Source organism: Streptomyces sp. NPDC005752, assembly GCF_040630715.1.
GTDB lineage: Bacteria > Actinomycetota > Actinomycetes > Streptomycetales > Streptomycetaceae > Streptomyces.
Window position 1 is genome coordinate 114664 of the sequence record NZ_JBEXYB010000005.1, and the last position, 111421, is coordinate 226084.

Below are 111421 nucleotides of genomic sequence, written 5' to 3' on the forward strand. Positions count from 1 at the left end.
AAGCCCGGGTCCTCGAGCAGCTTGAACTTGTCGATGGTGATCACCCAGGCGGCGAGCAGCCCGGCCGCTCCCGTGATCACCAGCAGCAGCGCGAAGGCGCGACTTCCGCCGAAGGTCCTCGCGCCGTCGTCCTCGTCCTGCCGGGAGGAGGGGTGGTCTACCGCTGCCATCGTCATATCGCCGTTCCATCACTGAGTAGTCAGCCGGGCAGGGTCATTGTGCCGCACCTCCGCCACGGCCATCCGTTCGATGGACATAAAGGTGTTCCGGACCGGAGCGCGGAGGACGGAGGTCCTGGGGCCTCCTCCGAGTGACGGGAACAGCGGCCGAGGTGCCGGGACTTCGTGTGCGGTACGGCGGTCCGACCGCCGGTGACCGGCTCGACCTGCGGATCAGTGTCCGAGAGGTGTTCGGTGCCCCCGCGCCGAAGGGGCCGCGAGGGGCCTGGACGTGAGGATCCCGCGGCGGCGCGGTTCGGCACCCCGGGGCGGTGCGGCCACCACCGACGACCGGCGGCGTTCGAGGATCGGGATCTCCGTCAGGATGAATCGGCTTCCGTCGAGTTGACGGTGCGGGCGACACCGGGCACGTCGCGTGCCGCCGCCCGGGAGAGGGGCCGGCGCCGGAACGCGCTGTGCCCGCCCGGAGTACCGGGCGGGCACAGGTGTGGACGACTGCCTCGGTTCAGGCCAGCCTGGACTGGATCACGGTCACCAGGTCCCCGACCGCGACGGGTTCCTGATCACCCGACTCCATGTCCTTGAGCTGGACGTTGCCCTCGGTGAGGTCCCGCTCACCGGCCACGACGGTGTAACGGGCGCCCGAGCGGTTCGCGCTCTTCATCGCACCCTTGAGCCCACGGCCGCCGAACGCGAAGTCCGTGGCGACGCCGGCCTTGCGCAGTTCGGTGACCAGGCCGAACAGCACCCGCCGCGCCTCCTCGCCGAGCGGCACCGCGTAGACGCTGGTGGTGGCCGGGATGTCGAGCTCGATTCCCTCGGCCTCCAGCGCCAGCACCGTGCGGTCCACACCGAGCGCCCAGCCGACGGACGGCAGCGCGGGGCCGCCGATCATCTCGGACAGCCCGTCGTACCGGCCGCCACCGCCCACCGCGGACTGGGACCCCAGGCCGTCGTGGACGAACTCGAAGGTGGTGCGCGTGTAGTAGTCGAGCCCTCGGACCAGCTTCTCGTCGTCCTCGTACACCACACCGGCCGCCGTCAGCAGATCGCGGACCTCCTCGTGGTACGCCTTGCAGGCGTCGCAGAGGAAGTCGCGCAGCATCGGGGCGCCGGTCAGCTGCTTCTGGACGTCGGGCCGCTTGTCGTCGAGAACCCGCAGCGGGTTGATCTCGATGCGGCGGCGGGTCTCCTCGTCGAGGTCGAGGTCACGCAGGAACGTCTGGAGCGCCTCCCGGTAGACGGGGCGGCACTCCTTGTCGCCCAGCGAGTTCAGCAGGATGCGGAACTGGCTCAGGCCGAGTGAGCGGTACGCCTGGTCGGCGAGGATGATCAGCTCGGCGTCGAGCGCGGGGTCCTCGGTGCCGATGGCCTCGGCGCCCACCTGCGAGAAGTGGCGGTAGCGGCCCTTCTGCGGGCGCTCGTAGCGGTAGTACGAGCCGGAGTACCAGAGCTTGACGGGGAGGTTGCCCGCCTTGTGCAGATTGGCCTCCAGCGCCGCGCGCAGCACGGAAGCGGTGCCCTCGGGGCGCAGCGCGAGCTTGTCGCCGCCCTTGGTCTCGAAGGCGTACATCTCCTTGGACACGATGTCGGTGGACTCACCGACGCCACGGGCGAAGAGGGCGACGTCCTCGAAGCCCGGGGTCTCGATGTATCCGTAGCCGGAGTTCTTCAGGGGCTCGGCGAGCGCCGCGCGCACCGCGAGGTACGTCGCGGAGTCCGGCGGGATCAGGTCGTACGTGCCCTTGGGGGCCTGGAAGGTGCTCACAGCTTTTTCTCTCGTCACATTCCTCGGCGGGGCGCGTCCAGTCCGTGCAGATACGGGTTGGAGGCGCGCTCGCGGCCGATGGTCGTCTGGGGGCCGTGGCCGGACAGCACCACGGTCGAGTCGTCGAGCGGCAGGCACACGCGGGCCAGCGACTCGAGCAGCTCGGCGTGGTCGCCACCGGGCAGGTCGGTGCGTCCGACGGAGCCGGCGAAGAGCAGGTCGCCCGAGAAGAGGACCTGCGGTACGTCCGCGGCCTCGGGCATCCGGAACGTCACCGACCCCTTCGTATGGCCGGGTGCGTGCGCGACGCCGAACTCCATGCCGGCCAGCTTCAGCGCGGCGCCGTCGGTCAGCTCCCTGACGTCGTCCGGCTCGCCGACGGTGAGCTCGCCCATCAGCGGCATCCCGATGGAACGGCCGAGCGCCTTCTCCGGATCGCTCATCATGAAGCGGTCGTCGGGGTGGATCCAGGCGGGGACGTCATGGGCGCCGCACACGGGGACGACCGAGGCGACGTGGTCGATGTGACCATGGGTGAGGACGACGGCGACGGGCTTGAGCCGATGCTTCTTGAGCGCTTCCTCGACGCCCTGGGCGGCCTGGTGGCCCGGGTCGATGATCACGCACTCCTCACCGGCGGCGGGGGCGACCAGGTAGCAATTGGTCCCCCAGGCCCCGGCGGGGAACCCGGCAATGAGCACGATCGTCCTTAGTGTTCGTCCGACGAGGAGGGCCGCGGAGGGAAATGCGGCAGATCAGAGACTACCGGCGCTCCTCATTCCACAGCCAACCCATATACCGTACGGGCATTCCAGGCCCGATCACACGACGTACAAGGAGACCATCCGGTGGTCAGCAGCGATCAGCGGCGGCGGCAGCTCGCCCGGGAGAAGTTCGAGCGGCAGCAGCAGCGCCGGGAGGAAGCGCGCCGGAGGACCAGGCGCCTCGCGGTGATCATCGCCTCGTCGGTGGCCGTGGTGGCGGTCATCGGTGCCGGCGCGTATGTCTCGCTCGGCGACGACGACTCGAAGACCGACGCGGCCGCGGACGCCAGCCCGTCGCCGTCGCCCTCGGCGAGCGAGAGCAGTGTTCCCGAGCCCGCGATGAAGATCGACAAGAAGTCGAAGTACACGATGTCGCTCAGTACGAGCCAGGGCGACATCGGCATCGCGATGGACGCGGCGAAGACCCCGCACACCACGAACTCGTTCAAGGCCCTCGCGGACAAGGGTTACTTCGACAGCACGAAGTGCCACCGTCTGACCACACAGGGCATCTTCGTCCTGCAGTGCGGCGACCCGAAGGGCGACGGCTCGGGCGGCCCCGGTTACACGATCCCGGACGAGAATCTGACGGCGCTGGGCAAGCCGGGCGACGACGGGTCGGTGACGTATCCGGCGGGCACCGTCGCGATGGCGAACACCGGTCAGCCGGGCTCGGGCGGCAGCCAGTTCTTCCTGGTCTACAAGGACACCAAACTGCCGCCCAGCTACACGCCGTTCGGCACCATGGACGATGCGGGGCTGAAGGCGGTCAAGAAGATCGCCGAGGCGGGCGTCGCCGGGGGAGCCGGAGACGGTGCGCCGAAGAAGACCGTCACGGTCGAGAAGGCGACGGTCGACAAGGCCTGACCCCCCGGCCCACGGGCCCGCGCCCGGCCGCCCGGCCGGACCGGAGAATTTCAGCCGCGCTGAGTGCGGACAGCCGGGCGGCCGGTCGCCTAGATTGGCGTTGTGCAGGGCGGGCGCAGCCCGCCCCAGGAAACTGTGGACGATGCACGGGGGGCGAACCCCCTCGATGCATCAGGTGGAGGAGGCGCTGTGAGCAGCGACCCGTGGGGCCGTGTCGACGAGACGGGCACCGTGTACGTGCGTACGGCCGAGGGCGAGCAGGTCGTCGGATCGTGGCAGGCCGGTTCCCCCGAGGAGGCCCTGGCCTATTTCGAGCGCAAGTACGACGGTCTGGTGGTCGAGATCGGCCTTCTCGAGCGGCGGGTGAAGACCACCGACCTCTCGGCGAAGGACGCCACGGCGGCGATCGAGCACCTGCGTCAGCAGGTGGACGAGCACCACGCCGTCGGTGACCTGGCCGCGCTCGGCAAGCGGCTGGACGCGCTCGTCGCGACGGTCGACTCGCGCCGCGAGGAGCGCAAGGTCCAGAAGGCGAAGCAGACCGACGAGGCCCGACAGGCCAAGGAGGCGCTCGTCGTCGAGGCCGAGGAGCTGGCGCAGAGCGAGCAGTGGCGGTCGGCGGGTGAGCGTCTGAGGGCGCTCGTCGACACGTGGAAGGGGCTGCCCCGTCTGGACCGCAAGTCCGACGACGAGCTGTGGCACCGCTTCTCGCATGCCCGTTCCGCCTTCTCCAAGCGCCGCAAGGCCCACTTCGCCGCGCTGGACGCCCAGCGCGAGGACGCCCGCAAGGTCAAGGAGCGGCTGGTCGCCGAGGCCGAGTCGCTCTCCGGCTCGACCGACTGGGGTGCGACGGCCGCGCGTTACCGCGACCTGATGACGGAGTGGAAGGCGGCGGGACGTGCCCAGCGCGAGGCGGAGGACGACCTGTGGAACCGCTTCCGCGGCGCCCAGGACGTGTTCTTCGCGGCCCGCAGCGGTGTCTTCGCCGAGCGGGACGCGGAGCAGGGCGAGAACCTCAAGCTCAAGGAGGAGCTCGCCGCCGAGGCCGAGAAGCTGGTCCCGGTGACGGACCTGAAGGCGGCCAGGGCCGCGTTCCGCTCCGTCAACGAGCGCTGGGAGGCCATCGGCCACGTCCCGCGTGACGCCCGTCCGAAGGTGGAGGGCCGGGTCCAGGCGGTGGAGCGGGCCCTCCAGGAGGCCGAGGAGTCCGAGTGGCGCCGGACGAACCCGGAGGCGCGGGCCCGCGCCGAGGGTCTGACCGGCCAGCTCCAGGGTGCGGTCGACAAGCTGCGCAAGCAGATCGACACGGCGCGCGCCTCGGGTAACAACGCGAGGGCCGACAAGCTCTCCCGCGAGCTCGAAGGCCGTCAGGCGCTGCTGGACCAGGCGCTGAAGGGCCTGGAGGAGTTCGGCGGCTGACGGTTCCCGACGGCCGCGTCGGAGGGGCTTTCGTACGCGTCGCGTACGGGGGCCCCTCCCGTGTGTGGACGGCCGGCGTCCGCCCCGCGTCCTGTGCCGTGCTCCGGGTCCGACACGTGCGCACGGCAGCGAAGGGGCGTCATGACTGCCGGGATCGCGCGGTGAACCCGGGCCTGCCGGAGCGGGAGGATCTTCGGACCGGCAGGAAGCCGTGCGCCTGCCGGTTCCCCGGAACCCGGATCGCCGGGACCACTACGTCCTCGAGGCAGGCCCACCCATGAGACCGACCCGTGCCGTTCTGACCGTCGCAGCCGCCGCCCTGCTCCCCGCCCTCGTCCTCGCCGGACCGGCGTTCGCCGCCGGACCTGCGTCCTCGCCGCCGCCCGCCGCGACGGCGAGGACGGTCTTCGACAGCCCCACCACACCGGTGGGCGACCTGTCCGACGACGACCTCCGTGTCGCGATCCTGCGCATCCTCGCTGACGAGGACAGCGGCACGAGGGTCGTCCGGGAGGCGAACGAAGTCCTCGACAACGGGACCACGGAGGCCATGCGGCAGTGGCTGGAGACCGGCTACCCGCTCGCGCAGGCCGAGGACGACCGTGTCGCGCTCTTCCGCATCCTCGCCCGCCCGGACATCAGCGACGCGCTCCGCGCCGCGGTCGGCGAGGCGATCGACGGCACGCCGGAGGAGATGCGGTACTTCCTGGAGTACGGGCAGTACGAGATCGGCGGCTGACGGCCGCCCACACCCCGGAGCGCCGCCAGGAGGGTCCGGAGGGACCGTCCTGGCGGCATCGTCAGGGACGCCGCGCCGAGGTGACCCGGTAGACGTCGTAGACGCCCTCGACGCCGCGCACGGCCTTCAGGACGTGTCCCAGGTGCTTCGGGTCACCCATCTCGAAGGTGAACCGCGAGGTGGCCACCCGGTCCCGGGAGGTCTGCACGGCCGCGGACAGGATGTTCACGTGCTGGTCCGACAGGACGCGCGTGACGTCGGAGAGCAGCCGCGACCGGTCCAGCGCCTCGACCTGGATGGCGACGAGGAAGACGGACGACTGGGTGGGCGCCCACTCGACGTCGAGGATCCGTTCCGGCTGCTGCGAGAGCGAGTCGACGTTGACGCAGTCCGCACGGTGTACGGAGACGCCGCTGCCCCGGGTGACGAACCCGATGATCGGGTCACCGGGTACGGGCGTACAGCACCGGGCCAGCTTGACCCAGACGTCCTCGACTCCCTTGACGACCACGCCCGGGTCCGCGTTGGCACGGCGCTTGCTGCGGCCGTGGGAGGGCGGGGTGCTCTCGGCAAGGTCCTCGTTGGCCTCGTCGTGGCCGCCGAGGGCCTGGACCAGCTTCTGGACGACGCCCGCCGCGGCGACGTGACCCTCGCCGATCGCCGCGTACAGCGACGAGATGTCGGGGTAGCGCATCTCGTGGGCGAGGGTGACCAGGGAGTCGCCGGTGAGGATCCGCTGGATCGGCAGGTTCTGCTTGCGCATGGCCCGCGCGATGGCGTCCTTGCCCTGCTCGATCGCCTCGTCGCGCCGCTCCTTGGAGAACCAGGCACGGATCTTGTTGCGTGCCCGGGGCGACTTGACGAACTGCAGCCAGTCACGGGAGGGCCCGGCACCGGCCGCCTTGGAGGTGAAGACCTCCACCAGGTCACCGTTGTCGAGGGTCGACTCGAGCGGCACGAGCCGTCCGTTGACCCGTGCTCCTATGGTCCGGTGGCCGACCTCCGTGTGGACGGCGTAGGCGAAGTCGACCGGCGTCGCACCGGCGGGCAGCGCTATCACGTCGCCCTTCGGTGTGAAGACGAAGACCTCGTTGCGCGACAGGTCGAAGCGCAGGGACTCCAGGAACTCGCTGGGGTCCTCGGTCTCCTTCTGCCAGTCCAGGAGCTGGCGCAGCCAGGCCATGTCGTTGACCGTGTCCTGGCCGCGGCCGCCGCCCGTGTTCCTGGGAACGTCCGTACGCACCTTGGAGGCGCCCGCGACGGCCTCCTGCTTGTACTTCCAGTGCGCGGCGATGCCGTACTCGGCGCGGCGGTGCATGTCGAACGTGCGGATCTGGAGCTCGACAGGCTTGCCGCTGGGGCCGATCACCGTGGTGTGCAGTGACTGGTACATGTTGAACTTGGGCATCGCGATGTAGTCCTTGAACCGCCCGGGCACCGGATTCCACCGGGCGTGGACGGTGCCGAGCGCCGCGTAGCAGTCGCGGACCGTGTCGACGAGGACGCGGATGCCCACCAGGTCGTAGATCTCTGCGAAGTCGCGGCCCCGCACGATCATCTTCTGGTAGACGCTGTAGTAGTGCTTCGGCCGTCCGGTGACCGTGGCCTTGATCCTCGCGGCGCGCAGATCGGCCTGGACCTCGTCGGTCACTATGGCGAGGTACTCGTCGCGCTTGGGCGCGCGCTCGGCGACGAGACGGACGATCTCGTCGTACATCTTGGGGTAGAGGATCGCGAAGGCGAGGTCCTCCAGCTCCCACTTGATGGTGTTCATGCCCAGGCGGTGGGCCAGCGGCGCGTAGATCTCGAGGGTCTCGCGGGCCTTCTTCTCCTGCTTCTCCCGCTTGAGGTAGCGCATGGTGCGCATGTTGTGCAGCCGGTCGGCGAGCTTGATGACGAGGACCCGGGGGTCCTTGGCCATGGCAACGACCATCTTGCGCACGGTCTCCGCCTGGGCGGCCTCGCCGAACTTGACCTTGTCCAGCTTGGTGACGCCGTCGACGAGCAGGGCGACCTGGTCGCCGAAGTCCTTGCGCAGGGTGTCGAGGCCGTACTCGGTGTCCTCGACCGTGTCGTGCAGCAGTCCCGCCATCAGCGTCGCCGGGTCCATGCCGAGCTCGGCGAGGATCGTGGTGACGGCGAGCGGGTGGGTGATGTAGGGGTCTCCGCTCTTGCGCTTCTGGCCCCGGTGCCAGCGCTCGGCGACCTGGTAGGCCTTCTCGATCTGACGCAGCGTGGCGGACTCGATCTTGGGATCGTTGCCGCGGACCGTGCGCAGGAGCGGTTCGAGGACCGGGTTGTAGGGGCTGGAGCGCTGGACGCCCAGCCGGGCGAGGCGGGCCCGCACGCGGTTGGAGGAGCCGCCGGAGCGCGCGGTCGCGGCCGGTGGAGCGCCGGCGGGCCGGGTTGGGGGCTTCGCCGCGGGAGCCGGGGCCGCCGGGGGCTTCGGCGCCGCGGACCCGGACGCGGGCTTCTCGGGGGCCTCCGGCTTCGTCCCGGAGGACGGGGCGGCCTTCGTGCCGGGAGGGGGCGTCGGCTTCGCCTCCGTGGGCGGGGCCGGCTTCGCCGGGGCGGTGGGCTTCTGGGGGGCCGGAGCCTGGTCGGGGCCCTGCGTGGGCTCGCCTGCGGGCCGGGACTCGCCCGCCCCGTCGGGCTGCGCCTCTCCGGGCGTGGCGGAGGCCGCCGCGGGCCTCTCGGGCTGCGGGGCGGCGACTGGCTGGGCCTCGTCTGGCAAGAGCGCTCCTCGTGCGGATCCGGGTTACCGGAAAGCCCATGGTATCGACCCCCGGGCAGGTCCTCGCCCGGGGAGTGCGGAACCCCTCACAACGCGGGACGGGTACCCGGATGTTCCCGGGTACCCGTCCTGTACGTCCCTACGCGCGCTACGGCCGCGCTGTGCAGGTCAGAGAGTGATCAGAGCCTCCAGCGGGGCGTTCCCAAGCCCTGCCTCCAGTCGGGCGCGGCCGGAGAGGAAGCCGAGCTCCATGAGGACCGACACCCCCGCGACCTGCGCACCCGCCCGCCGGATGAGCTCCAGCGACGCCTCGGCGGTGCCGCCGGTGGCCAGGACGTCGTCGATGACCATGACGCGGTCGCCGTCCGACAGGTCCTCGGCGTGGATCTCGATCTCCGCCGTTCCGTACTCCAGCTCGTACGCCTGCCCCAGCGTGGCGCCGGGCAGCTTTCCCGCCTTGCGCACGGGTACGAAACCGAGCCCGGCCCGGACCGCGACCGGCGCGGCCAGGATGAAGCCGCGCGCCTCGAGGCCGACGATCTTCGTGGCCCCGTGCCGTACGCACAGCTCCGCGAGAAAGTCGGTGAGCGCGGTGAAGGCGACCGGGTCCGCGAGCAGCGGGGTGATGTCCTTGAACAGCACCCCGGGCTTCGGGTAGTCCGGCACGTCACGGATCCGGCTGAGCAGGAGCTCCCGGGTGGAGTCGGTGATGCTCGCGCTGGTCATCGGCGGTTCCTCGGAGTCCGACCGTGGCCTCCGGTCTGCCGGCGCTGTCCGACGACGGCCCCGGCGTGCTCGGTGTCCTCGTCGTACGCGCCGTCCTGGCCGTCCTGCTCGTCCTCGGCGGACTCACCCTTGGCCGCCGCGGCGGCACGCTTGGCGAGGATCCGCTTCTTCAGTGCCTTTATCTGCGGCTCGCGCTCCTTGAGGTCTGCGACCAGCGGGGTGGCGATGAAGATCGAGGAGTACGCGCCGGCGGCGAGGCCGACGAAGAGCGACAGCGAGATGTCGTTCAGCATGCCGGCGCCGAGGACACCGCCACCGATGAACAGCAGACCGGCGACCGGGAGCAGGGCGACGACGGTGGTGTTGATGGAACGCACCAGCGTGCCGTTGATGGACCGGTTGGCGATCTCGCTGTAGGTCCAGCGGGTCTGCTTGGTGATCCCGGCCGTGCCCTCCTTGAGGCTGTCGAAGACGACGACCGTGTCGTAGAGGGAGTAACCGAGGATGGTCAGCAGACCGATCACCGTGCCGGGCGTGACCTCGAAACCGACGAGGGCGTAGACACCGACGGTGATGGTGATGTCGTGGATCAGCGCGACGAGCGCCGCGATGGCCATCCGCCACTCGAAGGCGATGGCCAGGTAGACCACCACGAGGACCATGAAGATGCCGAGGCCGGCCCACGCCTTGTTGGCGATCTGCTCACCCCAGCTGGGGCCGACGAGGTCCGCGTTGATCTTCGCCTCGGGGATGCCGAGGTCCTCGGAGAGCTGGGCCTTGATCTGGTCGGCCTTCTGGGTGTCGACCTCGGTGATCTGGATCCGGAGCCCGCCGTTGCCGAGCTCCTGGACGATCGCCTCGTGACCGGAGGCCGCGACCGCGTCCTCGTGGGCCTGGGAGACGGACACCTTGGCCTTGGTGTCCGTCGTGAAGACGGCACCGCCCTTGAACTCGATGCCCATGTTCAGGCTGCTGACCGCCAGGCCGACGATGGCCGTGATGGTGATCAGGATCGAGACGCCGTACCAGATCTTGCGGTTGCCGATGAAGTCGTAACCGACCTCGCCACGGTAGAGCCGGGCGCCGAGATTGCCGAGTCGCGACATCTCACGCCTCCTTCGGGTGGTCGGTACGGGCGGTGACGCGGCGGGAGCGGCGCAGCGGCGGCTTGGCGCCGAGACGCTTCGGGTCCAGGCCGGACCACGGGTGACCGCTGCCGAAGAACTTCGTGCGGGCCATCAGCGTCATGACGGGCTTGGTGAAGAGGAACACCACGACGACGTCGAGCAGGGTCGTGAGGCCCAGCGTGAAGGCGAAGCCCTGGACCTTGCCGACGGTGACGAGGAAGAGCACGGCCGCGGCGAGGAACGAGACGAAGTCGGAGACGAGGATGGTGCGGCGGGCCCTGGGCCACGCACGCTCGACGGCCGGACGGAGCGTGCGGCCCTCGCGGATCTCGTCCCGGATGCGTTCGAAGTAGACGATGAACGAGTCCGCCGTGATACCGATCGCGACGATGGCTCCACAGACGGCCGGGAGGTTCAGCGCGAAGCCGATGGCCGGGCCGAGCAGGGCCATGATCGTGTAGGTGAGGACACCGGAGGCCAGGAGGCTGAGAAGCGCGATGAGCGCCAGGCCGCGGTAGTAGGCCACCAGGTAGATGACGACCAGGGCGAGGCCGATGGCGCCGGCGATGAGCCCGGCCTCCAGCTGCTCGCCGCCGAGTGCCGCGGTGACGGTGGTGACGGTGTCCTCGCTGAAGGACAGCGGCAGCGCACCGTAGGAGAGGACGTTGGCGAGGTCCTCGGCCGACTGCTGGGTGAAGCTGCCCGAGATCTCGGCGCTGCCGCTGAGGGTCTCGTTCACCTGGGGTGCGGAGACGACCTCACCGTCGAGGGAGATCGCGAACTGGTTCTGCGGGGACTGCTGCGACGACAGCTTCTTCGTGATCGTCTGGAACTTCTTGGAGCCCTTGTCGGTGAACTCCATGGAGACGAGCCAGATGCCGCGCTGCTGGTCGAACTGGGCCTTCGCGTCGTCGACGTCCGTACCGGAGACCTCGGCCGGGCCGAGGAGGTACTTGGCGTCACCCTCGGAGCTGCACGCGACCGTGGGCTGCTCCGGCTTGACGCCGTCGCCGGCCTTGGCGCGGGCGGCGGGGTCGGTGCAGTCCAGCGCGGTGAACTTCTTCTCGAGCGCGGCGGTGGCGGGGTCGGGCGTCCCCGTCGCCGCGGGGGCGTCCGACGAGTCCGCGGCACCCGGGGTGCTGGCGGAGGGGGTCGGCGTCTCGTCCTGCTTCAGGCCGTCGGTGACGGCGCGGCCCTGCGTGGTGGCGTCGGCCGAGGGCGTCGACTTCGGGTCGGAGGCGGTTTCCGGGTCGGTCGCCTTCGCACTGGGCGTGGCGCTCGCCTTTCCGGAACCGCTCGCGGACGGACTCGCCGAACCCTTGGGGGTCGGTTCGCCGCCGGTGACCGTGAGCACGGGCCGGAAGTAGAGCTGGGCGGTCGTGCCGACCTGCTCCCGGGCCTGCTTCGAGTTCGTCCCCTTGGGGATGTTGACGATGATGTTCGATGCGCCCTGGGTCTGAACCTCGGCCTCGGAGACGCCCAGACCATTGACACGGCGTTCGATGATGCTGACCGCGGTGTTCATGTTGGTCTCGTTGATCGCGTCAGGCTTGCCGGGCTGGCTCTTCGCCTTGAGCGTGATCGACGTACCGCCGGCGAGGTCGATCCCGAGCCGGGGCGTGGTGTGCCCGGACAGGAACATCCCACCGGTCAGGGCGACCATGGCGATGAGGATCAGAGCCAGGGCACGGCCCGGCCTGCCCTGTCCACCGGTTGAGCCCCGGCCTTTCTTCGGTGCTGCCACCTTTTCGTTTCTCCCTGTCCAACCGCCCCGCGCCGGGTACGCGCCCGAGCGGCCACGAAGTGTTGTGGGGACCCGCCCCCGCAGAAGACCGCACGGCCCGTGAGACGCCGGACACCCGTGGGTGTCCGGCGTCTCTGGGTCGTGGAACTACTTCGCGTCGCCCTCGCCGTCGGCCTTGGCGTCCTTGGCCTCGGCGCCCTTGGCCTCGGTGTCCTTCGCCACGGACTCGTCCTCGGGCTTCTTGCCCAGGTCGATCTTCGCGACGTCGTCGTCCGCGGACTCGCCGGCGGTCAGCGAGGAGGCGTCGTCGGGCACGACCGTGCCCTCGGTCTCCAGCTCGTCGTCGCCGTGAACGATGCGGTTGTACTCCGCGTCGTCGAGCACGGCGCCGATGGAGTTCTTCGCGTAGACGGCGTGGACGCCGGGCGCGACCTCGAGGAGAACCGTGTCTTCCTGGATCTCCTTGACGGTGGCGTACATGCCTCCGATCGTCCGGACGCCGGTGCCGGGCTGCATGTCGTTGCGCATCTGCGCAGCCGCCTGCTGCTTCTTCTTGGCGGACCGGGTCATCAGGAACATGGCCCCGATGAGCACGATGAAGGGGAGGAGGGTCACGAGACTCACGGGACGGAACTTCCTTCGCACGACCACGCTGGTGTTCGCGCGGCCTGGTCTACGGGGGTGGGTACACCGACCCGTTACGGGCGGCATCGGCGGAGTCTAAGCGAGTCCGCATCATTGGAACAACGTCCAGCATGGCACCGTGGTTCCCCTGCTGGCCAACCTGTCCGGTGTCACGCCCCGAACAGGCCTTGTTGTCCCTTTGCGCCGTGCTGCGGAGGCACGAGTCCGAGATGCGCCCACGCCGCGGGGGTGGCGACCCTGCCCCGCGGGGTCCTCGCGAGCAGTCCCTCCCTCACGAGGAAGGGCTCGGCGACCTCCTCGACCGTCTCGCGCTCCTCCCCCACGGCCACCGCGAGGGTGGAGAGCCCGACGGGACCTCCGCCGAAGAGCTTCAGCAAGGCGCCGAGCACCGCGCGGTCCAGCCTGTCGAGACCGCGGGCGTCGACCTCGTACACCCGCAGGGCGGCGGCGGCGATGTCCCGGTCGATCCGCCCTTCCGCCTTGACCTGGGCGTAGTCCCGGACGCGGCGCAGCAGGCGGTTGGCGATACGGGGCGTGCCGCGGGAGCGGCCGGCGATCTCGGCGGCACCCGCCGTGTCTATGGCGACGTCGAGCAGGCCGGCGGAGCGGTGGATGACCCGCTCCAGCTCGGTGGGGGCGTAGAACTCCATGTGGCCGGTGAAGCCGAAGCGGTCGCGCAGCGGGGGCGGCAGCAGCCCTGCGCGGGTGGTGGCGCCTACGAGGGTGAACGGCGGAAGTTCCAGCGGGATGGCGGTGGCGCCGGGGCCCTTGCCCACGATGACGTCGACCCGGAAGTCCTCCATCGCCATGTAGAGCATCTCCTCGGCGGGACGCGACATGCGGTGGATCTCGTCGAGGAAGAGGACCTCACCCTCCTGGAGGGAGGAGAGGATCGCGGCGAGGTCTCCGGCGTGCTGGATCGCGGGGCCGGAGGTGATCCGGATCGGGGCCTCCATCTCAGCCGCGATGATCATGGAGAGGGTGGTCTTGCCCAGGCCGGGGGCGCCGGAGAGCAGGACGTGGTCGGCGGTGGCACCGCGGGCGCGGGCGGCCTTGAGGACCAGGTCGAGCTGTTCGCGCACCTTCTCCTGGCCGACGAACTCGTGGAGGTCCTTCGGGCGCAGCGCGGCCTCGACCGCGGTGTCCTCGCCGTCCGCCCCGGCGTCGACCAGGCGGTCGTCCAGTCGCTCGTCGTCAAGGTCGCCGGTGTCGGGCCCGGTCTCGTCCCAGTTCATCTCGTCAGTCCCGCCTCGGGTGTTTCGGTGCCGGTCCGTGCGGTGTTCCGGCCGGCGTGCGGGGCGCGTGGCCCCCGGGGTCAGCGTGCGCGGTTGAGGGTCTGCAGGGCGGCACGCAGCAGCTGGGGCACGGGGGCGTGGCCGCCCTCGGCGATCGCGGCCTCGGCCTGCGGTGCCACGGCGGTCACCGCCTCGTCGGCCTCGCGGGTGGCGTAGCCGAGGCCGATCAATGCGGCCTGCAGCTGGTCGCGCCAGGAGCTGCTGACGGGGGCGCCGATGCCCTGCTGCCCGATGTGCGCGCCGACCGGTTCGCCGAGCCGGTCCTTGAGCTCGAGGAGGAGCTTCTGTGCGCCCTTCTTGCCGATCCCGGACACGGCGGTGAGCGCCTTCTCGTCCCCTGTGGCCACGGCGATGCGCAGGGCGTCGGGGCTGTGGGTGGCGAGCATCGCCTGGGCGAGCCGGGGGCCCACGCCGCTGGCGGTCTGGAGCAGCTCGAAGACCTGCCGCTCGTCGTCGTCGGCGAAGCCGTAGAGGGTGAGCGAGTCCTCACGGACGACCAGGGAGGTGGCCAGCCTGGCCTCCTTGCCGATCCGCAGGCCGGCGAGCGTGCCGGGGGTGCACTGGACGGCCATGCCGATGCCGCCGACCTCGATCACGGCCGTGGCCGGGGCGAGGGCGGCCACCGGGCCGGTGACGAAGGCGATCATGCGGTGCGGCCTTTCAGCGTGCGGTGGGCGGCGACGGCCTGCTGCAGTCGGTTCTGCGCGGGCGCGCGCCAGATGTGGCAGATGGCGAGGGCCAGGGCGTCGGCGGCGTCGGCGGGCTTCGGCGGCGCGTCGAGGCGCAGCAGCCGGGTCACCATGGCGCCGACCTGGGCCTTGTCGGCGCGTCCCGATCCGGTGACGGCGGCCTTGACCTCGCTGGGGGTGTGCAGGGCGACGGGAATTCCGCGGCGGGACGCGCAGAGCATGGCAACCGCGCTGGCCTGCGCGGTGCCCATCACCGTGCGGACGTTGTGCTGACTGAACACCCGCTCCACGGCGACGAATTCGGGCCTGTGCTCGTCGAGCCACCGCTCGATGCCCTGCTCGATGGCGACGAGCCGGTGACCGAGATCCACGTCGGGCGGGGTCCGCACGACGCCGACGCCGACCATGGTGAGCGGCCGGCCGGCGACTCCCTCGACGACTCCGACGCCGCACCGGGTCAGCCCCGGGTCCACACCCAACACCCGCATGTACGGGCCCCCTCCGCCGCTCGGTCATCTGTTCCCGCAGGCTATCGGCTGCCGCTGACAATGCGACGGGCCGACGGGGGTGTGTCCCGTCGGCCCGTCGCGGTCGTGCCGCCTCAGGCGTCGACCTTCTCCATGACCTCGTCGGAGACGTCGAAGTTGGCGAAGACGTTCTGCACGTCGTCGCTGTCCTCCAGCGCGTCGATCAGCTTGAAGATCTTGCGCGCGCCCTCCTCCTCGAGCTCGACCTGCATGGTCGGGACGAAGTTGGCCTCGGCCGAGTCGTAGTCGATGCCGGCGTCCTGGAGCGCGGTGCGGACCGCCACCATGTCGGTGGCCTCGCTGAGCACCTCGAAGGTGTCGCCGAGGTCGTTGACCTCCTCGGCACCCGCGTCGAGCACGGCGCCGAGCACGTCGTCCTCGGACAGTTCGCCCTTGGGGACGATCACGACGCCCTTGCGGTTGAACAGGTACGACACCGAGCCCGGGTCGGCCATCGAGCCGCCGTTGCGGGTCATGGCGACCCGGACGTCGGACGCGGCACGGTTGCGGTTGTCGGTGAGGCACTCGATGAGCACCGCGACGCCGTTCGGGCCGTAGCCCTCGTACATGATCGTCTCGTAGTCGGCGCCACCGGCCTCGAGACCGGCACCGCGCTTGACCGCCGAGTCGATGTTCTTGTTCGGTACCGAGCTCTTCTTGGCCTTCTGGATGGCGTCGAAGAGGGTCGGGTTACCCGACACGTCGGCGCCGCCCGTGCGGGCCGCCACCTCGATGTTCTTGATCATCTTCGCGAAGAGCTTGCCGCGCTTGGCGTCGATCACGGCCTTCTTGTGCTTCGTCGTAGCCCATTTAGAGTGGCCGGACATCTGCCTTCTCCTTCGCGTCACCAAAATCGATCCGAACCCGAGAGATCCTACCGGGATCGGATCAGCCCACGGCGCGCACCATGTCGGTGAAGAGCGCGTGCACACGGTGGTCGCCCGTCAGCTCCGGGTGGAACGACGTGGCCATGGCGTTTCCCTGGCGTACGGCCACGATGTGCCCGCCGTGCACCGCGAGGACCTCCGCGCGGGCGCCGACCGACTCGACCCAGGGCGCCCTGATGAAGACGCCGTCCACGGGTCCGCCGGGCACGCCGTCGAACTCGACGGCGGCCTCGAAGGACTCGTTCTGCCGCCCGAAAGCGTTACGGCGCACGATCATGTCGATGCCTCCGACCGTCTCCTGGCCGGAGCGCGGATCGAGGATCTTGTCGGCGAGCAGGATCATGCCGGCGCAGGTGCCGTAGACCGGCATCCCGGCGGCGACCCGCTCGCGCAGCGGTTCCAGCATGCCGAAGAGGACCGCCAGCTTCGACATGGTGGTGGACTCGCCACCGGGCAGGACGAGCCCGTCGACCCCGGCGAGCTCCTCGGGCCGCCGGACCGGCCTGGCCACGGCGTCCGCCGAGGCCAGGGCGATCAGGTGTTCCCGTACGTCGCCCTGGAGGGCCAGGACTCCGATGACAGGGGTGTCGGTCATCAGTGGTTACCAGCCGCGGTTGGCGTAGCGCTCGCCCTCGGGGAGCGTGTCGCAGTTGATTCCGACCATGGCCTCACCGAGGTTGCGGGAGGCGTCCGCGATGATCTTCGGGTCGTCGTAGAAGGTGGTGGCCTTCACGATGGCGGCGGCACGCTTGGCCGGGTCACCGGACTTGAAGATGCCGGAGCCGACGAAGACGCCCTCGGCGCCGAGCTGTCGCATCAGTGCCGCGTCCGCGGGGGTGGCCACGCCGCCGGCGGAGAAGAGGACGACAGGCAGCCGGCCGAGCTCGGAGACCTCCTTGACCAGCTCGTACGGGGCGCGGAGCTCCTTGGCGGCGGCGTACAGCTCGTTGTTGTCGTAGCCGCGCAGCCGGGCGATCTCGTTCTTGATCTGGCGCAGGTGCCGGACGGCCTCGACGACGTTGCCGGTGCCCGCTTCGCCCTTCGAGCGGATCATCGCGGCGCCCTCGGCGATGCGGCGCAGGGCCTCACCCAGATTGGTGGCGCCGCAGACGAAGGGGGTGGTGAAGGCGAACTTGTCGCTGTGGTTGACCTCGTCGGCCGGGGTGAGGACCTCGGACTCGTCGATGTAGTCCACGCCGAGGGACTGGAGCACCTGGGCCTCGACGAAGTGGCCGATGCGGGACTTGGCCATGACGGGGATGGAGACGGCCTCGATGATCTCCTCGATCATGTTGGGGTCCGACATCCGGGCCACGCCGCCGTCCTTGCGGATGTCGGCCGGCACCCGCTCCAGGGCCATGACGGCCACGGCGCCCGCGTCCTCGGCGATCTTCGCCTGCTCGGCATTGACGACGTCCATGATCACGCCGCCCTTGAGCTGCTCGGCCATCCCGCGCTTGACGCGGGCGGTGCCGGTGGCCGGGGTCTCGGTGGACTGCTGGGTGCTGGGGAGCGTGGACACGGATCGACCTCACTGGGGTGGAAAGACGCTGGATGCTGCAGCCCCGAGCAAACGCCCCGGAAGCAGTCCACAGCAAGGGCCAATGAACACCCTGTGGATCGTTTCCGTACGCCCCCGGGGTGCCGCGCCCGTGAGTCCTCAGCTGCCGGGGCGGTCCGCCAGGGCGACCGGCGGCGCGTCGTCCATCTCGAACGCGAGCGGGAACGGGGCGTGGCCCGCGAGCCGGAACAGCCGGACCGTCCGGTGCCTGCGCAGCGCGCGGGCGGCGCGGACCGCGTCGTTGTGGAAACGGCGCGCCATCGGGACCCGGCGCACGGCGGCGGCCAGTTCCTTGGCCGCCTCCTCGCCGCCCGGGAACTCCTTCACCGCCTCGACCTGCGCCGCCTCGCCGAACACGGCCCGCAGCGCGGTGCTGAGCTCGCTCTCGGCGACCTCGCGCTGCTCCTCCTCGGCCTGCCGCGCCGCGTGCGCCGCCTCGTACAGCACGATCGACGCGGCAGGGTCCAGGAGGCCGGACGTGGCCAGTTCCTGGGTGACCGAGGCGCGGCGCAGCAGCTGTGCGTCCAGCGCCGCGCGGGCAGCGTCGATACGGGCGTGGAGCCGGTCGAGCCGGCCCGCGGTCCAGCTGAGGTACAGGCCGATCGCGAACAGCGCGACGACGGTCCAGATGAGGATTTCGATCACGGGCGGAAGGCTACCGTCGGCGGGAGGGGGTGGATCCCGGCGGTGTCGGCCTCACGGCTCCCACTGCGCGGTTCAGTCCCTGGCGAGGCCGAAGCGCGCGCGGAGCCCGGTGCGCTCGTCGGTGTCGACGGCCGCCGCCCCGTCCGTCACCGTCTCGTACACCGACAGGACGTCCGCGCCGACGGTCGTCCAGTCGAAGCGGCGCACATGCGCGCTGCCCCGCTGCCGCAGCCCCGCACGCCGCTCCGGGTCGCCCAGCAGCAGGATCGCGGCCGAGGCCAGCGCGTCGGCGTCCTCGTTGGCGAACAGGTCGCCGGCCGACCCCTGGTCGAGCACCTGCGCGAAGGCGTCCAGGTCGCTGGCGAGTACGGGCGCTCCCGCCGACAGGGCCTCCACGAGGATGATGCCGAAGCTCTCGCCGCCCGTGTTCGGCGCGACGTAGACATCGACGCTGCGCAGCAGCCGTGCCTTGTCCTCGTCGCTGACCATGCCGAGGAACTCGACGCGCGAGCGCATCTCCTGCGGCAGCGAGGCGACGGCCTCCTCCTCGTCGCCGCGACCCGCGACCAGCAGTCGGGTCTCCGGGCGGGCGGCGAGGATCGCGGGGAGCGCCTTCATCAGGACGGGCAGCCCCTTGCGCGGCTCGTCGATGCGCCCCATGAAGCCGATTGTGCCGCCCTGCCACTCGGCCTTCGGCTCGGCCCGGGCGAAGAAGTCCACGTCCACGCCGTTGGGGATGACCACGGCGTCCCCTCCGAGGTGCTCGACCAAGGTCCGCCGCGCGTACTCGCTGACCGCGATCCGCGCGCTGATCTTCTCCAGCGCCGGCTGGAGGATCGGGTAGGCCGCGATCATGGCTCTGGAGCGGGGGTTGGACGTGTGGAAGGTGGCCACGATCGGGCCCTGCGCGGCCCAGCAGGTGAGCAGGCCCAGCGAGGGCGCGGTGGGCTCGTGGATGTGGATGACGTCGAACGTGCCGTCGTTCAGCCAGCGCCGGACGCGCGCGGCGGACAGGAATCCGAAGTTCAGCCGGGCGACCGAGCCGTTGTACGGGACGGGCACCGCCCGGCCCGCGGACACGACGTACGGCGGGAGCGGTGTCTCGTCGTCGGCGGGTGCGAGCACCGAGACGTCGTGGCCGAGGCGGATCAGGTGTTCGGCCAGGTCGCGGATGTGGAACTGCACCCCGCCCGGGACGTCCCAGGAGTACGGGCAGACGATGCCGATCTTCACGGAGCTTCCCCCTGGGGGTCCAGATCGGAGATCCAGAGCCGCTGGAGCATGTGCCAGTCCTCCGGATGCTCGGCGATCCCGGTGGCGAAGGCATCGGCCAGCGCCTGTGTCATGGAGGACGTCTTCTCGGCGCGCGTACCTGCCTCCGGTACGGCGACGGGCGGATGGACCCGCGCCCCCATCACGGGCGTGCCGTCGTACCAGAGGGTGACGGGCAGCAGCAGCGCACCGGTCTGCTGGGCCAGCAGGGCCGGGCCGGCGGGCATCCGCGCGGTGTCCCCGAAGAAGTCGACCTCGACGCCGGAGGCCGACAGGTCGCGGTCGGCGACCAGGCAGACGAGGCCGCCCGCGCGCAGCCGCCGGGCCAGCGTCCCGAACGCGGCCCCGCCGCTGTGCGGGAGGACCTCCATGCCGAGACCCTGGCGGTAGGCCACGAACCGGTCGTACAGGGTTTCGGGCTTGAGCCGCTCGGCGACCGTCGTGAAAGGGACCTTCAGATCCGTGGTGACCCAGGCGCCCGCCAGGTCCCAGTTGCCCAGGTGGGGCAACGCGAGTACGACTCCCTGGCCCGCGTCCAGCCCCTCGGTGAGCCGGTGCGCGTCGCGGACGTCGATGGACGCCTTGATCCGTTCCGGGCTCCAGGTCGGCAGGCGGAAGGACTCCATCCAGTAGCGCATGTACGAGCGCATGCCGGCCTCCGACAGCTCGGCGAGCCGGGCGGCGTCCGCGTCGGGCACCACCCGGGCGAGGTTCGACTCCAGCCGCAGCACGGACTTCCCGCGCCGCTTCCACACCTGGTCGGCCAGGGTGCGGAAGAGCGCCGCCGCGGCCGGCTCGGGCAGCTTCTTGACCGCTCCCCAGCCAAGGCCGTAGAGCCCGTCCGTCAGTCGGTCCCTCAGGTCGGACCGGGTGCCGCTCACTGCGCGGACCCGCTCCCGCCCGGGGCGGCGTCCGCGGCGGCGTCGGCCTCGGCCGACTCCCTGCGCACGGTGACCACCCGCTGGATCAGCGTCACCAGACTTCCGGCGGCGACGACCCACAGCGCGATCGGCAGGAGGATCTGGATGCCGGGTACACCGAAACCGTGCAGCCCCGCGAGACCGGCCGCGACCAGCGAGATCACGAGCCGCTCGGCGCGCTCCACCAGTCCGTTCACGGCGACCGGCAGGCCGATCGACTCGCCCCTGGCCTTCGTGTACGAGACCACCTGACCGCTGGCCAGGCAGAAGATCGCGACCGCGCACAGCATGTTGTCGTCACCGCTGCCCGCGTACCAGAGCGCGAATCCGGCGAAGATCGCCCCGTCCGCGACCCTGTCGAGCGTCGAGTCCAGGAAGGCGCCCCACCGGCTGGAGATGCCCGCCTGGCGGGCCATGTTGCCGTCGACGAGGTCCGAGAAGACGAAGACCGTGATCACGATCGTGCCCCAGAAGAACTCCCCCATCGGGAAGAAGACCAGCGCACCTGCCATCACTCCGGCCGTACCGACGAGAGTGACCGCGTCGGGGCTGACCCCGAGACGGAGCAGCAGAGCGGCGAACGGTGTGAGGACACGCGTAAAAAATGCACGCGCGTACTTGTTCAGCATGGCCTTCCCGAGGTTCGGTGGGCGCCGTGCGGCCACTTCGGCCACCGGCTGGCCCATCGTAGTCACGAGCCGTGCCGGGCAACGGCGGGGCACCCCGTCCCGCGGGGTCTCCGGGAAGTCACGCTTCGCCGTGTGCGACGGATGGACGGCGTGCGGTACGGGTGAAAAGCTCGAATGACCGCGGGCGTCGCAGAAGCCGCCGCGGCGGCTCCCGTCCTGCCCGTGCATCCACTTCCCCAGATCCTGCGGCACCGCGCCGCCGACCGGGAGGCACGCATCATGGGCGACAGGACACATGCGCACACCGGGGCCGCCGGCAGGGCGGCGACGGCCGGCCGGCCCGCTTCCGTACGGAACGTGGTGCTGGTCGGCCACAGCGGCTCGGGCAAGACCACGCTGGCCGAGGCACTCGCGCTGACCGCCGGGGCCCTGAACCGGGCCGGCCGGGTCGAGGACGGCACCACCGTCTCCGACCACGACGAGATCGAACAGCGCCGACATCGTTCCGTACAGCTCTCGCTGGTCCCCGTCGAATGGGAGGGCTACAGGATCAATCTGCTGGACACCCCCGGCTACGCGGACTTCGTCGGGGAACTCAGGGCCGGTCTGCGCGCGGCGGACGCGGCCCTCTTCGTCGTCTCCGCCGCTCAGGAGGCCGACGCCGTGGCGGGCACCACCCGCGCCGTGTGGGAGGAGTGCGCGGCCGTCGGAATGCCCCGTGCCATCGTCGTCACACATCTGGACACCGCGCGTACGTCCTTCGACGAGATGACCCGGATCTGCGGCCGGATCTTCGGGCACGACGACCCCGACGCCGTGCTCCCCCTCTATCTGCCGGTGCAGGGGCCCGAGGGCCCGGACGGACATGCCCCGCTCACCGGGCTCACCGGACTCCTCACCCAGCGGGTGTTCGACTACTCGTCGGGTACCCGGCAGGAGGCACCGCCCGCCGGCGACCGGCGGGGCCCGCTCCAGGAGGCCCGTAACCGGCTCATCGAGGGGATCATCGCCGAGAGCGAGGACGAGACCCTGATGGACCGCTACCTCGGAGGCGGCGAGATCGGCGTCACGGCACTCGTCGAGGACCTGGAACGGGCCGTCGCACGTGGTTCCTTCCACCCGGTGCTCACCGCCGCGCCCGCCGCCGACGGGGCACGCCAGGGCATCGGAACCGTGGAACTCCTCGACCTGGTCACCCGGGGTTTCCCCTCCCCCGGGGAACGCACGCTGCCCGCCGTCACCACCCCGGACGGCGCCCCGCGCCCCGCACCGGTCTGCGATCCGGCGGCGCCCCTCGTCGCCGAGGTCGTGAAGACCTCGTCCGACCCGTACGTCGGGCGGGTCTCGCTCGTCCGTGTCTTCGCCGGCACCCTGCGCCCCGACGACACCGTGCACGTGTGCGGCCGCGGGCTGACCGTACCCGGCGGCGGAACAGGCGTCTGCCACGGGAGCGATGCCCGCGTGGGCGCCCTCTCCGCCCCCTTCGGCGGACAGCAGCACCCCGTGGACAGCTGTGCCGCGGGAGACCTGGCCTGCGTCTCCAAGCTCGGCGGGGCGGAGACCGGGGACACCCTCTCGGGTGGGGGCGAGCCGCTGATGATGGAGCCCTGGGCCATGCCCGACCCGCTGCTCCCGCTGGCGGTCCGCGCCCACGGCAAGGCGGACGAGGACAAGCTCTCACAGGGTCTGGCACGTCTGGTCGCCGAGGACCCCACGATGCGTCTGGAGCAGAACCAGGACACCCGCCAGGTCGTGCTGTGGTGCATGGGCGAGGCGCACACGGACGTCGCGCTGGAGCGTCTGCGCAGCCGCTACGGCGTGCAGGTCGACGCCGAACCCCACCGCGTACCGCTGCGCGAGACGTTCGCCTCGCGGGCCGTCGGACGGGGCCGCCACGTCAAGCAGTCGGGCGGCCACGGGCAGTACGCGATCTGTGAGATCGAGGTGGAACCGCTGCCGACCGGTGCGGGACTGGAGTTCGTCGACGAGGTGGCCGGCGGCTCGGTGCCGCGGCAGTTCATCGCGTCGGTGGAGAAGGGCGTACGCGCCCAGGCTGCCCGCGGTGTCGCGGCCGGGCACCCCCTCGTCGACGTGCGCGTCACCCTGGTCGACGGGAAGTCGCACTCGGTCGACTCCTCCGACGCCGCCTTTCAGACCGCGGGCGCGCTGGCGCTGCGCGAGGCGGCGGCCGGCACCCGCGTCCAGCTCCTCGAACCCGTCGCGGAGGTCGGCGTGCTGGTACCCGACGACTTCGTGGGGGCGGTGATGAGCGACCTCGCGGGGCGGCGCGGCCGCGTCGTCGGCACCGAACAGACGGCGGACGAGCGCACACTCGTGCGCGCCGAGGTGCCGGAGATCGAGATCGGCAGGTACACCGTCGATCTGCGCTCCCTGACGCACGGCACCGGGCGGTTCGACCGGGCGTACGCCCGGCACGAGCCGATGCCCGGGCAACTCGCCGAACGCATCCGCGAAGGGACGGAAAACAGAACAAATGTCGGCTAGCTGACCGGATATGACGCCTCTTGCCCGCTTCGGGCCTCATGGGCGGGCGGCCGGGCGGTCCGGACGATACGCTGTTGGGCCCAGCTCAGAAGGTGTGCGACGTACGGTAGTTGGGAACAGCCGCAGGAGCAGACCGTGCGGGCGAGTGGGGGCGACAGTGGCCAACAGCGGATTCGATTTCTCTCCCGGAGCGCAGATCCCGCTCCAGGGTTCGGGAGGACAGGCGGTGGCGACCAACGCCCTCGCCTCCGCCGCGTACCGCGACAGCGATGTGACGGACATCCTCAAAGCCAACTCCGAGTGGCACAAGTCCGAGGTGAAACCGGGCGATTCCAAGCTGTTCAAGTCCGACTACTTCAAGCCGAATCTGGGCGAGGCGTTCTCCCGCGCGGTGCAGGAACGCATGCTGGGCGGCGACCGGAAGGCGCTCATCCAGTCCTTCGGCACCGACCCGCAGACCGTCGTCGAGCACTGCCTGTCCGCGACCAACCTGCGCAAGGCGCGTGACACGAAGCTCACCCTGGTCACCGCCGTCTTCGGTTTCGCCTTCCTGCCCGGACTGGTCCTGTGGATCCTCGCCTTCCGGCTGCGCGACTTCCTCAACAAGTCCAAGGACAAGTTCTTCCAGGCGCTGGGCGGTGTCCTGCTCGTCGCGCTCGGCGGCGCCGCCGCGTTCTTCCTGATCACCATGCCGCTCACCGGCTTCCTGGCCCTCTACCTGCGCGCCGCCGCCATCGCCCCGCTGATCGGCTGGCTGCTCGCCAAACGGATCGCGGAATCCTCGGTCAAGGACCTGCGCGCCCGCTGGGACGGGCTCCTCTCCGGCACGGGGGTCAGCGCGAAGATCCCCGAGGCCGTGCCCAAGAATCCCAACGAGACCGCCCGAGAGGCCCTGCGCCAGGGCTTGGAGAAGCTCTCCGCGGAGCAGCAGTCCAACGCCGTCTTCTACGCGGGCCCCAAGGGCATCCTGGGTATGGGCACCCGCTGGGGCAGCTGGCAGCTCGCCGAGGAGCTCACGCCGGAGGACCCCGCGAAGGAGATCCACCAGTTCCGCAGCTGGGACGTCGTTCGGGCCATCCACGACCAGCTGAAGATGCTGGAACGCGGCCCCCTGAACACCGGCGGCTTCCCCACCCCGTCCGTCAAGCACTGGATCGTCGCCCCCGTCGGCGAGGGCGCGGACTCCGTCTCCCGCCCCGAGGGCGAGGACGTCGCCACCTTCCAGATCAAGCCCCACGAGATACAGCGCATCTGCAACCACCAGCAGTTCGGCAGCGGCAACCGCCACTACCTGGGCGTGCAGTTCACCCTCTGGGACGGCCAGCTGGTGATCACGATGCTGATCACCGTCACCGTGCTCCACGAGACCCTGCGGATCGAGGTCACCGGCCACGCCCTGGGCCCCGTGCACTCCCTCTTCCTCACGAAGCCGGAGGCGCCGACCAAGACGGTGAAGAAGGCCGTCCGCTTCTGGGAGACCCGCAAGATCACGCTCCCCGTCGTCAAGGCGAGCGAGGTCGTCAGGCTCTCCCTGCGTGCCCCCTTCACCTGGTATCCGCCGCTGCTCGACTACCTGGGCGGCAAGATCGTCCTGCCCGAGCCCTTCGGCCTGCGCCATGCCTGGGCGGCCAAGCCGTGGGGCCACCGCTTCATGGCGGACGACGCCATGCGGACGGCCACCCCGGTCCTGCGCGTCGTCCACTCCGCCACGATGCGGGTCCTGAAGGAGCACGGCGCCGACATCGAGCGCTTCGACAACCGCTCGATGATCCTCAGCGGCCTGGTCCAGGACCCCGCCCCGAGGAAGGCCGACGTCTACGACGCCTGAGCCCGCCGGCCCGCTCCGCGGCGGGGCCGCGGCCTCGCAGCCCGGTGCACCGGGTCCGAGGACACCGACTGGCCTCGGATACTCGCCCTGCACGAGATCCTGGAACACGTCGGGCCGAACCCGATGGTCTCCCTGAACCGCGCGGTCGCCGTCGCCATGGTCCACGGACCTGAACCAGCCCTGCTGTCTCAGTCCCCGAGGAACCACAGGTAGAGGTGCCGTCCGTCGAGAACCGTCCGGCCCAGGTCCAGAAGCTCACGCGCGAACTCATCCGTGACCACGCCGGGAGGCAGGCGCGGCACTTCCGCCAGCAGGGTTGCGCGCGGCAGGTGCCGCGCAGCGGTGTGGGCGGCCGACGCCCCGGGCCCACAGCTGTGATCTCCGTCGGACGACTCGGCCGGTCCCGAGCCGGCGTGCCCCGGGGCGGCGTCGAGCGCCGCACCGGGGACGGTGAAGGGCTCAGACCGACGGCAGCACGGCCGGCCACACCCCGGCCAGCATCGTCCGGGTGTCCCCCAGCAACTGCGGGAGCACCTTCGTGTGTCCGACGACCGGCATGAAGTTGGTGTCACCGCCCCAGCGCGGCACCACGTGCTGGTGGAGGTGGGCGGCGATGCCGGCACCGGCCTCCGCGCCCTGGTTCATCCCTATGTTGAAGCCGTGCGCCCCGGAGGCTGCCCGCAGCGCGACCATGGCCCGCTTGGTGAAGTCGGCCAGCTCCGCGGTCTCCGGGCCGTCGAGCTCCGTGTAGTCGGCGACGTGCCGGTAGGGCACCACCATCAGGTGCCCGCCGTTGTACGGGTACAGATTGAGCACCGCGTAGACCTTCTCGCCTCGCGCGATGATCAGGCCGTCCTCGTCCGACTTCGACGGGATCTCGCAGAACGGACAGCCGTCCCCGGCTCCCGGGCCGCTCGGCTTGCTCTCACCCTGGATGTAGGCCATCCGATGGGGCGTCCACAGGCGCTGGAACGCGTCGGGCGTCCCCACCCCGATCTGCTGCTCCGGCTCACTCGTCATGCCCGTCAGCATATTGCGTCACTCCCGCCGCGCGTGTCGCCGGGGCCGACCCCGCAGGTCCAGGGCGATGCTGACGCCATGAGTGACCGCACCACGGCCCCCGACCCCGACCGGCTGCAGGACTGGGAGCAGCGCACCGAGGTACCGCTCTTCGTCGCGTCCGTGGTCTTCCTCACCGGATACGCGGTCCGCGTCCTGGCCCCCCTCGGCGCCCAGCCCTGGCGCGACATCGCCCTCGCCCTCGTCGCCGCCACCTGGTTGCTCTTCGCCGTGGACTACGGTGTACGGCTCCGGCTCAGCGGCCAGGGCCGGCGCTTCCCGCGCACCCACCGGCTGGACACGGTCGTCCTCCTGCTGCCGCTGCTGCGCCCGCTGCGCGTGGTCCAGATCTACCAGGTGGTCCAGAAGCGCAGGGAGCAGCCACGGCTGAGCCTCTACGCACGGGTCATGACGTACGCGGGCCTCACGACCCTGCTCCTCGGCTTCTCCGCCTCGCTCGCGGTCTACCACCAGGAGCGGGGGGCGCCCGACTCCACGATCCGTACGTTCGGGGACGCGGTGTGGTGGGCGTGCGCGACGCTCACGACGGTGGGCTACGGGGATGCCGTACCGGTCACCCTCGGCGGGCGGATCGTCGCGACGGGGCTGATGGCCTGCGGGCTGGCGCTGCTGGGGGCCGTGACGGGGTCCTTCTCGTCGTGGCTGCTCCAGGTGTTCACCCGCGAGGACGAGAAGGGGCCCCGGGAGGGCGCGTAGCTCTCCGGGGGCCCCTTTCGCGGACGGCAGGGATCACACCTGCGCGCGGCGCTCCACCACGTCGGCGAGCTTGGCGATCGCCTCGTCACGGGCGATGCCGTTCTCCTGCGAGCCGTCGCGGTGGCGGAAGGAGACCGTGCCCGCGTTCATGTCGTCGTCACCGACGATGATCATGAATGGGACCTTGGCCTTCTGGTGGTTCCTGATCTTCTTCTGCATCCGGTCCGAGGAGGCGTCCACCTCGACCCGGAGCCCCTTCTTCCGGGCCTCCGCGGCGAACTCCTGGAGGTACGGGATGTGGGTGTCGCCGATCGGGATGCCGACCGCCTGGACCGGGGCCAGCCAGACCGGGAACGCGCCCGCGTAGTGCTCCAGGAGCACCGCGAAGAAGCGCTCGATGGAACCGAACAGTGCGCGGTGGATCATGACCGGGCGCTGCTTGGTGCCGTCCGGGCCGGTGTACTCCAGGTCGAAGCGCTCCGGAAGGTTGAAGTCGAGCTGGACGGTCGACATCTGCCAGGTGCGGCCGATGGCGTCCTTGCACTGGACGGAGATCTTCGGACCGTAGAACGCGGCGCCGCCCGGGTCGGGAACCAGCGGAAGCCCCTGCTTCTCAGCGACCTGACGCAGCGTCTCGGTCGCCTCGTCCCAGGTCTCGTCGGAACCGACGTACTTCTCCGGATCCTTGGTGGAGAGCTCCAGGTAGAAGTCGGTCAGGCCGTAGTCGCGCAGGAGGTTCAGGACGAACGTCAGCGTCCGGTCCAGCTCCTCCGCCATCTGCTCCCGGGTGCAGTAGATGTGCGCGTCGTCCTGGGTGAAGCCGCGCGAGCGGGTGAGGCCGTGGACCACGCCCGACTTCTCGTAGCGGTACACCGTGCCGAACTCGAACAGCCGCAGCGGCAGTTCACGGTACGAACGTCCGCGCGCGTCGAAGATGAGGTTGTGCATCGGGCAGTTCATCGGCTTGAGGTAGTAGTCCACCCCGTCGTCGAGCTGCATGGGCGGGTACATGCCGTCGGCGTACCAGTCCAGGTGGCCGGACTTCTCGAAGAGCTTGCCCTTGGTGGCGTGGGGGCTGTAGACGAACTCGTAGCCCTCCTCCTCGTGGCGGCGCCGCGAGTAGTCCTCCATGGCCCGGCGGATGACGCCGCCCTTGGGGTGGAAGACCGCGAGACCGGGTCCGATCTCGTCGGGGAAGGAGAAGAGGTCGAGCTCGTTGCCGAGGCGGCGGTGGTCGCGCTTGGCGGCCTCCTCCAGGAACTCCAGGTGCGCCTTGAGCTCGTCCTTGGTGGGCCACGCGGTGCCGTAGATGCGCTGGAGCATCGGGTTCTTCTCGCTGCCCCGCCAGTACGCCGCCGCGTTCCGCATCAGCTTGAACGCGGGGATGAAGCGGGTGGTGGGCAGGTGCGGGCCCCGGCAGAGGTCCTTCCAGCAGAGGTCCCCGGTCTTCGGGTCGAGGTTGTCGTAGATGGTCAGCTCGCCGCCGCCCACCTCGACGTCCGCGCCGTCGTCCGTGGACGCGGAACCCTTGATGCCGATGAGCTCCAGCTTGTACGGCTCGCCGGCGAGCTCCTCGCGGGCGGCCTCGTCGGAGACCACCCGGCGGGAGAACTTCTGTCCCCGCTTCTGGATCTCCTGCATCTTCTTCTCGATGGCCTTGAGGTCCTCGGGCGTGAACGGCTTCTCGACGTCGAAGTCGTAGTAGAAGCCGTCCTTGACCGGCGGGCCGATGCCCAGTTTGGCCTCGGGGTGGAGCTCCTGCACAGCCTGGGCCATGACGTGCGCGGTGGAGTGCCGCAGGATGTTCAGGCCGTCCTCGGAGGAGATCTCGACGGGCTCGACGACCTCGCCGTCCCTGAGCTCGTACGCGAGGTCCCGCAGCTCGCCCTCGACCCGTGCGGCGACGACGGTGCGCTGCCCGGGGAAGAGCTCGGCGGCCGTCGTGCCCGTCGTCACCACGTGCTCTTCCCGCTCGGAATCGCGTTGGATGATCACACGGACGTCTGACACCGGTCTCTCCTGACTGAGGGGGTGCGTCGCATTCCTCCTGCGCGCGCAAGAGGAATCGTACCGAGCCCGGGGCCCTCGACGCGAAAGGGATACCCGCGCTACCCCTCCTCCCCCGTGCAGGCCTCCTCGAAGAAGTCCACGTTCTCGTGGAGCGACTTCATCAGCCGGTCCCGCTCGGCCTCGTCGACCTGGACCGGTGCGACCTGCGAGGCGCCGCTGAGCCGCCGGAATCCGGCCCGGCCCTCCAGCCGGCCCTCGACCCGCAGCGGAAGCCCGACCAGATGGGCGTGCCCGGCGATCCGGTAGGCCTCCTCGTCGAGCTCGATCCGCACGTGCGCGACCTCCGCTCCGGCCAGCACCCGCAGCCGGACGACGCCGGGACCGCGCGGTCCGGAGCGGCGCAGCCGCACGACGGCTCCGGTGATCCTGACGGCGACGGAGGGCTCGTCCTGCAGGTAGCGGACTCCCGCCAGCCGGAGTGCGGGTAGGTCGCCGGGCGAGAACTCCACGGGCTCGGGGCTCGCGGGGCAGCCTGCGGGTGTTCCGGCCGCGGGTGCCCAGGCCAGGGTGATCCTGGTGCCTTCCGAGCCCCGGACGAGGGCGACGACCGCCTCGGTCAGTTCCCGGCTGACCCCTGCGGCGACAGCGGCGTCGAACGCCTCCATGCCCCCGGTGGCGCGCTGGTAGTCGACGGCTTCCCGGGCCGCGTGCAGCGCCGAGTAGAGCTGTACGGCGACGGCTCGTCCCGTGGCGACCGGGACGAACGCGGTGAGCCCGCGGCCGTCGGCCGCGGGCCCGACGAGGGTGCCGTCCAGGGCGCTCCGGGCCTTCCTCCGGTGCCGGGCGCCGTGGTAGCCGGCCCGGCCGCGTGCGGCGAGGGATCCGGCGAGGAGGATCTGCCGGGCGGCCGTACGCAGCTGGTCCGCGCCGGTCCAGTCGGCGGCTCCCGGGGTGCTCTCGGGGACGTCACGCCACCAGCGGATCTCGTCGCTGGGCACGGTGAGGGCGACGAGGATGTCCCGGGCCGACGGAACGGCGCTGCGGGCGAGTGCGGCCAGGGCTTCGGCGACCAGGTCCTCGCTGTCGGGGAAGCCGGCGGTGTCCGGCACGAGCAGGCTGGTGCCGGACGTGAGGGGGCCGGGCGGGACCCAGCGGTTGTAGTGCCCCCGCGCGCCTCCGCGCCGGTGCCAGCCGTGCCGGCGCAGCAGCGCGCCGAGAACGGCCGGGTCGAGGCCTGCGGCGTCGGGCACCGGCCCGGGGTCCGCGGCGTCGGCGTACGGGTGGGCCCGGCCGTCCGCCGGGACCGCCCCTCCGGTGGGCTCGTCCATAGACCGGTGCATCAGGGTCTCCCTCCCGCCCCGACTCGGGCCATGATGTCGCAGAGTGCGCGGTCGTCGAAGATCCGCGAGGTCGGGATCCGCACGGTGGTCCGGTGCCTGCCGGTCACCGGGTGGCCGGCCAGATTCGTCCAGTAGCAGCAGTGGCGCAGGTCCAGCCCGTCGTGTCCGGCCCGCAGCCAGTCGTCCTGGCTGCGGGGCACGAGCATCACGACCAGGATCTTGTGCACCGACACGGGAGTTCTCGCGAGCTTCACCAGATGGGCGTTGTCGAGGGTGAAGGAGAAGGAGGCTCCGGGTGGGTGCGGGGGGATCTGGTAAGTGCATTTGAGCTGCACCTTGACGGTCACCTCGTCGTCGACGGTGTGGTCGGGGGCTCCGTGGCTGACGTGCCAGTCGATGCCGTTGTCGGGAAAGGGCTGCGAGAGTGAGCAGCCCGCTGCGGCTGCCACCGCGTGGAGGTATCCCACCTGGAGGGTCTCCATGCAGGCGGTGGTGGCGAGTGTGCCGCGCAGTGGTGTGTTCCGCTGCTGCGGCGGCTTTCCCCCGTGGTCCTCGGTGCGGGCGGGACTCCCTGGGGTCGGCTGCGCGAGCGCCATGGCTCCGTGCCTTCCGGGCTGTGCCGACCGGTTGCCCGGTCTCCGCTGGCGGGCTGGTCAACTTCCGTGCCCGTCACCAGTGTTGTCACCGCAGGAGCCGGGCCGTAAACGGCGTATCCGGCATAGGGTGCGGGTATCACCGAACCGGGCAGAGGAATCTGGCCATCTGCCGCGCAGGCGCGAGGAGTTCGGGGATGACGCATTGGTTCGAAGGGCCGTTGGCTGCTTTTGACACCGAGACGACAGGCGTGGACGTCGAGGAGGACCGGATCGTTTCGGCCGCTCTCGTCGTCCAGGACGCGGCGGGCGGACGGCTCCGCGTAACCCGCTGGCTGGTCAATCCGGGGATCCCGGTGCCTCCCGGCGCCACCGAGATCCACGGGCTGACCGACGACCATGTACAGCGCAACGGCCGGTGGCCCGCTCCGGTCGTCGAGGAGATAGCCCGGGCGCTGGCGGAGCAGTGCGCGACGGCACGGCCCCTGGTCGTGATGAACGCCCCGTTCGATCTGACGCTCCTGGACCGGGAGCTCAGACGCCATCGGGCGTCGTCCCTGGCCGGCTACCTGGGCGGCAAGCCGCTGTGCGTGCTGGATCCGCGGGTGCTGGACAAGCACCTCGACCGCTACCGCAAGGGCCGTCGCACCCTGACCGACCTGTGCGGGCTGTACGGGGTGACGCTGGACGGCGCCCACGACGCCGCGGCGGACGCGGCGGCGTCGCTGGAGCTGGTCCGGGCGGTGGGCCGGCGGTTCTCCGCCCGCCTGGAGCGGCTGTCACCGGCGGAGGTGCACTCGCTGCAGGCGGTCTGGCACGCGGCCCAGGCGCGCGGGCTGCAGGCGTGGTTCGAGAAGAACGGTGCGCCGGAGGCGGTCGATCCGGCGTGGCCGCTGCGTCCGGAACTGCCGGCGGCGGCCTGAGCGGCGGCCGGGTACGCGAAAGCCGGTCCGTCGACGACTCCGACGGACCGGCTTTTCCCGGGTGGGCGATACTGGGTTCGAACCAGTGACCTCTTCGGTGTGAACGAAGCGCTCTCCCACTGAGCTAATCGCCCGGGAACGGGTTGAACCATACAGGGCTCGACGGCCCCGGTTCAAACCGTTTGGAGCCATGCCCTCAGCCCGCGTCGCCCGGCGCGCATCATCAGTGCGTGGTTGGCACGGAAGACGAGACGCCCGGGGACGGCGAGCCGGCGCAGCACCGCCCTGCGTACGTCGGATTCCTGCTCGTAGACGATGCGGCTGCCGCCGTGGTGCGGGGCGACGGTCCAGCGGGCCCATCCTTCCAGGTCGCCGCTCATCACCGCCTCGAGTGTCCGCGCGACGGGGTCGCTGCGGCGCTGCCGCAGTGTCATGACGAGGTCGTACGGGAGGACCGAGCGGATGCGCGCCGTGGCGGCGGTGTCGTCGACGCGGTCGACCACGCGCACCTGGGGCCACCAGCGCGGGTAGTCCTCGGCGCGCTCGAGAGCGGCGTACACGGTGTCGGGCGGCGCGGGCAGGTCCCACACGTTCCTGAAGCGGTAGTGGTTCCAGTCCATGGATCCAGTCTGCGCGCAGGGGACCTACTCAGCCACGGAACTGAGTATCCGGACGCATGCACGAGAGGTGTGGCCACCGCCACACTCCCGTACATGAGACATGTGCCGCCGCCCGCCGAGGAGTTGGCCCTCCTCGACCACGAACTGGCCCGGCTGGACGCCCGCCGGGCGCAGCTGCTGACCCGTCGCGCCTGGCTGCTGAACGTGCTGCGCACGCCGGCCGCGCCGTCGCGGCCCCCGGCGCCTGCCGCTCCGTCCGCAGCCCGGCCGTACGCACACGCAGGCCCGCCCGCCGCCCGGCCGTTCACCCCGGCCTCCGCCCCCGCGCTCGGCACGCAGAACGTGCTGCTCGTCCTCGGTGGGCTGCTGCTCACGGTCGCAGCCATCGCGTTCACCCTCTTCAGCTGGGGCGAGATGGGCATCGCGGGCCGCTCGGCGGTGCTGGCGGTGGTGACCGCGGGCGCTCTGGTGGCGCCCGCACTGCTGCTGGGCCGGGCGCTGCCCTCGACGGCCGAGGCGGTGGCGGCTCTCGCCCTGGTGCTGACGGTGCTGGACGCCTTCGCGCTCCACGCGGTCGCGGCGCCGGGGACGGACGGGCGCGCGTTCGCCGCGCTCGCGTCGGCCGTGCTGGCCGCGGTGTGGAGCCTGTACGGCCTGCTGCTCGGCCGGCTGCGGGTGCCGTTGCCCGCGGCCGTGGTGGTGGGCCAGCTGCCACTGGTGTTCGCCGCCTGGGCCATGGGGGCGTCCGGGACGGGCTTCGGCTGGGCGCTCATGGTGACGGCGGCGGCGGACGTCGCGGTGGCGTCCTGGGGCCGAGGGCTCGCGGTACGGATCACGGTGTTCGCGGGCGCGTTGCTGACGGGGCTGATCTCGCTTGCACTGGCTCTGGGCCTGTCCGTGTCCGCCGACAGCGTGTACGGGGCTGTGGGGCCGGGCGCGCTGCTGCTGGCCGGAGCGGTCGTGGCGGTGGCCGGGGCCTGGCGCGCGCCCAAGGAGCCGGCGGTTCTCGGGGGTGTCGTGGGGGGCCTCGCGGCGGTTGCGGCGGTGGGTGGTGTGCCGGGTGCCGGGCTGCCGTGGGACAGGGCGGTCGTGGTGTATCTCCTGTGCGGAGCGGCCCTGTCGCTCGTACTGCGGTTGCGGGGGGTCCCGCGCCCTGTCGTGTGGGGTGTCCTGGCCGCGTCGGCCTCGGTCGTGGCGGGCGCGGTGCTGTGGGCGGCGCCCGTGGTGGCCGCTGTGCTGCTGGGACCGGTGTCCGTGACGGCGGGGGTGTGGTCCGGTGCGCCGGAGGGGTTCCAGGACGCGCTTGGGCTCACGGTGTCGTGGTCGGATTCGGCTTCCTCCCCGGTGGTGCTGATCGTGGTCGCGGGGCTGTCGGCCGCACTGCACGTCAGGTGGCCGCGGGCACTCCCGGAGAAGGGGCGGCGCGCGGCGGCGGCGTGCGCGGCGGTTCTGGGCTGGTGTGCGGTCCTGGCGCTGCTCGCGGTGACGGACGCGCCGTACGCGGTGGCCCTGGGCGTGGAGCTGCTGCTGGTCGCGACGCTGCTGGCTCTCGCGGTGCGCCGCGCGACCGACGCGATCGCGGTGACCTGCCTGGTGTGCGCGCTGGTGGGGGCCGGCAGCGTGGGGCTGCTCGGGCTGGCCGCCGAGCCCGCGACGTACGCGGTGTCCGGGGCTCTGGTGGTCCTGTTCGCGGCCTCCGCGGCCGGGTCCCGTGTGCCGGCCGTGCGCGCGGTGCTCGCCTGCGCCTCGGTGCTGTGCGCGATCGCCGTCACGGGAGCCGTGGGCGCGTCGCTGGGGTGGAGCGCCCCGCACACCGCCCCGCTGGTGCTGGTGGTGACGGCGGCGACGGTGCTGCTCGGGGCACGGCTGGAGGCGCCTGTCGTCGCGGTCTCGGTGGAACTCGTGGGCGCGTTGGCCGCGGTGGTCGCCGTGGCTCTGGCTGTGACGGACCCGCCGTTCCTGTCGCTGGTGCTGGGGTTGTGCGGGGTACTGGCCGCGGCCACGGCGTCGCGGCCGGAGCGCCGGCGCGTGGCGGGGTATCCGGCGGCGGCCCTGTTCGTGGCGGCGGCATGGGTGCGGCTGATGGCCTCGGGGGTGACGGATCCCGAGGCGTACACGCTGCCGGTGTCCGTGGCCGCTTTCGCTGTGGGCTTCGTGCGTCGCCGCAGGGATCCGGCCGCCTCCTCGTGGGTGGCGTACGGCCCCGCCCTGTCCATGACGATGGTGCCGAGCCTCGTGGTCGCCTGGGGTGATCCGCACTGGCTGCGGCCTCTGCTGCTGGGTGTCGCAGCACTCGTGGTCACGCTGGTGGGCGCCCGGCTGCGGCTCCAGGCGCCGCTGGTGCTGGGCGGTTCGGTCCTGGCGCTGGACGGGCTGCACGAACTGACCCCCCATGTGGTCCAGGTCTTCGACGCCCTCCCCCGCTGGGCGCCTCCGGCGCTCGCCGGGCTGCTGCTCCTCGCGGTCGGTGCGACCTACGAGCAGCGGCTGCGCGACGCGCGCCGGGTGCGGGAGAGCTTCGGCCGGATGCGTTAGGGCATCCTGTCGCCGACCAGCGCGAGGTTCTGGATGGCCGCCAGGCCGTAGAGGGCGGTGGTGTTGGTGCTGACCCAGGCCGCCTCACTGCCCTGTACGGGTCCGGTCGGCCCTACTCAGACATAAACCAACTATTTCACGCTGGTTGCCATGCAGCTCGGGTACTCCGTCCGGATGTACCCGAACGGTCCGCAGCGCTCGGCGCCGGCCAGGGCGTTCGGTGCTCGCGGGTGGTCCATGACGATGCGCTCCGCGTTCGTGAGACAGCCCGCACGGCAGGACTGCCGTTCGTTACCTCGGCCGAGCTGTCGAAGCGGGTCACGGCAGCGAAACGGACCGAGGCGCGGGCCTGGCTGGGCGAGGTGTCCGCCGTCGTGCTGCAACAGTCCCTCCGGGACCTGGACACCACTTACCGCAATTTCTTCGACGGCCTCAAGGGCAAGCGCCCGCGTATGGGCGCACCCCGGTTCAAGAGCCGCAAGGACAACCGGCAGACCGTCCGGTTCACCGCGAACGCCCGCTGGAAGATCACGACCGGCGGAGACCTGTCCTTGCCGAAGATCGGCGACGTGCGGGGGTTTTCGTGACGAAGTACCGGCACAAGGTCTTCACCGACACCCACTTGCGGCGCATGGAGGAGATCATGAGGGCGGTCGCGGAAGGCTTCGAGTGCGAGATCGTCGAGTTCAACGGCGAGAACAACCACGTCCACCCGCTCGTGAACTTTCCCCCGAAGGTGGCCCTGTCCAAGTTGGTCGACAGCTTGAAGGGCGTCAGCTCACGCAGGCTCCGCCAGGAGTACCCGAACTCGTGCGGCACTACTGGCGGGCGCAACGATTCTGGTCCGGCTCGTACTTCGCCGGGTCGGTCGGCGGGGCCCCGCTGTCGATCGTCCGTCAGTACATCGAGCAGCAAAATCGTCCGCTGTGACCTGCGGGTCGGAGCACTTCTGAGAATCGCTTCACCACCGCCCTGAGGGGCGGTGCATGTGCGGATTCGGGACAGGGAACGAACAGGAGCGGGTCAGCGGGAGAGTCGGCGCGCCCGCACCGCGGTGGCCGCGGCCGCGACGGCCCCGAGGACGGGGACGGCCAGCGGCAGCACCAGCGCGCCGGACAGCACGACGACGGCCATCCCGCAGACGAGGAGGAGGGAGCCGGCCGGGTCGAGCACCGTGGTGCGGCCCGCCTCGGCGAGGAGGGTGCGCCAGAGTGCGCCGGGCTCCCAGGCCGAGGCGGCGCGCAGGACGGCGACCAGGAGACCGATCGTGGCGAGGATGCCGACGGCACCCACGAAGGAGCCGCCCGGCAGCCCGGCCCGGACGGCCGCCAGGTCGAGCACGAGCAGGGCCGCGGCGGCCCAGACGGCCGCGCCGACGATCCACCCGCCGCGGACCGCGGTCCGGACGTCCCCGGCGAACTCGCGCAGGCCGCCGTGCTCACCGGCGAGGTAGCGGCGCAGGTGCCGGGTCCCCGCGGCGAAGGCCGCGGGGAAGGTGACCAGGGGCAGGGCGGCCACGGCGATCCAGACGCCGACGAGCAGGCATTCGGAGAACAGCGCGAAGCGGTCCATGACGCGCGAACGCCCGTTTGGGGTGCGGATCTTCGTCGCCACGGCGCTTCAGCCCTTCAGGCCCGAGGTGGCCATGCCGTCGATCAGGTACCGCTGGAATGCCACGAAGAAGGCCAGCACCGGGAGCAGGGCGACCAGCGACATGGCGATCATGCCGCCGTAGTCCGCCACCGCGTCCTGGTCGATGAACATCTTCAGCCCCATCGAGACGGTGTACCTGTCCGGCTCGTTGAGGTAGAGCAGGGGACCCATGAAGTCGTTCCAGGCGTTGATGAACGTGAAGATCGCGCTGGTGACGAGCGCCGGCCGGCAGAGCGGCATGACGATGGACCAGTAGGTCCTCAGGTGCCCACAGCCGTCCAGCCGCGCCGCCTCGTCGAGCTCCTTGGGCAGCCCGCGCATGAACTGCACCATCAGGAAGACGAAGAACGCGTCCGTGGCCAGGTACTTGCCGATGAGCAGCGGCGTGAAGGTGTTGATCAGCTCCAGCTTCTGGAAGAGGACGTACTGCGGGATGATCAGCACGTGGTACGGCAGCAGGAGGGTGCCGATCATGACGGCGAACATGGCGTTGCGGCCGGCGAACCGCACCTTGGCGAAGGCGTAGGCGGTCAGCGAGCAGGACAGCACCACGCCGATCACGGAACCGACGGCTATGTACGTCGAGTTCAGGAAGAACGTCGAGATCGGGATGTCCGCGATGCCCTCGGTGAGGCGGGTGTAGTTGTCGCCGATCGGGTCGGCAGGGAACAGGTCCAGGGCGCCGATGATCTCGGCACTGGGCTTGAACGAGGCCCCGATCGTCCACACCACCGGGTAGAGGACCACGGCGAGGATGACGAGCGCGCCGAGGTGCCAGGCGAGTGCGCCGGGACCCCGGCGCCGTAGGGCTGCTGTCAGGGGGCTCATCGGCCGCCCTCCTCGTAGTGCACCCAGCGCTTCTGGGACCGGAACAGAACGGCGGTGACCAGACCGACCGCGAGCAGCAGCAGCCATCCCATGGCCGAGGCGAATCCCATGCGGCTGTTCACGAAGCCTTGTTCGTACAGGTAGCAGGTGTAGACGAGCGTGGCGTCGGCCGGTCCGCAGCTGCCGTTGCTGACGATGTAGGCCGAGCCGAAGATCTGGAACGAGTGGATGGTCTCCAGCAGGACGTTGAAGAACAGCACCGGCGAGATCATCGGCAGGGTGATGTGGAAGAACCTGCGCCAGGGGCCGGCTCCGTCCACCTCGGCCGCCTCGTACAGCTCCCGCGGAACCTGTTTGAGGCCGGCCAGGAAGATCACCATCGGCGCGCCGAACTGCCAGACCGTGAGGGCGATCAGCGCGTAGATGATCATCGCCGGATCGCCGATCCAGCCGCCGGCCTCGACGCCGAACACCTTCTGCGTACGGTCGACGATCGCGTCGTCCGAGAACAGCGCGCGCCAGACGATGGCCGCCGAGACGCTCGCCCCGATCAGGGACGGGGCGTAGAACGCCGCCCGGTAGAAGGACTGGCCCCACCGCTTCTGCGCGAGCAGCATGGCGACGGCGAGTGCCGCGGCCAGCTTGATCGGGGTGCCGATCAGCACGTACCAGGAGGTGACCTTCACCGACTGGCGCCAGCGGGGGTCGGCGAACATGTCGGTGAAGTTCTGCAGGCCGATCCAGCGCGGCGGTTCGAACAGGTTGTACTCGGTGAACGACAGGTACAGCGAGAACACCATGGGGCCGGCGATCAGGAACAGGAAGCCCGCGATCCACGGCGACATGAAAAGGTAGCCGGCCAGGTTCTCGCCGCGGTCCCGCCGCTTCGGGGCGGCGGGCGGCGCGTCTTCTCGGGGACCGGCCCGCTTGGCCGCGGAGCGGTCGTCCCGGGCGGCGAGTGCACCCGGGGAGGGGTGGGTGTGAGTCACCACGGTCCTCTCAGTTCGAGGCGAGGGCGGTCTTCGCCTCGGAGAAGAACTGCTTCACGGAGTCCTTCGGCGAGGTCTTGCCCAGTGCCAGGTCGGCGCCGATGCGGAGGAAGGCCGCCTCGATGACGTCCGCGCCCGCCGGGTGCGGGGTGATCGGCTCGAGAACGCCCGCCTTCGCGATGGCGGTCTCGTACGCGGCGATCGCCTTGCTCGGGGCGTCGGCGGGCTGGAAGGCCTCGAACTGCGCGGTGGTGGCGGGCACGCCGCGGTCGTATCCCATGATCCGGGCGACCTCGGGGTCGTGGGTCATGAAGCTGATGAAGGTGGCCACCTCGGCGGGGTGTCTGGTCCGCGCCGTGCCGCTCAGCATCAGCGACCCCAGATACTGGCCGGTCTTCCTGCCGTCGGTGCTCGGGATGGGCGCGAGGCCGTAGCTGCTCCCACCCTCCGCGCTGTAGCGGACGGAGAAGTTGTCCCAGGTGAACTCACCGGCGGACAGGCCCTTGGCGGTCGCCGAGGCGGGCTTGATCTGCTCGACCTTGTTCGGGTCGGCGTAGAGCCCCGCCTTGACCCGCTCGAGGGCCTCCGTCCAGTACGGCAGCAGCTCGGCCTCGCCGAAGCCCATGCCGTTTTCGGTGAAGAAGGCCTTGCCGTTCTGGCGCAGGATCAGGTCGTAGAGGTACATCACGCCGTGGGGTCCGGCGTCACCGGCGATCTTCTGCCCGCTCCTGATCTTCTGGAGACCGGCGTACCAGTCGTCCCACGTCCAGCCGATCTCGGGCGCGATGCCCGCCTTCTCATACACCTTCTCGTCGATGACCAGGGCCATGGAGTTGCTTCCGACCGGCACGCCGAGCAGCTTGCCGTCGATCTCGGCGAACTTCTCCAGCCCGGAGCGGAAGCCGCCGAGGTCGAGGTTGCCCTTCTCCACCTGGGGGTTGAGGTCCAGGAGGACGTTCTTCGCCTCGTACTTGCGCAGGAAGGTCACGGCGTTCTGGATGACGTCGGGGGGGTTGCCGCCGGCCGCCTGGGTGTTGAACTTCTTCCAGAAGTCCGGGTACTGCTGGAAGTCCGTCTTCACCTTGATCTTCGGGTGCTTCTTCTCGAAGAGGCCGACGCAGCTCTGGATCTTCTTGGCGCGGTCGTCCGCCCCCCACCACGAGTGCCGGATGGTGACCGGACCACCGGAACCGCCGCTACCGGAGCCGCAGCCTGCAGCGGTCATGCCGACACCCGCCGCCGAGAGGCCGGCCAGCTTCAGCAGCTGTCGCCTGTCCATGCCGTTGTTACGAGACATAGCTCGCCCCCACCGTTCGCATTGAATCGTTTTAGAAAGCGCTTGCCGGGTCAAAGTAAGGAGCGGCAACGGGCGCGTCAACGGTTAGGACGAAATTTCGGTGGCCTGACGACGGGCCGAACGGGCGGCACAGGTCGTGGCGCAGGGCGCACGCGGGAACGCCGATGGCCCGGAAGCTTCATTGAAGCTTCCGGGCCATCGGTCCGGGGTGGGCGATACTGGGTTCGAACCAGTGACCTCTTCGGTGTGAACGAAGCGCTCTCCCACTGAGCTAATCGCCCCGGCGGCAGAGCAAACATTACCCCATGTCAGCGGCGCCCCCGGACCACCTCCGGGTCACTCCTCGATCTTCCAGGGCATCACCACGCCGAACTTCCAGACGTAGATCCCGACCAGCACCGCGATGATCACGAGCCCCACCGCGGTGAGGACGATGTTGCGCCGCCGGACCTTGGGGTCGAGCGCACGCTGGGCGGCTTCGGTGACCTTGCGCCGGGTCCAGCGCAGGACGAGCTGCGCCCAGACGAACTCGGTCGCCCAGATCGCCATGCCACCGAAGATCACCAGCCATCCGGGGCCGGGCAGGGGCAGCATAACGACGCCGGCCCCGACCACGGCGAGACCGACCACGAAGATCCCGACCTGCCAGCTCAGGTGCAGCACCCTCGATCCCTTGATGAACCCGGGCGCCCGCGAGCCCAGCTCACGCTCCGCCGTCCGCCCGTCCCCCGCAGCGGAACCAGGGGCCACCGTGGCGGCGACCTCTTTCCGCTCGTCACTCTCCGCGTTCATGAAGCCCAACCTACCGGAACCGCGATCGTCACCGGAATGGACGCATGACGCAAAGTTACACACCGCTGTACGAGCGACCCGAAGCACGACAAATAGGTCAGAGGGGTTTACAACGCCACCGTAGGTGGCATGTCGATTTCGCCGACGTGCGAATCCCCGAGCGCACACTGAGCGAAAGGCCCTGGCGCTTATGAACACCACGGTCAGCTGCGAGCTGCACCTGCGCCTCGTTGTGTCGAGCGAGTCGTCACTGCCTGTACCCGCGGGCCTGCGGTATGACACGGCCGATCCCTATGCCGTGCACGCCACCTTCCACACCGGAGCGGAGGAGACGGTCGAATGGGTTTTCGCCCGTGACCTCCTTGCCGAGGGGCTGCACCGGCCCACCGGCACCGGAGACGTCCGCGTCTGGCCATCACGGAGTCACGGTCAAGGCGTCGTCTGCATCGCACTGAGCTCCCCGGAGGGCGAAGCCCTGCTGGAAGCCCCGGCGAGGGCTCTGGAATCGTTCCTGAAGAGGACCGACGCCGCAGTCCCACCGGGCACCGAGCATCGTCACTTCGACCTCGACACGGAGCTCTCGCACATCCTGGCCGAGAGCTGAGCCAGGCAGAGAGCTGCGGGACGCCGTCCGACTCGGGGCGACGGCGTCACGCGGACAACCTCATAGGGCAGACACCGGCGCCGTCGCCGCGGAACCCACCGCGGCGGCGGCGCCGCTGCGCGGTCCCTGCCGCCCGCACCACCAACGCCACCTGTGCCCGCCGCCTTCCATACCACCGGCACCACCCGCACCCGACGCCCCCCATCATCGCCGGAGCCGCCCCCGAGGCCTCCAGGAGGCCACCACAGGCCCCGACGGCGTACGGGACCGGGAAAGGGGCCCAGCCCTCCCCCTCGGGCCGCACCGGGCCCTGAGCGCCTTCGCCGAGACAGTAGAGTCAGCCGCCATCGGCGGACGCCCGTCCGCCGGAGGCCAGGGAGCGAAGCGTGCTGATCCCCCACGACACCCGGATCGCCCTCGAAACGGTGGTCGATCTGGTGAACACCGCACCGGAGAGCGACGCGGGCGACGGGCTCGCCGAGCTCCCGGCGCTCTACGCCTTCGCGGAGCGCCATGACATCAGCGGTGTCGGAACCCTCGGCGAGAAGGACCTGCGCGCCGTGCAGGACGTCCGGGACCGGTTCGCCGAGATATTCGCGGCACCCGACGCCCGCACCGCGGCGGACCTGGTCAACGGCCTGGTGGCCGCCGCCGGCACCACGCCGCAGCTCACGAACCACGACGGCTACGACTGGCACGTCCACTACTTCGCGCCGGACGCCTCCGTCGCGGACCACCTCGCGGCGGACTGCGGCATGGCGCTGGCCTTCATCGTCGTGGCCGGCGAACAGGAACGGCTGCGGCGCTGCGAGGCCCCGGACTGCCGGGACGCCTTCGTCGACCTGTCGCGCAACCGTTCCCGCCGCTACTGCTCGAGCCGCACCTGCGGCAACCGGCTCCACGTCGCCGCCTACCGGGCCCGGCGCCGGGAAGCGGCGCGCTGACGGCCCTCACGCCCGTCGAACGGCCGGCGGCCGGGGGGCGGCCGGCTCTCCGGCACGACGGGCGTCCAGGTGGACCGGCCGTTCACAGGAAGAAGAGATCGTGCAGGGCCGCCATCAGCAGCAGGCCGCCGACGACCGTGAGGAAGATCATCAGCGGGGGCTGGGAAAGGGCGAAGAGGCAGCCACGCGGCTCTTCGGCAGGGGGTGCGGGGGCATCGCCCCGGGAGGTGTCCACCATCTCGTAGCGATCATGACGCAGAGCAGCCGCGTTGGCGATCAACAGACGCTTCGGCAGGGCTGGTTCACCCACTCCGGGATGAACGCGATTCGCTCCCCCGTCCGAGGCCCCCGCGCGCGTTCGCCTCACGCGCCCCGGAAGCGACGGCAGTCCCGGCCGGAGGGTGCCGTCGCGTGCGCCGCCTCTCGGTCAGCGAGGGGCGGCGCTGGACGCACGGACGACGAGTTCCGGCTGGAGCACCACGCTCCGGTGCCGGTGGTCACCGTTCGCGTCGTCCGCCTCCTCCAGGAGAAGCTCCGCCGCCATCCTGCCCATCACCACGGCGGGCTGCCGGACGGAGGTGAGCGGCACGGCGGCGGCCGCGGCGAATTCGATGTCGTCGTAGCCGACGATGGCGACGTCCTGCGGGACCCGCACCCCGGCGGCGTACAGCGACTGCAGGACCCCGAGCGCCAGCAGGTCGTTGGCGCAGAACACGGCGGTCGGCCTGGGTACGAGACCGAGCAGCCTGGCCCCGGCGTCGCGGCCCGCCGCCACGTCCAGGCGGTCGGAGGGGATCTCGACGAGTGCCTCGGGACCGAGCCCCGCCTCGGCGAGCGCCGCGAGGGCACCCTCCCGGCGGTCCCTGATCTGGTGCAGATCGCCGGGACCGCTCACGTAGGCCACGGAGCTGTGCCCGGCCGAGACGAGATGCCCGACGGCGAGCATGCCGCCGCGCACGTCGTCCACGGAGACGGCACAGCTGTCGCCGGAGGCCGCCACCCTGTCGACCAGCACATAGGGGATCCGGTGGCGGGCGAAGGCCTCGAGATTGCCGCCGGTGGCGTCGGCGGGGGTCACCAGCACGCCGCAGACCCGCTGCTCGGCGAAGAGCCCGAGGTATTCGGCCTCCTCCTCCTGGCTCTGGCCGCTGTTGCAGACCATCACGCCGAGGCCGGCCGCCCGTGCCGCGCGCTCCGCGCCACGGGCGATGTCGACGAAGAAGGGGTTGCCCATGTCGAGCACGAGCAGGGCCATGATGCGGCTGCGGCCCGCCCTGAGCTGCCTGGCCGACTCGCTGCGTACGTATCCGAGTTCCTCGATCGCAGCCAGCACACGGGCCCTGGTGTCGGGAAGCACCGCCTCGGGGCGGTTGATCACGTTGGAGACCGTGCCCACCGAGACTCCGGCCTGCCGGGCCACGTCCTTGATCCCTGCCACACGCCCCACTTGTCCTGCCCCACTGATGCGTTCGGCGCCGCACCTCGGCGCCGGTCCCTGAATCCACCGACGGACGTACCGCGTGGCCCGTCGCGCCGTCGCCCGGACCGCGCCGGCCCGCATTGAATTGTTTCAATCCTGTCGGGACGCTAACCGCATGCGCGGACACCGTCAAGATCAGGGCAACGTGACTCGCAATATACCGAGGGGTGGGACAGTCGCAGATCCCCCAAGGGCCCCGATCCCGCATGAATCGATTCACACCCGCGAGATCGCCCCGCCCACGCAGGGCGGGCCTTCGCGGGGCGGGTCGTCAGATCCCGTGCTTCTTGAGAATGGCCTCGATGTCGCTGAAGTCGTCACCGGGCGCGGCCGCCTGCTGGGGCTTCTTCCGCCCCCCGTCCTTCGCCTGCGGCGCGCTCGCGCCGGCTCCGGACGTCAGCGAGGGCGACGACGCGGCCGGCGCGACGGCGCCGCGCTCCGCGGCCCGCGCGGCCTTGCGCTCCTTGCGCGTCGAGCCGCTGCGGCGTTCGACCGCACGCGTGGTCATGAAGAGCAGCCAGGCCACCGCCAGCAGCCCGAAGCCGATCCAGACGCCCGGCTTGAAGACGATGCCCGACACCCACTCGACGACACCGGTCATCACCAGGCCCACGGGTACCAACGAGTAGGCGGCGATCCGGGCCGCCGTGAGGAACCGCTTTCGGTACGCGGTGATGGCGGCGATGCCCAAACCGGCCGCCGATACCGCGGAACAGATGGTCTCGGCAAGCATCGGGGCCTCCAGCAGTCGGGTCTCGTCCCTTCCATCCTGCACCGGCTCCCGCCGGAGTGGCCACGGTCAGGGACCGCCTCAGGGACATTTCAGGGCCGCACTCCTCCCCAGGTCCCGATTGGGAAGCGCCCGCCCGGCCTGAAAGACTGATTCCATGAGCGACTCCCCCTCCGCAGCGCCGGTCGTCCTCGACCTCTGGTGCGAGCTCGAGTGCCCCGACTGCCATCGGGCCCTCTCCGACGTCCACGCCCTCCGCGCCCGGTACGGCGACCGGCTGGAAGTCCGGCTGCGCCACTTCCCGCTGGAGAAGCACAAGCACGCGTATGCCGCGGCTCAGGCCGCCGAGGAGGCGGTCGACCAGGGCAAGGGGTGGCCGTACATCGAGGCCGTACTGGCCCGCACCGCCGACCTCGCCCGCGCGGGTGAGCCCCTCCTCCTCGAAGTGGCCGGTGAACTGGGCCTGGATGCCGAGGAGTTCGACACCGCGCTGATCGACGGGCGGCATCTGCTGATCGTGGACGCGGACCAGGCCGAGGGCAGGGCGATCGGCGTCACCGGGACTCCGACGTATGTGATCGGCGACGAGCGGCTGGACGGCGGGAAGAGCCAGGAAGGGCTTCGCGCACGCATCGAGGAGATCGCCGACCGCCTGCTCGCCGGCCAGGGCTGACGGGCAGGTCTTCCGGACGGCGGTCCGACGGCTACAGCGCCTTGGCCAGGTTGTACTGCGTCACCTCGTAGCCGAGCGACTCGTACAGCCGCAGGGCGGGCGTGTTGGTGGTGAAGACGTGCAGGCCGAGGAGGCCGAGGCCGGCGTCGAGCGTGACGTCCTCCGCGAGGTGCATCAGCGCGCGGCCGTATCCACGCCCCCTGTACTCCTCGCGTACCTCGACGTCGAACACGTAACCCAGGTCGTCGCCGTCCGGCATGTCACGTCGGGCCACCCAGACGTGGCCGACGACGGCGCCGTCGTGGACGAGGACGCGGAAGTACATGCCGGGGGTGGCCAGACCGTCCGGCAGGTTCGTGGCGTGGTCGGTCTCGGCCTTGTGCCGGGCCTGTTCCTCCGGCACGCCGCGTTCCACCCATTCCCGCGCGTACGTCCCGGCGCTGGTGGCCGCCCACTCGGCGTACTCCCGCTCCGTCATGGGACGTCCGGTGACCCCGGCGGGCAGCGCGGGAGCGGTCCGCCGCAGGGGCTTCAGCATGTTCCGGCTGCGCTCGGTGTAACCGAGCACGGCCGCCAGTGCCTGAGCGGCCTGGTTGTCGGCGGTGGCCACCAGGCGCACCTGGGTACAGCCCCAGCCGCGCAGCACCTCCTCGGCGGCGAGCGCTGCGATGGTCCCGCGGCCGCGCCGGCGGTGCGCCTCGTCGATGCCGAGGGACCGGAGGATGCCCGCCGAGGGACCGAACACCGGATCGGTGGAGATGTCGACGGCGCCCACGGGCCGCCCGTTGTCGCACACGTCGTACGTGCGTGCCCGCGCGCCGTCGGCGCCTTGCTGGACCGGCCCCGCCGGCCGGATGGTCGTGGTCATCAGGGTGTTCTATCCGCTGGGCGGCGGACCGTCACCCCCTTTACGGATTCCGGGACCCGGCCAGGGGCCTTCGAAGGCCCGGGTTCACGGATCGAGATCGTCCGCCGCGCGCTCGTCGAAGACCCGCATCGCCTTCGCCGTCACGGGCCCCGGGGCGCCGGGCAGCTCCCTGCCGTCGACCCGGTGGACGGCCTGGATGTCGCGGAGTGTGGAGGTCAGAAAGATCTCGTCGGCCCGCTCGAGCACGTCCAGCGGGAGATCGGTCTCCTGCGCACCGGTCCACTCCACGCAGAGGGCACGTGTGATCCCCGCCAGGCAGCCCGACGCCACGGGCGGCGTGTGGATCCGCCCGCCGAGGACGACGAAGACGTTGGAGCCGGTGCCCTCGCAGAGCTGTCCGACCGTGTTGGGGAAGAGGGCCTCGGATGCTCCGTGCTCATGGGCACGCGCGAGTGCGACGACGTTCTCGGCGTAGGAGGTGGTCTTGAGGCCCGTCACCGCGCCGCGTTCGTTACGCGTCCAGGGGACGGTGACCACGGCCGTGCTGTCGGGGCGGCGCGCGGCCTCCCCCAGGGCGACGACCAGGCTGGGCCCGGCGTCGCCACGGTCGGAGCCGAGCGGTGAGAGTCCACCGGTGTACGTGATCCGGAGGCGGCCGAGCTCCACGGGGTTGGTCCCGATGACGGCCTCGACCGCGCGTCGGACCTCGTCGTGGTCGGGGTCGGCCAGGCCCAGGCCCCTCGCCGAGCGCGTCAGCCGGCCGAGGTGCCGGGTGAGGGCGAAGGGACGGCCCCCGGTGACCCGGACCGTCTCGAAGACGCCGTCGCCCACGGTCAGCCCGTGGTCGAGCACGGACAGCCGGGCGTCGTCCGCGTCCCGCAGCCCGTCGTTGACCCAGATCCTCATGTCGCTGTCCTTCCTGTCTGCTCGTACGCGCCCGACGCTACAGCGAGCAGCCGGGATGCCTTGAGTTCGGTCTCCGCCCATTCGCGCGCCGGGTCGGAGCCCCAGGTGATACCGGCTCCGGTACCGAAGCGGAGGAGGGGTGCGGGCCCGGTGCGGTCGATCCAGAAGGTCCGTATGCCGACGGCCAGCTCCGCGGTGCCCCGGTCGGCGTCCACCCAGCCCACCGCTCCGCAGTACGGTCCCCGGGGTGCCGTCTCCAGGGCGTCGATGATCCGCAGCGCACTCGGCTTGGGCGCGCCGGTGACGGATCCGGGCGGGAAGGCCGCGGTGAGCAGCTCGGGCCATCCGGCACCGTCGGCGAGACGTCCGCGCACGGTGGAGACGAGGTGGACGAGTCCCGGGTGCTTCTCCAGGACGCAGAGATCGGGAACACTCACACTGCCGGGCACGCAGACACGGCCGAGGTCGTTGCGGACCAGGTCCACGATCATCACGTTCTCCGCGTGATCCTTCTCCAGCAGGTCGTCCTCCGTGCGCCCGGTGCCCTTGATCGGACCGGATTCGACGGTCCGGTCATGGCGTGCGAGGAAGAGCTCGGGGGACGCGGTGGCTATCTCCACTCCGTGTCCGGGAAGCCGGATCGTCCCCGCGTACGGCGCCGGGTTACCGCGGGCGAGCAGGGCGGTGAGCGCGTCCACGTCGGCGTCCGGGCCGGGCAGGGGCGCGGACAGGACCCGGCAGAGGTTGGCCTGGTAGACGTCGCCGGCCGCGATGTGTTCCCGGATCCTTCGCACGCCCGCCGTGTAGGCGTCCTCGTCGAGTGAGGACGTCCAGTCCTCCGGGGCGGGCCCGCGCCAGGCCCCGGGGACGGGGAGGGGCACTTCCCCGGACCGCACGTCGGCGAAGCGGGCACAGACCAGTCGGCCCTCGAAGTCCGCGCATACCGCCCAGAAGCCGGATGATTCGAGAGCCGCGGGGTCGCTGGTGACATCCCGCAGGCCGGAGGCGACGAGGCCACCGAAGCGGGCGAGAGGGGTGAGGTGGCGCACGGATACGAGTCTAGGACGGTGCGCGGTGACCTGCGGCGGGCGGCGTCGGCGCAGCACGCTGCGCAAACGCGTTTTTGTACTGGCCCGGGAATCCGCTAGAGTTCAACACGTCGCCGGGACGCGTGAGCGGGCCGGGAAAGACAAGCGGACGTAGCTCAGTTGGTAGAGCGCAACCTTGCCAAGGTTGAGGTCGCCAGTTCGAACCTGGTCGTCCGCTCGCAGAAGGTGGGGGATTCTTCCCGAGCCCCCATCCCTGGTGGAGTGGCCGAGAGGCGAGGCAACGGCCTGCAAAGCCGTCTACACGGGTTCAAATCCCGTCTCCACCTCCAAGGACGATTAGCTCAGCGGGAGAGCACTTCCCTGACACGGAAGGGGTCACTGGTTCAATCCCAGTATCGTCCACCGGTCCGCAAGGATCCCCGCGCGATTAGCTCAGCGGGAGAGCGCTTCCCTGACACGGAAGAGGTCACTGGTTCAATCCCAGTATCGCGCACGCAGTACACGCAGGGTCACCTGCGCGATTAGCTCAGCGGGAGAGCGCTTCCCTGACACGGAAGAGGTCACTGGTTCAATCCCAGTATCGCGCACCGTCCGAAAGCCCCGGTCGTCTCGACGACCGGGGCTTTCGTCATGTCCGGTGGGGTCAGCCGGTGAAGAGCTGGGTGGCCTTGCGGACGAGCTCGTACAGCCCGTACACGAACGGGACGGCGACCCAGAGCCATACGAACGTCATGAGGGGCTTACGACTGCTGGTGGACACGGGGGCTCCCTTCCGGTGCCTCGTGGAAGCGTGCGTGGACCGGGCGTATGCACTCGTTGGCGACGAAGCCGATGACCAGCAGCCCGATCATGATCGTGAGGGAGGTCGTGTAGAGACTGGGGCCGCTGTGCCCCGCGCTCTCCCCCGCGTCCGCGACACGGTTGACGATCAGCGGGCCGAGCACCCCCGCGGTGGACCAGGCGGTGAGCAGGCGGCCGTGGATGGCTCCCACCTGGTAGGTGCCGAAGAGGTCCCGCAGGTAGGCGGGAGCGGTCGCGAAGCCTCCGCCGTAGAAGGAGAGGATCACCAGCGCGCAGCAGATGAAGAGCGGCTTGGAGTCGTTGCCCAGCTGGGCGATGACCACGTACATGAGGGCGCCGACGCCGAGGTAGACCCGGTACATGTTCTTGCGGCCGATCAGGTCCGAGGTGGAGGACCACAGGAGGCGGCCTCCCATGTTGGCCAGGGAGAGCAGGGCGACGAAGCCCGCCGCCGCGGAGACCGAGACCGGGGTGGAGGTGTCCGCGAAGAAGTCCTGGATCATGGGAACGGCCTTCTCCAGGATGCCGATGCCCGCCGTGACGTTCATGCAGAGGACGACCCACAGGCACCAGAACTGCGGTGTGCGCAGCGCGTTGCGGGCGGAGACCTGGGCGTTGGTGACGAGCCTGCGGGTCTCCTGCTTCGGCTCCCAGCCGTCGGGGAGCCAGCCGTCGGCCGGCACGCGCACGAGGAAGACGCCGAGCGCCATGAAGGCGGCGTAGACGACACCGTGGACCAGGAAGGCCGTGGCGATGCCGGAGCGGTCCGTCCCGAAGCTCTCCAGCATCCCGGTGGACCAGGGCGAGGCGATGAGGGCTCCGCCGCCGAATCCCATGATGGCGATGCCGGTCGCCATCCCGGGGCGGTCGGGGAACCACTTGATCAGGGTGGAGACCGGAGAGATGTAGCCGATGCCGAGGCCGATGCCGCCGATGAATCCGTAGCCGAGGACGACGAGCCAGTACTGACCGGTGGCGGCGCCGAGCGCGGCGACCAGGAAACCGGAGGAGAAGCAGACGAGCGAGACGAACATCGCCCAGCGGGGACCGTTGCGTTCGACGAGGGTGCCGCCGAACGCGGCGGAGAGGCCGAGCATGACGATGCCCAGCTGGAAGGGGAGAGCACTTGCGGTGCCCGAGAGGTCGAGGGCGGATTCGAGCGGGGGCTTGAACACGCTCCAGGCGTAGGCCTGTCCGATGGAGAGGTGCACGGCGAGCGCGGCGGGTGGCACGAGCCAGCGGCTCCACCCCGGGGGCGCGACAGTTCGGGACCTGTCGAGGAAGTTCATGGACCCGAACTCTAGGCATCAGTCCCGGTCATTACCAGATCATGAACGGAACTCCGTCGACCGTATGCAATGCGGGTCCGGGCACCGGGCCCGGACCCGCCCTGCGGTACTGCCCGACGTGAAGGCGGGTCAGGAGCTGAACAGCATCCGGCCGAAGCTCTTCTGACGGTGGTGGCCGCCGTAGTGACCGCCCTGGTGCGGCGCTCCCCAGGCGGGGGCAGGTGCGGCGGGGTAGGCCTGCGGAGCGGCCGGTGCCGCGGGGTAGCCCTGCGGGGCGGGCGGCGCGGGCGGGGCCTGCTGCGCCCACTGCGACTCCAGGCGGGTCAGGGACTCCAGCTCGCCGTAGTCGAGGAATATCCCCCGGCAGCCGCTGCACTGCTCGATCTGGACACCATTGCGGTTGTACGTGTTCATCTGGGCATGACACTTGGGGCACTGGATCATCGAGTCGGCTCCTCAGGTCGTGACGTCGTCGCCGGAATGCATGCCCGGCGGCGATCGCTTCACCCTACGACGCGGGGCCGGACACCAACTCGGGTGGGAGGGTGGCAATTCGGACACATGCATCGATCATCAACTGTTCCACCTCATCCGGACTGCGCTCCTCCGCCGCGGACTTGGCCAGAGCGAGAGCCGCCGTCTGCACGGTGATCGCCCGGGCCGGGACGTCCAGCCCCGGCCACGGGTCGCCCTCGGCGCACACGGCCGGGCCGCCCGCCGCCCTGTAGGTCTCGAGGAAGCGCAGCCAGATCGTGGGCGGCAGCAGCCCGGCCGCGTACCAGGCGGCGGGCCGCGCCAGGTCCCAGGCGGGATCACCCAGGCCGGCGTCGTCGACGTCGATCAGGAGCCAGGGGCCGTGGCTCGCGGGGTGCCGTACGAGCTGGCCGAGGTGCAGGTCGCCGTGGCAGAGGAAGCCGCCCCGGTGCTCGGGCTCCGACATCTCGGCGCGGGCCCAGGCGGGCAGCCCCCGCCATGCGGCCAGCACGGGGCCCACAGCCTCGTCGCCGGGGCGCGCCGCGCACATACGCGCAACGGCCCGAGCCGCCTTGGCCGGTCCGCGCATCGGCGGCAGCGGGTGGGGCGGCGGGGTGCGGTGCAGGCGGGCCAGGAGCTCCGCGGCTTCCTCCCAGGGAGCGGCGTCGGGGTCCGAGGGGTCGACGGGCACGCCGTACGGCCAGAGACTCACGGTGCGGCCCTCGGCGCTGCCGGGCGCCCCGGCCGGGGCGCGGAGGGGCGGGAGCAGGATCCCGGCGAGCCGCGGCGAGGCGGCCAGGGACAGGCGGGCCGCCAGGGCGTGGGCCTCCGAGTCGGGGGCGTGGGCCTTGGCGACGACCGGGCCGCTGCGGACGACCGTGCCGTCGGGCCGGTCCGCGAGCACCTGGGGCGGGGCGCATGTACACGCCGTCGTGCCGGGGTGCGCACCGGCGTGCGCGAGGTCGCCGAGAGCGCGTACGACGGGGGTGGTGGTAATCGGCTCTGCTCCCGCGGGGTGATCGGGCGGTCCTCGGCCGGCCCGCGCGGCGATCCTATGCGGCGGCTCCGGAAAGGGCCCGGAAAGCGCGATGTCCGGCCAGCTCCCCAGCTGGCCGGACAAACGCTGCCGTCCGCCGCACCCCCGTCCCCACGGGGCTGTTGGCCGGATGTCCCGGTCCGGACCGCTCTGCCGGACCCGGGGCGCCGCTCAGCGCCCCATCATCACGCCCACGGACGACGCCTGTGTGACCACTGCGTCCCAGCCGCCGAAGACGACTACGAGCAGGGCCGCCAGAGGAAGAACCATGGCCGTCGCCACCAGCGGGTGCCGCCGGCCGGACGGGCGTGCGCCGAACGAGGCGTACGCCCTGCGTCCTTGCGTGCGGATCATGCTCCGCGCGGCGGTGTCCGCCATGGTTCCTCTCCTGACCTGTTCCGGAGCGGCGAGCGTGTGGCCTCGGGGGACGAGTTGCACGCCCGCCGCTTGACTTCAACATTAGGGAGACGGAAGCCGCCCGGCGTCATGCCCGCGTACCGATTGCCGGGCCTCCCGGAGGATGAGCCGACCGCCTCCGGTGTACTCCTCTGGGTGGAGAAGAGGTGCTGGTTGGCGCATCCGACCCCTAGGGTGCGGCGTGGCTCCCAGGGGCCCTACGCCGGATGCGGCCCGGAGGAGAGCCTAGGAGCCGACGGCGCCCGCGCCCGGGCGCTCGGAGGCGTCCTCACGCGGGACCGGCTGTTCGACCAGCGCGAGCACCCTGGTCGCCATGAAGCGGGCGGTCCGGACAACTGATCCACTTCGGGTGACTTCACTCACTTCCACCACACCTCGGCGGACCGCTGTCTCCACCCTTCGGCCTGCCCTGGAGGCCACCACCTCGTACGTCCTCGTCGTGTCACCCGCGTCCACGACTATTTCCACACGATCGCCCTTCATTGATCCAATCCCCCTTCTGCGACGGTCCGTTGAGATCTCGCACGGGTCACAGAGCCTGGATCCCCGGCCCCCTGACCACTCTTCAATTCTCCCACCCGGCACTGACAATCGATCCGACGACGAGGGCGCGGCCTCTGAGCGCGCCGCGCCGCGGGTACGTAAGCTGTGCCTCGTCAGGCGGACCGGCAGCGGGAATGGGCAGACGATGGCGATGATGCGGCTCCGGCGCGAGGACCCGCGTGTCGTCGGCTCGTTCAGGCTGCACAGGCGGCTCGGCGCGGGTGGCATGGGCGTCGTCTATCTGGGTTCCGACCGCCGCGGCCAGCGGGTGGCGCTCAAGGTGATCCGGCCGGATCTGGCGGAGGACCAGGAGTTCCGCTCGCGCTTCGCCCGCGAGGTGTCCGCCGCCCGGCGGATCCGTGGCGGCTGCACGGCCCGGCTGGTGGCGGCCGACCTGGAGGCGGACCGCCCGTGGTTCGCGACGCAGTACGTGCCGGGCCCTTCGCTGCACGACAAGGTCATCGAGGAGGGGCCCCTGCCGGCCGCCGAGGTCGCGTCGATCGGGGCGGCGCTGTCGGAGGGCCTCGTGGCGGTGCACGAGGCAGGTGTCGTCCACCGGGACCTGAAGCCGTCCAACATCCTCCTCTCCCCCAAGGGCCCCCGGATCATCGACTTCGGTATCGCCTGGGCGACCGGGGCCAGCACACTCACCCACGTCGGTACAGCCGTCGGCTCCCCCGGCTTCCTCGCGCCTGAGCAGGTGCGCGGTGCGGCGGTGACGCCCGCGACGGACGTGTTCTCGCTGGGCGCCACCCTGGCCTACGCGGCGATGGCCGACTCACCCTTCGGGCACGGCAGTTCCGAAGTGATGCTCTACCGCGTGGTTCACGAGGAACCGCACCTGCTCGATGTGCACGACGCGCTCGCTCCCCTGGTGCGGGCGTGTCTGGCGAAGGATCCGGAGGAGCGGCCGAGCACGCTGCAGCTCTCGATGCGGCTCAAGGAGATCGCCGCCCGCGAGGCGCAGGGACTGCACGAGCGCCGGCCGCCCGCCCAGCGGGGCGAGCAGGAGCTGGACCGTCCGACCGGCCGGATGGAGGCCCCCTACAGCGAGCAGTCGACCCGGCGGGCGGCCGGAGGTTCCGCCCCGGCGTCGCGTACCACCGGGCGCCGCCCGGCGTCGCCCCGCTCTGCGCCCCCTCGCACCGGCGGCTCCCAGTCCCGGGCCGGGCAGGGCGGTCCGCGCCCCGGTCAGCAGTCGCACGGGCAGAAGGGCACGAACGGCAGGCAGGCGTCACGGCCCGGCGTCCGGACGACGTCGGCCGGACGCAACGGGAAGAAGCGCGGGCCGGCCAATCCGCGGCTGCTGCGCCAGCGGCTCGTCGTCTTCGTCGTGGTGACACTGCTGGTCGCGCTGGGGATCGCGGCCGCCCAGGGCTGCCAGGGCCCCGCACGCGGGCTGGGTGACGCCCCGTCACGGACGCACGACGGGGCCGGCGCCCACCCGACGCGGGCCGACGGGGCTGAGGGCGGCGGCCTCGGTCAGGCGGGCACGGCCCGGGTCGCGTAGAAGGCGACGGCGGAGGCCGCGGCGACGTTGAGCGAGTCGACTCCGGCGTCCATCGGGATGCGTACGTGGGCGTCGGCCGCGTCGAGTGCCCCGGCGGTGAGACCGTCGCCCTCCGTGCCGAAGACGAGCGCCAGCCTCTCGTGCCGCCGTGCGACGAGTTCGTCCAGAGTGATCGACCTGTCGCTGAGACAGAGCGCCGCGGTGGTGAAGCCGGCTTCGCGCAGCAGGCCGATGTCCTCGGGCCAGGACGCCAGGCGGGTCCACGGCACGTGGAAGACGGACCCCATCGAGACCTTGACCGCCCGCCGGTAGAGCGGGTCGGCGCAGCGGGGGGTGAGCAGGACGGCGTCGACGCCGAGTGCGGCCGCATTGCGGAAGGCCGCTCCGAGATTGGCGTGGTCGACGATGTCCTCGAACACGGCGACCCGCCGCACGTTCCCCCGCTCCGGGGACAGGAGCGTGCCGACGTCGGGCAGGGGCTTGCGCTGCATGGAGGCCAGGGCCCCGCGGTGCACGTGGTAGCCGGTGACACGCTCGGCGAGAGCGGGGGTGACCGCGTAGACCGGTGCGGTGGCCTCCTCGATCACATCGCGCATGACGTCGGTCCACTTGGCGGAGAGCAGCATGGAGCGCATCTCGTACCCGGCGTTCCCGGCACGCCGGATGACCTTCTCGCCCTCGGCGATGAAGAGCCCCTCGGCGGGTTCCCGTCGGCGCCGGAGCTCGACGTCGGTCAGGCCGGTGTAGTCGCCCAGGCGCGGGTCGTCCGGGTCGTCGACGGTGATGAGTTCAGCCACGGGGCGCTACTGCCTTGTCAGGTGGGGACGGTGTACGACGGTGCATCGGCGGGTCAGCCCTCGAGCGGTGCGGCCGGTTCCGTGCCGACGGCGACGACGTCGCCGATGACGATGACGGCCGGGGGCCGCACCTCTTCCGCGACGACCCGCTCGCCGACGTCGGCGAGGGTCGCGTCGACCCGGCGCTGAGCCGCGGTGGTGCCCTCCTGGACCAGGGCCACCGGGGTGTCGGGGGACTTTCCGTGGGCGATGAGGGCCTGGGAGATGGCGCCGATCTTGTCCACGGCCATCAGCAGGACCAGGGTCCCGCGCAGCTGCGCGAGCGCCTTCCAGTCGACCAGGGAACGCGGGTCGTCGGGTGCCACATGGCCACTGACCACGGTGAACTCGTGCGCGACGCCTCGGTGGGTGACGGGGATGCCGGCCGCTCCCGGCACGGAGATCGAGCTGGAGATCCCGGGGACGATCGTGCAGGAGATGCCCTCGGCGGCCAGGGCCTGCGCCTCCTCCATGCCACGGCCGAAGACGAAGGGGTCGCCGCCCTTGAGGCGGACCACGGATCTGCCTGCCTTGGCGTGGTCGATCAGCGCCTGGTTGATCGCCTCCTGTGCCATGTAGCGGCCGTACGGGATCTTCGCGGCGTCGATCACCTCGACGTGCGGCGGGAGCTCGTCGAGCAGGTCGCGCGGGCCGAGCCGGTCGGCGATGACCACGTCGGCCTCGGCGAGGAGACGACGGCCCCTGACCGTGATCAGGTCGGGGTCGCCGGGGCCTCCGCCGACCAGCGCGACGCCGGGGGTGTGGGTGCGGTGGTGCGGGGCGGCGAGGGTGCCGTCGCGCAGGCCCTCCACGATGGCGTCGCGGACCGCGGCGGAGTGCCGGGGGTCCCGCCCCTGCGAGGTGGTGGTGAGGACGGCGACCGTGATGCCCTCGCTGCGACCGGTGGCCGGCGTCCAGGCGGTGGCGGCCTCCGCGTCGTCGCTGCGCACACACCAGGTACGGGTGCGCTCCGCCTCGGCGGACGCGGCGTCGTTGGCGGCGGCGTCGGACGACGCGACGAGGGCGTACCAGGTGTCGGTGAGGTCGCCGTCCTGGTACCTGCGGCGCTCCCAGCGGATCTCACCGGTGTCGGCCATCGCCTCGACGGAGGCCGTCGCGGACGGGGAGACCAGAGTGATGTCGGCCCCGGCGGCGATGAGGGCGGGCAGCCGGCGCTGCGCGACCTGGCCGCCGCCGACGACGACGACGCGGCGCCCGTTCAGGCGCAGTCCGACGGGGTAGGCAGGGTGATCGTCATACTCGGCCATGGTCGTGCGGGCTCCTCGTGCAGGGTGCGGTGTGCTGCGGGCCGCTGCGGCGGTGGAGCGGCGGTGACGTGCGCGGAGTGAGGCGGTGACGCGTGGGACCACGATACGGGGTGGTGCGGGCGGGGGCCGGGGCGGTGTGGGCGGGCTCACCGCCCGCCGTGGCGGGCCTCCTCGGCCGTTCTGCGGCCGTGCGCCGGGCCCTGGGGGCGCACCCGGTCACCGCCGGGCGGGACCGAAGGGCGTCGGGGGACGCCCTGTCGGCAGAGCGTGCGTGCGAGGCCGGGGGTGCCCGGACGGGCCGGCCGGCGCGTCCGGGCACAGAGGTGGCTACTTCTCCGTGACACCCGCGGAGTCGAACGTCGCCACGTCGTGCATCGCGCGGGCCGCGCTCTGCACGATGGGGAGCGCGAGCAGTGCGCCCGTGCCCTCACCGAGGCGGAGGTCCAGGTCGACCAGCGGGCGCAGGCCCAGCTTGTTGAGGGCGGCGACGTGACCGGGTTCCGCGCTGCGGTGACCGGCGATGCACGCGGCGAGCGCCTCTGGGGCGATCGCCCGGGCGACCAGCGCCGCCGCGCCGGCACTCACGCCGTCCAGGATCACCGGCGTACGGAGCGAGGCGCCGCCCAGCAGGAAGCCGGCCATGGCCGCGTGCTCCAGGCCGCCGACCGCGGCGAGCACCCCGATCGGGTCTGCCGGGTCGGGCTGGTGCAACTCCAGGGCACGGCGGACCACATCGACCTTGCGGGCGTGCATCTCGTCGTTGATCCCGGTGCCGCGTCCGGTCACCTCCGCGGGGTCCATGCCGGTGTAGACACAGATCAACGCGGCGGACGCCGTGGTGTTGGCGATGCCCATCTCGCCGGTGAGCAGGCCCTTGTTGCCTGCCGCCACCAGGTCGCGCGCGGTCTCGATGCCCACCTCGATCGCGGCGAACACCTCTTCGCGGGTGAGGGCGGGGCCGGTGGTGAAGTCGGCGGTGCCCGGACGCACCTTCCTGGGCAGCAGACCGGGCGTCGCGGGGAGTTCGGCCGCCACACCGACGTCGACGACGCAGACCTCGGCGCCCACCTGGGCGGCGAAGGCGTTGCAGACGGCGCCGCCACCGAGGAAGTTGGCGACCATCTGGGCGGTGACCTCCTGCGGCCACGCCGTGACGCCCTGGGCGTGGACCCCGTGGTCACCGGCGAAGATCGCGACGGCGGCGGGCTCCGGGACGGGCGGGGGGCACAGCCGGGAGAGCCCGGACAACTGGGCGGAGATGATCTCCAGCATGCCGAGCGCGCCGGCGGGCTTCGTCATCCGCTTCTGGCGTTCCCACGCCTCTCCGAGCGCCTTGGCGTCCAGCGGGCGGATACCGGAGATGGTCTCCTGGAGGAGGTTGTGCGGCTCCTCGCCCGGCAGGGCGCGCCGGCCGTACGTCTCCTCGTGGACGACCCAGGACAGCGGGCGGCGCTTGGACCAGCCCGCCTGCATCAGTTCGGGCTCCTCGGGGAATTCGTCGACGTATCCGACGCAGAGGTAGGCGACGACCTCGAGGTGCTCGGGCAGGCCGAGCGCACGGACCATCTCCCGCTCGTCGAAGAAGCTGACCCAGCCGACACCGAGGCCCTCGGCGCGGGCGGCGAGCCACAGGTTCTCCACGGCGAGCGCCGAGGAGTACGGGGCCATCTGCGGCTGGGTGTGCCGGCCGAGGGTGTGGCGGCCGCCGCGGGTCGGATCGGCGGTGACGACGATGTTCACCGGTGTGTCGAGGATGGCCTCGATCTTCATTTCCTTGAACTGCCTGGCCCGGGCCTTGGGCAGCGACTTCGCGTACGCCTCGCGTTGGCGCTGCGCGAGTTCGTGCATGGAGCGGCGCGTCTCCGCGGAACGGATGACGACGAAGTCCCAGGGCTGCGAGTGACCGACGCTCGGCGCGGTGTGCGCCGCTTCCAGGACGCGGAGGAGTACCTCGTGCGGGATGGGGTCGCTGCGGAAGCCGTTGCGGATGTCGCGCCGCTCCCGCATCACCCGCAGGACGGCTTCACGCTCGGCGTCGTCGTAGCCGGGGGCGGGCGGGGGTGCTTGGACTTCGGCCGGGGGTGCTTCGACCTCGGCCGGCGTCGCGGCTTCGGCTTCGGCCGGGGCCGGTGGTGCTTCGACCTCGGCGACAGGCGCCGCGGCTTCGGCTTCGGCTTCGGCGGGGGCCGGGGGTGCTTCGACCTCGGCCGCCGTCGCGGCTTCGGCTTCGGCGGGCTCGGCCTCGGGCCCTTCCGCCGCTTCACCGATCGGGGCCTCTGCGGGAGAGTCCTCGCCCGGCGAGGGCACCTCGTCCGCCGGGTCCTCCACGGCCGGGGCCTCTGCTTCCAGGGGCTGGGCCTGCGCAGGTACGGCTTCCGGCATCACGGCATCCGGCGACTCGGCCGCGGGGGCATCGATGACCTCGGGTCCGGCACCCGGCTCCGAGGCCATCGGCTCCGGCTCCGGCCGGGCAAGGAGCTGGGGTTCTGCCTGCGGGACCGCGACCGGCTCGGCCACCGGTGCGGCGACGGCTTCGGGACCCGGCTCAGGCTCAACGACGTACTCGGGCTCGGGCTGGACCTCGGGCTGCTGGACGGCGACCGGTTCCGGCACCTCCAGCACCTCGGGCGTGGAAGGCACGGGCTCCGCCACGTCGGGCTCGGGCACGGGCTCGACGGCCTGCTCGGGCTCGGCGGCGGGCGCGACCGGCTCGGCCGTGGGCACCGGTGCGGGCAACGGGGTCTCCGGGACCGGGCCGTCCGCGGGGTCGAGCTGTCCCACCGGCTCGACCGGGGCTACCGCCTCGACGGGCGCCTCGACGGGCAGTGCGGCGGGAGCTTCGACCGGTACGGCGGCCAGGACCTCCGCGGGATACTCCTCGACGATTTCCGCCGTCGGCTCGACGGAAGCCTCCGGCATCACGGCGGCCACAGACTCCGGAGCGACCGTTTCTGCGGCCTCGACGGGAGCGGCCGGTGCGACGGGCTCGACCGCGAGGGCGGACGCCTCGGCCACGATCGGCTCAGCAGGCTGGGCCGGCACGGTGGGCTCGACGGGAGCGGCAGGCTCGACGGCTGCCTCCGGCACCGCCACCGGCTCGGGCTCGACGGACGGCTCGGGCGCGACAGCCGGCTCGGGCGCGACAGCCGGCTCGGGTGCGACGGCCGGCTCGGGTGCTCCCCAGGCGGGCGCGCCCTGGGGCGGGATCTCGCCCAGCTGCGGGCCCGGCAGCAGGGCCCCGTCCTCCGCCGGGACGAAGTACTCAGGATTGGGGGCCGGCGGTGCCGGGTGCCGCACGGGCATCGGGTTCTGCGGGCCGGCCGGTCCCCTGTCGGCGAGCGAGCGGACCACTCCGCCGGTGGGCGAGCCTCCGTAGGAGGGCGCCTCGGTGGACGCGGGGCCGCGGTGGAGCGGGCGCCGGGCGGGCGTGGCGGCCACCGGGACCTGCACCGGCGTGTGGGCCGGGATCCGTACGCCGTTGACGTCGGTCACCCCGCGCCCGTGCGTGCCGTTCACGACCTGGGCATGCGCGGGGAGGGACTGCTCGGGCAGGCCCGTGGGCGCTGCTGGAGCATCGCTCCACGCGCCCTGGGCCGCGGGCATCAGAAGGAGGTCGTCGTCCTCGGCGGTGTGCTCGGAGGGTCCGAGGTAGGTGTAGGCGTCCGGGGCGGGGACGCCCGGCTGCTCCACCATGCCTGCGTTCTCCGGCAGTCCCTCGCCCGGGATCTGGCCGGTGTCAGTCATGCGTACCCCTCGCCCATCGTCAGTGCTCCTTCGCCCTTCGCCCGGGATGCCCGAACCGCGGGACGCCGGTGCTCGTCAACAAGAACGAGCGGGCTCCCCGCGCGGCACGAAACGCGCGCGGAGGTGTACATTCTCGCGGCCGTTCGCCGCCGCGGCAGACAGTTCTGCCCCGGCTCGCTGTGGACTGCGCCACGTTGCGCGTCCCCCGGTTGTGCCGTACCACATCGCGGACCAAAACGGTCCACTTTTCCGGACATTGACGAACGAACCGCCGAACAGCCGGGCGCGGTACAACAATCGGTCAGCTTACCTCGCGCCCCCCGCGAAGGGTTCAGGGGGCGAGGTCGGAACGCACCGCGGAGAGCAGGAACACGACGGAGCGCTCGCGCTCCGCCCAGACCGCGGTGTCCAGTTCCACGGACTGGAGCAGCGCGCACTCGGCCTTGTACCCGTTCTCCAGGAGCGCCGCGCCCAAGGTCTCCGCCTCGTCACGGTTCGAGGCATGGGTGACGATGCGTTCCGGCCGCCGGTCGGCGACCGCCGTGACCACACGGGCCCCTCCCCCGCCGATCCGCACGACATCGGGCTCGGGCAGGCGTTCCAGAACGTGCGGCGCCGTGCCCCTGACGACCTGGACGCCCACCTGGAAGGTGCGGGCGGCGGCCGTCGTGCGCGCGCAGGCCTCGGGGTCGCTGTCCACGGCGAGCACCGCGGCACCGAAACGGGCCGCCTCCACGGCGAGGGCGCCGCTGCCGCAGCCGATGTCCCAGACCAGGTCACCGGTACGGGGCCCCAGGCGGGCCAGCTGCGCGGCGCGCAGGCCGGGTGACTCCCCTTCGCCGCCCTCGCCCGCGCCGCCGTACGACGCGGCGGGCAGGGCCCAGCCGCGGACGCCCTCGGGGTGGGCGGGTCGGCGGCCCGCGATCCAGGCACCGTTGGCGGTGGTCTCGGGGCCTCCGCCGAGGACGATGACGACATTGGGGTCGCGCCAGGTGTGGTCGGCCGTCTTGTCGGAGGTGAGGACGGTGACCCGCTCGCGTACGGTGCCGAGCTCCTCGCAGATCACGAAGGTGCGGTGGACGCCTTCGAGCAGCAGGGCGAGCTCGGCGGGGCCCGCTCCGGGGGACGTGAGTACGGCCACCTTGTGGTGGGCGCGGATGGCGTTGACGGCGCGGCGCAGGGTGCGCGGCTGGGCGACGACGATCTGCGCGTCGTCCCACGGCATCCCGGCGCGCGCGAAGGCGGTGGCGACGGACGACACGGCGGGTACGACCTCGACCTCGAGACCGTGTTCGGGCTTGTGCAGGGTGCGTACGACGCCGAAGAAGCCGGGGTCGCCGTCCGCGAGGACGACGGCGCTCCCGCGGTGGCCGGCGATCCTGCGGGCGGCCAGGTCGACGCTGCCGAGGCGGACGCGCTCGGCGCGCTCGGGCACTTCCGGGAGCTCGAGGTGGTGTGCGGCACCGGCGACGAGCGTGGCGGCCGAGAGCGCGGCCGTGGCCGCCCTGGTTAGTGGCGAGCCGTCCCAGCCGATCACCGTGACCCGGTCGGCCATCTCGTCAGTCTCCTGGTGTGTGAGCAGGCGGGGCCTCCGCGCGAGGGGGCGGAGCAAGGGTGAGCGTATCCGGTCCGTACCAACGCACCGCCGGGGGCTCCCGCAGCGTTGCGGGGAGGGTCAGTTCCAGTCGTTGTACGTACCGTAGCCGCCCGCGTCGGCCAGTTGCTCGGCGACGCCCTCCAGGTCCTCGGGAAGGAGCCCCCACACGATGAGGTCGGTCCGGATGTCGGTCCAGCCCCCGTCCTCGGTGGCGGTCCTGGCTATGCGGGCGTTGCGCAGGACCCCTTCACTGATGCAGCCCAGCTTCTGGGCGACCTGCTGCGAGGCGGTGTTCCCGGCGGGGGTGCGCAGTTCGATCCGCTCGAAGCCCTGGTCCCGGAAGAGCCACTCGGCGAGTGCCAGCACGCACTCGGTGGCGTATCCCTCCCCCCGCGCCCAGGGCGCGGTGATGTAGCGGACCTCGGTGGCCAGGGTGCGCCGGTCAGTGTTGAGGAGCCGCACCGAGCCGACGAGACGCTGGGTGAGGAACTCGGTGACGGCGAAGACGATGCCGTTGCCCTGGGTACGTTCGGCGGGCGCGATCCTGCGGACCCACCGTTCGGCGTCGACCTGGGTGTAGGGGTGTGGTGCGTCGGTCCAGGCGGTGACCAGCTCGTCGTTCATCATCTCGATGTACGCCGGTACGTCCGCCATGTCGAAGGGGCGCAGCACCAACCTGTCCGTGCTGATGGAGATGGACGGGAAGGTGGTAGTCATGCGCAGCTCCATGCCGAAGACCGTGTAAAGCCACCAGCATGCAGCATCGGACGGCGGACGCGCATGGCCGGGTCCGCACGGCGGAGCCCCGCACACCCTGGGTGGGGGTGTACGGGGCTCGTGCGGCAACTGGTGCCCGGGGGTCAGGACTTGGCGGGCTCCCCGAAGGCGGGGATGATCGAGCCCTTGTACGTGTCCTCGATGAACTTCTTGACCTCGTCGGAGTTCAGGAGCTTCGCGAGCTTCTGGACCCGGGGGTCGTCCTCGTTGCCCTCCTTGACGGCCAGGAAGTTGGCGTACGGGTTGCCGTCGGCCTTCTCCAGCACCAGGGAGTCCTGGCCCGGCTTCAGGTCGGCCTCGATGGCGTAGTTGCCGTTGATGACGGCGGCGTCGACGTCGTCCAGGGCGCGGGGCACGGTGGCGGCCTCGATCTCCTTGAACTCCAGGCCCTTCTTGTCCGTGATGTCGCTGAGCTTGGCGTTGGTGCCGACGCCGTCCTTGACGGTGATCAGCCCGTTCTCGGCGAGCAGCTGGAGTGCACGGCCCTCGTTGGTGGTGTCGTTCGGGACGGCGACCGTCTGGCCGGCCTTGATGTCCTTGACGTCCTTGACCTTCTTGGAGTAGAGGCCGAGGGGCTCGAGGTGTACGTCGACCACCGGGACGATGTGGGTCTTGTTCTTCTTGTTGAAGTCGTCCAGGTAGGGCTTGTGCTGGAAGAAGTTGGCGTCGACCTGGCCGTTCTCGGTGGCGGTGTTCGGCAGAACGTAGTCCGTGAACTCCTTGACCTCCAGCTTGAGGCCGGCCTTCTCCGCCAGGTTCTTCTTGACGTAGTTCAGGATGTCGGCGTGCGGCGTCGGGGACGCGGCGACGACGAGCGCCTTGGAGGTGTCCGCCTTGGCGCCGGTCTCGCCCTTGGAGGCCGGGTCGGAGTCCGTACCGCAGGCGCTGAGCCCGAGGGCGAGCGCGGCGGTGGCTGCGGCGGCAGCGGTGATCTTGATGTTCTTACGCACGAAGAGTGCCTCTTTCCGGTGGTGAAGGTGGTGCGCCCGGACAAGGAGTTCGGGCTTCTGTGGGGGAGGTCAGGAGGTGGTGCGGCCCCGGCGGGCCAGCAGGCGCACGGCCCCGTCGCCGATCAGCTGGACCACGGTCACGATGACGATGAGCAGCACGACGGTGATGAGCATGAACTGGTTGTCGAAGCGCTGGAATCCGTAGGTGACGGCCTTGGAGCCGAGTCCTTCGCCGCCGACCGCGCCGGCCATCGCGGAGTAGCCGATGAGCACGATGACGGTGGTGGTGACGCCGGAGACGAGCGAGGGAAGCGCCTGCGGCAGCAGGACCTTGCGGACGATCGTCGGGATGGATCCGCCCATGGACTGGACGGCCTCGACGAGCCCGTGGTCGACCTCGCGCACCGCTGTCTCGACGAGCCGCGCGAAGAAGGGGATGGCACCGATGGCGAGCGGGACGATCATCGCGGACGGGCCGATGAAGGTGCCGACGACCCAGGTGGTGAAGGGGATCAGGGCGATCAGCAGGATGATGAAGGGAAGGGAGCGGCCGATGTTCACGATCACGCCGATGACCTTGTTCACCACCGTGTTCTGCAGCAGTCCGCCCTTGTCGGTGAGGACGAGCAGAATGCCGAGCGGCAGCCCGCCGACGACGGTGACGAGGGTGGACCAGAGCACCATGTAGAGGGTGTCGACGGTTCCCTGCGAGAGCAGTGGCTGCATTTCGGACCAGGTCACTTCGCCACCTCCTTGGTGATCGCGGCGGGGGTCTGCACGGGGATGCCGGTGGTGCCGGCAGGGCTGTCGGTCACGGTCTCGGCCTGGAGTCCCTGCTCGCGCAGGAAGCCGATCGGTACGACGTTCTCCTCGAAGCCGCCGGGCAGCTCGATGCGCATGCGGCCGATCTGCTTGCCGCCGACGGTGTCCATCGCGGCACCGAGGATCGAGATGTCGATGTTGTACGTCCGGGAGAGCTGCGAGATCACCGGCTGGGCCGCGGCCTCGCCGTGGAACGTGACGTCGACGACGGTGGAGCCGGGACCGGAGGCGGTCCCGCCGACCGGGAACAGTTCGTGGGCCAGTTCGGAGCCGGGCGTGGCCAGCAGCGAACCGACGGTGCCCGACTCGACGATGCGCCCCTTCTTCATCAGTGCCGCGGAGTCGCAGACGGTCTTGACGACGTCCATCTCGTGCGTGATGAGCAGGACGGTGAGGCCGAGCTCCTGGTTGAGGTCGCGCAGCAGCTGCAGGATGGAGCGGGTGGTCTCGGGGTCGAGCGCGGAGGTCGCCTCGTCGGAGAGGAGCACCTCGGGGTCGCCGGCGAGGGCGCGGGCGATGCCGACGCGCTGCTTCTGGCCCCCGGACAGCTGACCGGGGTACGCCTTCGCCTTGTCGGAGAGCCCCACGAGGTCGAGGAGTTCGAGCGCCTTGCGGGTGCGCGCCTGTCCGGAGAGCCCGAGGATCTCAAGGGGAAGTTCGACGTTGTCCCGTACGGTGCGCGAGTCCAGCAGGTTGAAGTGCTGGAAGACCATGCCGATACGGCTGCGCGCCCGGCGGAGGTCCTTGCCGGCGCGGCGGCCCCGGCCCGCGAGGGCCGTGAGGTCCTGGCCGGCCACCGTCACGGTGCCCGAGGTGGGGCGTTCGAGGAGGTTGACGCAGCGGATGAGGGAGGACTTGCCGGCGCCGCTCTGTCCGACGACGCCGTAGACCTCGCCCTCGCGGACGTGCAGGTCCACGCCGTCCAGGGCGGTGACCTCACGGCCGCGTGACTGGTAGACCTTCGTGAGGCCCGAAGTGGTGATCACAGGGTTTCCGTCACTGTCGAGTGCACGGCGCGGTGTCCGCCGGGCACGGGGCATTCGGCTGGTGAGACTTCTGTCGGTGGCGACCGGTGGGAGTCTCGGCATGGACCGGCCCTCGGCGGAGCCGTCGGGCGGGGCATGGCCGGGGCCGGCTCGGTCCGCTGGGTGCGGACGGCGCGGGCTCGGTCTCGCTTCGGGGCGCGAGGCTCGGGCAGGGGCCCTCAGAAGGCGCGCATTCGACACATACAACGAGCACCGGGCGTCGTGATCGCCTCGGTCGCAGGGCTGCGGTAGCTCGTCGTGGTCATGGGCCAAGTAAAACAGACGTAACGTCCCGGCGACCCACCGCGTCCGCATAGCGGACAGCCGTGGACGCGCCTGGCCGGGAATTCGTGCCCCGCCGCACACTGCCCTGACCTGCGAAGACGCGACCCGGTCCGAGAACCGCACCACCGGCGGCCCGATCATGCCGTGCTCGCCCTGTGGCAAAGGCCACGATCGCCGGGCGCCCTCCCGCGCACACACGCCGTCCGGGGCCGCACGCGGCGGCGCCGCCCGCCCGTAATACCCTCGCCTCATGCTTGATGCCCTGACGATCGCGGTCGCCGTGACCGCGCTCGCCCTCGCCGCCTGGTGCGGAATCGCCGCCTACCGGGACCAGCCCACCAAGGACTGGCACTTCATCGGCATGGCGGTCGTCTCCGTGCTGGCTCTTGCACAGCTGCTCGTGGGAATCGTGCAGCTGGCGCGCGGCGAGCGGCCCGACCAGGGCATGACGATCTTCATCGCCTATCTGATCGGCGCCTTCGCGTCGGTGCCCGCGGCGGGCTTCCTGTCACTGTCGGAGCGGACCCGCTGGGGTTCGGTGACGGTGTCGGCCGGCGCGGTCGTGCTCGCCGTACTCGAAGTGCGGCTCTACGACATCTGGGGAAACTGACCGTGAGCGACACCGACCGCACAAAGGCCCACGCCTCCCCGGCCCCCGGGCACGACGCCCCCCGACAGACCCAGCGGTTCGAACTCGGCTCCGGGCCGGGCCGGGTACTGGTCTGGTTCTACGGGGTGTTCACCGTGGCCGCCGCGTCCCGCTCGATCGTCGAGATGATCCTGGACTTCGGCAGGGCACCACTCGCGTACGTCCTCTCGGCCGTCGCCGCCGTCGTGTACGGCTTCATCACGTACTCGCTGGTGCGGGGCGGGGAGAAGGCGCGCAGGGCGGCTCTGGTGTGCTGTGCCGCCGAGCTCGCGGGAGTGCTGGTCGTCGGCACCTGGACGCAACTGGAGCCGTCCGCCTTCCCGGACAGCACGGTGTGGTCGGGGTTCGGCATGGGCTACCTGTTCATCCCGGTGATCCTGCCGGTCACCGGGATGATCTGGCTGCGCCGCGCACGGAACGCCTGACACCGGGCGTCGCGGGAGTCGTTCAGGCGCTCGCCGCGTAGGCCGACGCGGTGGCGTCCTTCTCGAGCAGGACCAGCCGCACACCGTCGTCCCCGGTGGCGTCGCCCACCCGGGCGTAGCCGGCCTTGCGGTAGAGCCGGAGGTTGCCTTCGCTGCGCTCCCCCGTGTGCAGCCGGAAGCGGGTGGCCGAACGCCCGTCCGCCAGGCCGGATTCCGCGGCGCGCAGGAGGCGGGTGCCCAGGCCGTGGTTGCGGAGCCGTGGGTGGACGCAGAGCTTGCCGATCCGGCCGGTGCCGTCCGTGTCGGTGAAGCCGCGCACCGAGCCGACGACTTCGTCGCCGAGCCGCGCCACGAACACCACGTCCGTGCCGACTTCGTCCCGTACGGAGTCGAGGGTCTGGACGAGCGGGCCGATCCGGTAGTTGCCGTAGAGCTCCGCCTCGCTCTGGAAACAGAGGTACTGGAGTCTGAAGATCTGCTCGACGTCCTGTGCCGTCGCCGCCGAGATGGTCACACTCATGCCCATGTGTGCATGCCTCCCGCTCACCTGATCCGCCGGTTGTCTACCGCTCCTTTCCCCAGGGTTCAGGAGCTACAACCTCCGCCGCGAGCATTCTGCGCAGACATCCGAGGCATCGGGAACGCATGGGGCCCAAACTGCCCTGTGACATACCCAACTCCCCCGCGATCTCACGGTATGTCGGATCGTGGGCGGCCAGCATCGCCTCGAGTAACCGCGGGCATCTGCCGGGCAGCCGGCCCACCGCGACGCGCAGCGCCCGGCGTTCGTCGGCCCCCACCGTGATCCGCTCGGGGCAGCCGGCCCAGTCTCCCGGGGGCTCACCGCCGGCGTAGGCACGCTCGCGCCGCGCCCTGCGGCGGGCCACGCGCGCTTCCGCCCGCACGGCCGCGCGGACCCAGCGGGCAGGATCGGGGGGCGCCTCCGGGCCGGGCCGGCGCTCCAGCAGCCGTAGCCACACCGCCTGTTCGAGGTCCGCGGCCTCGACCCCGGCCGCCTGTGCCTCGGCTGCCGCCTCCGCGCGCACCAGCGCGTACAGGGCGTGGACGATCTCGCGTCCCCGGCCGCCCGCCCCTTCGGCCGGAGCCGTGGGTACATGATCAAGAAGAGTCATGCCCCGTCAACGCTCCCTGAGTGCGGCGGGTTGCCGCACACAGGGAGCTCCACCCGACCGGGGCATGCGGACCGGACCGCTGACGCTCCCTGCCCGGGACGAGCCCCCGGCCTCGCCCGGGCAGCGACCTCGGCCCCGGAGGGCCGGTTCGCGCCTCAGCTCTTGGCGAAGTCGGCGGCTGCGATCAGCGCGGTGTCGGGGTTGTCGGAGAAGATCCCGTCGATTCCCGCCTCGAAGTACACCCGGAGAGCGCCGAACACGTCCCCGTACGCGTTGGGATCCGTGCCGCGCCGGAAGTCCGCGGGCAGGAAGGTGTTCTCGTTGCGCATCGTGTAGGGGTGCAGGACCAGGCCCCGTGCGTGCGCGTCCGAGACCAGGGCCGTCGGGGTGGTCAGCCGGCCGGCGCCGTCCCTGGGGATGACCAGGTCCAGCGTGGGGCCGATGCCCTGGGCGAAGGACGCGATCCACTTCAGCCCCGCGGGCTCGACCAGATCGGCGACGGTGCGGGGGTCACCGGACTCCACGAAGTCCCAGGGCCGTTCCTTCGGTCCGGACAGCAGGACGACACGCGGGGTGGCGACGAGCTTCGACAGCCGCTGCATCGAGGTCGGCTCGAAGGACTGGAGGATGAGCGCGGAGTCCGCCCGGTGCCGGCCGTGGCGGCGCAGCAGCTTGGCGAGGGGTTCCTCCAGGCCGAGTCCGAGACCCCCGAAGTAGGAGGGGTGCTTGGTCTCGACGTAGAGCCATACGGGCCTGCCGCGCCTGCGGCCCTCCTTGTCGGCCCAGCGCAGGACCTCCTCGAAGGTGGGGATCTCCCAGCGGCCGTCGTACAGCGTGTTCTCCTGGCGGTTGCCGGGGATGCGCTCCTTCGCCCGGAGGGTCTTCAGCTCGGCGAGGGTGAAGTCCTCGGTGAACCAGCCCGTGAGCGAGACCCCGTCCACCTTCTTCGTGGTCCGGCGGCTCGCGAACTCGGGGTGCTCGGCGACATCCGTGGTGCCGGTGATGTCGTTCTCGTGACGGCAGACCAGGTGGCCGTCCTTGGTGGGCACGAGGTCCTGCTCGACGATGTGCGCACCCATGTCCAGGGCCAGCTGGTAGGAGCCGAGGGTGTGCTCGGGGCGGTAACCGCTGGCGCCCCGGTGGCCGATGACCGTGGGCACGGGCAGGTCGCGGTACGAGCCGTGCCCGCCGCCGCGCGCGTCGGGCGCGCCACGCCCGGCGGCTTCGGCCGTGCCGGGCAGTCCGAGGGCGGCCGTGCCGAGGACGGCCGCCCCCAGCAGGGTCCGCCGACCGGGTGCAGTCTGCGCGCGCTCTGTCATGAATGCTCCTCGGATGTGATGTCCGGCACCTTCGGGGGAGGCTTGATCGTAGGCAGCTACGCCATCGGTGGGGCAGCCCGTGGACGAACATGGCGGAAACACACGTCAACACTGCGTATCCGGTCGGTGAACCCGATGTGCGCGGAGGCGGTACCCGCGAGTATCGTCCTCACCTGCACAGACCCTCGCGATTTCCCGCCACGGCCGCCCGGCCACGACACCGGAGGATGCGTTGTCCCGACTCACGGTCATCAAGGCAGTGCTCGGACCGATCCTGCGCCTGCTCTTCCGGCCCCAGGTGGAAGGCGTCGAGAACATCCCGGGGACCGGTCCGGTGATCCTCGCGGGCAACCACCTGACGTTCATCGACTCGATGATCATGCCCATCTGCTGCGACCGGCCGGTGTTCTACATCGGCAAGGACGAGTACGTCACCGGCAAGGGCCTCAAGGGCCGGCTGATGGCCTGGTTCTTCACGGGCTGCGGGATGATCCCGGTGGACCGGGACGGTGGCCGCGGCGGCGTCGCGGCGCTGATGACGGGCCGCCGGGTGCTGGAGGAGGGCAACGCCTTCGCCATCTACCCCGAGGGCACCCGTTCCCCCGACGGCCGCCTCTACCGTGGGCGTACGGGTATCGCGCGGCTCACCCTGATGACGGGTGCCCCGGTCGTGCCCTTCGCGATGATCGGCACGGACAAGCTGCAGCCGGGTGGCGCCGGGCTGCCCCGCCCGGGCAAGGTCACGGTCCGCTTCGGCGAGCCGATGGAGTTCTCCCGCTACGAGGGCATGGACCGCGACCGCTACGTCCTGCGGGCGGTGACGGACTCCGTGATGGCCGAGGTGATGCGTCTCTCGGGCCAGGAGTACGTCGACATGTACGCCACGAAGGCGAAGGCGGCCTGAGCCGGACGGGGTGGAGTCCGGTGCGGCGCCGCCGCACCACTCACTCGTCGGGGATGATCCCCTCCTCCAGCCTCTGGTCACGCAGCAGGAACCACGCGGCGACCGCGGTCGCGAGCAGCACGACGGCACCGACCGCAGCCGAGACCCGCAGACCGTTGACGAAGGCCTCCTGGGCGGCGACGACGAGTTCGTCCGCCTGCTGCGCCGGGAGGCGCGCGGCCGTCTCCACGGCTCCCCCCAGCGACTCGTGGGCCGCCGTCGCGGCCGCGGCCGGGATGCCCTCGGGGGTCCCGAAGCCCTTGTAGACACCGGTGACGATGGACCCGAGCAGCGCGATGCCGAGGGCGGCACCGAGCTCGTACGCCGTCTCGGACACCGCTGACGCCGAGCCCGCCTGCTCCTTCGGGACGCTGGAGAGGATGACGTCGGAGGTGACGGTGAAGGCGAATCCCGCGCCCACGCCCACCACCAGGAGCAGCACCCCGATCAGGGGGTAGGCGGTCTCCTTGTGGATCACCGTGACCACCGCGAGCGACACGCCGATGGCTCCGAGCCCGACGGCGACCACGGAGCGCACGGAGTAGCGCCGCGCCACCCTTCCCGCCAGGAGCCCGGCCGTCACCGCGCCGACGGCCGCGGGCAGTTCGGCGAGACCGGCCTCGAGCGGGCCACGCCCCTGGACCAGTTGCAGGAACTGGGAGAGGAAGAAGACGATCCCGGACAGGCCGAGGATGGTCAGCAGGTCGGCGAGGACCGCGCCGGAGAAGCCCCGGTGATGGAAGAGCCGCATGTCCAGCAGTGGCGCGGGAAGCTTCAGCTGACGGCGCACGAACCAGGTGAGCGCCAGCGCCCCGCCTACGGCAGCCACACCGTTCTCCCAGCTCAGACCATGTGCGGCCGCCTCCTTGATCGCGTACACGATGCCGATCATGCCGACCAGCGAGAGCCCCACACTGAGCAGGTCCCAGGGGCCAGGTGCCGGGTTCTTCGATTCCGGGATCATCTTGATCCCCACGACGACGAGTACCGCCATCACGGGCAGGTTGATCAGGAAGACCGAGCCCCACCAGAAGTGCTCCAGCAGGAGCCCGCCGACGACCGGGCCGACGGCGGCGCCCGCCGCCGCCATCGCGCCCCAGATGCCGACGGCGAGGCTGCGTTCGCGCGGGTCGTGGAAGAGGTTGCGGATCAGGGCGAGCGTGGACGGCATCAGGGTGGCACCGGCGACACCGAGCAGGGCCCGGGCCACGATCATCATCTCGGGGGTCGACGCGTAGGCGTTCAGCACGGAGACCGCCCCGAAGGCCGAGGCGCCGGTCAGCAGCAGCTTCTTCCGGCCGATGCGGTCGCCGAGGCTGCCCATGGAGACCAGGAGGCCGGCGATGACGAACGAGTAGACGTCGCCGATCCAGAGCAGCTGGGTGCCGGTCGGTTCGAGATCCTCGCTGAGGAACGGGGTGGCCAGGCCGAGGACGGTGGCGTCGACGGCGACCAGCAGCACGGCCAGGACAAGGACGGTGAGGGCGACCCACCGGCCCGGATGGTGCTGTTCGCCCGTGACGCCCGCCCTCGAAAAGGTGCTGCTCATTTCTCCACGCTCCGGCGTGCTCCGCCCAGGAGCAACTCGACGATCATGTACGGGAAGTCCTGCGAGGCGACCCGGCCCGCCTGCACGGACCAGGCGCAGCTGCCGATCAGGCCGTACAGGGCCTCGGTCAGCCAGGCCGGGGTGAGGTCGATGCGGAACTCTCCGCGCTCCTGGCCACGCCGGAAGAAGGCCGCCACCCGGGCGTCGAGACGGCTCCAGCCCTCGTTGACGTGGTCGCCCTCGAACAGCTGGTTCTCGGTGACGAGGAAGGACAGCAGCCCAGCGCCGGGCTGAACGGCAGTGATCAGCCGCCGCAGCCCCTCCTCGGCGGCGCCCTCCTCGAGTCGGGCCGCGTCCAGAGCGGCTTCGAACTCCTGGATGCCGAGGTTCTCCAGCGCCCCGATCAGGGCATCGCGCCCCGCGAAGTGCCGGTGCAGGGTGGCGCGGCCGATGCCGGCCGCCCGTGCGACCTCGTCCATGGTCGCCGTGGACTTCCGGGTCAGCAGCGCGGCGGCGCTCCGCAGCACCTGCTCACGATCAAGTGTCATGAGACGACATTAGCCCACTTGAGACGCCGGCGTCTCATAGCGCTGTTCGCGTCGAGCCCTTGCGACGTACGCGCCGGCCGCCCCGTCCGGAGCCGGTACGCCGGCACGCTCGTCGCCAGGGGGCCGGCGGGGCACCATGGCGCCATGAAGCCGCTGCTGCTGATCGACATCGACGGTCCGCTCAACCCCTATGCGGCGCTGGCCCTCCCCACCGCCCCTGAGGGCTACACGCGCCACCGGACGCGGCCGACGGGGTGGACGACGGGAGTGCCCCTGCCCGTGCTGCTCAGCCCCGGCCACGGCGACGAACTGCTGGCTCTCGCCGACCGGTACGAACTCGTCTGGGCGACCACCTGGAAGGACGAGGCGAACGAGTGGGTCGGTCCCCGCATCGGGCTGCCCCCGCTGCCGTACATCGACTGGCCCGCGATGCACGCGGTCACGGCGGACGGGACGTACTGGAAGACGCGGTACGTCGTCGACTACGCGGACGGACGTCCGTTCGCCTGGGTGGACGACGAGATCACGGACCTCGACACGGCCTGGGTCGCAGCCCACCACCCGGGGCGGGCCCTGCTGCGGCGGATCAACCCCTGGGTGGGGCTGGTGCGGGCGGACTTCGAGGTGCTCGCGGACTGGGCGTGAGCGGGCGGAGCCGGGCGCGCGGGGCGCGCCCCGCGCGGGCCTGCCGGCTCAGGTCCAGGGCAGCGAGGCCCGGTGGCGCCAGTAGGCCTCCGGCTCCTCCACCAGGGCGGCGAGCCGGTCCAGCCGGTCCGGGTCCAGGTCGAGCAGCGGCGCGTGCAGATTGGCCGCCAGCTGGGTGACGGTGACCGCGCCGGACAGGACGACTCCGGCCCACGGCTGCTGGAGCACCAGCGCCAGGGCGACGGCGTCCGCGTCCAGTCCGGCGTCGGCGCCGATCTCCCGTACGACGGCGGGCGCCTCCGTCCCGGCGAGCCGCCCGTTGGCCATGGCCTCCTTCACGATCACGGTGAGTCCCGCGTCGTGCGCCTCGGCGAGCGCCGCTCCGGCGGAGGTCTCCAGGGCGTTGTAGGTGGCCTGGACGGTCCGGAAGAGGGGCTCACCGTCCACGGTCACGGCGAGGGCGGCCCGGATGGCGTCGGCCTGTCCGGGGCCGCTCGCGGAGAAGCCGACCGTGGTGCCTCCCGCCGCCAGCTCGGCGAGACGCGCGTGCAGGCCCTTGTCGCTCAGCGCGGGGCTGTCTGCGGTCACCGAGTGGACCTGGTAGAGATCGAGCCGGTCGTCGAGCAGTGCAGCCGTCTCGTCGCGCTGACGTTCGAAGGCGGCGAGTCCGTGGTCCTTCACCTCGTGCGTCTCGGCGTCCACGCGCCAGTCGCCGGTGTAGGTGTAGCCCCACTTGCTCCCGATGACCACATCCGTGACGTCGGGACGGATGGCCAGCCACTCGGCGAGGAACTCCTCGGCGCGACCGTAGGAGCGTGCGGCGTCGAAATAGCGCACGCCCTGGGCGTAGGCCGCGTCCAGGAGTTCGTGGGTGCGGGCGCGCAGCGCGTCCACGCCGCGGTCGCCGGGCAGATCGCGGTCACGGTGCGGGGTGATGTAACCGGGCCTGCCGACGGCGGCCAGGCCGAGCCCGATGTGGGAGGTCGGGGTGGTCGCTCGGTTCAGGCGGGCGAAGGGCATCGCGGGCTCCTCTGGGTCGGTTCCGAACGCCTTCCCGTCAACGTAGCCCGCGATGCGTGCGAATCATCCGCGCGCGGTCGCCCAGGCGTGCTGCGTCACCAGGTCGGCCTTCACCTCGGCCAGCTGGACCGCGACAGCCGAGGGGGCCGTCCCACCGCGGCCGTCGCGGGAGGCGAGTGCGCCGGGAACGTTCAGGACGGTGCGCACCTCCGGGGTGAGGTGCTCGGAGATCTTCGCGAACTGCTCGTCCGTCAGCTCGTCGAGCTCGATGCCCTGCTGTTCGCAGACCTTCACGCACTCGCCCGCGACCTCGTGCGCCACCCGGAAGGGGACGCCCTGCTTGACGAGCCACTCGGCGATGTCGGTGGCGAGCGAGAATCCGGCCGGGGCCAGTTCCTCCATGCGCTCCCGGTTGACGGTGAGCGTAGCCATCATTCCGGTGAAGGCGGGGAGCAGGACCTCGAGCTGGTCGCAGGAGTCGAAGACCGGCTCCTTGTCCTCCTGGAGGTCGCGGTTGTACGCCAGCGGAAGGGCCTTCAGGGTCGCCATCAGCCCTGTCAGGTTACCGATGAGGCGGCCGGACTTGCCCCGGGCCAGCTCGGCGATGTCCGGGTTCTTCTTCTGCGGCATGATCGAGGAGCCGGTGGAGAAGGCGTCGTGGAGGGTGACGAAGGAGAACTCCTTCGTGTTCCAGATGATGATCTCCTCGGCGATCCGGGAGAGGTTGATGCCGATCATCGCGGTGATGAACGCGAACTCGGCGACGAAGTCCCGGGACGCGGTGCCGTCGATGGAGTTGGCGACGGAGCCGTGCTCGAAGCCGAGGTCGGACGCGACGGCCTCCGGGTCGAGCCCGAGGGAGGACCCGGCCAGCGCACCGGAGCCGTACGGGGAGACCGCGGTCCGCTCGTCCCACTGCCGCAGTCGCTCGGCGTCCCGGATCAGGGGCTGCACATGGGCCAGGAGGTGGTGGGCGAAGAGGACGGGCTGCGCGTGCTGGAGGTGCGTACGGCCGGGCATGGCCACGTCCGGGTGCGCCTCGGCCAGCCCCACCAGGGCGTCCTGGAGTTCGGTGATCAGCCCGCCGATGATCCGGGCGTGGTCGCGCAGGTACATGCGGAAGAGCGTGGCGACCTGGTCGTTGCGGGACCGGCCCGCACGCAGCTTCCCGCCGAGGTCCGGGCCCAGGCGCTCCAGGAGACCGCGCTCCAGTGCGGTGTGCACGTCCTCGTCGGCGATGGTGCCGGTGAACGAACCGTCGGCGACGGCGGCTTCGAGCGCGTCGAGTCCGGCGATCATGCGGGTCAGCTCGTCCTCGGTGAGCAGCCCCGCCGTGTTGAGGACACGCGCGTGGGCGCGGGAGCCCGCGATGTCGTACGGCGCGAGCCGCCAGTCGAAGTGGACGGAGGCGGACAGCTTGGCCAGCGCCTCGGCGGGGCCGTCGGCGAAACGGCCGCCCCAGAGGCGTACGTCGCTGTTGCCGGTGCCGTTGCTCACTGCGTGCTCCTCGGGAGTGCAAGGGGTGGGTGTGCGACCGCCTCCCCGGCGCGAGAAGGGAAGGCGGTGGTGACGCCGTGGATCGGACGAGGCCGCGCGCCAGGCCACGATCTTCGAGGACGAGGTATAACTATGCAGTCCACCGTATGCTTTGTCAAAAGTGCTGGTGGGAGAAGTGCGTGATCCCTACGCTGGCCCCATGCGGAACCTCGTCCCCCTGTCCCCCACGCTGTACCTCCCGCCCCGGGACCGTCTCCTGCTCGGTAAACCTCTGGCCGCCGCCCTGGACACGTCCGACCCGGAGGCCTGGGTGGACCTCGACCGGCAGATATCGATCGCGGCCGCGTGGCGGAGCGGGGTCATGCCGCTGCGGTCCCTGCTCCGCAAGCGGCACGCCGACGGGCACGGGTCGGTCGACTGGGCAGCCGCTCCCCGCTGGGACGAGGAGGCCCGCGACGTCACCTGGTCGCGGTTCCCGCCCTCAGAGACGGAGACCGCGCTCGTCCTCTGCCACGACCGGTGGCAGGCACGGGAGGCGGCCCTGGCCTTCGCTCCAGGACGGCCGGCCCTCCTTCCCCTGCTGCTGGTCCGCTGTGCCGACTCGCGGCGGCGGGTACGGGAGCGGGCCCGCCGGGTACTGGGGGCGGCCCTGGACGGACCGGAGGCACCGGCGTCGGAGCTGGTGCCCCTGGCCCTGCGTCTGACTCTGCGCCCGCACGGCGACTGGGCCCTGGAGCGGGTGCTGGACGCGGCGGGACCCCTGCCGCCCGCGCTCACGTCCCGGCTCTGCGCGAGCCCGCTGGCCCGGGTCCGGATCCTCGGCGTACGGCTGTCGCTGGAGCGGGGGCTCCTCACACCCGCCGGGCTCACCGAACTCGCCCTCACCGCCCCGGACCGGGCTGTCCGCCACCTGTGTACCGGCGCGCTGCTGGCCGCAGTCCACGCAGGTGACCCGGAGCGTCTCCTCGACCCGCTACTCACCGCCTCCTCCGCCGTGGCGCGGTCCTCCGCGGTGATGGCACTGCATCGGGCGGGCCGTTGGCAGGAGGCCGCGCTCCACCTGGCGGATCCGTCGGCCAGGGTGCGTTCCGCCGCCCGCCTGGTCCTGCGGATGGTGGGCCGCGACACGCAGGACCTCTACCGCGCGCTGTGCGCCGACCCCGCCGCGCCCGGCCTCGCGCCGGGGGCCCTGTTCGGCCTGGCGGAGTCCGGAGTACCGGATGCGGCGGCCCTCCTGAGGCCGCTGATGGCACACCCTAAGGGCCCGGTGCGGACAGCGGCACTCGCCGCCCTGCGCATGCGCGACGCGATCTCCCCCGACGAGCTCATGGCCGCCATGGACGACCCGCATCCTCCGGTGGTGCGCACCGCCCGCAAAGCCCTCGTGCCCTACGTCCTGCTCGTCCCGGAGGAGTGGCTGGCCGGCCTGGTGGCCCCGGGCCGCCCCCGGCACGTACGGCGGTCCGGCCTGCGCCTGCTCTGCGCCCACAGCCTCGCCCTGCGCAAACGCGTGCTGGTCCCGTTGGAGGAGGACGAGGACCCCGAGGTCGCCCACGAGGCGCAGCGCGCCCGCTACGAGCCCCTGCCGCCCGCCGGTTCCGGTGGTTGAAACCCACTACCGGCGACGGCGTCCGCCGATGGAGAATTCGCCCATGGGAAAAACGCATGAGCGTATCGACGGACGGCTGCGCACCTTCATCGAGGAGCAGCACATCTTCTTCACCGCCACCTCGCCCCTGGACTCCGACGGCACGGTCAATCTCTCGCCGAAGGGCGTCGACGGTTCCTTCGCCGTCATCGACGAACGGACCGTGGCCTACCTGGACTTCGCCGGCAGTAATGCGGAGACCATCGCCCATCTCCGTGAGAACGGCCGCATCACCCTGATGTGGTGCGCCTTCCAGGGACCGCCGAACATCGTCCGGGTGCACGGCCGCGGGGAGCCGGTCTTCCGCGACGACCCCCGGTTCCCCGGTCTCCTCGCCCGCTTCCCCACCGTCGACCCGACCGCGCACGGGCTGCGCGCGATCATCGTGGTGAGCGCTGAACTGATCCGGGACACCTGCGGATACGGGGTGCCCTTCATGGCGTACGACGAGGACCGGACCCTGCACGCCGACCGCTTCCGGCGTGAGGACGACGCGAGCCTGAGCGCGTACTTCGGGAAGAAGGACCACATCGCCACCAGCATCGACGGGCTGCCGGGGCTTCCTCTGCCGCTGCCCGGCCTGCCCGCACCGGCGTCCGGCGGGTAGTCGCCGGCCGGGCGTACGGCACTGGGCCGTACGGAGCAGGCGCGGTGGGGCGGTTCCGGCACGGCCCGTACGGTCCGGAGCATGCGCAGATCCCTGCTGACCCTGTCGGTCCTGCTCGTGCTGGTGTCGCTCGGGGCGCGGCCCGCACAGCCGCCACCCCTTCCGCACCGGCTGGCCGACACGGGCGGCGGCAGTCAGCTGATCACCGCCGAGGCCCCCGCCGCGGATTCCACCACGGGCACGGTCACCTGGTGGGACCGGCGGTGGGGGACGTGGGTGGCGACGGGTTCGGCGCCGGCCCGCTTCGGCGCGAACGGCCTCGCCGAGGGCGCCACCCGTGCACAGGGCACGAACACCACTCCCACCGGCCTCTACGACCTGCCGTACGCCTTCGGCACCGAGGCCGCCCCGGCGGGGACCCGCTATCCGTACCGCAGGGTCAACGACCGCTCGTGGTGGTGCCAGGACAACGCGTCCCGTGCGTACAACCGTTGGGTGGAGCCGCTCCCGGCCCACTGCAGGGCGGGCGAGGCCGAGCACCTGGTCGCGTACCGCACGCAGTACGCCCGTGCGCTCGTGATCGGCTTCAACTACGACCGGCCGGTACGGGGCAGGGGCGCCGGGATCTTCCTGCACGTCGACGGGAAGGGTGCGACCGCCGGCTGTGTGTCCGTGCCGGCGGCGGCCATGGACCGGATCCTGGCCTGGGCCGACCCGGTCCGCCGGCCTCACATCGCGGTCGGTACGGCGTCCGGGCCGACCGCGATCACCCGCTACTGACGGCCGCTCAGCGGTCGTTCTGGGCCAGCCGCAGGAGGTGGTCGGCCAGCGCCTGGCCACCCTTCGGGTCACGGCTGATCAGCATCAGTGTGTCGTCCCCGGCGATCGTGCCGAGGATCGCCTGGAGCTCGGCCTGGTCGATGGCCGAGGCGAGGAACTGTGCGGCGCCCGGAGGCGTGCGCAGCACCACGAGGTTGGCCGAGGCCTCCGCCGAGATGAGCAGCTCGGCCGAGAGCCTGCGCATCCGCTCCTCCTTGGCGGACCCGCCGAGCGGTGCCTGCGGAGTGCGGAAACCGCCCTCGCTCGGCACCGCGTAGATCAGCTCGCCGCCGGTGTTGCGGATCTTCACCGCGCCCAGCTCGTCCAGGTCGCGTGAGAGCGTCGCCTGAGTGACGCTCAGCCCGTCGTCGGACAGGAGCCTGGCCAGCTGGCTCTGGGAGCGCACCGGCTGGCGGTTCAGGATGTCCACGATCCTGCGGTGGCGTGCCGTGCGGGTCTGCGGCACCGACGGCCCGCCGTGGTCGGTTTCCTGCGCCTCGGTCATCGTCGTCGCCTCATTCTCCGGATCGTCACTCCCCGGATCGTCCGTCCCCGTAAGCCGCGTCGAGAGCGCCCGGAAGAATCCGCAGGAACGCGTCCACCTCGGCGTCACCGATGATCAGCGGCGGCATGAGCCGTACGACGTCGGGGGCGGGTGCGTTCACCAGGAGTCCGGCTCTCTGGGCCGCCTGCTGCACCTTCGGTGCGAGGGGCCCGGTGAGCACGATACCCAGCAGCAGTCCCGAGCCGCGGACGTGGGAGACCAACGGGTGCCCGAGACCCTCGACGCCCTCCCGGATCCGCTCGCCGAGCCGCTTCACTTCGTCCAGCGCGCCGTTGGCCGCCAGGGTGTCGAGCACGGCGAGTCCGGCGGCGCAGGCGACGGGGTTGCCGCCGAACGTCGTGCCGTGCTGACCGGGCTTCAGGAGACCGGCCGCGTCCCCGAAGGCGACGGCGGCCCCGATCGGCAGTCCGCCTCCGAGCCCCTTGGCGAGGGTGACCACGTCGGGCTCGACGCCCTGGTGGGCCTGGTGCTCGAACCAGTGGCCGCAGCGGCCGATCCCGGTCTGCACCTCGTCCAGAACGAGCAGCGTGCCGGTGGCCCGCGTGATCTCCCTCGCCGCCTCGAGATAGCCCCTGGGTGGCACGACGACGCCGTTCTCGCCCTGGATCGGCTCGATGATCAGCAGCGCGGTCTCGGTCGTCACCGCGGCCCGGAGCGCCTCCACATCGCCGTACGGCACGTGTGTGACCTCGCCGGGCAGCGGCAGGAAGGGGTCGCGCTTGCCGGGCTGACCGGTCAGCGCGAGGCTGCCCATGGTCCGGCCGTGGAAGCCGCCGTCGGTGGCGACCATGTGCGTGCGCCCGGTCAGTCGGCCGATCTTGAAGGCCGCCTCGTTGGCCTCCGCGCCGGAGTTGCAGAAGAAGACCCTGCCCGTACGGCCGAAGAGCTGCAGCAGTCGCTCGGCGAGCGCGATGGGGGGCTCGGCGGCGTAGAGGTTGGAGACGTGGCCGAGGGACGCGATCTGCGTGGAGACGGCCTCGACCACCGCGGGATGGGCGTGACCGAGCGCGTTGACCGCGATCCCCCCGACGAAGTCGAGGTACTCGGTCCCGTCCGCGTCCCACACCAGGGCACCCTCGCCGCGTACCAGAGGCAGCTGCGGTGTGCCGTAGTTGTCCATCAGCGCACCCTGCCAGCGCTGCGCGAACTCCTCGTTGCTCATGACTCCCCCTCTGCGTCGGGCTGTACGAGGGCGATCGCGTCGGGCACGACCATCGTGCCGATCCCCTCGTCGGTGAAGATCTCCAGCAGGATCGAGTGCTGGACGCGGCCGTCGATGACACGGGCGGTCTCGACACCGTTGCGTACGGCGTGGAGGCAGCCCTGCATCTTGGGCACCATGCCGCTGGAGAGGTCGGGCAGCAGCTTCTCCAGCTCGGTGGCGGTGAGACGGCTGATGACGTCGTCGCTGTTCGGCCAGTCCTCGTAGAGGCCCTCGACGTCGGTGAGGACCATCAGCGTCTCGGCGTTCAGCGCGGCGGCGAGGGCGGCGGCCGCGGTGTCGGCGTTGACGTTGTAGACGTGGTTGTCCTCGGCGGAGCGGGCGATGGAGGAGATGACCGGGATCCGGCCGTCGTCCAGCAGCGCCTGGATCGCTCCGGTGTCGATGGCGGTGATCTCACCGACCCTGCCGATGTCGACGATCTCGCCGTCGATCATCGGACGGTGCTGGGTGGCGGTGATCGTGTGGGCGTCCTCGCCGGTCATGCCGACGGCGAGCGGGCCGTGCTGGTTCAGCAGCCCGACGAGCTCACGCTGGACCTGCCCGGCCAGCACCATGCGCACGACGTCCATGGCCTCGGGCGTGGTGACGCGCAGCCCGGCCTTGAACTCGCTGACCAGGCCCTGCTTGTCGAGCTGGGCGCTGATCTGCGGGCCGCCGCCGTGCACGACGACGGGCTTGAGGCCGGCGTGCCGCAGGAAGACGACGTCCTGGGCGAAGGCGGCCTTGAGATCTTCGTCGATCATGGCGTTGCCGCCGAACTTGATGACGACGGTCTTGCCGTTGTGCCGGGTGAGCCAGGGCAGTGCCTCGATGAGGATCTGCGCCTTGGGCAGCGCGGTGTGCTTCCTCGCGGCGCTCATGAGCTGTACGCGCTGTTCTCGTGGACGTACTCGGCGGTCAGGTCGTTGGCCCAGATGACGGCCGACTCGTCCCCCGCCGCGAGGTCCGCGGTGATCCTGACCTCCCGGTAGCGCATGTCGACCAGGTCACGGTCCTCGCCGACGCTGCCGTTCCTGCACACCCAGACGTCGTTGATCGCGACGTTCAGCCGGTCGGGCTCGAAGGCGGCCTTCGTGGTGCCGATCGCGGAGAGGACGCGGCCCCAGTTGGGGTCCTCGCCGTGGATGGCGCACTTGAGGAGGTTGTTGCGGGCGATGCTGCGGCCGACCTCGACCGCGTCGTCCTCGGTGGCCGCGTTGACCACCTCGATCCGGATGTCCTTGGAAGCGCCCTCGGCGTCGCCGATCAACTGCCGGGCGAGATCGGCGCAGACGCTCTGCACGGCCTGGTCGAACTCGGCCCGCTCGGGGGTGACTCCGCTCGCCCCGGAGGCGAGCAGCAGCACGGTGTCGTTGGTCGACATGCAGCCGTCGGAGTCGACCCGGTCGAAGGTGGTGCGGGTGGCGGCGCGCAGCGCCGTGTCCAGCGCGGGTGCTTCGACGTCGGCATCGGTGGTGAGGACGACCAGCATGGTGGCGAGTCCGGGGGCGAGCATCCCCGCGCCCTTGGCCATGCCGCCGACGGTCCAGCCCGCGCCGCCCGCGACGGCGGTCTTGTGGACCGTGTCCGTGGTCTTGATGGCGATGGCGGCCTTCTCGCCGCCGTGCGGGGTCAGTTGGGCGACCGCCTTGTCGATGCCCGGGAGGAGTTTGTCCATGGGCAGCAGCAGGCCGATCAGGCCGGTGGAGGCGACGGCGACCGTGCCGGCGCCGTGCCCGCCCGTCTCGTCGTACCCGGCGCTGTTGAGGGAGTCGGCGGCCCTCTCGGCGGTCGCGTGGGTGTCCTGAAAGCCCTGGGGCCCCGTACAGGCGTTGGCACCACCGGAGTTGAGCACGACGGCGGTCACTTCACCACCCTTGAGCACCTGCTCCGACCAGAGGACGGGCGCGGCCTTGACGCGGTTGGAGGTGAAGACGCCCGCGGCGGCGCATCGCGGCCCCTGGTTGACCACGACGGCCAGGTCCGGGCTACCGCTCTCCTTGATTCCGGCGGCGATGCCCGCTGCCGAGAATCCCTGTGCTGCCGTGACGCTCACGGTGCGACTCCGATCGTGGAAAGACCTGTGTCCTCGGGAATCCCGAGAGCGATGTTCATGCTCTGCAGGGCGCCTCCGGCGGTGCCCTTGGCAAGGTTGTCGATGGCGCTGATCACGATGATCCGGCCGGCCGCCTCGTCGTGGGCGACCTGGATCTGTACGGCGTTCGAGCCGTACACGGCCGCGGTGGCCGGCCACTGCCCCTCGGGCAGCAGGTCGACGAACGGCTCGTCGGCGAAGGCCTTCTCGTACGCCGTGCGGAGCGACTCGGCGCTCACACCGGGCTTCGCCTTGGCGCTGCACGTGGCGAGGATGCCCCGGGGCATCGGCGCGAGTGTCGGTGTGAAGGAGACGGTGACCGGCTCGCCCGCCGCGGCACCGAGGTTCTGGATCATCTCCGGCGTGTGCCGGTGGACGCCGCCGACGCCGTACGGGGTCATGTTTCCCATGACCTCGGAGCCGAGCAGGTGCGGCTTGGCCGCCTTGCCCGCGCCGGAGGTTCCGGACGCCGCGACGACGACGGCCTCGGGTTCCGCGAGGCCCGCCTCGTACGCCGGGAAGAGCGCGAGGGAGACGGCGGTCGGGTAGCAGCCGGGGACGGCGATGCGCTTGGTCCCCGCCAGCGCGGCGCGGGCCCCGGGCAGCTCGGGAAGGCCGTAGGGCCAGGTGCCGGCGTGCGGCGATCCGTAGAACTTCTCCCAGTCCGCGGCGTCCGCGAGCCGGAAGTCGGCGCCCATGTCGACGACGAGCACCTCGTCACCGAGCTGTTCGGCAACAGCGGCGGACTGCCCGTGCGGGAGGGCCAGGAAGACGACGTCGTGCCCGCCGAGCACCTCGGCCGTGGTCGGCTCGAGCACCCGGTCCGCGAGCGGCCTGAGGTGCGGCTGCAGCGCCCCGAGCCGCTCCCCGGCGTTGGAGTGAGCGGTGAGGGCCCCGATCTCGACCTGTGGGTGGGTGAGGAGCAGACGGAGCAGTTCCCCGCCGGCGTATCCACTCGCCCCTGCCACTGCCGCACGTACCACCATCGGAATGCCTCCTCATCGATGGCATGACTATACGCAGCTATGCAGTTTTATGCAAAGATCTTGTCGGTTCGGCGGACAGTGGCCACGGTGCTGACCTGCGGGGACCTCCGGAGAACTCGTCCGCCGGGAAGCGGTGCGAGCGTTCCGTCCGTGCCGCGCGCAGAACGCTCACCGGCCGGTCACCCGCTCAGGGACGGGCCGATCGGCGGAGCCTGCCGGTGCCCGACCCGGCCCGGCCGTCCTCAGCCGGAACGCGGAGGCAGGCGCCCCGTCTCGTCGTCCGGCCAGATTCCTATGTGGTCGGGTTCCAGCTCCAGCATCACCCGGTCACGCATGCCCAGGGCATCGGTGTACTCCGCGGGCAGCTGGAGGCGTCCCGCGCGGTCCAGCATCGCGTACTCCCTCGCCACCACCGACTCCTGGCCCGTCGCCGCGTCGACCTCCGTGCGCCGCAGGGTCTCCGTGGAGGTGCGGCCGTCGCGGATGGCCACCGTGCGGCGGACCTCGCCGGCCACCGACTGGTCGTGGGTGACGATGAGGGTCGTCGTGCCGAGTTCCTCGTTCGCCGTACGCAGCGCGGCGAAGACCTGCTCGGCCGTCCGGGAGTCCAGCTCGCCCGTCGGCTCGTCGGCGAGCAGCACCGACGGCTCGTTCGCCAGCGCCACCGCGATGGCGACGCGTTGCTGCTGGCCGCCGGACATCTGGTGCGGGCGGCGGTCACGGCAGTCGGCGACGTCCAGCAGGGAGAGCAGCGATTCGGCCCGCTCGGCCTTCTGCCGCGTACGGCCGCGCAGCTGCATCGGCAGCGTCACGTTCTGCACGGCGCTCAGGTACGGCAGCAGGTTGCGTGCCGTCTGCTGCCAGACGAAGCCCACCACCTCCCGCCGGTAGCGCAGCCGGTCCTTCGCGCCCATGGTCAGCAGATCGCAGCCTGCGACCTTCGCGGCGCCCGCAGTCGGTTCGTCCAGACCCGCCAGGATGTTCATCAGGGTCGACTTGCCGCTGCCCGACGCCCCGACCAGGGCCAGCAACTCGCCCTCGCGGACCAGCAGATCGAGCCCCTGGAGCGCCTGCACCTCGACTCCGTCCGCGGAGAAGACGCGGACCAGACGGTCACAGCTGATCAGCGCGTCGTGGCCGTACTCGGGCCGGTCGCGCCGGGCAGCCGCCCGGCGCTCCAGCTCACCGAGGGTGATCCCTGTGGAGGACCCGGTCGTGGAGGACTCGGTCATCGCGTGTCTCCTGCCCTGAGTTCGGTCGTCGTCGTACGCCGGGTGGCCGCCCATGCCTGCGTCGCGGCAGCCACCGACGCGATCACCACCACGGCGAGCGCGGGCAGCAGCAGACTCACCGGGTCGGCACGCAGCTGTACCGGGCCGAGCGAGGTGAAGCCTCCCCGCGCACCCAGTGCGAGGCGGCCGAGATCGATCCCGGGGGCGAGCAGCCGGATCGCCGCCCAGCCGGCCAGCGCACCACCCACGGCGGCCGGCAGCGCCTGCGGGAGGTTCTCCAGGACCAGCAGGCGGCGTCCCTGGCGGCGGGTCAGGCCCATGGTGCGAAGCCGGCCCAGCAGCGCGGACCGCTCGGGGGCGGTCCGGAGCAGTGAGAGCACCAGCGCGAGAACGGCGTATCCGGCGCCTGCCGCTGCCGCCACCACGTAGATCCGTTCGGCGCCGCTCTGCACGGGGGACTCCGTGAAGCCGTCCCGTTCGGCGGAGCGCAGCCGCACGGTGGCGGCGTCTGCCGTGCCGGCGGCTGCCTCGAGAGCTTCGCCGGCCACCGAAGGGCCGGAGATCAGCAGCGTGGTGACGGGCGGGCGGCCCGGCAGGCCCGCCGCGTCGACCACCAGGAAGTCGCCCTCGGCCACAGCGGGGGTGGTGGTGCGCACGACGTCCACGCGGACCGTGAACAGGCCGCCCGCCGGGCCGATCGCGGTCGTCCGGCCGCGCAGCCGCTCGGCGACGGCGGGAGAGGCGAGCGCGGGCAGCGCTCCGGAGGAATTCCGCAGGTCGTCGGCCCGGAAGGCGCCGAGGCCGGTGCTGCGGGCGAGGCGCGCGTACGAGTCGGGGTCCACGGCGAGCAGCGTGACGCTGTCGGTGCCGGCGTCCCGCAGGTCCAGGCGGCCGCTCGTGGTCGAGACCGCCCGCCACCTCCTCGACTACACCGGCGGCACTCTGGTGATGCCCATGACCGTCCTGGTGGAGCAGTACTGGCGCGAGATCAGCGCGGGCCTCGCCCACCATGGCATTCCGGTCAGGCACTTCGTCCTCCACGCCGACCAGGACACCCTCCGCGGGCGCATCGAGGGGGACACCGTTCTCGGTCCCTCCTCCTTCCGCCTCGCCCACCTCGAGCCCTACGCCGAGGCGGCCCGGACGTGGCTGCACGCCGAGGCCGAGGTCGTCGACACCACGCACATCACGCCCGACCGGGCCGCCCGGCGCATCGCGGAGGCCGTCAAGGGCTGAGTTGCGCGGCGCCCGCACAGGCGGGTGCGGCGGGAATTCGGTTACATGGCCTGGAGGACCGACGGATTACGGCGCGAGCGCGGACACGCGGAAGTGGATGGGCGGCCATGAGCGAGATCATCGAGGAGATCAGCCGGGTGCACCGGAAGGTCGGAACGCGCCGGGTGGCGACCGAGGAGGCCGGCACGGTGCTGTTGCGTCGCACCTTCGACGCCGATGCCGCCGAGCTCTGGAGCGCGGTGACCTCGCCGGAGCGGATCGCCCGGTGGTTCCTCCCCGTGACCGGCGACTTCCGGGCCGGCGGGAACTACCAGCTGGAGGGGAACGCCGGGGGCGAGATCCTGGAGTGCGTGCCCGCGGAGCGGCTCCGTGTGTCCTGGCTCTTCGGGCCCGACCCCGGCTTCAGCGAGGTCGAGGTGCGGCTCGCGCCGGAGGGCACCGGCCGGACGGTGTTCGAGCTCGAGCACGTGTCCGTGGTTCCGGAGGAGTTCCGGAGCCAGTACGGTCCGGGCGCGGTCGGAATCGGCTGGGACCTGGCGCTGCTGGGGCTGGGCTGGCACCTGACGGGCGGCGGGATCAGCCCGGAGGACGCCGTGGAGTGGCAGACCTCCCCCGAGGCGAAGGCCTTCGTGGCACGCTCGGGCGAGGAGTGGGGACGCGCGTTCGCGGCTTCCGGCGCGGATCCGGAGACCGTGACCGCTACGACGGTGGCGACGATCGCGTTCTACACGGGCGAATAGAGCGGCGGCGACCGGTCCCTTCCTCGCCGGGTGTGCCCGGTTCGGCGCCGGCGTCCGGAAGCGCCTCCAGCGCCCGGAGGCCGCGCCGCCCCACTGCCACGGTGAGCCGGTCGCCGCCGGCGGGCACGTCAGTCGCGGTCGGTCTGTTCGGCCCGGGCCGCGTCGCGCTCCTTGATGCGCACCGCTTCCTTACGGACCTCGGCCTGGGTGGCGCGCTCCTTCCGCAGCCACTCGGGGGCGTCCTGCTTCAGGGCGTCGATCTGCTCGGTGGTGAGGGGATCCGTGACACCGCCGCGCGCGAGACCCGCGATGGAGACGCCCAGCTTCGAGGCGACCACCGGCCGGGGGTGCGGGCCGTTGCGGCGCAGCTCCTGCAGCCACTCGGGCGGGTCGGTCTGCAGCGTGTTCAGCTCGGCGCGCGAGACGACGCCCTCCTGGAACTCGGCGGGGGTGGCTTCGAGGTACACACCCAGCTTCTTCGCCGCGGTGGCGGGCTTCATCGTCTGGGTGGTCTGGTGCGACGTCATGGTGTCCAGGGTATCGAGCATGTGCGGCGCCTCCGACCACGGCCGGTAACCTGGCGGGGTGACAGGCTCGGAAGTACCTCCTGCGTTCCGGCTCGCCTACGTCCCGGGCGTGACCCCGACCAAGTGGGTGCGGATCTGGAACGAGCGGCTGCCCGGCACCCCGCTGACCCTCGTCGGCGTGCCCGCGGCCGACGCGGCCGCCCTGCTGCGCGACGGTGGCGCGGACGCCGGTTTCGTACGGCTGCCTGTCGACCGCACGGACCTCAGCGCGATCCCCCTCTACACGGAGACGACGGTCGTCGTGATCCCCAAGGACCACGCCGCGGTCGCCGTCGAGGAGATGTCGGTCGGGGATCTCGCCGAGGAGATCGTGCTGCATCCCCTCGACGACACCCTCGACTGGGAGCGTCCGCCGGGCCGTCCCGCCTTCGAGCGGCCCGCGACGACCGAGGACGCCGTCGAGCTGGTGGCGGCGGGGGTGGGACTGCTCGTCGTCCCGCAGTCGCTGGCCCGCCTGCACCACCGCAAGGACCTCACCTACCGCCCGCTGACCGGCGTCCCCGAGTCGCGGATCGCCCTGTCGTGGCCGGAGGAGGAGACCACCGACCTGGTGGAGGAGTTCATCGGAATCGTCCGCGGGCGGACGGTCAACAGCACCCGGGGCCGTCCGCCGACGCCGCCGCAGCCCAAGGCCAAGCGCACCGACAGGAAGACCGGTGCCCCGCGCAAGCCGGCGGCGGGCAAGACGTCCCGGGGCGGCTCCGGCGGCGCGGGCGGCGCGAAGAATCCCAAGGGCGGCGCCAAGCGCGGAAAGCCCCGCCGCCGGCCGTAGCGGGCCGGTTCTGCCCCTACCCGTAGTACTTCGGAGCTACGTGTCAGGTGCACTCCTGAGCGGGACGCGGACGACGCGGTCACGTCCATAACTTCGGTACCGGATTCAACGAGAACATCCGGTACGGAAGGACTTCCCCATGGCGTCCCGCCCATGGCACGGCCGCGCTCGGCGCGCCCTGCTCGTCGCACTCGTCACCGCGTCCGTGGCGCTGCCCGTGTCGGGGGCGGCCCGCCCCGCCGCCGTCGCGGCGCCCGCCACGGCCGCCCCCGCCCCGCTGGGTACGGCGGAGACCTCGTTGCTGGACGCCAGGTACGCGGCGGGCCGGCAGGAGATCCGCGCGGCGCTGGACATGGCCGCCCGTCACGGCGACCGGCGACGGGCCTCCGCACTCACGTCCATGGCGGGTCCGGGGCGCACCTTCCTGATGTTCGACGGGCGCGAGGGCGGCCGCAGCGTGGAGGTCTTCGGCGAACTGCCCCGGGCCCGCCGTATCGCCGTAGTGGTGCCGGGGGCGGGCGTGGACCTCGATCATTACGGGCGTTTACGGCGGGGAGCCGAGGCGCTCCTGGGCGAGCTGGGCGACGGGTCCGCCGTCGTCGCCTGGCTCGGCTACCGGACGCCTGCCATGCTCGGTCCTTCGTCCCTGACGGCGGGGCGGGCCGACGAAGCGGCGCCCCGGCTGAGGGCGTTCCTACGGGAGCTGGTCGATGCCGTGCCCGCCGCCCGGGTCTCCCTCCTCTGCCACTCCTACGGTTCCGTGGTCTGCGCCCGGGCCGCGTCGGGGCTCGATGTGGCGGACATCGTGCTGTACGGAAGTCCCGGTACCGGTGCCGGGAGTGCCGCCGCCCTGCGTACCCGGGCCACGGTGTGGGCCGGCCTGGGCGGGGACGACTGGATCGCCGCGATTCCGCACACGGCTCTCCGGCTGCCGTTCGTCACCGTCGGGTTCGGGACGGACCCGACGGCGCCGGAATTCGGCGCCGAGGCCTTCGACGCGGGCGATGCCGGGCACAGCGACTACCTGAGACCCGGCTCCGTCTCACTGCGCAGCATCGCCGGGATCGTCGCCGGAACGGCGGGGAGTCCTCATGCGTGACCTCGTGCGTCGGATCGACGAGGCGACGCCCCGCGACCGCGACCGCGCGGTCGACGCCCTGCGCGCCCTCGCCGTCCTGGGCGTGGTGTGCGGCCACTGGCTGGTGACCGCCCTGGTCGCCGACAGCGGCACGGTGCACGGCGCGAGCCCGCTCCGGTACATGCCCTGGCTGGCCCCGGTCTCCTGGCTGTTCCAGACGCTCGCCGTCTTCTTCCTGGTGGGTGGCCAGGTCGGCGCGAAGGGGTACTCCTCCGCCCGCGCCAGAGGCGAGTCCTACGGGTGCTGGCTGAGGATCCGGTTGGGCCGCCTGTTCCGCCCGGTCGCCGTCGTGACGGTCGTGTGGGCCGTGGCGGCCGGAGCGATGCTGGCGTCGGGGGTGGACGCGGGGACGGTAGGCGCACTGGGCAAGCTGGTGTGGTCGCCCCTGTGGTTCCTGCTGGTGTACGCGGTCCTGACGGCCGCGACACCGCTGGTGGCGCGACTGCACCCGCTGTGGCCACTCACCGTCGTCCTGTACGTCGACCTGTTCCGCCTGGGGCTGGGCGGCCCCGCCTCCCTGGGCTGGATCAACGTGGCCGCAGGCTGGCTGGTCCCCTACTGCCTGGGGGCGGCCTGGGCACGCGGTGGGCTGAACGACCGGCGGACCGGATGGGTGCTGCTGACCGGCGGCGCGGTGGCCACGGCAGGGCTGGTGCTGTTCGCCGGCTACCCCGCCTCCATGGTCGGGGTGCCGGGTGGCAGCCTCTCCAACCTCGACCCGCCGACGCTCGCCGCGGTCACCTTCGGCCTCGCCCAGTGCGGTGCGGCCCTGCTGCTGAAAGGACGTCTGCGGAAGGCCCTGGCACGGCCCGCGGTGTGGGCGGCGGTGGCCCTGCTGAACCTGTCCGCGATGACCGTCTTCCTGTGGCACCAGACCGCGATGATCATGGTCACGTCGACCGCCCTGTTCCTGAGCGGCCCGCTGCCCGGCCTGCACACGGTCCCCGACGGCCCCGGCTGGGTGCTCGCCCGGTTGGCCTGGCTGCCCGCCTTCGCCCTGGTACTGCTGATCCTGCGGTCCGCCTTCGGGGCGTACGAACAGCGGCGTGGCGGCCGTTCGACGGTCGTACGGTCGGGTTCCCCTGCCCTGGCCCCGGAGTCGCGCCGTGCCTAAGCTGAGCGGCATGACGGGGGCCGGGGGGCGGATCGTGGCGGCGCTGCGCAGGCTGCCGCACACGCTGCGCGAAGATCTTTGGACCGCGCCCGTCGATCCGGTACCGCCGATGGGTGCGCCCGGATCGCCGGTCTGGCGGCCCGCGTTCGGGATGCTGCTGACGCTCGGCGTGACAACCGTCGCCGTGTGGCACGTGCCCGACCTGGTCCCGCACGGTGCCGCCGTGCCCGAGTACGCGGTGCTGCTCGTCGTGTCCCAGGCACTCGCAGTCCTCACCGCCATGTGGCAGCCCCTGTACGCCTGGTGGGCCTCGCTGGTCCTGATGGTCGTCAGCGTGCGGATCGCGGAGTCCGCGATGACGCCCGGCGAGCTGTTCCCGTGGACCGCCCCCGAGATGGCGTTGCAGAGCGGGGCACTGTTCCTGCTGTCGCTCCGGGTCCACCAGCGCCGGGCGGCCCTCGCGCTCACACTGACCCTGCTGGCGGGGCTGGTGTCCGGCTGCTTCAGCGCAAAGGCCCACCACTACTCCCTGGGCATCGGCGCGTTGGTCCTCGTCACGGCGGTGGGAATCGGCACGGCGCTGCGCGCCCTCAGGGTGACCCGCAGCCAGCTCGTGGTCCAGTCCGGGCTCACGGAGGAGGAACGGGCCCGCCGCACCCTCCTGGAGGAGCGCAACCGGATCGCGCGTGAGCTGCACGATGTGGTCGCGCACCACATGTCGGTGATCTCCATCCAGGCACAGGTGGCCCCTCATCTGGTCGAGAATCCGTCGGCCGAGCTGAGGGAGAACCTCGCCGGCATACGGGAGAACGCCGTGGAGGCGCTGGCCGAGCTCCGCAGGGTGCTCGGTGTGCTGCGCTCGGAGGACGCCGTGGCGGACGGACTGCGACATGCCCCGCAGCCCACACTCGACCGGCTCGACGAGCTGATCGGCAAGGTGCGGGGCACCGGCACCGCCGTCGCGACGGAGACGACCGGGACCCCGGGGTCGCTGCCGCCGGGGGTGGAGCTGTCGGCCTTCCGCATCGTGCAGGAGGCACTCAGCAACGTGATGCGGCACGCCCCCGGAGCACACGCCCGGGTGGAGATCGGCTACCACTCCGCAGCCGTCACGGTCCGGGTCACCAACACCGCCCCGGACCCGGACCCGGACCCGTCCCCGGCACCGGCGGGCGGAGTCGGACACGGGCTGCTCGGCATGCGCGAACGCGTCACCATGCTGGGCGGCGACCTGGCCCACGGCCGCACCCCCGGCGGGGGTTACGAAGTAGTGGCGACGTTCCCCCTGGAGGACTCCGCATGACCATCCGCGTGCTGATCGCCGACGACCAGGTGATGGTCCGTCAGGGCTTCACGGTGCTGCTGAACGCCGAACCAGGCATCGAGGTCGTCGGACAGGCGGTGGACGGTCTGGACGCGCTCGGGAAGGCTGCCGAACTCGCCCCCGACGTCGTCCTGATGGACATACGGATGCCCCGTCTCGGCGGCATCGACGCCACCCGCCGGCTCACGGAGGCGCCCGGCGCCACCGTCCGGGTCCTCGTGCTGACCACCTTCGACCTCGACGAGTACGTCTACGAGGCGCTGCGCTCCGGTGCCTCCGGTTTCCTGCTGAAGGACGCCTCCGCCGCCGAACTCGCCCAGGCCGTGAGGGTGGTGGCGGCCGGTGACGCCCTGCTCGCCCCGAACGTCACCAAGCGCCTGATAGCCGAGTTCTCCCGGGTCAGCTCCGGTCCCCGCGCACCCTGCAGGGCGCGGACGGGCGATCTGACGGAACGCGAGACCGAGGTGCTCTCGCTGATCGCGCAGGGCCTGTCGAACGCGGAGATCGCGGACCGTCTGGTGGTGGCGGAGCAGACCGTGAAGACCCATGTGAGCCGGATTCTGGTGAAGCTGGGCCTGCGCGACCGGACCCAGGCCGCGGTGTACGCGTACGAGTCGGGGCTCGTGCGGCCGACCGGTTACTGAGCACCCGGGAGGGCCCCGTACACCGCGTCGACCAGCGCCATCTTGCGTGGGTCGTCGGCGATGTCCGGGCCCATGCGGTTCATGACGTAACCGAGCGCGATCCCGGCCTCCGGGTCCGCGAGACCGCAGGAGCCGCCCGCCCCGTCATGGCCGACGGCACGCGGGTTGGGGCCGTACGAGCCGTTCGCGCCGCTCAGCCAGAGGCCGAGACCCAGCTCGGTCTCGTGGGCGAAGCCCGCTCCCAGTACCAGGTCCCGGCAGCTGCCCTGCCCCTCGCGGACCCGCTCGGCCGCCTCCTCGGACAGGATCCGCCTGCCGTCGAGGGTGCCGCGCCCCGCGAGGATGCCGTACAGGGCGGCGACCGCGCGGGCCGTGCCGTGGCCGTTGGCGGCGGGGATCTCGGCGGCCCGCCACTCCGGGGTGTTCGCGGCGGCCGTTCCCGTGCCGGGGTTGAGCAGCGAGGCGATGGCCACCGGCTCCATCAGGGCGAAGAGTGCCGCCTGTTCGCGGGAGACGTCCTTCGGCTGGACGAGCTCGGCGACCCGGTCCGCGTCCTTCTCCGGGAGGCCCACGCTGAAGTCGATGCCGAGCGGTCCGGTGATCTCCCGGCGCAGGAACTCCCCGGGCAGCAGGCCGGTGATCCGGCGGACGACCTCGCCGACCAGGAAGCCGTACGAGATCGCGTGGTAGCCGGAGCGGGTGCCCGGCTCCCACCAGGGCTCGGTGGCCGCGAGGCGGGCCGTGGTCACCTCCCAGTCGTAGAGCTCGGCCAGGGTGTGCGGATCGCGCAGGCCCGCGACTCCCGAGCGGTGCGAGAGCAGATGGCGTACGCGCACGGACTCCTTGCCCGCCGCGGCGAATTCGGGCCAGTACGCGGCAACCGGGGCGTCGAGGTCCAGGAGGCCGCGGTCGACGAGGATGTGGGCGCAGAGCGCGGTGGGGCCCTTCGTCGTGGACCAGACGTTGACCACGGTGTCCCGCTCCCAGGGTCGGGTCCGGTCCCCGTCGGCCCAGCCGCCCCAGAGGTCCACCACGGGGCGGCCGTCGAGCAGGACGGTGACCGCCGCGCCCAGCTCGTCGCGCTCGGCGAAGTTCGCCGCGAACGCGTCGCGTACCGCGGCGAACCGGTCGTCACAGTGGCCTTGGATCTGCGGCACGGATCTCTCCTCGTCTCGGTGCCACGCACCATACCGACTGGTCGGACCGGCGGGAAGGCGCTGTACGGCCCGTTCCTTCGACCGGGTGACCCGGTCAGTGCGGAGCAGCTTCGAGGCTGACGCTCCAACGGCCGGGCCGGCCCGTGATCGTCGCGGTGGACAGCGGACGGACGTCGATGTTCCAGTACGACGACGGCGGGGCCCTGAGGGCGTACACCAGGGCCGCGCGGACGACCGCGGGTTCGGCGACGGCGACGACCGCGCCGTCGCTGACCGGCCGGGTGTCGAGCCAGCCCCCCACCCGGGATATGAAGGCGAGCAGGGACTCGCCGCCGTGCGGGGCGGAGCACGGATCGGCGAGCCAGGCGTCGACACCGGCCGGATCGCGGGCGGCGACCTCGGACAGGGTCAGCCCCCGCCAGCGGCCCATGTCGCAGTCCCTCAGGGCGAGCTGGACGAGCGGGGCGAAGCCGAGGGCGTCGCCCGTGGCGCGGCTGCGCGGTGTGGGCGAGCAGTAGCGGAGCTCGGCGGCGCCGAGCCGCACCAGGGCGTGGGCGGCGAGCTGGACCTCGCGCCAGCCGGCGTGGTCGAGCGGCCGGTCGTCGTCGAAACGCTCGGCGAGGAGGGCGGAGCTTCGTGCTGCGGCGACGAGAGACACCCGAACACTCATGCGCGCGATCGTGGGGCAGGGCGCCGCGCCGGTCAAGAGGGCCGCCCGTCGTACCGGGCCTCAGCCCTTCTGGAGGACCATCCAGCTGTCCGGTTCCGCGAGCGGGGTGAATCCGAGCTTCGCGTACACCCCGTGGGCGTCCTTGGTGGCGAGCAGGAACCTGCGGACGCCCAGTGGGGCCAGTTCGTCGCGTACGGCGGTGACGAGCCGGGTGCCGAGGCCCTGCCCGCGCGCAGCACGGTCGATGTAGACGTCGCACACCCACGCGAAGGTGGCCCGGTCGGTGACCACGCGCGCGTAACCGGCCTGCTCGCCCGAAACCGCTTCGTAGGCGGCGAAGTTGTGGGAGCCCGCCATCGCCCGGTCCTGCTGTTCACGGGTGCGCCCCAGGGCCCAGTAGGCGTCCGTGGACAGCCAGTGGTGGATGCGGGCCGCGTCCAGCCGCGAGGGGTCGTCGGAGATCTCGTAGCGCTGCGCTTCGGTGTCGTCCCGGGTCATCAAGGGAGGCTAGCCGGGCGCGGGCAGCTCGTCGACCGCGATACGCAGCCTGCGCACACCCTCGGCGATCTCGGCGGGGCCCGATACGGCGGCGAAGCTCAACCGGACGTGTCCGGCGGGCGGTTCGGCGCAGTGGTAGGGGCGGCCGGGTGCGACGGCTACGCCGGCGCGCAGTGCGGCGGAGACGAGGACGGGCTCGTCGGCCCCCGGGCCGGGGAGCCGGAGCCAGATGCTTCCGCCGCCCGACGGCACGTGGGGCAGGGCCAGTTCGGGCAGCCGGTCGCGCACCGCCGCCGTCATGGCGGTGCGGCGGCCGCCGAGTTCGGCGGCCACGGTACGGAGATGGCGTTCCCAGGCCGGGGAGCCGACGAGTTCGAGGGCGGCCTCCTGGATCGGGCGGGGGACGAAGAAGCTGTCGACGACCTGGATGGCGCGCAGCCGTTCCAGGACGGGGCCACGTGCGGCCAGCGCGCCGACACGGAGGCTGGGTGAGGTGATCTTGGTGAGGGAGCGCACGTGGACGACGACGCCGTCCGGGTCGTGGGCCGCGAGGGGTTCGGGCAGCGGCCCGGCGTCCGCGTGGACGAGGCGGCGGGCGAAGTCGTCCTCGACGACGAAGGCGCCCGCCTGCCGAGCGGCCCGCACGATCCGCTCACGCCGGTCCCTGGCGAGGATCACGCCCGTCGGGTTCTGGAAGAGCGGCTGGCAGACGAAGACCCTGGCCCCGGTGGCGCGGAAGGCGGCTTCCAGCAGGTCGGGCCGGACTCCGTCGGCATCCACCGGTACGGGTACGGGTCGCAGACCGGTGGCGCGGGCGGCGGCCAGCATGCCCGGGTAGGTGGGTGATTCGACGAGGACGGGGGCTCCCGGTGGGGCGAGCGCCCGCAGGGCGGTGGCCAGGGCGCTCTGTCCTCCCGCGGTGATCAGGACGTCGGAGCCGGTGAGCGTGCCGCCGATCTCGTGGGCGAACCAGGCGCGCAGCTCGGACAGTCCGTCGGTGGGCGGCCTGCCCCAGGCTCCCGGCCGGCGGCCGGCCCGTGCCAGGGCGGCGGCCATGGCCCGCTCGGGCTGGAGACCGGGGTGGAGGTAGCCGCCGTTGAACTCGATCACCCCGGACGGCGGCGCGGCGAGCGTGACGAGGACACCCGAGGCGTCGACGGTGCGCGGCACGACCTCGGGCCCGCCGTTCCCGCTGAGCGAGACCTCCTGCCAGGAGGTGTCGCCGGGAGCGGGAGCGGCGGCGCGGGTCTCGGCCCGGAAGGCTCCCGCGCCGGGGCGGGTGACGACCAGGCCTTCGGCGGCGAGCTGCGCGACGGCCCGGGAGACGGTCACCGGACTGACTTTGAAACGCTCGACGAGTGCCCGACTGGACGTCAGCTTTCCACCTGGCGAGTAGCGGTTGAGCTCGCTCCTCAGGACATTCGCCAGTTCGGACACACTGCTACGCTCATGCATGACAGCAGAGAATAGCGCTACCGGACAGATGACGATAGCGGTCGACCCCCACCGGCCCGCGGTACGCCGTGGCCCGGCCCGCGGGGTCGTGCTCGCCGGGCTCGGCGTCCTCGCCTTCTCGCTGACCTTTCCCTCGACGGTGTGGGGCCTGGAGAGCTTCGGCCCCTGGTCCCTGGTCGCGCTGCGCAGCCTGCTCGCGGCGCTGATCGCGGGATGCGCACTGCTGGCGGGCCGGGTCCCGGTGCCCGGGCGGTGCCACTGGGCCGGTCTCGCCGTCGTGGCGGGCGGCGTGGTGGTGGGGTTCCCCCTGCTGACCTCACTGGCGCTCCAGACCTCCACGAGCTCGCACGCGGCCGTCGTGGTGGGACTGCTGCCGCTGACGACCGCGCTCTTCTCCGCCCTGCGCACCGGCTCCCGCCCACCACACGCCTTCTGGATCGCGGCGCTGACCGGGGCGGCCGTGGTCATCGCCTTCACCGTCCAGCAGAGTGGCGGAAAGCTCTCGGGCGGCGACCTGTATCTGTTCGGGGCCTTGGTGGTCTGCGCGGCGGGATACACCGAGGGCGGCAGGCTGGCCGGAGTGATGCCGGGCTGGCAGGTGATCGGCTGGGCCCTCGTCCTCGCCCTGCCGCTCGCGGTGGCCGGCGCGGCGGTGGCACTGCCCTTCGAACCGGTTCACCTCACGGCGCGCGGGGTCGTCGGCCTGGTCTGGGTGGCCGTCGGATCGACCTTCCTGGGGCTGTACGTGTGGTACCGGGGCATGGCTGAGATCGGGGTCCCGCGAGCAAGCCAGCTCCAGCTGGCCCAGCCGCTGCTGACCCTGGTCTGGTCGTTCCTGGCGCTCGGCGAGGAGGTGTCCGCCGCCGCCCCGGTGGCGGCGGTGGCCGTTCTGGTGTGCATCGCCGTCACCCAGCGGGCCGGGCGGGGCGCGGGCCGTCGCACGGGAGCCGCCACGCCGGTCCGGTCATAGACTTGTCGACATGGACCGCCATCCGTGAGGAGGTCACCCCGATGGAGGCACACACGGGCGACCGGCTGCTGACACACGGCAGGACCGTGGGACAGCACGACCGGGTCGCAGAGATCATCGAGGTGCTCGGCGACGGGGGCAGTCCCCCGTATCGTCTGCGCTTCGAGGACGGACACGAATCGATCAGGTCGCCGGGCCCCGACAGCGTCGTCCAGCACACGGCCCCTGGGGATCGGGACCGCTAGAGCGCGTGTGCGCCGGGGGCACGAGTGGCCCCGGCGCTCACGTCCGGGCGGCACGGTGCGGGTGGGCCGTGACGCGTGCCGGGAGGGGCGGTCAGCGGGGGGTGCGCGCCCGGGCCTGATAGTGGTCGGCCACCACCCGCGCCATGGCTCCGACGGGGTCCGCCTTCACCTGCTTCGCCGAGAAGTAGACGTGTCCACCCACCTCCGGGTGCCCGGAGGCGAAGTCGAGGTGCCGCGAGAGTTCGGCCGGGTCCTGCCAGGCGGCGGGCTGAGCCGGGTCTCCCGCCTTGTAGAGCGCCTCCCCGACGTACAGGCCGACACCGGTGCCCCGGACCGTCTCGGCCCACCACGGCAGCAGCTTCGCGTAGTCGGCGGCGGAGAAGCCGATGTGCCAGTAGATCTGCGGGCAGATGTAGTCGATCCAGCCCTCCTTCACCCACTTCCGGGTGTCCGCGTGGAGGTCGTCGTACGTCTGCACACCGGCCGCGGTGTCGGACCCCAGTGGATCGGTCCCGGCGTTGCGCCACACCGCGAAGGGGCTGATCCCGAAGCGGACGCCGCTCCGGACCTCCTTGATCCGCTCGGCCGTCTCACGGACCAGCCGGTCGGTGTTGTCGCGGCGCCAGGCCGCCTTGGTCGCGAAGTCCTCGCCGTAGCGCTCGTACGCAGCGTCGTCGCCGAAGACCTGGCCCGCCACCGGGTACGGGTAGAAGTAGTCGTCCCAGTGCACCGCGTCGACGGCGTAGCGGCTCACCGCGTCGAGCATCGCGTCCTGGACGAACTCCCTGACCTCGGGCAGACCGGGGTTGTAGTAGAGCTTCCCGCCGTACGGCAGCACCCATTCCGGGTGCTGCCGGGCGGGGTGGGAGGCGACGAGACGTGAGGGGTCCGTGTGGTTCGCGACCCGGTACGGGTTGAACCACGCGTGCAGTTCCAGCCCGCGGGCGTGCGCCTCGCGCACCGCCGTGCCCAGCGGGTCCCATCCCGGGTCCTTGCCCTGGACGCCGGTCAGACACTGGGCCCACGGCTCGTACGACGAGGGCCACAGGGCGTCGGCGCTCGGCCGGACCTGGAGGATTACGGCGTTCAGCCGCAGGGCGACCGCGCGGTCGAGATGGGCGATCAGCTCCGCCTCCTGGGCCGCGGCGCTCAGGCCCGCCTTCGAGGGCCAGTCCAGGTTGGCGACCGTGGCGATCCACACCCCGCGCAGTTCGCCCTGGTCGGCTCTGCGGCCCCGGTGACGACGACGGGTCTCCGGCCGGCGCGCGGCGACGGCGTCACCCGCTGTCATCAGGGCGGCCACCGTGCTCGCCGCTCCCATCACCAATGACCTCCGGCCCATACGACGCATCTGTTCACCTTTCGCTTCCCTGTTCCCGTTATGTCACGTCGACAGTGCGTGACACAGATCATGCCCGCGCCCGGACCTTCCGACCCGCGGCTCACCGGAACCGGATCGCGGAGTAACGTCGGGGGGTCGAGGCGGGCACCGGAATCAAACGGGAACTGCCGCACGAGGATCAGCGAAAGGCACGAGGTGACGGACTCTATGGCCGACATTGCACGCGTCGGAGTGGTGGGCTGTGGCCAAATGGGCGCAGGTATCGCGGAGGTGTGCGCCCGCAGCGGCCTCGAGGTCAAGGTGGCCGAGACCACCGGCGAGGCACTGGAGATAGGGCGTACCCGGCTGCACAACTCCCTGTCCAAGGCCGCCGAACGCGGCAAGATCACCGCGGAGGAGCGCGACGAGACGCTCGCCCGCCTCAGCTTCACCACCGACCTCGGTGAGTTCGCCGACCGTGACCTCGTGATCGAGGCCGTCGTGGAGAACGAGCAGGTCAAGACCGAGATCTTCCAGGTGCTCGATCAGGTGGTGACCCGGCCGGACGCGATCCTCGCCTCGAACACCTCCTCCATCCCTCTGGTGAAGCTGGCCGTGGCGACGTCCCGGCCGGACCAGGTCATCGGCATCCACTTCTTCAATCCGGCCCCGGTGCAGCGGCTCGTCGAGCTGATCCCGGCGCTGACGACGTCCGACGAGACCATAAAGCGTGCCGAGGCCGTCGTGCAGAACGTGCTGGACAAGCACGCGATCCGCGCCCAGGACCGCTCGGGCTTCGTCGTCAACGCCCTGCTGATCCCGTACCTGCTCTCGGCGATCCGCATGTTCGAGTCGGGCATCGCCAGCCGCGAGGACATCGACAACGGCATGGAGATGGGCTGCGCCCACCCGATGGGTCCGCTCAAGCTCGCCGACCTGATCGGCCTGGACACGGTGGCCTCGGTCGCGGACTCGATGTACGCGGAGTACAAGGAGCCGCTGTACGCCGCTCCCCCGCTGCTCCAGCGGATGGTGGACGCGGGCCGGCTCGGCCGCAAGACGGGCTCGGGCTTCTACCCGTACGACTGACGGCGCGACTGTGGGCCGTGAGCGGGCGGTTCAGCTCAGGGTCCACAGTTCTCCCCACCCCGCTGCTCGGCCGCAGCCGCCGCACTACTGCACGTCGCGGTCCTCCCACGCTCCGAATGTGACGCCGTCCTCGGTGACCCAGGCCTCTCGCCCGTTGATCGATGCCGTCCCCTGGACGACCGCCCCCGCAGCAGACGGGGAGGAGAAGACGACGTCCCTGGTCAGATGAGCGGTTCCATCGGCCCTGACAAGGATCGAGCCGTCTCCCAGAAGCTTGCGGTGTGACGTCTGCCTGGCCTTGTACTGCCGCACGGTGGACTCGCTGAGTCCACCCCGTTCCGGCATCGCAGGGCAGACGACCGAGCCCTCAAGGACCGTGAACTCCCCGTCGATCAGCTGCGCTCGAGCATCCACTCCGAGCTTCTTCCGCCTGAATCCGAACACGGGGGACGCTGCCGTGCGGACGCCGCCGCCGGCACCCGGCACAGGAGCAGGCCCTACGCCTGCGACAGCGGAACGGGTCTCGCGCCCGCGGAACATGTCGATGCCGAGGACAGGCAGCACCACCCGCAACTGGTCGATGAAGTACTCCATGTCCGAGGCATCGGCCTCGGGCAGCTCGGCTCCGCCGGTCGGTTCGTTGCCGTTGTCCAGTGGTATCCGGCCGATCGACTTGGCCAGCCGGATCAGGCGCGCTTCCAGGTAGCGCACATGGGCGCTGGTGAGGTTCGTGTCCTTGGAGGTGATGACCACGACCTCGGACCAGAAGTCCTTCTTCGCGTCGTGCTGGATCAGGCGGTTGGCCACGTCGTCGGACTGGCCGATGTAGGCAAGCCGGTCCCCAGGTGATTTCGGGTCGTCGCCGAACAGGATGTAGACGCCTGTGCGCCGGGCCTCCGGGCGGGTCCGGATCTCTCCCAGCTTCTCGCGTTTCCCTTTGAGCAGGTGCCCGGTCCAGTTCATGATCTCCGCGGTCATGAGTCCGCCGGCCGTCCCATCGATCAAGAAAAGACGCACCTGTTTGCCAACCATCGGGGCAGCCTACTGTCAGCCCTGCGGAATCTGCCATTCCAATAGGGCGTCAACTCGCCTCATCCCTGCCGAAGGCACCGACGGGACCAAGAGTCCCGGTCAGGGAATTTCAGGCATTTCGGTATCCCACCCAGAAGATGATGGCCGGCCTCCAATCCACTCGGGGCTGAATTGTTGCGTTCAAGTTGGCCAGGCACTTCAACTCCCCCAAGAAAGCCGAAGTCGCCCAGGAGTACATCGGACCGGCCGACCGGTGACGCATTCTCGCGCAGAAGTGGATCTCTGGAGAAGCGAATCCCTGGCGCTTTGGGCCGGAAATACGGGGCCCGGTTCCGGCAGGCCTTTTTACGGTGCCGAGTTCACAGATGGACGTTCCAGCCCCGGACCCCTGCCCCAGTGCATGGTCGACGCGGACCTGCTCGCCGCAGGGCGGGCTCGGGCCTCCACTCCTGCGGGTGAAGACCTCCCACTCACACTTGGATCGGGATGAACGGTCAGCGCAAGGAAGCCCGTGGTGCGGCGATGCCGCCGGCGCGCCTGATGGGTCCCGTGGCGCTCGACCCGGCCCGAATCGTGTTGTCGGCGCTCAGGATGCGCGGTGAAAGCGGTGGTGCAGGTCGCGCACCTGTTCCGCGAGGCCGGGAATCGGGCCCTCCACCACGAGGTCAGGGACGACATCCCGGATCGGCAGGGCCCGGACGGGAGGCGCGGGAACATCCAACTCGGCGAGCCAGGCAACCAGTTGCTCGGAGGAGCTCACGTACACGATGCGTCCCAGCCCGACCCAGCCATGCGCGGCGGCGCACATCGGGCAGTGCTCACCCGAGGTGAAGACGGTCGCCGCCGCCCGTTCCCCGGGGGGCATGTTCGCCGCGGCCCACCGCGCCAGCTCGAACTCCGGATGGCGGGTCCGGTCGCCCGAGGCGACACGGTTGTGGTCCTCGGCGAGGACGGTCCCGTCCGCGGCGACAAGCACGGAGCCGAACGGCTCGTCGCCCACTTCCAGCGCCTCGGTCGCCAGTTCCACGCAGCGGCGCAGATGCCGCAGGTCAGCGTCGGTCACCATGATGCCCCCAGCCCTTGTTCTCCAGCGGATGCTAGACCCTCGATCCGCTCGACGCATCCGAACTACTGGATGCGCATCACCCCGGCCCGGCCCGCAGCCGGCGTCGGACGACGGCGACAGCGGGTCACCGTGTCGGGTGGGGCCGGTCCGCCCGGCACGGAGACATGTGCTGTCAGCTCAGACGCATGTGATGGAGCATCAGCAGTCCGGCCGCCATGTTCGCCGCCGGTATCTCACCGCGCGCGACCATGTCCGGCACGAGCTTGAGCGGGACCCATTCGCGGCGCGAGGACTCGAAGCCGTCCGCAGGAGGACCGGTGTACGTCGCCTCCCCGGACCAGAAGAGATGATGCCGGGCGTCGACGAGGCCGTTGGCCGGTTCCACGGTCATGAGTGGGCGCAGCTCGCCGGGGCGCCAGCCGGTCTCCTCCTCCATCTCCCGCGCCGCCGCGGCGGCGATGTCCTCACCGTCCTCGACCACGCCGGCCGCGAGCTCCCAGCCCCAGCTGTCGGTGATGAACCGGTGCCGCCACAGGAGCAGGACCTCGTTGGCCTCATTGACGACCGTCGCCGCGGCGACGGCCCGGAGCCGGATGAGGAAGTGGTCCAGGTGCCGGCCGTCGGGGAGAACGACATCCGCCAGGTTGACCCGGAACCAGCGATTCTCGTACACGGTCTGTTCGTTCAAGTTCGTCCACTGCACAGTTCTGCCACCTTCCGACTGGTCGATGGCAATATCGGAGCAGGGTCCGCTTCGCTGGGGAACGCGTGAGCAGTCCTCGGGCGGGGCTCACAGAGGCACGCGCAGCGCCCCGTCGATGAGGCTTGCTGCCGCTCGGGCGTCGGTGCTGCCGCTCACGGCCAGATGCTCCCGTACGGAGCGCAGGCGTTCCCGGAGCCGCTGGGATTCCATGCCCCAAGCACGTTCCGCCATTTCCGAGGCCGTGCGGGCGGCTCTGTCGGCCTCTCCCTGAAGCAGTTCGAGATGGGTGAGCATGGCGAGCCGGTGCACGGTCCCGCGATCGTGCGCCGGGGAGCGTACGGCCACCGCCGCGTGCTCCCGGGCAGCGGGGAGATCCCCGAGACACAGCAGAGCCTCCGCCACCTGGACGTTGACGAGGCCCGGCTGCACATACCCCGTCTCGTCCGGTTCGCCGCCGCTCCGGATACGGCCGGCCTCGGCCTCGGCACGGCGGATGCACACCAGAGCGCTGCGGTGGTCACGGAGCCGGGCGTACGCCTTGGCCTGCATCGCGTGCAGATCGGCCGCCAGCGCCGGGGTGATGTGCGGGCCCGCCGCGCGCAGTGCGGCCTCGGCGAAGGCGACGGAGCGCCTGTATTCGGCCAGGTGCAGTGACTGGTTCACCAGCAGCGCGATCACGTATCCGCCGAGGCCCCGGTCCCCGCCGGCCTTGGCCAGGCGCAGGGCCTGGTGGAAGTAGCGCTGGGCGAGTCCGTGGGCGTCGGAGTCGTAGGCGCAGATCCCCGCGACTGCCACCAGCCCGGCGGCCGCGCGGTGGAGGCGGCGGCCCGTGGCGTCGCTGTACCCGCCGCGCAGCAGCGGCGCGGTCTCGGCGTTGAGGAAGCCGACGATGCGGGCCCTGGTCGCGATACCGCCCGCCTTGCGGTACATCTGCTCGTAGTGCGCGCGGGCCGCCCGGAGCATCACTATGTCCGCCATGCTCACGCGGGACGGGCCGGGGCGGGAGACATCGGCGTCCTCGGGTGGGTTCTCCCACTCCCAGACCGGCATCACGGCTGTCGTGCCCGTGACGGCGGGCGCGGCGGCGAGGTGCGGACGCTGCTGTTCGTCGGAACGCCACAGGGCGGTCGCGTGCTCGACGAACCCGGAGAGGCCGCCACCCTGGGCCGCGGCCGGGTGCATCCCGGAGATCCCCATGCCGATGTCGTCGAGCGTGACGGGCCGGTCCAGCCGACCCGCGAGGACCTCGCAGATCAGGTCGGGGACCTGCCCGCGCGGACGCTGGCCCTTGAGCCAGCGGCTGACAGCCGTGTGTTCGTAGCGCAGGCACAGCCCGCGGGCACGACCGGCCTGGTTGACATGACCGGCGAGCCCGGCGCGGGACACACCCGCCTCGTCGATCAGGGATTCGAGCAGGACGTTGGGCTCCATTGCCCCCCCATGTACGCGTCGCAATGAGCCTAGTGGAGCACGATTCACACGGGGTGTGAACGGAATGCCCGAACCGTCCTGCTGTGCGCTCTGCCGCGCCCGTGCGCCGCTCGCTTGAATGAGTGCCTCGCAAGAGGCGGCCGGGTCGTCGGCTCCCCCTCGTACAGTTCGACGACCTGCCCCGCGCCGTTCGTCCTGCCGGCCTGCCCGACACTCCGTGGCAGGGCGGGCGGCGCCGGACCGCACGACCCGCTGTCCCGATGGCAGCAGGCACGGGTGCGGTCCCAGGGCCGTCCGGCGAGACAGAAGGGGCGTATCCGTTCACCGGATACGCCCCTTCTCACCGCCTGTGCCGACTACGCGCCGCGCAGCACCGCACCGGTGCGCTGGGCGGCCAGGGCGACCGCGGTGTCGCGGGCGGCCGAGGCCTCCTCGACGGTCAGCGTCCGGTCCGCGGCACGGAACCGCAGCGCGTACGCCAGGGACTTCCTGCCCTCACCGATCTGCTCGCCGGTGAAGACGTCGAACAGCCGCAGCGATTCGAGGAGCTCACCGGCGCCGTCGCGCAGGGCCCTCTCGACCGCGTCGGCGGGGACGTCACCCGCGACGACGAGCGCGACGTCCTGGGTCGCCACCGGGAAGGTGGAGATCCGGGGAGCCTGGAGCGCGCCGTCGACGGCCTGCTCCAGGACGTCGAGCTCGACCTCCATGGCGCAGCTGCGCTCGGGCAGGTGGAGGTCCTTGATGACACGCGGGTGCAGTTCGCCCGCGTGTCCGAAGAGGGTCTCCTCGCCGTTCACCGTGACATACAGCGCGGCGCAGCGGCCCGGGTGCCACGGTGCGTGCCGGTCGGCGCGGACCGTGACCTCGACGCCCGCCTCTCGGGCGATGGCTCGCGCCGCCTCGACGGAGTCCGCCCAGTCGGCGGGGCGTCCCCTGCCCCACCAGCCGGCCTGCTCGCGGGCGCCCGCGAGGACGACGGCGGCGCGGCGCGGCTGGCGCGGGAGTGCCGCGTCCAGGCCGGCGATCTCCTCGTCGGTGGGACGGCGGTCGACGGGCAGCCGTTCGGCCTTGGTCTCCTCGCCGGTCAGTGGGGTCTCCCCTGCTCCGGCGAGGCCGGGAGCCTGGGGAATGAAGACCAGGCCTGTCTCGAAGAGCGCGAGGTCGTGGCTGCCGCGGCCGTCGTTGCGCCGCAGTGCGCCGAGCAGGCCCGGCAGCAGCGTGGTGCGCAGCGCGGGCTCCTCGTCGGAGAGCGGGTTGACGAGCTTCACCGTACGGCGGCGTGCGTCGTCCGCGTCCAGGCCGAGCTGGTCCAGGACGGCGTCGCCGATGAACGGGTAGCTGAGCGCCTCGACGTATCCGGCGCCGGCGAGTGCCCGGCCGATGCGCCGGTGCAGCCGCTGGCGGTCGGTGAGCCCACGGCCGGACGGCGGCGTCGGCAGGGTGGAGGGAAGGTTCTCGTACCCCTCCAGCCGGATGACCTCCTCGGCCAGGTCGTTCGGCGCGGCGAGGTCGGGGCGCCAGGAGGGCACCGTGACGATCAGCTCGTCCTGCCCGTAGACGTCGCAGCCGACCTGCTGGAGCCGGCGTACGACGGTCTCGCGGCCGTAGGAGACACCGGCCACCTTGTCCGGGTGGTCCGCGGGCATCGCGATGGTGTGGGGCGCGGACGGGGCGCTGAACTCGGTGACGCCCGCCTCCGCCGTGCCGCCCGCGAGGAGGACCAGCAGGTCGACCGTGCGCTGCGCGGCAGCGGCGGCGGCCTGCGGGTCGACGCCGCGCTCGAAGCGCCTGGACGCCTCGGAGGACAGCTTGTGCCGGCGTGCCGTCCGGGCGATCGAGATCGCGTCGAAGTGCGCGGCCTCGATGACGACCTCGGTGGTCCCGGCGTCCTCGGCCACATCGGCGATCTCGGTGTGGGCACCGCCCATGACGCCCGCGAGGCCGATCGGCCCGCGGTCGTCGGTGATGACCAGGTCCTGGGCGTCCAGGACGCGCTTGACACCGTCGAGCGTGACGAGCTTCTCGCCCTGCTCGGCGCGGCGCACCCCGATCGGCCCGTCGATCCGGGTGCGGTCGTAGGCGTGCAGCGGCTGGCCGAGCTCCAGCATCACGTAGTTGGTGATGTCGACGGCGAGCGAGACCGTGCGCATCCCGGCCTTCTGCAGCCTGCGCTGCATCCAGATCGGGGAACGGGCCTCGGGCCGCAGGCCGGTGACGGTACGCGCGGTGAAGTTGCCGCACCCGATCGGGTCGGACACCTTCACCGGGTAGCCGTACGCGTTGGGCGCGGGCACGTCCAGGAGCGCCGGGTCGCGCAGGGGCAGCCCGTACGCGACGGCGGTCTCACGGGCGACACCGCGCATCGAGAGGGCGTAGCCGCGGTCCGGGGTGACGGCGATGTCGAGGACCTCGTCGACGAGTTCCAGGAGCTCGATCGCGTCGGTGCCGGGCTCGTACTCGGGCGGCAGCACGATGATGCCGTGCGTGCCGTCGTCGCCCATGCCGAGCTCGTCGGTGGAGCAGATCATGCCGTGCGAGGTCTTGCCGTACGTCTTGCGCGCGGCGATCGCGAAGTCACCGGGCAGGACGGCGCCCGGGAGGACCACGACGACCTTGTCGCCGACGGAGAAGTTGCGTGCGCCGCAGACGATCTCCTGCGGTTCACCGGTGCCGTTGGCGGTGCCGACGTCGACCGTGCAGAAGCGGATGGGCTTCTTGAAGCCCTCCAGCTCCTCGATGGTCAGGACCTGTCCGACGGCCAGGGGGCCCTTGAGGCCGGCGCCGGTCTGCTCGACGGTCTCGACCTCGAGGCCCACGGCGACGAGCTTGGCCTGTACGTCACGGCCGGTCTCCGTCGCCGGCAGGTCGACGTACTCCCGCAGCCAGGAAAGCGGGACGCGCATCAGATCTCCATCCCGAACGGCCGGGTGAACCGGACGTCACCCTCGACCATGTCTCGCATGTCTTCGACGTTGTGGCGGAACATCAGCATCCGCTCGATGCCGAACCCGAAGGCGAATCCGCTGTACTTCTCGGGGTCGACACCGCAGGCGACGAGCACCTTGGGGTTGACCATGCCGCAGCCGCCGAGCTCGATCCAGCCCTCGCTGCCGCAGGTGCGGCAGGGGCGGTCGGGGTTGCCGACGGACTCGCCGCGGCAGACGTAGCAGACCATGTCCATCTCGGCGGACGGCTCGGTGAACGGGAAGAAGTTCGGCCGGAGCCGGGTCTTCATGTCCGGGCCGAAGAGCGCCTGGACCATGTGGTCCAGGGTGCCCTTGAGGTCGGCCATGGTGAGGCCCTCGTCGACGGCGAGCAGCTCGATCTGGTGGAAGACCGGGGTGTGCGTGGCGTCGAGCTCGTCGGTGCGGTAGACCCGGCCGGGGCAGACCACGTAGACGGGGGGCTTGCGGCTGAGCAGGGAGCGGGCCTGGACCGGCGAGGTGTGCGTACGCAGCACGATGCCGGACTCGTCACCCGTGGTGGGCTTCCCGTCGGGCGTCGTGCCCTGGACGAAGAAGGTGTCCTGCATCTGCCGGGCCGGGTGGTCGGGCACGAAGTTCAGGGCGTCGAAGTTGAACCACTCCGCCTCGGCCTCGGGGCCCTCGGCGATCTCGTAGCCCATGGCCACGAAGACGTCGGCGACGCGCTCCATGATGGTCGTCAGGGGGTGGCGCGCACCGGCCGGTGTGCGGTCGTACGGCAGGGTGACGTCCACCGCCTCCTCGACCAGCACCCGGGCGTCACGCTCGGCCTCCAGCTCGGTCTGGCGTGCGGCCAGAGCCTTGGAGACGGCGCCGCGGGCCTGGCCCACGCGCTTGCCCGCCTCGGCCTTGGCCTGCGGCGGCAGCGCGCCGATCTCGCGGTTGGCGAGCGACAGGGGCGAGGTACCACCGGTGTGCGCGGTCTTCGCCTGGGCGAGCGCGTCGAGGTCGCCCGCGGCGGCGAAGGCGGCGAACGCCTCGTCCCGCAGGCGCTCGATCTCTTCCGGTTTCAGTGCCTCGACCTCGACTGGGTCGTACGACTTGTTCGGTGCCGACATCTCTTCCCGTGCTTCCGATTGGCTGGTGGCGACCCTGGTTGGACGACTGAGGACGCAAAGGTGCCAAAAGCCGAGTCTACGGGCCGCCGGGGGGCGAAGAAGCCCGTGGGCCGCTCAGGCCAGGTAGGCCGGCGTGCTCACGGGCAGAATAAATCGGAATTCCGCGCCGCCACCGGGTGCGCGGTCGACCGTGATGGTGCCGCCGTGCGCCTCGACGATGCCCTTGACGATGTACAGGCCCAGGCCGGTCCCGCCGCGCTTGCTGCCCCGCCAGAAGCGGGTGAAGACGCGGCCCATCGACTCCTCGGGGATGCCGGGACCTTCGTCGCTCACGGTGACTGCCGTTCCGTTCTCGTCGCTCTTCGCCGGTGCGGGCGCAGGGGCGATCTCGATTGTGACGGTTCCCTCGCCGTGCCGCACCGCGTTTTCGAGAAGGTTGCCGAGCACCTGGTCGACCTTGTCGGGGTCGGCCCAGAGCGCGGGCAGCGGCTGCCGGGTGTGCACCAGGAAGCGGTCGGGCGCCTGGCCGGTCGCGATGAGCGCCTGGACGTGGCGTTCGACGGCCGCGGAGACGTCCACGGGCTGGCGGCGCAGCTCCAGCCGCCCGGAGTCGATCCGGGAGATGTCGAGCAGCTCGGCGATGAGCCGGGTGACACGGTTGGCGTCCGCGTCGACGGTCTCCAGCATCAGCCGCTTCTGGTCGTCGGTGAACCGCTCCCATTTGGCCAGCAGCGTGGCGGTGAAGCCCTTGACGGAGGTCAGCGGCGAGCGCAGCTCGTGGGCGACCGTGGCGATCAGCTCGGCGTGGCTGAGCTCGGTGCGCCGGCGCGCCTCGGTGCCGCGCAGCGACACGACGAGGCGGCGGACCGGCCCGGTCGGCGTCCCGCGTACGTACCGCGCGGAGACCAGGACCTCGCGGCCGCCGGGGAGCAGGAGATTGCGCTCGGGCTGGCCGACGCGGGTGGCGAGACCGCCGTACGGGTCGGTCAGGTCCCACCAGCGTCGTCCCTTGAGGTCCTCCAGCGGCAAGGCCTGGTCCAGCGAGAGGCCGAGCGCGGCGGCCCGGGGTGTGGCGGTGATCCTGGCAGCGGCCGCGTTGAAGCAGACGACCCTGCCGTTCTCGTCGGCGACGACGAGACCGTCGGGCAGATCGTCCGGGTCGATGCCCGTCGCGGGACCGAGGGCCGGGCTTCCTCCGGCCTCGTCGGGGAGGGCGCGCACGGCGGCCGTGTGTGTCGCTCGCGGCCCGCTCATGCCGACAGCCATCGTCCCGTATCCCACCTCTCGAACCGGCGCAGTGGGCCCCCGAGTTCGTCACCCTACTAGGCGTCAGCGGCAGGGCGACACCCTTCGGATGGTCACCGTCGGGGTGTGGCCCGTATCGATCGGTGGGGCGCGGGTGGGATCAGTCCGCGCGCCGGGGGCGCTGCGCCCGCGCGGAGGCGTAGAGGCAGACGGCGGCGGCGGTGGCGAGGTTGAGACTCTCGGCCTTTCCGTGGATCGGGACCCGGATCACGGCGTCGGCCAGGGCACGCGTCTCCTCCGGGAGGCCCCATGCCTCGTTGCCGAACACCCAGGCGGTGGGCCCGCCCATGGTGCCCGCGTCGAGTTCGTCGTCCAGGTCGTCCTCACCGGCGCCGTCGGCGGCCAGAATGCGCACCCCGGCGTCCCGGAGTCCCCGCACGGCCTGCTCCACGGGTACGCCGACGGCCACCGGAAGGTGGAAGAGCGACCCGACGGAGGCCCGGACCGACTTGGGGTTGTAGAGGTCCACGGAGGCGTCGGTGAGCACGACCGCGTCCGCGCCGGCGGCGTCCGCGCAGCGCAGCACCGTGCCCGCGTTACCGGGGTCGCGCACGTGGGCGAGGACCGCCACCAGCGTGGGCCTCGCCGCGAGGATGTCCTCGAAGGGCGAGTCCAGGAAACGGCAGACGCCGATCAGGCCCTGCGGGGTGACGGTCTGCGAGACGTCGGCGAGCACGTCACCGTCCGCGAGGTGCACGCGGGCGCCGGCGGCACGGGCGGCGTCGATGATGTCGGCGTACCGGTCGGCCGCCTCGACGGTGGCGAAGAGCTCGGTCAGCGTGGGTTCGCCGTCGCCGCCCCGGTGCGCGGCTGCCTCCCGCACGGCCTGCGGCCCCTCGGCGATGAACCTGCGCTCCTTGCCGCGGAAATTACGCCTGGCCAGCCGTCGTGCGGCGGCGACTCGCGGCGATCGCGCGGAGATCAGTTCGGGGGTGCCCATGGTCGGCGGCGAGCCTCTCTGCGTAAGTCAGCTTCTCTGCGTACGTTTCTCCGCGTACGGCTGACCGCGTACGCGACACGTGCTGCAACGCACCGGACCCGCAGACGGCGCGCGTCTGCGGGTCCGGCGTAAACGCTTGGCGACGGAAGTGCTGCCGGATCAGGCGGCCTTCGGGGCGTTGACGTCGCTCGGGAGGGCCTTCTGGGCGACCTCGACGAGGGCGGCGAACGCGTTGGCGTCGTTGACCGCGAGCTCGGCCAGGATCTTGCGGTCCACCTCGATGTTGGCGGCCTTCAGACCCTGGATGAGGCGGTTGTACGTCATGCCGTTCTGGCGGGCGGCCGCGTTGATGCGCTGGATCCAGAGCTGACGGAAGTCGCCCTTGCGCTTCTTGCGGTCGTTGTAGTTGTAGACCAGGGAGTGGGTGACCTGCTCCTTGGCCTTGCGGTACAGGCGCGAACGCTGACCGCGGTAACCGCTGGCGGCCTCGAGGATCGCCCGGCGCTTCTTGTGGGCGTTTACTGCCCGCTTGACGCGTGCCACTTTTAACTCCTTGCAGCGGGGTCAGGTGGTCTCTGTGCGGACCCACCCGACCCGGAAACGAATTGGTCCCGGTCGGATCGAGGTCGCGCCTCCGGGCTCACCGGAGGCCGCGCCTCACTTGCCGAGAAGCTTCTTGACCTTCTTGGCGTCGGCCGGAGCCACGACGACCGTGCCGGTCAGCGAGCGGGTCTTCTTCGACGACTTGTGCTCGAGCAGGTGGCGCTTGCCGGCCTTCTCGCGCAGCACCTTGCCGGAGCCCGTGATCTTGAAGCGCTTGCTGGCACCGCTGTGCGTCTTGTTCTTCGGCATCGCGCCGTTATCTCCTCGTCAGTGGCGCCCCTCTCGGTGCGGGCACCGGACTGCGGGGGCGTCAGATCTTTGGGTGGTTTCCGAGGGACCCGGGGGCGCCTGGGTGGCGGCCCCCGGAGGTCACGCCTCGGAAGGTGTCTCGGCCGGAGCCTCGGCCGCTGCGGCCGGGGCCTCAGCGGTGTCACCCTCGGACTCGGCGTCGGGGGTGACTCCCTGACGCTCCGCCTTGCGGGCGGCCTGGGCCTCGCGGGCTTCGGCCATGGCTTCGGTCTTCTTCTTGTGCGGGCCCAGAACCATGATCATGTTCCGGCCGTCCTGCTTCGGGTTCGACTCGATGAAGCCGAGGTCCTCGACGTCCGAAGCGAGACGCTGGAGCAGTCGGAAACCCAGCTCCGGGCGGGACTGCTCACGACCACGGAACATGATCGTGATCTTGACCTTGTCCCCCTGCTTGAGGAACCGGACGACGTGACCCTTCTTGGTGTCGTAGTCGTGCGGGTCGATCTTCGGCCGGAGCTTCATTTCCTTGATGACCGTGTGCGCCTGGTTCTTGCGCGCCTCACGGGCCTTCATGGCCGACTCGTACTTGAACTTCCCGTAGTCCATGAGCTTGCACACGGGGGGACGGGCTGTCGCCGCCACCTCGACCAGGTCGAGGTCGTACTCCTGTGCGAGCTCCAGGGCCTTGGCAAGCGGGACAATCCCGACCTGCTCGCCGCTGGGACCGACCAGTCGCACCTCGGGAACGC

Annotated in this window: 106 protein-coding genes, 7 tRNA genes and 4 pseudogenes (2 of these 117 running past the window's edge); 36 read left to right on the top strand and 81 right to left on the bottom strand. The window is 71.4% G+C overall.

The window, feature by feature from the left end; all coding sequences use genetic code 11:
* From ABZ441_RS06290 to ABZ441_RS06300, 3 genes are all read right to left on the bottom strand, one after another.
* On the bottom strand, positions 1-176 hold the 5' end (the start) of the coding sequence (locus ABZ441_RS06290; RefSeq protein ID WP_358969000.1) for a vitamin K epoxide reductase family protein. It extends 460 nt beyond the left edge of the window; 176 of the gene's 636 nt are visible here — the first part of the coding sequence; it begins with the start codon at positions 174-176; its stop codon lies beyond the left edge, outside the window.
* Positions 177-684: 508 nt separating this feature from the next.
* The gene (hisS, locus tag ABZ441_RS06295; protein ID WP_358969002.1) at positions 685-1947 is read right to left on the bottom strand and encodes a histidine--tRNA ligase; all 1263 of its coding nucleotides are present in this window, start codon (positions 1945-1947) and stop codon (positions 685-687) included.
* A gap of 14 nt (positions 1948-1961) precedes the next feature.
* A complete protein-coding gene (locus tag ABZ441_RS06300; protein WP_358969004.1) occupies positions 1962-2648 on the bottom strand; it encodes an MBL fold metallo-hydrolase in 687 nt (228 codons plus the stop codon).
* Between the two features lie 147 nt (positions 2649-2795).
* Between ABZ441_RS06300 and ABZ441_RS06305 the strand changes: the two genes are divergently transcribed.
* From ABZ441_RS06305 to ABZ441_RS06315, 3 genes are all read left to right on the top strand, one after another.
* Positions 2796-3578 (top strand): peptidylprolyl isomerase, encoded by a 783-nt coding sequence (locus ABZ441_RS06305; protein ID WP_358969006.1) that lies wholly within the window; start codon positions 2796-2798, stop codon positions 3576-3578.
* Positions 3579-3767: 189 nt separating this feature from the next.
* Positions 3768-4997 (top strand): DUF349 domain-containing protein, encoded by a 1230-nt coding sequence (locus ABZ441_RS06310; RefSeq protein WP_358969008.1) that lies wholly within the window; start codon positions 3768-3770, stop codon positions 4995-4997.
* Between the two features lie 277 nt (positions 4998-5274).
* On the top strand, positions 5275-5736 hold the full coding sequence (locus ABZ441_RS06315; RefSeq protein ID WP_358969010.1) for an ALF repeat-containing protein: 462 nt from the start codon (positions 5275-5277) through the stop codon (positions 5734-5736).
* Positions 5737-5797: 61 nt separating this feature from the next.
* On the opposite strand, the gene ABZ441_RS06320 is transcribed toward ABZ441_RS06315, so the two are convergent.
* The 15 genes from ABZ441_RS06320 to pgsA all read right to left on the bottom strand — a co-directional run bounded on the left by ABZ441_RS06320 (position 5798) and on the right by pgsA (position 21137).
* Entirely contained in the window at positions 5798-8470 is a 2673-nt protein-coding gene (locus tag ABZ441_RS06320; RefSeq protein ID WP_358969012.1) for a RelA/SpoT family protein, read from the bottom strand.
* Between the two features lie 168 nt (positions 8471-8638).
* Positions 8639-9196 (bottom strand): adenine phosphoribosyltransferase, encoded by a 558-nt coding sequence (locus ABZ441_RS06325; RefSeq protein WP_358969014.1) that lies wholly within the window; start codon positions 9194-9196, stop codon positions 8639-8641.
* Positions 9193-10302, bottom strand: coding sequence for a protein translocase subunit SecF (gene secF, locus ABZ441_RS06330; RefSeq protein WP_358969016.1), 1110 nt, complete (start codon positions 10300-10302; stop codon positions 9193-9195). The genes ABZ441_RS06325 and secF overlap by 4 nt, the downstream gene beginning before the upstream one ends.
* 1 nt (position 10303) lies before the next feature.
* A complete protein-coding gene (gene secD / locus ABZ441_RS06335; RefSeq protein WP_358969018.1) occupies positions 10304-12067 on the bottom strand; it encodes a protein translocase subunit SecD in 1764 nt (587 codons plus the stop codon).
* A 147-nt stretch (positions 12068-12214) separates the two neighbouring features.
* Positions 12215-12691, bottom strand: coding sequence for a preprotein translocase subunit YajC (gene yajC, locus ABZ441_RS06340; protein WP_358969020.1), 477 nt, complete (start codon positions 12689-12691; stop codon positions 12215-12217).
* A gap of 170 nt (positions 12692-12861) precedes the next feature.
* On the bottom strand, positions 12862-13947 hold the full coding sequence (ruvB, locus tag ABZ441_RS06345; protein WP_205021924.1) for a Holliday junction branch migration DNA helicase RuvB: 1086 nt from the start codon (positions 13945-13947) through the stop codon (positions 12862-12864).
* An 80-nt stretch (positions 13948-14027) separates the two neighbouring features.
* Entirely contained in the window at positions 14028-14654 is a 627-nt protein-coding gene (ruvA, locus tag ABZ441_RS06350) for a Holliday junction branch migration protein RuvA (protein ID WP_358969022.1), read from the bottom strand.
* Positions 14651-15184, bottom strand: a complete 534-nt coding sequence (gene ruvC / locus ABZ441_RS06355) for a crossover junction endodeoxyribonuclease RuvC (RefSeq protein ID WP_358969024.1) — start codon at positions 15182-15184, stop codon at positions 14651-14653. The genes ruvA and ruvC overlap by 4 nt, the downstream gene beginning before the upstream one ends.
* 113 nt (positions 15185-15297) lie before the next feature.
* Positions 15298-16050 (bottom strand): YebC/PmpR family DNA-binding transcriptional regulator, encoded by a 753-nt coding sequence (locus tag ABZ441_RS06360; protein WP_031097698.1) that lies wholly within the window; start codon positions 16048-16050, stop codon positions 15298-15300.
* A gap of 61 nt (positions 16051-16111) precedes the next feature.
* The gene (gene pdxT / locus ABZ441_RS06365) at positions 16112-16705 is read right to left on the bottom strand and encodes a pyridoxal 5'-phosphate synthase glutaminase subunit PdxT (RefSeq protein WP_358969026.1); all 594 of its coding nucleotides are present in this window, start codon (positions 16703-16705) and stop codon (positions 16112-16114) included.
* A gap of 6 nt (positions 16706-16711) precedes the next feature.
* On the bottom strand, positions 16712-17632 hold the full coding sequence (pdxS, locus tag ABZ441_RS06370) for a pyridoxal 5'-phosphate synthase lyase subunit PdxS (protein ID WP_358969028.1): 921 nt from the start codon (positions 17630-17632) through the stop codon (positions 16712-16714).
* 138 nt (positions 17633-17770) lie between these two features.
* Positions 17771-18316 (bottom strand): hypothetical protein, encoded by a 546-nt coding sequence (locus ABZ441_RS06375; protein ID WP_358969030.1) that lies wholly within the window; start codon positions 18314-18316, stop codon positions 17771-17773.
* 72 nt (positions 18317-18388) lie between these two features.
* Positions 18389-19549 (bottom strand): glycosyltransferase family 4 protein, encoded by a 1161-nt coding sequence (locus tag ABZ441_RS06380; protein WP_358969032.1) that lies wholly within the window; start codon positions 19547-19549, stop codon positions 18389-18391.
* Positions 19546-20469: a phosphatidylinositol mannoside acyltransferase gene (locus ABZ441_RS06385; protein ID WP_358969035.1), complete on the bottom strand. Its 924-nt coding sequence runs from the start codon at positions 20467-20469 to the stop codon at positions 19546-19548. Before ABZ441_RS06385 ends, ABZ441_RS06380 begins: the two co-directional genes overlap by 4 nt.
* Entirely contained in the window at positions 20466-21137 is a 672-nt protein-coding gene (gene pgsA, locus ABZ441_RS06390) for a phosphatidylinositol phosphate synthase (protein ID WP_358969223.1), read from the bottom strand. Before pgsA ends, ABZ441_RS06385 begins: the two co-directional genes overlap by 4 nt.
* 279 nt (positions 21138-21416) lie before the next feature.
* On the opposite strand from pgsA, the gene ABZ441_RS06395 reads away from it, so the two are divergent.
* Positions 21417-23642 carry an elongation factor G-like protein EF-G2 gene (locus tag ABZ441_RS06395; RefSeq protein WP_358969225.1) on the top strand — a complete coding sequence of 742 codons (2226 nt, stop codon included), beginning with the start codon at positions 21417-21419 and terminating at the stop codon, positions 23640-23642.
* Positions 23643-23799: 157 nt separating this feature from the next.
* On the top strand, positions 23800-25470 hold the full coding sequence (locus tag ABZ441_RS06400) for a hypothetical protein (RefSeq protein WP_358969227.1): 1671 nt from the start codon (positions 23800-23802) through the stop codon (positions 25468-25470).
* Positions 25471-25929: 459 nt separating this feature from the next.
* Here the strand turns inward: ABZ441_RS06400 and ABZ441_RS06405 are convergent, their stop codons facing one another.
* On the bottom strand, positions 25930-26502 hold the full coding sequence (locus ABZ441_RS06405; RefSeq protein ID WP_358969037.1) for an HIT domain-containing protein: 573 nt from the start codon (positions 26500-26502) through the stop codon (positions 25930-25932).
* 66 nt (positions 26503-26568) lie between these two features.
* Here ABZ441_RS06405 and ABZ441_RS06410 point away from each other — a divergent pair, with 66 nt between their 5' ends.
* The gene (locus ABZ441_RS06410; RefSeq protein ID WP_358969039.1) at positions 26569-27246 is read left to right on the top strand and encodes a potassium channel family protein; all 678 of its coding nucleotides are present in this window, start codon (positions 26569-26571) and stop codon (positions 27244-27246) included.
* A gap of 33 nt (positions 27247-27279) precedes the next feature.
* On the opposite strand, the gene thrS is transcribed toward ABZ441_RS06410, so the two are convergent.
* The 3 genes from thrS to ABZ441_RS06425 all read right to left on the bottom strand — a co-directional run bounded on the left by thrS (position 27280) and on the right by ABZ441_RS06425 (position 31192).
* A complete protein-coding gene (gene thrS, locus ABZ441_RS06415; RefSeq protein ID WP_358969041.1) occupies positions 27280-29256 on the bottom strand; it encodes a threonine--tRNA ligase in 1977 nt (658 codons plus the stop codon).
* 98 nt (positions 29257-29354) lie between these two features.
* Positions 29355-30596, bottom strand: a complete 1242-nt coding sequence (locus ABZ441_RS06420; RefSeq protein WP_358969043.1) for a hypothetical protein — start codon at positions 30594-30596, stop codon at positions 29355-29357.
* On the bottom strand, positions 30596-31192 hold the full coding sequence (locus ABZ441_RS06425; protein ID WP_358969045.1) for a DUF4365 domain-containing protein: 597 nt from the start codon (positions 31190-31192) through the stop codon (positions 30596-30598). Before ABZ441_RS06425 ends, ABZ441_RS06420 begins: the two co-directional genes overlap by 1 nt.
* A gap of 194 nt (positions 31193-31386) precedes the next feature.
* On the opposite strand from ABZ441_RS06425, the gene ABZ441_RS06430 reads away from it, so the two are divergent.
* On the top strand, positions 31387-32112 hold the full coding sequence (locus ABZ441_RS06430) for a 3'-5' exonuclease (RefSeq protein WP_358969047.1): 726 nt from the start codon (positions 31387-31389) through the stop codon (positions 32110-32112).
* A 62-nt stretch (positions 32113-32174) separates the two neighbouring features.
* On the opposite strand, the gene ABZ441_RS06435 is transcribed toward ABZ441_RS06430, so the two are convergent.
* Positions 32175-32246 (bottom strand) — tRNA-Val (locus ABZ441_RS06435).
* 39 nt (positions 32247-32285) lie between these two features.
* Positions 32286-32732 carry an SRPBCC family protein gene (locus ABZ441_RS06440; protein ID WP_358969049.1) on the bottom strand — a complete coding sequence of 149 codons (447 nt, stop codon included), beginning with the start codon at positions 32730-32732 and terminating at the stop codon, positions 32286-32288.
* 93 nt (positions 32733-32825) lie between these two features.
* On the opposite strand from ABZ441_RS06440, the gene ABZ441_RS06445 reads away from it, so the two are divergent.
* Entirely contained in the window at positions 32826-35267 is a 2442-nt protein-coding gene (locus tag ABZ441_RS06445) for a hypothetical protein (RefSeq protein WP_358969051.1), read from the top strand.
* Here ABZ441_RS06445 and ABZ441_RS06450 read toward each other — a convergent pair.
* Positions 35264-35350 (bottom strand): annotated as a pseudogene (locus ABZ441_RS06450) (hypothetical protein); the annotation flags it as partial. The gene ABZ441_RS06445 and the pseudogene ABZ441_RS06450 overlap by 4 nt on opposite strands.
* Positions 35351-35417: 67 nt before the next feature.
* Between ABZ441_RS06450 and ABZ441_RS06455 the strand changes: the two are divergent.
* Both ABZ441_RS06455 and tnpA read left to right on the top strand, forming a co-directional pair.
* A pseudogene (locus ABZ441_RS06455) lies at positions 35418-35839 on the top strand (transposase); the annotation flags it as partial.
* 5 nt (positions 35840-35844) lie between these two features.
* A pseudogene (tnpA, locus tag ABZ441_RS06460) lies at positions 35845-36197 on the top strand (IS200/IS605 family transposase); the annotation flags it as partial.
* 93 nt (positions 36198-36290) lie between these two features.
* On the opposite strand, the gene ABZ441_RS06465 reads toward tnpA, so the two are convergent.
* The 6 genes from ABZ441_RS06465 to ABZ441_RS06490 form a co-directional block, all read right to left on the bottom strand.
* Positions 36291-36839 (bottom strand): hypothetical protein, encoded by a 549-nt coding sequence (locus ABZ441_RS06465; protein WP_358969229.1) that lies wholly within the window; start codon positions 36837-36839, stop codon positions 36291-36293.
* Between the two features lie 48 nt (positions 36840-36887).
* Positions 36888-37748 carry a carbohydrate ABC transporter permease gene (locus ABZ441_RS06470; protein WP_358969053.1) on the bottom strand — a complete coding sequence of 287 codons (861 nt, stop codon included), beginning with the start codon at positions 37746-37748 and terminating at the stop codon, positions 36888-36890.
* Positions 37745-38737 (bottom strand): sugar ABC transporter permease, encoded by a 993-nt coding sequence (locus ABZ441_RS06475; RefSeq protein ID WP_358969231.1) that lies wholly within the window; start codon positions 38735-38737, stop codon positions 37745-37747. Before ABZ441_RS06475 ends, ABZ441_RS06470 begins: the two co-directional genes overlap by 4 nt.
* Before the next feature lie 10 nt (positions 38738-38747).
* Positions 38748-40034, bottom strand: coding sequence for an extracellular solute-binding protein (locus ABZ441_RS06480; RefSeq protein ID WP_358969055.1), 1287 nt, complete (start codon positions 40032-40034; stop codon positions 38748-38750).
* A gap of 209 nt (positions 40035-40243) precedes the next feature.
* A tRNA-Val gene (locus ABZ441_RS06485) sits at positions 40244-40315 on the bottom strand.
* A 55-nt stretch (positions 40316-40370) separates the two neighbouring features.
* Positions 40371-40826 (bottom strand): TIGR02611 family protein, encoded by a 456-nt coding sequence (locus ABZ441_RS06490; protein WP_358969057.1) that lies wholly within the window; start codon positions 40824-40826, stop codon positions 40371-40373.
* Between the two features lie 190 nt (positions 40827-41016).
* On the opposite strand from ABZ441_RS06490, the gene ABZ441_RS06495 reads away from it, so the two are divergent.
* Positions 41017-41430 carry an SsgA family sporulation/cell division regulator gene (locus ABZ441_RS06495; protein ID WP_003959770.1) on the top strand — a complete coding sequence of 138 codons (414 nt, stop codon included), beginning with the start codon at positions 41017-41019 and terminating at the stop codon, positions 41428-41430.
* 386 nt (positions 41431-41816) lie between these two features.
* Complete coding sequence (locus tag ABZ441_RS06500) at positions 41817-42374, top strand: CGNR zinc finger domain-containing protein (RefSeq protein ID WP_358969059.1); 558 nt, start codon at positions 41817-41819, stop codon at positions 42372-42374.
* An 82-nt stretch (positions 42375-42456) separates the two neighbouring features.
* On the opposite strand, the gene ABZ441_RS06505 is transcribed toward ABZ441_RS06500, so the two are convergent.
* The 3 genes from ABZ441_RS06505 to ABZ441_RS06515 all read right to left on the bottom strand — a co-directional run bounded on the left by ABZ441_RS06505 (position 42457) and on the right by ABZ441_RS06515 (position 44587).
* Positions 42457-42684 carry a hypothetical protein gene (locus tag ABZ441_RS06505; protein ID WP_358969244.1) on the bottom strand — a complete coding sequence of 76 codons (228 nt, stop codon included), beginning with the start codon at positions 42682-42684 and terminating at the stop codon, positions 42457-42459.
* 117 nt (positions 42685-42801) lie between these two features.
* Positions 42802-43821, bottom strand: coding sequence for a LacI family DNA-binding transcriptional regulator (locus tag ABZ441_RS06510; RefSeq protein ID WP_358969061.1), 1020 nt, complete (start codon positions 43819-43821; stop codon positions 42802-42804).
* Positions 43822-44125: 304 nt separating this feature from the next.
* A complete protein-coding gene (locus tag ABZ441_RS06515; RefSeq protein ID WP_358969234.1) occupies positions 44126-44587 on the bottom strand; it encodes a hypothetical protein in 462 nt (153 codons plus the stop codon).
* 154 nt (positions 44588-44741) lie between these two features.
* Between ABZ441_RS06515 and ABZ441_RS06520 the strand changes: the two genes are divergently transcribed.
* Entirely contained in the window at positions 44742-45257 is a 516-nt protein-coding gene (locus ABZ441_RS06520; protein WP_358969063.1) for a DsbA family protein, read from the top strand.
* Positions 45258-45288: 31 nt separating this feature from the next.
* Here the strand turns inward: ABZ441_RS06520 and ABZ441_RS06525 are convergent, their stop codons facing one another.
* The 3 genes from ABZ441_RS06525 to ABZ441_RS06535 all read right to left on the bottom strand — a co-directional run bounded on the left by ABZ441_RS06525 (position 45289) and on the right by ABZ441_RS06535 (position 48080).
* Entirely contained in the window at positions 45289-46125 is an 837-nt protein-coding gene (locus ABZ441_RS06525; protein WP_358969065.1) for a GNAT family N-acetyltransferase, read from the bottom strand.
* Positions 46126-46209: 84 nt separating this feature from the next.
* On the bottom strand, positions 46210-47031 hold the full coding sequence (locus ABZ441_RS06530; RefSeq protein ID WP_358969067.1) for an aminodeoxychorismate lyase: 822 nt from the start codon (positions 47029-47031) through the stop codon (positions 46210-46212).
* Positions 47028-48080 (bottom strand): chorismate-binding protein, encoded by a 1053-nt coding sequence (locus tag ABZ441_RS06535; RefSeq protein WP_358969069.1) that lies wholly within the window; start codon positions 48078-48080, stop codon positions 47028-47030. Before ABZ441_RS06535 ends, ABZ441_RS06530 begins: the two co-directional genes overlap by 4 nt.
* 144 nt (positions 48081-48224) lie before the next feature.
* Between ABZ441_RS06535 and ABZ441_RS06540 the strand changes: the two genes are divergently transcribed.
* From ABZ441_RS06540 to ABZ441_RS06560, 5 genes are all read left to right on the top strand, one after another.
* Positions 48225-48297 (top strand) — tRNA-Gly (locus ABZ441_RS06540).
* A gap of 38 nt (positions 48298-48335) precedes the next feature.
* Positions 48336-48409: transfer RNA gene (locus ABZ441_RS06545), tRNA-Cys, on the top strand.
* 1 nt (position 48410) lies between these two features.
* Positions 48411-48482: transfer RNA gene (locus ABZ441_RS06550), tRNA-Val, on the top strand.
* A 19-nt stretch (positions 48483-48501) separates the two neighbouring features.
* Positions 48502-48573 (top strand) — tRNA-Val (locus ABZ441_RS06555).
* A 22-nt stretch (positions 48574-48595) separates the two neighbouring features.
* Positions 48596-48667: transfer RNA gene (locus ABZ441_RS06560), tRNA-Val, on the top strand.
* Between the two features lie 153 nt (positions 48668-48820).
* On the opposite strand, the gene ABZ441_RS06565 is transcribed toward ABZ441_RS06560, so the two are convergent.
* From ABZ441_RS06565 to ABZ441_RS06585, 5 genes are all read right to left on the bottom strand, one after another.
* Entirely contained in the window at positions 48821-50170 is a 1350-nt protein-coding gene (locus ABZ441_RS06565) for an OFA family MFS transporter (protein WP_358969071.1), read from the bottom strand.
* Positions 50171-50299: 129 nt separating this feature from the next.
* On the bottom strand, positions 50300-50614 hold the full coding sequence (locus tag ABZ441_RS06570; protein WP_358969072.1) for a zf-TFIIB domain-containing protein: 315 nt from the start codon (positions 50612-50614) through the stop codon (positions 50300-50302).
* Between the two features lie 64 nt (positions 50615-50678).
* Positions 50679-51641 (bottom strand): aminoglycoside phosphotransferase family protein, encoded by a 963-nt coding sequence (locus tag ABZ441_RS06575; protein ID WP_358969236.1) that lies wholly within the window; start codon positions 51639-51641, stop codon positions 50679-50681.
* 210 nt (positions 51642-51851) lie between these two features.
* Positions 51852-52058: a hypothetical protein gene (locus ABZ441_RS06580; RefSeq protein ID WP_358969074.1), complete on the bottom strand. Its 207-nt coding sequence runs from the start codon at positions 52056-52058 to the stop codon at positions 51852-51854.
* A 264-nt stretch (positions 52059-52322) separates the two neighbouring features.
* A complete protein-coding gene (locus ABZ441_RS06585; RefSeq protein WP_358969076.1) occupies positions 52323-52580 on the bottom strand; it encodes a hypothetical protein in 258 nt (85 codons plus the stop codon).
* 205 nt (positions 52581-52785) lie between these two features.
* Here ABZ441_RS06585 and ABZ441_RS06590 point away from each other — a divergent pair, with 205 nt between their 5' ends.
* On the top strand, positions 52786-54150 hold the full coding sequence (locus ABZ441_RS06590; RefSeq protein WP_358969078.1) for a serine/threonine-protein kinase: 1365 nt from the start codon (positions 52786-52788) through the stop codon (positions 54148-54150).
* Here ABZ441_RS06590 and ABZ441_RS06595 read toward each other — a convergent pair.
* From ABZ441_RS06595 to ABZ441_RS06630, 8 genes are all read right to left on the bottom strand, one after another.
* Positions 54123-54947, bottom strand: a complete 825-nt coding sequence (locus ABZ441_RS06595; RefSeq protein WP_358969080.1) for an RNA methyltransferase — start codon at positions 54945-54947, stop codon at positions 54123-54125. The two genes, ABZ441_RS06590 and ABZ441_RS06595, sit on opposite strands and share 28 nt — an antisense overlap.
* A gap of 53 nt (positions 54948-55000) precedes the next feature.
* Positions 55001-56254 carry a uroporphyrinogen-III C-methyltransferase gene (gene cobA / locus ABZ441_RS06600; RefSeq protein WP_358969082.1) on the bottom strand — a complete coding sequence of 418 codons (1254 nt, stop codon included), beginning with the start codon at positions 56252-56254 and terminating at the stop codon, positions 55001-55003.
* A gap of 327 nt (positions 56255-56581) precedes the next feature.
* The gene (gene cobT, locus ABZ441_RS06605) at positions 56582-59998 is read right to left on the bottom strand and encodes a nicotinate-nucleotide--dimethylbenzimidazole phosphoribosyltransferase (protein ID WP_358969084.1); all 3417 of its coding nucleotides are present in this window, start codon (positions 59996-59998) and stop codon (positions 56582-56584) included.
* A gap of 331 nt (positions 59999-60329) precedes the next feature.
* Positions 60330-61553, bottom strand: a complete 1224-nt coding sequence (gene cbiE, locus ABZ441_RS06610) for a precorrin-6y C5,15-methyltransferase (decarboxylating) subunit CbiE (RefSeq protein WP_358969086.1) — start codon at positions 61551-61553, stop codon at positions 60330-60332.
* A 120-nt stretch (positions 61554-61673) separates the two neighbouring features.
* Entirely contained in the window at positions 61674-62312 is a 639-nt protein-coding gene (locus ABZ441_RS06615) for a GNAT family N-acetyltransferase (RefSeq protein ID WP_358969089.1), read from the bottom strand.
* A gap of 143 nt (positions 62313-62455) precedes the next feature.
* Complete coding sequence (locus ABZ441_RS06620; protein WP_358969091.1) at positions 62456-63322, bottom strand: MetQ/NlpA family ABC transporter substrate-binding protein; 867 nt, start codon at positions 63320-63322, stop codon at positions 62456-62458.
* Positions 63323-63391: 69 nt separating this feature from the next.
* Positions 63392-64063 (bottom strand): methionine ABC transporter permease, encoded by a 672-nt coding sequence (locus ABZ441_RS06625; RefSeq protein ID WP_358969094.1) that lies wholly within the window; start codon positions 64061-64063, stop codon positions 63392-63394.
* A complete protein-coding gene (locus tag ABZ441_RS06630; protein WP_358969096.1) occupies positions 64060-65130 on the bottom strand; it encodes an ATP-binding cassette domain-containing protein in 1071 nt (356 codons plus the stop codon). Before ABZ441_RS06630 ends, ABZ441_RS06625 begins: the two co-directional genes overlap by 4 nt.
* Before the next feature lie 574 nt (positions 65131-65704).
* Between ABZ441_RS06630 and ABZ441_RS06635 the strand changes: the two genes are divergently transcribed.
* Both ABZ441_RS06635 and ABZ441_RS06640 read left to right on the top strand, forming a co-directional pair.
* Complete coding sequence (locus ABZ441_RS06635; RefSeq protein WP_358969098.1) at positions 65705-66064, top strand: hypothetical protein; 360 nt, start codon at positions 65705-65707, stop codon at positions 66062-66064.
* Positions 66065-66066: 2 nt separating this feature from the next.
* On the top strand, positions 66067-66528 hold the full coding sequence (locus ABZ441_RS06640) for a hypothetical protein (protein ID WP_358969100.1): 462 nt from the start codon (positions 66067-66069) through the stop codon (positions 66526-66528).
* Positions 66529-66550: 22 nt separating this feature from the next.
* Here the strand turns inward: ABZ441_RS06640 and ABZ441_RS06645 are convergent, their stop codons facing one another.
* From ABZ441_RS06645 to ABZ441_RS06655, 3 genes are all read right to left on the bottom strand, one after another.
* The gene (locus tag ABZ441_RS06645; RefSeq protein ID WP_358969102.1) at positions 66551-67054 is read right to left on the bottom strand and encodes a GNAT family N-acetyltransferase; all 504 of its coding nucleotides are present in this window, start codon (positions 67052-67054) and stop codon (positions 66551-66553) included.
* A 37-nt stretch (positions 67055-67091) separates the two neighbouring features.
* On the bottom strand, positions 67092-67661 hold the full coding sequence (locus tag ABZ441_RS06650) for a sigma-70 family RNA polymerase sigma factor (RefSeq protein WP_358969104.1): 570 nt from the start codon (positions 67659-67661) through the stop codon (positions 67092-67094).
* A 155-nt stretch (positions 67662-67816) separates the two neighbouring features.
* Positions 67817-68980: a glycerophosphodiester phosphodiesterase gene (locus ABZ441_RS06655; protein ID WP_358969106.1), complete on the bottom strand. Its 1164-nt coding sequence runs from the start codon at positions 68978-68980 to the stop codon at positions 67817-67819.
* A 232-nt stretch (positions 68981-69212) separates the two neighbouring features.
* Between ABZ441_RS06655 and ABZ441_RS06660 the strand changes: the two genes are divergently transcribed.
* Positions 69213-69884 (top strand): lysophospholipid acyltransferase family protein, encoded by a 672-nt coding sequence (locus ABZ441_RS06660; RefSeq protein ID WP_031097601.1) that lies wholly within the window; start codon positions 69213-69215, stop codon positions 69882-69884.
* Positions 69885-69924: 40 nt separating this feature from the next.
* Here the strand turns inward: ABZ441_RS06660 and ABZ441_RS06665 are convergent, their stop codons facing one another.
* Both ABZ441_RS06665 and ABZ441_RS06670 read right to left on the bottom strand, forming a co-directional pair.
* Positions 69925-71472 (bottom strand): MFS transporter, encoded by a 1548-nt coding sequence (locus ABZ441_RS06665; protein ID WP_358969108.1) that lies wholly within the window; start codon positions 71470-71472, stop codon positions 69925-69927.
* Positions 71469-72020, bottom strand: a complete 552-nt coding sequence (locus ABZ441_RS06670) for a TetR/AcrR family transcriptional regulator (protein WP_358969110.1) — start codon at positions 72018-72020, stop codon at positions 71469-71471. The genes ABZ441_RS06665 and ABZ441_RS06670 overlap by 4 nt, the downstream gene beginning before the upstream one ends.
* 144 nt (positions 72021-72164) lie before the next feature.
* On the opposite strand from ABZ441_RS06670, the gene ABZ441_RS06675 reads away from it, so the two are divergent.
* Positions 72165-72665, top strand: a complete 501-nt coding sequence (locus ABZ441_RS06675) for a hypothetical protein (protein ID WP_358969112.1) — start codon at positions 72165-72167, stop codon at positions 72663-72665.
* Between the two features lie 48 nt (positions 72666-72713).
* Here ABZ441_RS06675 and ABZ441_RS06680 read toward each other — a convergent pair whose 3' ends face one another.
* Together ABZ441_RS06680 and argH are read right to left on the bottom strand one after the other, a co-directional pair.
* Positions 72714-73685: an aldo/keto reductase gene (locus tag ABZ441_RS06680; RefSeq protein WP_358969114.1), complete on the bottom strand. Its 972-nt coding sequence runs from the start codon at positions 73683-73685 to the stop codon at positions 72714-72716.
* A gap of 63 nt (positions 73686-73748) precedes the next feature.
* Complete coding sequence (gene argH, locus ABZ441_RS06685; RefSeq protein WP_358969116.1) at positions 73749-75182, bottom strand: argininosuccinate lyase; 1434 nt, start codon at positions 75180-75182, stop codon at positions 73749-73751.
* A gap of 199 nt (positions 75183-75381) precedes the next feature.
* On the opposite strand from argH, the gene ABZ441_RS06690 reads away from it, so the two are divergent.
* From ABZ441_RS06690 to ABZ441_RS06700, 3 genes are all read left to right on the top strand, one after another.
* Positions 75382-76791, top strand: a complete 1410-nt coding sequence (locus tag ABZ441_RS06690) for a hypothetical protein (RefSeq protein WP_358969118.1) — start codon at positions 75382-75384, stop codon at positions 76789-76791.
* A gap of 43 nt (positions 76792-76834) precedes the next feature.
* Complete coding sequence (locus ABZ441_RS06695) at positions 76835-77437, top strand: pyridoxamine 5'-phosphate oxidase family protein (protein ID WP_358969120.1); 603 nt, start codon at positions 76835-76837, stop codon at positions 77435-77437.
* A gap of 81 nt (positions 77438-77518) precedes the next feature.
* A complete protein-coding gene (locus ABZ441_RS06700; protein ID WP_358969122.1) occupies positions 77519-78217 on the top strand; it encodes a L,D-transpeptidase family protein in 699 nt (232 codons plus the stop codon).
* A gap of 7 nt (positions 78218-78224) precedes the next feature.
* Here ABZ441_RS06700 and ABZ441_RS06705 read toward each other — a convergent pair whose 3' ends face one another.
* From ABZ441_RS06705 to ABZ441_RS06735, 7 genes are all read right to left on the bottom strand, one after another.
* Positions 78225-78761, bottom strand: a complete 537-nt coding sequence (locus ABZ441_RS06705; protein WP_205021868.1) for an arginine repressor — start codon at positions 78759-78761, stop codon at positions 78225-78227.
* A 25-nt stretch (positions 78762-78786) separates the two neighbouring features.
* A complete protein-coding gene (locus tag ABZ441_RS06710; RefSeq protein ID WP_358969125.1) occupies positions 78787-79983 on the bottom strand; it encodes an acetylornithine transaminase in 1197 nt (398 codons plus the stop codon).
* Complete coding sequence (gene argB / locus ABZ441_RS06715; protein WP_358969126.1) at positions 79980-80906, bottom strand: acetylglutamate kinase; 927 nt, start codon at positions 80904-80906, stop codon at positions 79980-79982. The genes ABZ441_RS06710 and argB overlap by 4 nt, the downstream gene beginning before the upstream one ends.
* Positions 80903-82081, bottom strand: coding sequence for a bifunctional glutamate N-acetyltransferase/amino-acid acetyltransferase ArgJ (gene argJ / locus ABZ441_RS06720; RefSeq protein WP_358969128.1), 1179 nt, complete (start codon positions 82079-82081; stop codon positions 80903-80905). The genes argB and argJ overlap by 4 nt, the downstream gene beginning before the upstream one ends.
* The gene (argC, locus tag ABZ441_RS06725) at positions 82078-83106 is read right to left on the bottom strand and encodes an N-acetyl-gamma-glutamyl-phosphate reductase (RefSeq protein ID WP_358969130.1); all 1029 of its coding nucleotides are present in this window, start codon (positions 83104-83106) and stop codon (positions 82078-82080) included. The genes argJ and argC overlap by 4 nt, the downstream gene beginning before the upstream one ends.
* Before the next feature lie 242 nt (positions 83107-83348).
* Positions 83349-84338: an ABC transporter ATP-binding protein gene (locus tag ABZ441_RS06730; protein ID WP_358969132.1), complete on the bottom strand. Its 990-nt coding sequence runs from the start codon at positions 84336-84338 to the stop codon at positions 83349-83351.
* Positions 84335-85180, bottom strand: a complete 846-nt coding sequence (locus ABZ441_RS06735) for an ABC transporter permease (RefSeq protein ID WP_358969134.1) — start codon at positions 85178-85180, stop codon at positions 84335-84337. The genes ABZ441_RS06730 and ABZ441_RS06735 overlap by 4 nt, the downstream gene beginning before the upstream one ends.
* 46 nt (positions 85181-85226) lie before the next feature.
* Between ABZ441_RS06735 and ABZ441_RS06740 the strand changes: the two are divergent.
* Positions 85227-85574, top strand: a pseudogene (locus tag ABZ441_RS06740) (ATP-binding protein); the annotation flags it as partial.
* Between the two features lie 107 nt (positions 85575-85681).
* Entirely contained in the window at positions 85682-86314 is a 633-nt protein-coding gene (locus ABZ441_RS06745) for an SRPBCC family protein (protein ID WP_358969136.1), read from the top strand.
* Positions 86315-86442: 128 nt separating this feature from the next.
* Here ABZ441_RS06745 and ABZ441_RS06750 read toward each other — a convergent pair whose 3' ends face one another.
* Positions 86443-86841 carry a DUF5997 family protein gene (locus ABZ441_RS06750; protein WP_358969138.1) on the bottom strand — a complete coding sequence of 133 codons (399 nt, stop codon included), beginning with the start codon at positions 86839-86841 and terminating at the stop codon, positions 86443-86445.
* A 58-nt stretch (positions 86842-86899) separates the two neighbouring features.
* On the opposite strand from ABZ441_RS06750, the gene ABZ441_RS06755 reads away from it, so the two are divergent.
* The 5 genes from ABZ441_RS06755 (at position 86900) to ABZ441_RS06775 (ending at position 91893) form a co-directional block, all read left to right on the top strand.
* Complete coding sequence (locus ABZ441_RS06755) at positions 86900-87673, top strand: LysR family substrate-binding domain-containing protein (RefSeq protein ID WP_358969140.1); 774 nt, start codon at positions 86900-86902, stop codon at positions 87671-87673.
* 139 nt (positions 87674-87812) lie between these two features.
* Entirely contained in the window at positions 87813-88772 is a 960-nt protein-coding gene (locus ABZ441_RS06760; protein WP_358969142.1) for an alpha/beta hydrolase, read from the top strand.
* Positions 88765-89925 (top strand): acyltransferase, encoded by a 1161-nt coding sequence (locus ABZ441_RS06765; protein WP_358969145.1) that lies wholly within the window; start codon positions 88765-88767, stop codon positions 89923-89925. The genes ABZ441_RS06760 and ABZ441_RS06765 overlap by 8 nt, the downstream gene beginning before the upstream one ends.
* Before the next feature lie 10 nt (positions 89926-89935).
* A complete protein-coding gene (locus ABZ441_RS06770; RefSeq protein WP_358969147.1) occupies positions 89936-91228 on the top strand; it encodes a histidine kinase in 1293 nt (430 codons plus the stop codon).
* Entirely contained in the window at positions 91225-91893 is a 669-nt protein-coding gene (locus tag ABZ441_RS06775; RefSeq protein WP_358969149.1) for a response regulator transcription factor, read from the top strand. Before ABZ441_RS06770 ends, ABZ441_RS06775 begins: the two co-directional genes overlap by 4 nt.
* Here the strand turns inward: ABZ441_RS06775 and ABZ441_RS06780 are convergent.
* The 4 genes from ABZ441_RS06780 to ABZ441_RS06795 all read right to left on the bottom strand — a co-directional run bounded on the left by ABZ441_RS06780 (position 91887) and on the right by ABZ441_RS06795 (position 95673).
* Positions 91887-93050, bottom strand: coding sequence for a serine hydrolase domain-containing protein (locus ABZ441_RS06780; RefSeq protein ID WP_358969151.1), 1164 nt, complete (start codon positions 93048-93050; stop codon positions 91887-91889). The two genes, ABZ441_RS06775 and ABZ441_RS06780, sit on opposite strands and share 7 nt — an antisense overlap.
* A 94-nt stretch (positions 93051-93144) precedes the next feature.
* A complete protein-coding gene (locus ABZ441_RS06785; protein ID WP_358969153.1) occupies positions 93145-93720 on the bottom strand; it encodes a histidine phosphatase family protein in 576 nt (191 codons plus the stop codon).
* Positions 93721-93780: 60 nt separating this feature from the next.
* Positions 93781-94218, bottom strand: a complete 438-nt coding sequence (locus ABZ441_RS06790) for a GNAT family N-acetyltransferase (protein ID WP_358969155.1) — start codon at positions 94216-94218, stop codon at positions 93781-93783.
* Positions 94219-94227: 9 nt separating this feature from the next.
* Entirely contained in the window at positions 94228-95673 is a 1446-nt protein-coding gene (locus tag ABZ441_RS06795) for a PLP-dependent aminotransferase family protein (RefSeq protein ID WP_358969157.1), read from the bottom strand.
* Between ABZ441_RS06795 and ABZ441_RS06800 the strand changes: the two genes are divergently transcribed.
* Together ABZ441_RS06800 and ABZ441_RS06805 are read left to right on the top strand one after the other, a co-directional pair.
* Positions 95672-96643 (top strand): DMT family transporter, encoded by a 972-nt coding sequence (locus ABZ441_RS06800; RefSeq protein ID WP_358969159.1) that lies wholly within the window; start codon positions 95672-95674, stop codon positions 96641-96643. The two genes, ABZ441_RS06795 and ABZ441_RS06800, sit on opposite strands and share 2 nt — an antisense overlap.
* 41 nt (positions 96644-96684) lie before the next feature.
* Positions 96685-96888, top strand: coding sequence for a DUF1918 domain-containing protein (locus ABZ441_RS06805; RefSeq protein WP_358969239.1), 204 nt, complete (start codon positions 96685-96687; stop codon positions 96886-96888).
* A 91-nt stretch (positions 96889-96979) separates the two neighbouring features.
* Here ABZ441_RS06805 and ABZ441_RS06810 read toward each other — a convergent pair whose 3' ends face one another.
* Positions 96980-98239: a family 10 glycosylhydrolase gene (locus ABZ441_RS06810; protein ID WP_358969161.1), complete on the bottom strand. Its 1260-nt coding sequence runs from the start codon at positions 98237-98239 to the stop codon at positions 96980-96982.
* Between the two features lie 198 nt (positions 98240-98437).
* Here ABZ441_RS06810 and ABZ441_RS06815 point away from each other — a divergent pair, with 198 nt between their 5' ends.
* Entirely contained in the window at positions 98438-99298 is an 861-nt protein-coding gene (locus ABZ441_RS06815; protein ID WP_356535318.1) for a 3-hydroxybutyryl-CoA dehydrogenase, read from the top strand.
* Between the two features lie 84 nt (positions 99299-99382).
* On the opposite strand, the gene ABZ441_RS06820 is transcribed toward ABZ441_RS06815, so the two are convergent.
* From ABZ441_RS06820 to infC, 11 genes are all read right to left on the bottom strand, one after another.
* A complete protein-coding gene (locus ABZ441_RS06820) occupies positions 99383-100303 on the bottom strand; it encodes a GIY-YIG nuclease family protein (RefSeq protein WP_358969164.1) in 921 nt (306 codons plus the stop codon).
* Between the two features lie 613 nt (positions 100304-100916).
* A complete protein-coding gene (locus ABZ441_RS06825; RefSeq protein ID WP_358969166.1) occupies positions 100917-101396 on the bottom strand; it encodes a nucleoside deaminase in 480 nt (159 codons plus the stop codon).
* 172 nt (positions 101397-101568) lie between these two features.
* Positions 101569-102099 carry an NUDIX domain-containing protein gene (locus ABZ441_RS06830; protein WP_358969168.1) on the bottom strand — a complete coding sequence of 177 codons (531 nt, stop codon included), beginning with the start codon at positions 102097-102099 and terminating at the stop codon, positions 101569-101571.
* A gap of 87 nt (positions 102100-102186) precedes the next feature.
* On the bottom strand, positions 102187-103530 hold the full coding sequence (locus ABZ441_RS06835; protein ID WP_358969170.1) for a transcriptional regulator: 1344 nt from the start codon (positions 103528-103530) through the stop codon (positions 102187-102189).
* Positions 103531-103886: 356 nt separating this feature from the next.
* Positions 103887-106436, bottom strand: coding sequence for a phenylalanine--tRNA ligase subunit beta (gene pheT / locus ABZ441_RS06840; protein ID WP_358969172.1), 2550 nt, complete (start codon positions 106434-106436; stop codon positions 103887-103889).
* Positions 106436-107575 (bottom strand): phenylalanine--tRNA ligase subunit alpha, encoded by a 1140-nt coding sequence (pheS, locus tag ABZ441_RS06845; RefSeq protein ID WP_358969173.1) that lies wholly within the window; start codon positions 107573-107575, stop codon positions 106436-106438. Before pheS ends, pheT begins: the two co-directional genes overlap by 1 nt.
* A gap of 114 nt (positions 107576-107689) precedes the next feature.
* Complete coding sequence (locus tag ABZ441_RS06850; RefSeq protein WP_358969175.1) at positions 107690-108841, bottom strand: ATP-binding protein; 1152 nt, start codon at positions 108839-108841, stop codon at positions 107690-107692.
* Between the two features lie 139 nt (positions 108842-108980).
* A complete protein-coding gene (locus ABZ441_RS06855) occupies positions 108981-109820 on the bottom strand; it encodes an RNA methyltransferase (protein ID WP_358969177.1) in 840 nt (279 codons plus the stop codon).
* Between the two features lie 159 nt (positions 109821-109979).
* Positions 109980-110363 (bottom strand): 50S ribosomal protein L20, encoded by a 384-nt coding sequence (rplT, locus tag ABZ441_RS06860; protein WP_003970214.1) that lies wholly within the window; start codon positions 110361-110363, stop codon positions 109980-109982.
* A 114-nt stretch (positions 110364-110477) separates the two neighbouring features.
* Entirely contained in the window at positions 110478-110672 is a 195-nt protein-coding gene (gene rpmI, locus ABZ441_RS06865; protein WP_099176763.1) for a 50S ribosomal protein L35, read from the bottom strand.
* Between the two features lie 120 nt (positions 110673-110792).
* Positions 110793-111421: the 3' portion of a translation initiation factor IF-3 gene (gene infC / locus ABZ441_RS06870; RefSeq protein ID WP_307792746.1), read on the bottom strand. The gene runs 34 nt beyond the window's last position; 629 of the gene's 663 nt are visible here — the last part of the coding sequence; its start codon lies off the right edge, out of view; the stop codon is at positions 110793-110795.

Excerpts from the sequence above, each read along its gene's own strand:
- ABZ441_RS06440 (WP_358969049.1), bottom strand. The coding sequence starts at position 32,732 with ATGGACTGGAACCACTACCGCTTCAGGAACGTGTGGGACCTGCCCGCG.
- ruvB (WP_205021924.1), bottom strand. The coding sequence starts at position 13,947 with ATGAACTGGGACGAGACCGGGCCCGACACCGGCGACCTTGACGACGAG.
- ABZ441_RS06675 (WP_358969112.1), top strand. The coding sequence starts at position 72,165 with ATGAAGCCGCTGCTGCTGATCGACATCGACGGTCCGCTCAACCCCTAT.
- argB (WP_358969126.1), bottom strand. The coding sequence starts at position 80,906 with ATGAGCGCCGCGAGGAAGCACACCGCGCTGCCCAAGGCGCAGATCCTC.
- ABZ441_RS06730 (WP_358969132.1), bottom strand. The coding sequence starts at position 84,338 with ATGACCGAGTCCTCCACGACCGGGTCCTCCACAGGGATCACCCTCGGT.
- ABZ441_RS06565 (WP_358969071.1), bottom strand. The coding sequence starts at position 50,170 with ATGAACTTCCTCGACAGGTCCCGAACTGTCGCGCCCCCGGGGTGGAGC.
- ABZ441_RS06670 (WP_358969110.1), bottom strand. The coding sequence starts at position 72,020 with ATGACACTTGATCGTGAGCAGGTGCTGCGGAGCGCCGCCGCGCTGCTG.
- ABZ441_RS06585 (WP_358969076.1), bottom strand. The coding sequence starts at position 52,580 with ATGAAGGGCGATCGTGTGGAAATAGTCGTGGACGCGGGTGACACGACG.
- ABZ441_RS06470 (WP_358969053.1), bottom strand. The coding sequence starts at position 37,748 with ATGAGCCCCCTGACAGCAGCCCTACGGCGCCGGGGTCCCGGCGCACTC.
- ruvC (WP_358969024.1), bottom strand. The coding sequence starts at position 15,184 with ATGCGGGTGTTGGGTGTGGACCCGGGGCTGACCCGGTGCGGCGTCGGA.
- ABZ441_RS06360 (WP_031097698.1), bottom strand. The coding sequence starts at position 16,050 with ATGTCCGGCCACTCTAAATGGGCTACGACGAAGCACAAGAAGGCCGTG.
- ABZ441_RS06750 (WP_358969138.1), bottom strand. The coding sequence starts at position 86,841 with ATGACGTCGCACCAGACCACCCAGACGATGAAGCCCGCCACCGCGGCG.
- ABZ441_RS06795 (WP_358969157.1), bottom strand. The coding sequence starts at position 95,673 with ATGCATGAGCGTAGCAGTGTGTCCGAACTGGCGAATGTCCTGAGGAGC.
- ABZ441_RS06570 (WP_358969072.1), bottom strand. The coding sequence starts at position 50,614 with ATGATCCAGTGCCCCAAGTGTCATGCCCAGATGAACACGTACAACCGC.
- ABZ441_RS06490 (WP_358969057.1), bottom strand. The coding sequence starts at position 40,826 with ATGAACGCGGAGAGTGACGAGCGGAAAGAGGTCGCCGCCACGGTGGCC.
- ABZ441_RS06515 (WP_358969234.1), bottom strand. The coding sequence starts at position 44,587 with ATGCTTGCCGAGACCATCTGTTCCGCGGTATCGGCGGCCGGTTTGGGC.
- ABZ441_RS06855 (WP_358969177.1), bottom strand. The coding sequence starts at position 109,820 with ATGGGCACCCCCGAACTGATCTCCGCGCGATCGCCGCGAGTCGCCGCC.
- secF (WP_358969016.1), bottom strand. The coding sequence starts at position 10,302 with ATGTCGCGACTCGGCAATCTCGGCGCCCGGCTCTACCGTGGCGAGGTC.
- cbiE (WP_358969086.1), bottom strand. The coding sequence starts at position 61,553 with ATGGCCGACCGGGTCACGGTGATCGGCTGGGACGGCTCGCCACTAACC.
- ABZ441_RS06325 (WP_358969014.1), bottom strand. The coding sequence starts at position 9,196 with ATGACCAGCGCGAGCATCACCGACTCCACCCGGGAGCTCCTGCTCAGC.
- ABZ441_RS06680 (WP_358969114.1), bottom strand. The coding sequence starts at position 73,685 with ATGCCCTTCGCCCGCCTGAACCGAGCGACCACCCCGACCTCCCACATC.
- ABZ441_RS06710 (WP_358969125.1), bottom strand. The coding sequence starts at position 79,983 with ATGAGCAACGAGGAGTTCGCGCAGCGCTGGCAGGGTGCGCTGATGGAC.
- ABZ441_RS06425 (WP_358969045.1), bottom strand. The coding sequence starts at position 31,192 with ATGGCGCTCGCGCAGCCGACCCCAGGGAGTCCCGCCCGCACCGAGGAC.
- ABZ441_RS06765 (WP_358969145.1), top strand. The coding sequence starts at position 88,765 with ATGCGTGACCTCGTGCGTCGGATCGACGAGGCGACGCCCCGCGACCGC.
- pdxT (WP_358969026.1), bottom strand. The coding sequence starts at position 16,705 with ATGACCGACACCCCTGTCATCGGAGTCCTGGCCCTCCAGGGCGACGTA.
- ABZ441_RS06705 (WP_205021868.1), bottom strand. The coding sequence starts at position 78,761 with ATGACCGAGGCGCAGGAAACCGACCACGGCGGGCCGTCGGTGCCGCAG.
- ruvA (WP_358969022.1), bottom strand. The coding sequence starts at position 14,654 with ATGATCGCCTTCGTCACCGGCCCGGTGGCCGCCCTCGCCCCGGCCACG.
- ABZ441_RS06465 (WP_358969229.1), bottom strand. The coding sequence starts at position 36,839 with ATGGACCGCTTCGCGCTGTTCTCCGAATGCCTGCTCGTCGGCGTCTGG.
- ABZ441_RS06635 (WP_358969098.1), top strand. The coding sequence starts at position 65,705 with ATGCTTGATGCCCTGACGATCGCGGTCGCCGTGACCGCGCTCGCCCTC.
- ABZ441_RS06480 (WP_358969055.1), bottom strand. The coding sequence starts at position 40,034 with ATGTCTCGTAACAACGGCATGGACAGGCGACAGCTGCTGAAGCTGGCC.
- cobT (WP_358969084.1), bottom strand. The coding sequence starts at position 59,998 with ATGACTGACACCGGCCAGATCCCGGGCGAGGGACTGCCGGAGAACGCA.
- rpmI (WP_099176763.1), bottom strand. The coding sequence starts at position 110,672 with ATGCCGAAGAACAAGACGCACAGCGGTGCCAGCAAGCGCTTCAAGATC.
- ABZ441_RS06530 (WP_358969067.1), bottom strand. The coding sequence starts at position 47,031 with ATGAGGATCTGGGTCAACGACGGGCTGCGGGACGCGGACGACGCCCGG.
- ABZ441_RS06650 (WP_358969104.1), bottom strand. The coding sequence starts at position 67,661 with ATGACTCTTCTTGATCATGTACCCACGGCTCCGGCCGAAGGGGCGGGC.
- ABZ441_RS06790 (WP_358969155.1), bottom strand. The coding sequence starts at position 94,218 with ATGACCCGGGACGACACCGAAGCGCAGCGCTACGAGATCTCCGACGAC.
- ABZ441_RS06800 (WP_358969159.1), top strand. The coding sequence starts at position 95,672 with ATGACAGCAGAGAATAGCGCTACCGGACAGATGACGATAGCGGTCGAC.
- ABZ441_RS06760 (WP_358969142.1), top strand. The coding sequence starts at position 87,813 with ATGGCGTCCCGCCCATGGCACGGCCGCGCTCGGCGCGCCCTGCTCGTC.
- ABZ441_RS06810 (WP_358969161.1), bottom strand. The coding sequence starts at position 98,239 with ATGCGTCGTATGGGCCGGAGGTCATTGGTGATGGGAGCGGCGAGCACG.
- ABZ441_RS06665 (WP_358969108.1), bottom strand. The coding sequence starts at position 71,472 with ATGAGCAGCACCTTTTCGAGGGCGGGCGTCACGGGCGAACAGCACCAT.
- ABZ441_RS06315 (WP_358969010.1), top strand. The coding sequence starts at position 5,275 with ATGAGACCGACCCGTGCCGTTCTGACCGTCGCAGCCGCCGCCCTGCTC.
- ABZ441_RS06850 (WP_358969175.1), bottom strand. The coding sequence starts at position 108,841 with ATGGCTGTCGGCATGAGCGGGCCGCGAGCGACACACACGGCCGCCGTG.
- ABZ441_RS06410 (WP_358969039.1), top strand. The coding sequence starts at position 26,569 with ATGAGTGACCGCACCACGGCCCCCGACCCCGACCGGCTGCAGGACTGG.
- ABZ441_RS06615 (WP_358969089.1), bottom strand. The coding sequence starts at position 62,312 with ATGACTACCACCTTCCCGTCCATCTCCATCAGCACGGACAGGTTGGTG.
- ABZ441_RS06825 (WP_358969166.1), bottom strand. The coding sequence starts at position 101,396 with ATGGTGACCGACGCTGACCTGCGGCATCTGCGCCGCTGCGTGGAACTG.
- ABZ441_RS06525 (WP_358969065.1), bottom strand. The coding sequence starts at position 46,125 with ATGACCACGACCATCCGGCCGGCGGGGCCGGTCCAGCAAGGCGCCGAC.
- ABZ441_RS06430 (WP_358969047.1), top strand. The coding sequence starts at position 31,387 with ATGACGCATTGGTTCGAAGGGCCGTTGGCTGCTTTTGACACCGAGACG.
- ABZ441_RS06770 (WP_358969147.1), top strand. The coding sequence starts at position 89,936 with ATGACGGGGGCCGGGGGGCGGATCGTGGCGGCGCTGCGCAGGCTGCCG.
- ABZ441_RS06580 (WP_358969074.1), bottom strand. The coding sequence starts at position 52,058 with ATGGCGGACACCGCCGCGCGGAGCATGATCCGCACGCAAGGACGCAGG.
- ABZ441_RS06395 (WP_358969225.1), top strand. The coding sequence starts at position 21,417 with ATGGGCGACAGGACACATGCGCACACCGGGGCCGCCGGCAGGGCGGCG.
- ABZ441_RS06655 (WP_358969106.1), bottom strand. The coding sequence starts at position 68,980 with ATGACAGAGCGCGCGCAGACTGCACCCGGTCGGCGGACCCTGCTGGGG.
- ABZ441_RS06590 (WP_358969078.1), top strand. The coding sequence starts at position 52,786 with ATGGCGATGATGCGGCTCCGGCGCGAGGACCCGCGTGTCGTCGGCTCG.
- argC (WP_358969130.1), bottom strand. The coding sequence starts at position 83,106 with ATGGTGGTACGTGCGGCAGTGGCAGGGGCGAGTGGATACGCCGGCGGG.
- ABZ441_RS06805 (WP_358969239.1), top strand. The coding sequence starts at position 96,685 with ATGGAGGCACACACGGGCGACCGGCTGCTGACACACGGCAGGACCGTG.
- pgsA (WP_358969223.1), bottom strand. The coding sequence starts at position 21,137 with ATGCTGAACAAGTACGCGCGTGCATTTTTTACGCGTGTCCTCACACCG.
- ABZ441_RS06700 (WP_358969122.1), top strand. The coding sequence starts at position 77,519 with ATGCGCAGATCCCTGCTGACCCTGTCGGTCCTGCTCGTGCTGGTGTCG.
- ABZ441_RS06405 (WP_358969037.1), bottom strand. The coding sequence starts at position 26,502 with ATGCTGACGGGCATGACGAGTGAGCCGGAGCAGCAGATCGGGGTGGGG.
- ABZ441_RS06495 (WP_003959770.1), top strand. The coding sequence starts at position 41,017 with ATGAACACCACGGTCAGCTGCGAGCTGCACCTGCGCCTCGTTGTGTCG.
- ABZ441_RS06645 (WP_358969102.1), bottom strand. The coding sequence starts at position 67,054 with ATGGGCATGAGTGTGACCATCTCGGCGGCGACGGCACAGGACGTCGAG.
- ABZ441_RS06835 (WP_358969170.1), bottom strand. The coding sequence starts at position 103,530 with ATGGAGCCCAACGTCCTGCTCGAATCCCTGATCGACGAGGCGGGTGTG.
- ABZ441_RS06445 (WP_358969051.1), top strand. The coding sequence starts at position 32,826 with ATGAGACATGTGCCGCCGCCCGCCGAGGAGTTGGCCCTCCTCGACCAC.
- ABZ441_RS06420 (WP_358969043.1), bottom strand. The coding sequence starts at position 30,596 with ATGCACCGGTCTATGGACGAGCCCACCGGAGGGGCGGTCCCGGCGGAC.
- pheS (WP_358969173.1), bottom strand. The coding sequence starts at position 107,575 with ATGTCGGCACCGAACAAGTCGTACGACCCAGTCGAGGTCGAGGCACTG.
- ABZ441_RS06745 (WP_358969136.1), top strand. The coding sequence starts at position 85,682 with ATGAGCGAGATCATCGAGGAGATCAGCCGGGTGCACCGGAAGGTCGGA.
- ABZ441_RS06815 (WP_356535318.1), top strand. The coding sequence starts at position 98,438 with ATGGCCGACATTGCACGCGTCGGAGTGGTGGGCTGTGGCCAAATGGGC.
- ABZ441_RS06690 (WP_358969118.1), top strand. The coding sequence starts at position 75,382 with ATGCGGAACCTCGTCCCCCTGTCCCCCACGCTGTACCTCCCGCCCCGG.
- pheT (WP_358969172.1), bottom strand. The coding sequence starts at position 106,436 with ATGCGCGTCCCGCTTTCCTGGCTGCGGGAGTACGTCGACCTGCCGGCG.
- ABZ441_RS06695 (WP_358969120.1), top strand. The coding sequence starts at position 76,835 with ATGGGAAAAACGCATGAGCGTATCGACGGACGGCTGCGCACCTTCATC.
- ABZ441_RS06520 (WP_358969063.1), top strand. The coding sequence starts at position 44,742 with ATGAGCGACTCCCCCTCCGCAGCGCCGGTCGTCCTCGACCTCTGGTGC.
- ABZ441_RS06775 (WP_358969149.1), top strand. The coding sequence starts at position 91,225 with ATGACCATCCGCGTGCTGATCGCCGACGACCAGGTGATGGTCCGTCAG.
- cobA (WP_358969082.1), bottom strand. The coding sequence starts at position 56,254 with ATGGCCGAGTATGACGATCACCCTGCCTACCCCGTCGGACTGCGCCTG.
- ABZ441_RS06785 (WP_358969153.1), bottom strand. The coding sequence starts at position 93,720 with ATGAGTGTTCGGGTGTCTCTCGTCGCCGCAGCACGAAGCTCCGCCCTC.